Source organism: Heterorhizobium halophytocola, assembly GCF_017873095.1.
Taxonomy (GTDB): domain Bacteria; phylum Pseudomonadota; class Alphaproteobacteria; order Rhizobiales; family Rhizobiaceae; genus Allorhizobium; species Allorhizobium halophytocola.
This window is the reverse complement of the sequence record NZ_JAGGJU010000004.1, coordinates 1-110,833: the sequence shown is the minus strand read 5'-3', so window position 1 is coordinate 110,833 and position 110,833 is coordinate 1. Positions and strand designations below refer to the sequence as shown.

The 110,833-nt window shown below is 63.7% G+C and carries 110 protein-coding genes and 1 pseudogene (1 of these 111 cut by a window edge); 59 read left to right on the top strand and 52 right to left on the bottom strand.

From position 1 onward, the window contains the following. The 4 genes from cysW to J2Z17_RS08345 all read left to right on the top strand — a co-directional run. A protein-coding gene (gene cysW, locus J2Z17_RS08360; RefSeq protein WP_209943875.1) for a sulfate ABC transporter permease subunit CysW crosses the window boundary here: on the top strand, nt 1-42 show its end. It extends 858 nt beyond the left edge of the window; 42 of the gene's 900 nt are visible here — the last part of the coding sequence; its start codon lies off the left edge, out of view; it ends in the stop codon at nt 40-42. Between the two features lie 31 nt (nt 43-73). Then, nucleotides 74-1,120, top strand: a complete 1,047-nt coding sequence (locus J2Z17_RS08355) for a sulfate/molybdate ABC transporter ATP-binding protein (RefSeq protein WP_209943874.1) — start codon at nt 74-76, stop codon at nt 1,118-1,120. Between the two features lie 200 nt (nt 1,121-1,320). Further along, complete coding sequence (locus J2Z17_RS08350; protein WP_342454387.1) at nt 1,321-2,607, top strand: phosphatidylglycerol lysyltransferase domain-containing protein; 1,287 nt, start codon at nt 1,321-1,323, stop codon at nt 2,605-2,607. Next, a complete protein-coding gene (locus J2Z17_RS08345) occupies nt 2,604-3,962 on the top strand; it encodes a virulence factor family protein (protein WP_209943872.1) in 1,359 nt (452 codons plus the stop codon). Before J2Z17_RS08350 ends, J2Z17_RS08345 begins: the two co-directional genes overlap by 4 nt. Before the next feature lie 8 nt (nt 3,963-3,970). Here J2Z17_RS08345 and J2Z17_RS08340 read toward each other — a convergent pair whose 3' ends face one another. After that, nucleotides 3,971-5,353: a chloride channel protein gene (locus J2Z17_RS08340; protein ID WP_209943871.1), complete on the bottom strand. Its 1,383-nt coding sequence runs from the start codon at nt 5,351-5,353 to the stop codon at nt 3,971-3,973. A 341-nt stretch (nt 5,354-5,694) separates the two neighbouring features. On the opposite strand from J2Z17_RS08340, the gene J2Z17_RS08335 reads away from it, so the two are divergent. Then, nucleotides 5,695-5,967 carry a YlcI/YnfO family protein gene (locus tag J2Z17_RS08335; RefSeq protein ID WP_209943870.1) on the top strand — a complete coding sequence of 91 codons (273 nt, stop codon included), beginning with the start codon at nt 5,695-5,697 and terminating at the stop codon, nt 5,965-5,967. Beyond that, nucleotides 5,964-6,263 (top strand): type II toxin-antitoxin system RelE/ParE family toxin, encoded by a 300-nt coding sequence (locus J2Z17_RS08330; RefSeq protein WP_209943869.1) that lies wholly within the window; start codon nt 5,964-5,966, stop codon nt 6,261-6,263. Before J2Z17_RS08335 ends, J2Z17_RS08330 begins: the two co-directional genes overlap by 4 nt. A 23-nt stretch (nt 6,264-6,286) precedes the next feature. Here J2Z17_RS08330 and betA read toward each other — a convergent pair whose 3' ends face one another. The 4 genes from betA to betI form a co-directional block, all read right to left on the bottom strand. Beyond that, a complete protein-coding gene (gene betA, locus J2Z17_RS08325) occupies nt 6,287-7,939 on the bottom strand; it encodes a choline dehydrogenase (RefSeq protein WP_209943868.1) in 1,653 nt (550 codons plus the stop codon). Between the two features lie 173 nt (nt 7,940-8,112). Continuing rightward, the gene (gene betB / locus J2Z17_RS08320) at nt 8,113-9,576 is read right to left on the bottom strand and encodes a betaine-aldehyde dehydrogenase (protein ID WP_209943867.1); all 1,464 of its coding nucleotides are present in this window, start codon (nt 9,574-9,576) and stop codon (nt 8,113-8,115) included. A gap of 2 nt (nt 9,577-9,578) precedes the next feature. Further along, nucleotides 9,579-11,108, bottom strand: a complete 1,530-nt coding sequence (gene betC, locus J2Z17_RS08315; RefSeq protein WP_209944315.1) for a choline-sulfatase — start codon at nt 11,106-11,108, stop codon at nt 9,579-9,581. Nucleotides 11,109-11,352: 244 nt separating this feature from the next. Beyond that, the gene (betI, locus tag J2Z17_RS08310) at nt 11,353-11,940 is read right to left on the bottom strand and encodes a transcriptional regulator BetI (protein WP_209943866.1); all 588 of its coding nucleotides are present in this window, start codon (nt 11,938-11,940) and stop codon (nt 11,353-11,355) included. A gap of 227 nt (nt 11,941-12,167) precedes the next feature. Between betI and J2Z17_RS08305 the strand changes: the two genes are divergently transcribed. The 3 genes from J2Z17_RS08305 (at nt 12,168) to J2Z17_RS08295 (ending at nt 17,625) form a co-directional block, all read left to right on the top strand. Further along, nucleotides 12,168-13,973 carry a bifunctional diguanylate cyclase/phosphodiesterase gene (locus J2Z17_RS08305; protein WP_209943865.1) on the top strand — a complete coding sequence of 602 codons (1,806 nt, stop codon included), beginning with the start codon at nt 12,168-12,170 and terminating at the stop codon, nt 13,971-13,973. Nucleotides 13,974-14,050: 77 nt separating this feature from the next. Continuing rightward, complete coding sequence (locus J2Z17_RS08300) at nt 14,051-15,067, top strand: NAD(P)H-quinone oxidoreductase (RefSeq protein WP_209943864.1); 1,017 nt, start codon at nt 14,051-14,053, stop codon at nt 15,065-15,067. A 641-nt stretch (nt 15,068-15,708) separates the two neighbouring features. Continuing rightward, nucleotides 15,709-17,625, top strand: a complete 1,917-nt coding sequence (locus J2Z17_RS08295; protein ID WP_209943863.1) for an O-linked N-acetylglucosamine transferase, SPINDLY family protein — start codon at nt 15,709-15,711, stop codon at nt 17,623-17,625. Between the two features lie 349 nt (nt 17,626-17,974). On the opposite strand, the gene J2Z17_RS08290 is transcribed toward J2Z17_RS08295, so the two are convergent. After that, nucleotides 17,975-18,751, bottom strand: coding sequence for a DUF3750 domain-containing protein (locus J2Z17_RS08290; RefSeq protein WP_209943862.1), 777 nt, complete (start codon nt 18,749-18,751; stop codon nt 17,975-17,977). 71 nt (nt 18,752-18,822) lie between these two features. Here J2Z17_RS08290 and J2Z17_RS08285 point away from each other — a divergent pair, with 71 nt between their 5' ends. Next, nucleotides 18,823-19,830, top strand: a complete 1,008-nt coding sequence (locus tag J2Z17_RS08285) for an asparaginase (protein ID WP_209943861.1) — start codon at nt 18,823-18,825, stop codon at nt 19,828-19,830. 54 nt (nt 19,831-19,884) lie between these two features. On the opposite strand, the gene J2Z17_RS25185 is transcribed toward J2Z17_RS08285, so the two are convergent. Then, nucleotides 19,885-20,049: a hypothetical protein gene (locus tag J2Z17_RS25185; protein WP_245223958.1), complete on the bottom strand. Its 165-nt coding sequence runs from the start codon at nt 20,047-20,049 to the stop codon at nt 19,885-19,887. Between the two features lie 411 nt (nt 20,050-20,460). Further along, nucleotides 20,461-20,883, bottom strand: coding sequence for a VOC family protein (locus J2Z17_RS08275; protein ID WP_209943860.1), 423 nt, complete (start codon nt 20,881-20,883; stop codon nt 20,461-20,463). 247 nt (nt 20,884-21,130) lie between these two features. Between J2Z17_RS08275 and J2Z17_RS25385 the strand changes: the two genes are divergently transcribed. Next, complete coding sequence (locus tag J2Z17_RS25385; protein WP_209943859.1) at nt 21,131-21,346, top strand: KTSC domain-containing protein; 216 nt, start codon at nt 21,131-21,133, stop codon at nt 21,344-21,346. A gap of 20 nt (nt 21,347-21,366) precedes the next feature. Here J2Z17_RS25385 and J2Z17_RS08265 read toward each other — a convergent pair whose 3' ends face one another. From J2Z17_RS08265 to J2Z17_RS08255, 3 genes are all read right to left on the bottom strand, one after another. Next, the gene (locus J2Z17_RS08265) at nt 21,367-22,026 is read right to left on the bottom strand and encodes a glutathione S-transferase family protein (RefSeq protein ID WP_209943858.1); all 660 of its coding nucleotides are present in this window, start codon (nt 22,024-22,026) and stop codon (nt 21,367-21,369) included. A 245-nt stretch (nt 22,027-22,271) separates the two neighbouring features. Further along, complete coding sequence (locus tag J2Z17_RS08260; RefSeq protein ID WP_209943857.1) at nt 22,272-24,083, bottom strand: GGDEF domain-containing protein; 1,812 nt, start codon at nt 24,081-24,083, stop codon at nt 22,272-22,274. An 87-nt stretch (nt 24,084-24,170) separates the two neighbouring features. Then, nucleotides 24,171-25,559: a TIGR03808 family TAT-translocated repetitive protein gene (locus tag J2Z17_RS08255; protein ID WP_209943856.1), complete on the bottom strand. Its 1,389-nt coding sequence runs from the start codon at nt 25,557-25,559 to the stop codon at nt 24,171-24,173. A 427-nt stretch (nt 25,560-25,986) separates the two neighbouring features. Here J2Z17_RS08255 and J2Z17_RS08250 point away from each other — a divergent pair, with 427 nt between their 5' ends. Next, nucleotides 25,987-26,931, top strand: a complete 945-nt coding sequence (locus J2Z17_RS08250) for a hypothetical protein (RefSeq protein ID WP_209943855.1) — start codon at nt 25,987-25,989, stop codon at nt 26,929-26,931. A gap of 17 nt (nt 26,932-26,948) precedes the next feature. Here the strand turns inward: J2Z17_RS08250 and J2Z17_RS08245 are convergent, their stop codons facing one another. Continuing rightward, the gene (locus J2Z17_RS08245) at nt 26,949-28,103 is read right to left on the bottom strand and encodes an FAD-dependent oxidoreductase (RefSeq protein WP_209943854.1); all 1,155 of its coding nucleotides are present in this window, start codon (nt 28,101-28,103) and stop codon (nt 26,949-26,951) included. A gap of 81 nt (nt 28,104-28,184) precedes the next feature. Between J2Z17_RS08245 and J2Z17_RS08240 the strand changes: the two genes are divergently transcribed. Then, nucleotides 28,185-28,856 carry a TetR/AcrR family transcriptional regulator gene (locus J2Z17_RS08240; RefSeq protein ID WP_209943853.1) on the top strand — a complete coding sequence of 224 codons (672 nt, stop codon included), beginning with the start codon at nt 28,185-28,187 and terminating at the stop codon, nt 28,854-28,856. A gap of 98 nt (nt 28,857-28,954) precedes the next feature. Here the strand turns inward: J2Z17_RS08240 and J2Z17_RS08235 are convergent, their stop codons facing one another. Next, nucleotides 28,955-29,497, bottom strand: a complete 543-nt coding sequence (locus tag J2Z17_RS08235; RefSeq protein ID WP_342454386.1) for a MarR family winged helix-turn-helix transcriptional regulator — start codon at nt 29,495-29,497, stop codon at nt 28,955-28,957. Nucleotides 29,498-29,593: 96 nt separating this feature from the next. Between J2Z17_RS08235 and J2Z17_RS08230 the strand changes: the two genes are divergently transcribed. From J2Z17_RS08230 to J2Z17_RS08220, 3 genes are all read left to right on the top strand, one after another. Then, on the top strand, nt 29,594-31,159 hold the full coding sequence (locus J2Z17_RS08230; RefSeq protein WP_209943851.1) for an MDR family MFS transporter: 1,566 nt from the start codon (nt 29,594-29,596) through the stop codon (nt 31,157-31,159). 87 nt (nt 31,160-31,246) lie between these two features. Continuing rightward, on the top strand, nt 31,247-32,047 hold the full coding sequence (locus tag J2Z17_RS08225) for a L,D-transpeptidase (RefSeq protein ID WP_209943850.1): 801 nt from the start codon (nt 31,247-31,249) through the stop codon (nt 32,045-32,047). A gap of 328 nt (nt 32,048-32,375) precedes the next feature. Beyond that, nucleotides 32,376-33,104 (top strand): L,D-transpeptidase, encoded by a 729-nt coding sequence (locus J2Z17_RS08220; protein WP_209943849.1) that lies wholly within the window; start codon nt 32,376-32,378, stop codon nt 33,102-33,104. Between the two features lie 255 nt (nt 33,105-33,359). On the opposite strand, the gene J2Z17_RS08215 is transcribed toward J2Z17_RS08220, so the two are convergent. After that, nucleotides 33,360-33,809, bottom strand: coding sequence for a MarR family winged helix-turn-helix transcriptional regulator (locus J2Z17_RS08215; RefSeq protein ID WP_209943848.1), 450 nt, complete (start codon nt 33,807-33,809; stop codon nt 33,360-33,362). 210 nt (nt 33,810-34,019) lie between these two features. Here J2Z17_RS08215 and J2Z17_RS08210 point away from each other — a divergent pair, with 210 nt between their 5' ends. Continuing rightward, on the top strand, nt 34,020-34,442 hold the full coding sequence (locus J2Z17_RS08210; protein ID WP_209943847.1) for an organic hydroperoxide resistance protein: 423 nt from the start codon (nt 34,020-34,022) through the stop codon (nt 34,440-34,442). A gap of 101 nt (nt 34,443-34,543) precedes the next feature. On the opposite strand, the gene J2Z17_RS08205 is transcribed toward J2Z17_RS08210, so the two are convergent. From J2Z17_RS08205 to J2Z17_RS08195, 3 genes are all read right to left on the bottom strand, one after another. Further along, nucleotides 34,544-35,335 (bottom strand): hypothetical protein, encoded by a 792-nt coding sequence (locus J2Z17_RS08205; RefSeq protein WP_209943846.1) that lies wholly within the window; start codon nt 35,333-35,335, stop codon nt 34,544-34,546. Next, entirely contained in the window at nt 35,332-36,243 is a 912-nt protein-coding gene (locus J2Z17_RS08200; RefSeq protein ID WP_209943845.1) for an ABC transporter ATP-binding protein, read from the bottom strand. Before J2Z17_RS08200 ends, J2Z17_RS08205 begins: the two co-directional genes overlap by 4 nt. Nucleotides 36,244-36,455: 212 nt before the next feature. Beyond that, complete coding sequence (locus J2Z17_RS08195) at nt 36,456-36,905, bottom strand: MarR family winged helix-turn-helix transcriptional regulator (RefSeq protein ID WP_209943844.1); 450 nt, start codon at nt 36,903-36,905, stop codon at nt 36,456-36,458. A 60-nt stretch (nt 36,906-36,965) separates the two neighbouring features. Between J2Z17_RS08195 and J2Z17_RS08190 the strand changes: the two genes are divergently transcribed. Both J2Z17_RS08190 and J2Z17_RS08185 read left to right on the top strand, forming a co-directional pair. Continuing rightward, nucleotides 36,966-37,694: a DUF899 domain-containing protein gene (locus J2Z17_RS08190; RefSeq protein WP_209943843.1), complete on the top strand. Its 729-nt coding sequence runs from the start codon at nt 36,966-36,968 to the stop codon at nt 37,692-37,694. Nucleotides 37,695-37,767: 73 nt separating this feature from the next. After that, nucleotides 37,768-38,559, top strand: coding sequence for a VOC family protein (locus J2Z17_RS08185; protein WP_342454385.1), 792 nt, complete (start codon nt 37,768-37,770; stop codon nt 38,557-38,559). Between the two features lie 84 nt (nt 38,560-38,643). Here the strand turns inward: J2Z17_RS08185 and J2Z17_RS08180 are convergent, their stop codons facing one another. The 5 genes from J2Z17_RS08180 to J2Z17_RS08160 all read right to left on the bottom strand — a co-directional run bounded on the left by J2Z17_RS08180 (nt 38,644) and on the right by J2Z17_RS08160 (nt 44,981). Further along, nucleotides 38,644-39,204: a flavin reductase family protein gene (locus J2Z17_RS08180; RefSeq protein WP_209943841.1), complete on the bottom strand. Its 561-nt coding sequence runs from the start codon at nt 39,202-39,204 to the stop codon at nt 38,644-38,646. 106 nt (nt 39,205-39,310) lie between these two features. Continuing rightward, the gene (locus tag J2Z17_RS08175; RefSeq protein WP_209943840.1) at nt 39,311-39,736 is read right to left on the bottom strand and encodes a PACE efflux transporter; all 426 of its coding nucleotides are present in this window, start codon (nt 39,734-39,736) and stop codon (nt 39,311-39,313) included. Between the two features lie 114 nt (nt 39,737-39,850). Further along, complete coding sequence (locus tag J2Z17_RS08170) at nt 39,851-41,176, bottom strand: type 2 periplasmic-binding domain-containing protein (RefSeq protein WP_209943839.1); 1,326 nt, start codon at nt 41,174-41,176, stop codon at nt 39,851-39,853. After that, the gene (locus J2Z17_RS08165; RefSeq protein ID WP_209943838.1) at nt 41,173-43,149 is read right to left on the bottom strand and encodes a hypothetical protein; all 1,977 of its coding nucleotides are present in this window, start codon (nt 43,147-43,149) and stop codon (nt 41,173-41,175) included. Before J2Z17_RS08165 ends, J2Z17_RS08170 begins: the two co-directional genes overlap by 4 nt. Nucleotides 43,150-43,406: 257 nt before the next feature. Beyond that, a complete protein-coding gene (locus tag J2Z17_RS08160) occupies nt 43,407-44,981 on the bottom strand; it encodes a helicase HerA-like C-terminal domain-containing protein (protein ID WP_209943837.1) in 1,575 nt (524 codons plus the stop codon). 229 nt (nt 44,982-45,210) lie between these two features. Here J2Z17_RS08160 and J2Z17_RS08155 point away from each other — a divergent pair, with 229 nt between their 5' ends. Beyond that, on the top strand, nt 45,211-45,603 hold the full coding sequence (locus J2Z17_RS08155; RefSeq protein ID WP_209943836.1) for a hypothetical protein: 393 nt from the start codon (nt 45,211-45,213) through the stop codon (nt 45,601-45,603). A 274-nt stretch (nt 45,604-45,877) separates the two neighbouring features. Here J2Z17_RS08155 and J2Z17_RS08150 read toward each other — a convergent pair whose 3' ends face one another. Together J2Z17_RS08150 and J2Z17_RS08145 are read right to left on the bottom strand one after the other, a co-directional pair. Beyond that, nucleotides 45,878-48,295 (bottom strand): membrane-bound PQQ-dependent dehydrogenase, glucose/quinate/shikimate family, encoded by a 2,418-nt coding sequence (locus J2Z17_RS08150; RefSeq protein WP_377300061.1) that lies wholly within the window; start codon nt 48,293-48,295, stop codon nt 45,878-45,880. 499 nt (nt 48,296-48,794) lie between these two features. Next, nucleotides 48,795-49,619: an aldo/keto reductase gene (locus tag J2Z17_RS08145; RefSeq protein ID WP_209943835.1), complete on the bottom strand. Its 825-nt coding sequence runs from the start codon at nt 49,617-49,619 to the stop codon at nt 48,795-48,797. A 178-nt stretch (nt 49,620-49,797) separates the two neighbouring features. On the opposite strand from J2Z17_RS08145, the gene J2Z17_RS08140 reads away from it, so the two are divergent. Together J2Z17_RS08140 and J2Z17_RS08135 are read left to right on the top strand one after the other, a co-directional pair. Continuing rightward, complete coding sequence (locus J2Z17_RS08140) at nt 49,798-50,628, top strand: hypothetical protein (RefSeq protein WP_209943834.1); 831 nt, start codon at nt 49,798-49,800, stop codon at nt 50,626-50,628. 22 nt (nt 50,629-50,650) lie between these two features. Next, entirely contained in the window at nt 50,651-51,496 is an 846-nt protein-coding gene (locus J2Z17_RS08135) for a hypothetical protein (RefSeq protein ID WP_209943833.1), read from the top strand. A gap of 67 nt (nt 51,497-51,563) precedes the next feature. On the opposite strand, the gene cynS is transcribed toward J2Z17_RS08135, so the two are convergent. From cynS to J2Z17_RS08115, 4 genes are all read right to left on the bottom strand, one after another. After that, nucleotides 51,564-52,004 (bottom strand): cyanase, encoded by a 441-nt coding sequence (gene cynS / locus J2Z17_RS08130; RefSeq protein WP_209943832.1) that lies wholly within the window; start codon nt 52,002-52,004, stop codon nt 51,564-51,566. Continuing rightward, nucleotides 52,001-53,788 (bottom strand): bifunctional protein-serine/threonine kinase/phosphatase, encoded by a 1,788-nt coding sequence (locus tag J2Z17_RS08125; protein WP_209943831.1) that lies wholly within the window; start codon nt 53,786-53,788, stop codon nt 52,001-52,003. The genes cynS and J2Z17_RS08125 overlap by 4 nt, the downstream gene beginning before the upstream one ends. A gap of 370 nt (nt 53,789-54,158) precedes the next feature. Then, a complete protein-coding gene (locus tag J2Z17_RS08120; RefSeq protein ID WP_209943830.1) occupies nt 54,159-55,001 on the bottom strand; it encodes a formate/nitrite transporter family protein in 843 nt (280 codons plus the stop codon). Nucleotides 55,002-55,451: 450 nt separating this feature from the next. Beyond that, a complete protein-coding gene (locus J2Z17_RS08115; RefSeq protein ID WP_209943829.1) occupies nt 55,452-56,396 on the bottom strand; it encodes an SHOCT domain-containing protein in 945 nt (314 codons plus the stop codon). Between the two features lie 245 nt (nt 56,397-56,641). Between J2Z17_RS08115 and J2Z17_RS08110 the strand changes: the two are divergent. Continuing rightward, nucleotides 56,642-57,162: pseudogene (locus J2Z17_RS08110) on the top strand (cupin domain-containing protein). 278 nt (nt 57,163-57,440) lie between these two features. On the opposite strand, the gene J2Z17_RS08105 reads toward J2Z17_RS08110, so the two are convergent. The 3 genes from J2Z17_RS08105 to J2Z17_RS08095 all read right to left on the bottom strand — a co-directional run bounded on the left by J2Z17_RS08105 (nt 57,441) and on the right by J2Z17_RS08095 (nt 59,287). Beyond that, on the bottom strand, nt 57,441-57,689 hold the full coding sequence (locus J2Z17_RS08105; RefSeq protein WP_209943828.1) for a DUF982 domain-containing protein: 249 nt from the start codon (nt 57,687-57,689) through the stop codon (nt 57,441-57,443). A 68-nt stretch (nt 57,690-57,757) separates the two neighbouring features. Then, the gene (gene tam, locus J2Z17_RS08100) at nt 57,758-58,528 is read right to left on the bottom strand and encodes a trans-aconitate 2-methyltransferase (RefSeq protein WP_209943827.1); all 771 of its coding nucleotides are present in this window, start codon (nt 58,526-58,528) and stop codon (nt 57,758-57,760) included. A 108-nt stretch (nt 58,529-58,636) separates the two neighbouring features. Beyond that, nucleotides 58,637-59,287 carry a haloacid dehalogenase type II gene (locus J2Z17_RS08095; RefSeq protein WP_209943826.1) on the bottom strand — a complete coding sequence of 217 codons (651 nt, stop codon included), beginning with the start codon at nt 59,285-59,287 and terminating at the stop codon, nt 58,637-58,639. A 228-nt stretch (nt 59,288-59,515) separates the two neighbouring features. Here J2Z17_RS08095 and J2Z17_RS08090 point away from each other — a divergent pair, with 228 nt between their 5' ends. Further along, nucleotides 59,516-60,397 (top strand): branched-chain amino acid aminotransferase, encoded by an 882-nt coding sequence (locus tag J2Z17_RS08090; RefSeq protein WP_209943825.1) that lies wholly within the window; start codon nt 59,516-59,518, stop codon nt 60,395-60,397. 38 nt (nt 60,398-60,435) lie between these two features. On the opposite strand, the gene J2Z17_RS08085 is transcribed toward J2Z17_RS08090, so the two are convergent. From J2Z17_RS08085 to cyoA, 6 genes are all read right to left on the bottom strand, one after another. Then, entirely contained in the window at nt 60,436-62,163 is a 1,728-nt protein-coding gene (locus J2Z17_RS08085) for a putative bifunctional diguanylate cyclase/phosphodiesterase (protein ID WP_209943824.1), read from the bottom strand. 140 nt (nt 62,164-62,303) lie between these two features. Beyond that, nucleotides 62,304-63,062 (bottom strand): SURF1 family protein, encoded by a 759-nt coding sequence (locus J2Z17_RS08080; protein ID WP_245223957.1) that lies wholly within the window; start codon nt 63,060-63,062, stop codon nt 62,304-62,306. A gap of 78 nt (nt 63,063-63,140) precedes the next feature. After that, nucleotides 63,141-63,551, bottom strand: a complete 411-nt coding sequence (gene cyoD / locus J2Z17_RS08075) for a cytochrome o ubiquinol oxidase subunit IV (RefSeq protein ID WP_209943823.1) — start codon at nt 63,549-63,551, stop codon at nt 63,141-63,143. After that, on the bottom strand, nt 63,548-64,171 hold the full coding sequence (cyoC, locus tag J2Z17_RS08070; protein ID WP_209943822.1) for a cytochrome o ubiquinol oxidase subunit III: 624 nt from the start codon (nt 64,169-64,171) through the stop codon (nt 63,548-63,550). The genes cyoD and cyoC overlap by 4 nt, the downstream gene beginning before the upstream one ends. Then, nucleotides 64,168-66,153 carry a cytochrome o ubiquinol oxidase subunit I gene (gene cyoB / locus J2Z17_RS08065; protein WP_209943821.1) on the bottom strand — a complete coding sequence of 662 codons (1,986 nt, stop codon included), beginning with the start codon at nt 66,151-66,153 and terminating at the stop codon, nt 64,168-64,170. The genes cyoC and cyoB overlap by 4 nt, the downstream gene beginning before the upstream one ends. A gap of 13 nt (nt 66,154-66,166) precedes the next feature. Further along, nucleotides 66,167-67,273: a ubiquinol oxidase subunit II gene (gene cyoA, locus J2Z17_RS08060; RefSeq protein WP_209943820.1), complete on the bottom strand. Its 1,107-nt coding sequence runs from the start codon at nt 67,271-67,273 to the stop codon at nt 66,167-66,169. A 637-nt stretch (nt 67,274-67,910) separates the two neighbouring features. Here cyoA and J2Z17_RS08055 point away from each other — a divergent pair. Further along, nucleotides 67,911-69,092 carry an MFS transporter gene (locus J2Z17_RS08055; RefSeq protein ID WP_209943819.1) on the top strand — a complete coding sequence of 394 codons (1,182 nt, stop codon included), beginning with the start codon at nt 67,911-67,913 and terminating at the stop codon, nt 69,090-69,092. Next, entirely contained in the window at nt 69,089-69,406 is a 318-nt protein-coding gene (locus tag J2Z17_RS08050; protein ID WP_209943818.1) for a YkgJ family cysteine cluster protein, read from the top strand. The genes J2Z17_RS08055 and J2Z17_RS08050 overlap by 4 nt, the downstream gene beginning before the upstream one ends. A gap of 30 nt (nt 69,407-69,436) precedes the next feature. Here J2Z17_RS08050 and J2Z17_RS08045 read toward each other — a convergent pair whose 3' ends face one another. Continuing rightward, nucleotides 69,437-69,766 carry a hypothetical protein gene (locus J2Z17_RS08045; protein WP_209943817.1) on the bottom strand — a complete coding sequence of 110 codons (330 nt, stop codon included), beginning with the start codon at nt 69,764-69,766 and terminating at the stop codon, nt 69,437-69,439. Between the two features lie 198 nt (nt 69,767-69,964). On the opposite strand from J2Z17_RS08045, the gene J2Z17_RS08040 reads away from it, so the two are divergent. From J2Z17_RS08040 to J2Z17_RS08025, 4 genes are all read left to right on the top strand, one after another. Next, nucleotides 69,965-70,567 carry a superoxide dismutase gene (locus J2Z17_RS08040; RefSeq protein WP_209943816.1) on the top strand — a complete coding sequence of 201 codons (603 nt, stop codon included), beginning with the start codon at nt 69,965-69,967 and terminating at the stop codon, nt 70,565-70,567. 171 nt (nt 70,568-70,738) lie between these two features. After that, on the top strand, nt 70,739-71,626 hold the full coding sequence (locus J2Z17_RS08035; RefSeq protein ID WP_209943815.1) for a DMT family transporter: 888 nt from the start codon (nt 70,739-70,741) through the stop codon (nt 71,624-71,626). Between the two features lie 92 nt (nt 71,627-71,718). After that, on the top strand, nt 71,719-72,321 hold the full coding sequence (locus J2Z17_RS08030; protein ID WP_209943814.1) for a TetR/AcrR family transcriptional regulator: 603 nt from the start codon (nt 71,719-71,721) through the stop codon (nt 72,319-72,321). A gap of 272 nt (nt 72,322-72,593) precedes the next feature. Next, on the top strand, nt 72,594-73,286 hold the full coding sequence (locus tag J2Z17_RS08025) for a type 1 glutamine amidotransferase domain-containing protein (RefSeq protein WP_209943813.1): 693 nt from the start codon (nt 72,594-72,596) through the stop codon (nt 73,284-73,286). A gap of 313 nt (nt 73,287-73,599) precedes the next feature. On the opposite strand, the gene J2Z17_RS25380 is transcribed toward J2Z17_RS08025, so the two are convergent. Next, a complete protein-coding gene (locus J2Z17_RS25380; protein ID WP_209943812.1) occupies nt 73,600-74,418 on the bottom strand; it encodes a CPBP family intramembrane glutamic endopeptidase in 819 nt (272 codons plus the stop codon). Between the two features lie 271 nt (nt 74,419-74,689). Between J2Z17_RS25380 and J2Z17_RS08015 the strand changes: the two genes are divergently transcribed. Continuing rightward, nucleotides 74,690-75,538 (top strand): metallophosphoesterase, encoded by an 849-nt coding sequence (locus J2Z17_RS08015; protein WP_209943811.1) that lies wholly within the window; start codon nt 74,690-74,692, stop codon nt 75,536-75,538. Here the strand turns inward: J2Z17_RS08015 and J2Z17_RS08010 are convergent. Beyond that, nucleotides 75,528-76,241 (bottom strand): helix-turn-helix transcriptional regulator, encoded by a 714-nt coding sequence (locus J2Z17_RS08010; protein WP_209943810.1) that lies wholly within the window; start codon nt 76,239-76,241, stop codon nt 75,528-75,530. The two genes, J2Z17_RS08015 and J2Z17_RS08010, sit on opposite strands and share 11 nt — an antisense overlap. 122 nt (nt 76,242-76,363) lie before the next feature. Between J2Z17_RS08010 and J2Z17_RS08005 the strand changes: the two genes are divergently transcribed. The 6 genes from J2Z17_RS08005 (at nt 76,364) to J2Z17_RS07980 (ending at nt 80,221) form a co-directional block, all read left to right on the top strand. After that, nucleotides 76,364-77,002, top strand: coding sequence for a LysE family translocator (locus tag J2Z17_RS08005; protein WP_209943809.1), 639 nt, complete (start codon nt 76,364-76,366; stop codon nt 77,000-77,002). 155 nt (nt 77,003-77,157) lie between these two features. Then, complete coding sequence (locus J2Z17_RS08000) at nt 77,158-77,601, top strand: c-type cytochrome (protein ID WP_209943808.1); 444 nt, start codon at nt 77,158-77,160, stop codon at nt 77,599-77,601. Between the two features lie 98 nt (nt 77,602-77,699). Next, nucleotides 77,700-78,617, top strand: a complete 918-nt coding sequence (locus J2Z17_RS07995) for a c-type cytochrome (protein ID WP_209943807.1) — start codon at nt 77,700-77,702, stop codon at nt 78,615-78,617. A 33-nt stretch (nt 78,618-78,650) separates the two neighbouring features. Continuing rightward, a complete protein-coding gene (locus J2Z17_RS07990) occupies nt 78,651-79,070 on the top strand; it encodes a nuclear transport factor 2 family protein (RefSeq protein WP_209943806.1) in 420 nt (139 codons plus the stop codon). Nucleotides 79,071-79,245: 175 nt separating this feature from the next. After that, nucleotides 79,246-79,668 carry a VOC family protein gene (locus J2Z17_RS07985; RefSeq protein WP_209944309.1) on the top strand — a complete coding sequence of 141 codons (423 nt, stop codon included), beginning with the start codon at nt 79,246-79,248 and terminating at the stop codon, nt 79,666-79,668. A gap of 328 nt (nt 79,669-79,996) precedes the next feature. Beyond that, nucleotides 79,997-80,221, top strand: a complete 225-nt coding sequence (locus tag J2Z17_RS07980) for a hypothetical protein (protein ID WP_209943805.1) — start codon at nt 79,997-79,999, stop codon at nt 80,219-80,221. A 25-nt stretch (nt 80,222-80,246) separates the two neighbouring features. Here the strand turns inward: J2Z17_RS07980 and J2Z17_RS07975 are convergent, their stop codons facing one another. Both J2Z17_RS07975 and J2Z17_RS07970 read right to left on the bottom strand, forming a co-directional pair. Next, on the bottom strand, nt 80,247-80,813 hold the full coding sequence (locus J2Z17_RS07975; RefSeq protein WP_209943804.1) for a DJ-1/PfpI family protein: 567 nt from the start codon (nt 80,811-80,813) through the stop codon (nt 80,247-80,249). Between the two features lie 53 nt (nt 80,814-80,866). Then, nucleotides 80,867-81,355, bottom strand: coding sequence for a GNAT family N-acetyltransferase (locus J2Z17_RS07970; RefSeq protein WP_209943803.1), 489 nt, complete (start codon nt 81,353-81,355; stop codon nt 80,867-80,869). Nucleotides 81,356-81,617: 262 nt separating this feature from the next. Here J2Z17_RS07970 and J2Z17_RS07965 point away from each other — a divergent pair, with 262 nt between their 5' ends. Together J2Z17_RS07965 and J2Z17_RS07960 are read left to right on the top strand one after the other, a co-directional pair. After that, nucleotides 81,618-81,917 (top strand): toxin-antitoxin system TumE family protein, encoded by a 300-nt coding sequence (locus J2Z17_RS07965; RefSeq protein ID WP_209943802.1) that lies wholly within the window; start codon nt 81,618-81,620, stop codon nt 81,915-81,917. Continuing rightward, nucleotides 81,898-82,251, top strand: a complete 354-nt coding sequence (locus tag J2Z17_RS07960) for an HVO_A0114 family putative DNA-binding protein (protein WP_209943801.1) — start codon at nt 81,898-81,900, stop codon at nt 82,249-82,251. Before J2Z17_RS07965 ends, J2Z17_RS07960 begins: the two co-directional genes overlap by 20 nt. A gap of 6 nt (nt 82,252-82,257) precedes the next feature. On the opposite strand, the gene pip is transcribed toward J2Z17_RS07960, so the two are convergent. Both pip and J2Z17_RS07950 read right to left on the bottom strand, forming a co-directional pair. Further along, nucleotides 82,258-83,199: a prolyl aminopeptidase gene (pip, locus tag J2Z17_RS07955; RefSeq protein WP_209944307.1), complete on the bottom strand. Its 942-nt coding sequence runs from the start codon at nt 83,197-83,199 to the stop codon at nt 82,258-82,260. Between the two features lie 5 nt (nt 83,200-83,204). Further along, the gene (locus J2Z17_RS07950; protein WP_209944305.1) at nt 83,205-83,621 is read right to left on the bottom strand and encodes a MerR family transcriptional regulator; all 417 of its coding nucleotides are present in this window, start codon (nt 83,619-83,621) and stop codon (nt 83,205-83,207) included. A 152-nt stretch (nt 83,622-83,773) separates the two neighbouring features. On the opposite strand from J2Z17_RS07950, the gene J2Z17_RS07945 reads away from it, so the two are divergent. Then, nucleotides 83,774-84,517, top strand: coding sequence for a cation efflux transmembrane domain-containing protein (locus J2Z17_RS07945; RefSeq protein ID WP_209943800.1), 744 nt, complete (start codon nt 83,774-83,776; stop codon nt 84,515-84,517). A gap of 75 nt (nt 84,518-84,592) precedes the next feature. Here the strand turns inward: J2Z17_RS07945 and J2Z17_RS07940 are convergent, their stop codons facing one another. From J2Z17_RS07940 to J2Z17_RS07930, 3 genes are all read right to left on the bottom strand, one after another. Beyond that, nucleotides 84,593-84,895, bottom strand: a complete 303-nt coding sequence (locus J2Z17_RS07940) for a hypothetical protein (RefSeq protein WP_209943799.1) — start codon at nt 84,893-84,895, stop codon at nt 84,593-84,595. A gap of 115 nt (nt 84,896-85,010) precedes the next feature. Continuing rightward, nucleotides 85,011-86,315, bottom strand: a complete 1,305-nt coding sequence (locus J2Z17_RS07935; RefSeq protein ID WP_209943798.1) for a DUF2254 domain-containing protein — start codon at nt 86,313-86,315, stop codon at nt 85,011-85,013. Further along, a complete protein-coding gene (locus J2Z17_RS07930; protein WP_209943797.1) occupies nt 86,312-86,836 on the bottom strand; it encodes a DUF1697 domain-containing protein in 525 nt (174 codons plus the stop codon). The genes J2Z17_RS07935 and J2Z17_RS07930 overlap by 4 nt, the downstream gene beginning before the upstream one ends. Nucleotides 86,837-87,328: 492 nt before the next feature. Between J2Z17_RS07930 and J2Z17_RS07925 the strand changes: the two genes are divergently transcribed. Both J2Z17_RS07925 and J2Z17_RS07920 read left to right on the top strand, forming a co-directional pair. Next, entirely contained in the window at nt 87,329-87,949 is a 621-nt protein-coding gene (locus J2Z17_RS07925) for a glutathione S-transferase family protein (RefSeq protein WP_209943796.1), read from the top strand. A gap of 221 nt (nt 87,950-88,170) precedes the next feature. Beyond that, a complete protein-coding gene (locus tag J2Z17_RS07920) occupies nt 88,171-88,992 on the top strand; it encodes a DUF3800 domain-containing protein (protein ID WP_209943795.1) in 822 nt (273 codons plus the stop codon). Between the two features lie 184 nt (nt 88,993-89,176). On the opposite strand, the gene J2Z17_RS07915 is transcribed toward J2Z17_RS07920, so the two are convergent. After that, nucleotides 89,177-91,285 carry a S9 family peptidase gene (locus J2Z17_RS07915; protein WP_209943794.1) on the bottom strand — a complete coding sequence of 703 codons (2,109 nt, stop codon included), beginning with the start codon at nt 91,283-91,285 and terminating at the stop codon, nt 89,177-89,179. Nucleotides 91,286-91,517: 232 nt separating this feature from the next. On the opposite strand from J2Z17_RS07915, the gene J2Z17_RS07910 reads away from it, so the two are divergent. The 4 genes from J2Z17_RS07910 to J2Z17_RS07895 all read left to right on the top strand — a co-directional run bounded on the left by J2Z17_RS07910 (nt 91,518) and on the right by J2Z17_RS07895 (nt 97,073). Further along, the gene (locus tag J2Z17_RS07910) at nt 91,518-91,904 is read left to right on the top strand and encodes a DUF930 domain-containing protein (protein ID WP_209943793.1); all 387 of its coding nucleotides are present in this window, start codon (nt 91,518-91,520) and stop codon (nt 91,902-91,904) included. Nucleotides 91,905-92,211: 307 nt separating this feature from the next. Beyond that, on the top strand, nt 92,212-92,994 hold the full coding sequence (locus J2Z17_RS07905) for a polysaccharide deacetylase family protein (protein WP_245223955.1): 783 nt from the start codon (nt 92,212-92,214) through the stop codon (nt 92,992-92,994). A gap of 111 nt (nt 92,995-93,105) precedes the next feature. Continuing rightward, nucleotides 93,106-94,929 carry an SLC13 family permease gene (locus J2Z17_RS07900; RefSeq protein WP_209943792.1) on the top strand — a complete coding sequence of 608 codons (1,824 nt, stop codon included), beginning with the start codon at nt 93,106-93,108 and terminating at the stop codon, nt 94,927-94,929. 164 nt (nt 94,930-95,093) lie between these two features. Continuing rightward, on the top strand, nt 95,094-97,073 hold the full coding sequence (locus tag J2Z17_RS07895) for a putative bifunctional diguanylate cyclase/phosphodiesterase (protein WP_209943791.1): 1,980 nt from the start codon (nt 95,094-95,096) through the stop codon (nt 97,071-97,073). A 185-nt stretch (nt 97,074-97,258) separates the two neighbouring features. On the opposite strand, the gene J2Z17_RS07890 is transcribed toward J2Z17_RS07895, so the two are convergent. Further along, nucleotides 97,259-98,074 (bottom strand): VOC family protein, encoded by an 816-nt coding sequence (locus J2Z17_RS07890; RefSeq protein ID WP_209944301.1) that lies wholly within the window; start codon nt 98,072-98,074, stop codon nt 97,259-97,261. Nucleotides 98,075-98,432: 358 nt separating this feature from the next. Between J2Z17_RS07890 and J2Z17_RS07885 the strand changes: the two genes are divergently transcribed. Together J2Z17_RS07885 and J2Z17_RS07880 are read left to right on the top strand one after the other, a co-directional pair. Further along, nucleotides 98,433-98,843, top strand: coding sequence for a universal stress protein (locus J2Z17_RS07885; RefSeq protein WP_209943790.1), 411 nt, complete (start codon nt 98,433-98,435; stop codon nt 98,841-98,843). A gap of 128 nt (nt 98,844-98,971) precedes the next feature. After that, nucleotides 98,972-99,292, top strand: a complete 321-nt coding sequence (locus J2Z17_RS07880) for a TraR/DksA family transcriptional regulator (protein ID WP_209943789.1) — start codon at nt 98,972-98,974, stop codon at nt 99,290-99,292. Between the two features lie 292 nt (nt 99,293-99,584). Here the strand turns inward: J2Z17_RS07880 and J2Z17_RS07875 are convergent, their stop codons facing one another. Next, nucleotides 99,585-99,968, bottom strand: coding sequence for an MAPEG family protein (locus J2Z17_RS07875; protein ID WP_209943788.1), 384 nt, complete (start codon nt 99,966-99,968; stop codon nt 99,585-99,587). A gap of 201 nt (nt 99,969-100,169) precedes the next feature. Here J2Z17_RS07875 and trhA point away from each other — a divergent pair, with 201 nt between their 5' ends. The 3 genes from trhA (at nt 100,170) to J2Z17_RS07860 (ending at nt 102,053) form a co-directional block, all read left to right on the top strand. Beyond that, a complete protein-coding gene (gene trhA / locus J2Z17_RS07870) occupies nt 100,170-100,826 on the top strand; it encodes a PAQR family membrane homeostasis protein TrhA (RefSeq protein ID WP_209943787.1) in 657 nt (218 codons plus the stop codon). 103 nt (nt 100,827-100,929) lie between these two features. Further along, nucleotides 100,930-101,433, top strand: coding sequence for a GNAT family N-acetyltransferase (locus tag J2Z17_RS07865; RefSeq protein WP_209943786.1), 504 nt, complete (start codon nt 100,930-100,932; stop codon nt 101,431-101,433). Nucleotides 101,434-101,462: 29 nt separating this feature from the next. Next, nucleotides 101,463-102,053 (top strand): hypothetical protein, encoded by a 591-nt coding sequence (locus J2Z17_RS07860; protein WP_209943785.1) that lies wholly within the window; start codon nt 101,463-101,465, stop codon nt 102,051-102,053. 28 nt (nt 102,054-102,081) lie between these two features. On the opposite strand, the gene J2Z17_RS07855 is transcribed toward J2Z17_RS07860, so the two are convergent. Both J2Z17_RS07855 and J2Z17_RS07850 read right to left on the bottom strand, forming a co-directional pair. Then, nucleotides 102,082-102,723, bottom strand: a complete 642-nt coding sequence (locus J2Z17_RS07855) for an NrsF family protein (RefSeq protein WP_209943784.1) — start codon at nt 102,721-102,723, stop codon at nt 102,082-102,084. A gap of 23 nt (nt 102,724-102,746) precedes the next feature. Next, complete coding sequence (locus J2Z17_RS07850; RefSeq protein ID WP_209943783.1) at nt 102,747-103,298, bottom strand: sigma-70 family RNA polymerase sigma factor; 552 nt, start codon at nt 103,296-103,298, stop codon at nt 102,747-102,749. 182 nt (nt 103,299-103,480) lie between these two features. On the opposite strand from J2Z17_RS07850, the gene J2Z17_RS07845 reads away from it, so the two are divergent. The 8 genes from J2Z17_RS07845 to J2Z17_RS07810 all read left to right on the top strand — a co-directional run. Next, a complete protein-coding gene (locus tag J2Z17_RS07845) occupies nt 103,481-103,699 on the top strand; it encodes a hypothetical protein (RefSeq protein WP_209943782.1) in 219 nt (72 codons plus the stop codon). 277 nt (nt 103,700-103,976) lie between these two features. Continuing rightward, the gene (locus J2Z17_RS07840; RefSeq protein ID WP_209943781.1) at nt 103,977-104,240 is read left to right on the top strand and encodes a pentapeptide MXKDX repeat protein; all 264 of its coding nucleotides are present in this window, start codon (nt 103,977-103,979) and stop codon (nt 104,238-104,240) included. An 88-nt stretch (nt 104,241-104,328) separates the two neighbouring features. Beyond that, nucleotides 104,329-105,171 carry a cytochrome b/b6 domain-containing protein gene (locus J2Z17_RS07835; RefSeq protein ID WP_209943780.1) on the top strand — a complete coding sequence of 281 codons (843 nt, stop codon included), beginning with the start codon at nt 104,329-104,331 and terminating at the stop codon, nt 105,169-105,171. Continuing rightward, nucleotides 105,168-105,944, top strand: a complete 777-nt coding sequence (locus J2Z17_RS07830; protein WP_209943779.1) for a molybdopterin-binding protein — start codon at nt 105,168-105,170, stop codon at nt 105,942-105,944. Before J2Z17_RS07835 ends, J2Z17_RS07830 begins: the two co-directional genes overlap by 4 nt. Nucleotides 105,945-106,124: 180 nt before the next feature. Beyond that, nucleotides 106,125-106,295, top strand: coding sequence for a hypothetical protein (locus tag J2Z17_RS07825; RefSeq protein WP_209943778.1), 171 nt, complete (start codon nt 106,125-106,127; stop codon nt 106,293-106,295). 11 nt (nt 106,296-106,306) lie between these two features. Continuing rightward, nucleotides 106,307-107,014, top strand: coding sequence for a BA14K family protein (locus J2Z17_RS25170; protein WP_245223954.1), 708 nt, complete (start codon nt 106,307-106,309; stop codon nt 107,012-107,014). Nucleotides 107,015-107,565: 551 nt separating this feature from the next. Next, a complete protein-coding gene (locus J2Z17_RS07815) occupies nt 107,566-110,244 on the top strand; it encodes an autotransporter outer membrane beta-barrel domain-containing protein (protein ID WP_209943777.1) in 2,679 nt (892 codons plus the stop codon). A gap of 412 nt (nt 110,245-110,656) precedes the next feature. After that, on the top strand, nt 110,657-110,833 hold a 177-nt coding region (locus J2Z17_RS07810; RefSeq protein WP_209944297.1), incomplete at its 3' end, for a transposase.

Sequence of the window (110,833 nt, the reverse complement as noted above, 5' to 3'; positions counted from 1 at the left end):
CTGCATTACGGCGATGAGCTCGCCGCCGCCCGCAAGCACTGACCCGCAAGCCTTGATGCAAGGAGCCGATACCATGGACGTCACGATCAAGCATATCTGCAAGGACTTCGGTGCCTTTCCCGCCCTCGACGATGTCTCGCTGAATGTCGGGACCGGCGAGCTGATCGCGCTGCTCGGCCCTTCCGGCTCGGGCAAGACGACGCTGCTCAGGCTGATTGCCGGACTGGAACAACCGACCTCCGGCCAGATCTTCTTCGGCAGCCAGGATGCCTCGTACAGAAGCGTGCAGGAGCGCCATGTCGGCTTCGTCTTCCAGCACTATGCGCTGTTTCGCAACATGCGGGTCGAGGACAATATCGCCTTCGGCCTGAAGATGCGGCCGAGCGAGACGCGGCCTTCGCCGGCGGAGATCCGTCGTCGCGTCGAGCATCTGATCGACATGGTGCAACTGACCGGCATGGAGCGTCGCTATCCGAGCCAGCTTTCGGGTGGCCAGCGCCAGCGGGTGGCGCTGGCGCGCGCACTGGCGATCGAACCGACCGTGCTGCTGCTCGACGAGCCCTTCGGCGCGCTCGACGCCAAGGTGCGCAAGGAGTTGCGCCGATGGTTGAAGGACGTGCACCAGCAGACCGGCCACACGACCTTCTTCGTCACCCACGACCAGGAAGAGGCGCTGGAACTGGCCGACCGCGTGGTGGTGATGAACAAGGGCAGGATCGAGCAGGTGGGCTCCGCCGACGAAGTCTATGACCGGCCGAACTCGCCCTTCGTGTTTTCCTTCATCGGCGAGTCCTCCAGCGTGCCGGTGACGGTGCGCGACAGCGACATCTATTACGACAACCGTCCGATTGCGCTTGCCGGGGCCGCGCCGCATGGTCAGGCAACGCTGTTCTTCCGCCCGCAGGACGTGGAAATGGCGGAGGGTTCCGAGAGGGCGATTACCGGCAAGGTGATTGCGGTGCGCCGGCTGGCCGGCACCCGCATCGCCGAGATCGACATATCCGGCAATCTCAGCCATTCCGTCGAGATCGAGGTGCCGCTGTCGGTCGAGGTGAGGCAGGGCGCGCCGCTCTCCTTCCGTCCGACGATCACCCAGCTGTTTCAGCAGGATATCCGATAGTTCTGGCACAGTGATTCCGCCCAGGGCAGCCGGGTTCCCATCACGGGGCCGGGGCTGCGGCATTCCGGTGACATCATTTTGGAAACCATATTGCAAAGTGCTTGCGAAGAGGCGTGCACAAGCTTCGCACATGCGTGATATCTAATACAATTACGTCGCGTTTGGAGTAGGGCAAGACAATTATGGCGGGATCGGCAGCTGTGCACGAATTTCAGGACATCAAGGGACCAACCTCGGCAGGCGGCGGCATACCGGCTGCCCGACTGGCTGTGATCGCCGGCATCGCGCTGGCGCTCATGGCGGCGGTCAGCGCACTTGCAGCCTTTTATCTCTGGCTGCTGGGCGCGCTGTTCTCGCCCGGAGACTGGGACGTGACCGCTTCCTGGATATTGGGGTTGCCGGGTAGCGATGGCGGCCTGCAGTCGATTTTCGCAGCGCTTGGCGGGCTCGCCTTCGGCCGCACCGGCTTCACGCCCTATCGCCGCCCCGACGAACCGTCTTACGACGACATGGCCCGCGCCGTGGAGATCCTCGGGCGCCAGCCGAATGCGGCGGCCGGTCTGGTGCGGCTCGGCGACAAGAAGCTGATGTTTTCCGATTGCGGCTCGGCCTTCATCATGTATGCGCGCCGCGGCCGCTCGATGGTGGCGCTGTTCGATCCGGTCGGCGCGCGCGAGGCGCTCTCAGCCCTGGTTGTCAAGTTCATGGGCGAGGCGCGAAGGCTCGGCTGTCGCCCGGTCTTTTATCAGGTGACGCCGGACTTCCTGCCGATCGCGGTCGAAACCGGTCTCAAGGCCTACAAGCTCGGGGAGCAGGCGGTGGTCGATCTGACCTCCTTCAGCCTTGCCGGCGGCGACTGGCTGAAGCTGCGCCGCTCGATCAACCGGGCGGAGCGCGACGGTCTGGTCTTCGACATGCTGGAGCCGCAGGCGGTGCCGGCCGTGCTCGATGAACTCTCCGAGGTGTCCGATGCCTGGCTTGCGGGCCATAACGCGGGCGAAAAGGGCTTTTCGCTCGGGACCTTCAAGAGGGACTATGTCGCCTCCGAGCCCGTCGCCATCGTCCGGCTGGAGGGCCGGATCGTCGCCTTTGCCAGCGTGCTGACAACCGCATCCGGCGGCGATGCCTTCATCGACCTGATGCGGCATCTGCCGGGCGTCCATCGCGGCATGATGGACCTGCTGTTCGTCAGGATCATGGAGCATTTGAAGGAGCGCGGCCTGCGCAGCCTCAATCTCGGCATGGCACCGCTTGCCGGTCTTTCCACCCATCGTCGTGCGCCGTTGTGGAACCACCTCGGCAACAAGGTCTTCGAGCGCGGCGAACGGTTCTACAATTTCCGCGGCGTGATGGCCTTCAAGTCGAAATTCGATCCGGAATGGCGGCCGCGCTATCTGGCGGTGCCGGGCGGCGGCCTGCCGCTGGTGTCGCTGCTGGACGTGACGCTTCTGATCGGGGGAGGCTTCAAGGGGCTGCTGCGGCGATGAAATTCCTGTCGCTTGCGGCCCTGGCGGCCGTCACCTTCGCGTCGGTGTCGCCCATGCCTGCGCCCAGGCTCTACGATACCGTCAGTCTGCCGACCGACCGGATCATTGCACCAGGCACCTCGGCGGCATCTTCCGTCATCATCCTGCTGTCGTCCGGCGCCGGCTGGACGGCGCGCGAGACGATGATTGCCGGGCGCTGGACGCGACAGGGCGCCATCGTCGTCGGTGTCGATCTGCCGAAATATTATGCGGCGATCGCGCGCGAGACCCGCGACTGTCATTATCTGGTGTCCGACATCGAGCGACTGGCACGCCAGATCCACCGTCGTTTCGGCCTTGCGGCCTATCATCCGCCGGTCGTCGCCGGCCTGGAGGAAGGCGGCACGCTGGCGCTGGCGATTGCCGCCCAGACACCCGTCTCGACGATTTCGGCCACGCTTGCCGCCGATCCCGGCGAGATCGTTCCGCTTGAAAAGCCGCTTTGCACGCCGGCCATGAAACAGAAGGTCGATGGCGGCCGGGTCTATGGCCTGACGAAAGGCGCGCTGCCCGATCCGGTGACCGTGATCCTGTCAAAGGCGGCAACGCCGGCCGCAGCGCGCCATGCAAAGCGTCTGAAGAAAAGCCACCCGGCCGTTGCGATCGCGCAGGCGAGCGACGGCGCCGATGCGGCCTTGGCCTATCACGGCGTCGCCCTGATGGCGCGGCAGGCGGCCCGGACGGCCCCGCTCGATTTGCCGCTGGTCGAACTGGTCGCCAGGCCCCGCTTCGACACCATGGCGATCGTCTATTCCGGCGATGGGGGCTGGCGCGACATCGACCGCAAGCTCGGCCTGTCCCTGCAACAGGGCGGTGTGCCGGTGATCGGCATCGACGCCCTGCGCTATTTCTGGAGCCAAAAGACCCCGGGCGAGACGGCCGCCGACCTGTCCGACATCATCGCCGTCTACCGCGCCCGCTTCGGCGTCTCGCGGGTGGCGCTCATTGGCTATTCCTTCGGCGCCGACATCCTGCCCGCCACCTATGGCCGGCTTTCGAACCAGGACAAGCAGGCGGTCACGCTGGTGTCGCTGCTGGCGCCGTCACGGCGGGCCGATTTCGAGATTTCGGTCGGCGGCTGGCTCGGATTTGCCGGGGACGGGCGTCATGGCGACCCGGTCGAGGATGCGCTGGCGATCCGCCCGGACAGACTGCAATGCGTCTATGGCGCGGCCGAACTCCAAAGCGGCTGCCTTGGCCTTGCATCGCTGGAGAGACATGGCATGGATCTGGTCGAACGCCCGGGCGGACATCATTTCGACGGCAATTACGCCCTGATTGCCGAGCGCATACTCGACCGCCTGCGCCCGCGATGAGGTGACCTTCAGGCCTTCGGGGCGACCGGCTCGCCGGTGTCTGCCGCGTCGGCTTCCGCCTTGGCCGCGGCCCGCTGGATGCGGATGCTCTCGGCCACCCAGATGCGCGACAGCCCGTGATAAAGCGGCTCGCGCGAGATCATTCGCGAGGTCAGATAGCCGAGCATGGCGGCGATCATCAGCGAGATCACGCCTTCATGGCTGTCGGTCATTTCCAGGATGATGACGAAGGCGGTCATCGGCGCCTGCACGACGCCGGCGAAATAGCCGGCCATGCCGAGCACGGCTGCCAGGCCGACCGAGACGCCCAGAACCTGCCCGACCGTGCTGCCGAAGCCGGCGCCGACCGAGAGCGACGGGGCGAAGATGCCGCCGGGAATGCCCGACACCATCGACAGGAAACAGCTGGCAAGCTTGCCGAGGAAATAGAACAGCGGCAGCGGTTCGCCCTCGATGGCGCTGCGGGCCTGTTCATAGCCGGTGCCGAAGGTGCTGCCGGAGGAGATGACGCCGATGATGGCGACCAGCAGTCCGCAGCCCGCCGCCATCGCGACATTGCGCATCATCGGCTGGGGGGCGGCCCAGCGTCGGATCCGCCTTGAAAGACGGAGGGCGCCGGCCGAAAAGATGGCGCCGAAAAAGCCGCCGCCGATGCCGCAGACGATCACGGCCGCCCATTCGCGGGCCGAATGCACCGCAATCGAGGCCGAGCCGAAATAGGTATAGCTGCCGACCGTGCCGAGGGCGGCGAGGCCTGAGAGGATGACGGCGGTGAGCACCAGGCCGTTCGCCCGCGCCTGGTAGGTGCGGCTCATCTCCTCGATGGCGAAGACGATCCCGGCCAGCGGCGTGTTGAAGGCGGCCGCGATGCCGGCGGCGGCCCCGGCCAGGATCAGGCCCTGCGCCTGCGCCATGCCGCCGATGCGGGCGGCGAGCAGCATGATCGAGGCGCCGACCTGCACGGTCGGTCCCTCGCGACCGATCGAGGCGCCGCAGAACAGGCCGACAATCGTCAGCGCGATCTTGCCGGCTGCGACCCTGAGCGACAGCAGCCGGTTGCGCTCGTCGTCGCGGCGCAGATGCCTGGCGGCGATCGCCTGGGGGATGCCGGACCCCTGGGAGGCCGGAAAGACGGTGAAGGCCAGCCAGCAACAGAGTGCGAAGCCGCAAGGCGTCAGGATCAGCGGCAGCAGGAAATTATACTCGCCCCCGCCAAGCATGGTGTGGAACAGGTCCTGGGCGATATCCGCCATTTTGGCAAAGCCGACCGAAATCAGGCCGATGGCCAGCGCGCCCGCCCAGAACACCACCCTTGGCCGCCAAAGCCGCCACGATCCCCACATCACGCGGGATCGCCTGAGCATCTTCAGCTTCTTGTAACTAGTGGCCATGTGCTTCGGCGTCTTCGCGCAAAATAACGGGGGGAATTATCCATGGAGACCGGATGGCGGCAGGGTCATCATGGAGCGAATGCGATTATGAACCCTTAACGCGGATCGGATTTTGTTGGCAAGGAAAGCAAATGAAATCCTTGGCTTTCGGGCATTTTTTGAAGCGGCTTCATGCAGGCGCGGTAAACAATCGCGCATGCTGGCGCAGGGACATGCGGCGGCAGGCTGTGTCGGGTTCGGGGCCGACATCATCATCCCGGGCGTTCGGGGAAGGATGACCCTAGGCATGTCGAACCGGATAGACTAATCTTGCATCGCAATTGCAACGCAGGAGACCTGTCATGAAGACTGCAAGCCTTCCCTCCCTGCGGGTCGATCCCGAGCTTCGCGCCGCGGCGGAAAGCGTGCTGGAAGACGGTGAGACCCTGTCGGCCTTCGTCGAGGCCTCGGTCAAGGCGCAGATCCATTTCCGCAAGACCCAGTCCGAGTTCATCGCGCGCGGAATTGCCGGCTTTGCCGAAGCGGAACGCACAGGTGTGTTCTACACATCGGAAGACGTGCTTTCACTTTTGAAAGGAAAGCTCGAGGCTGCGAAGGCTAGCCGGAAGAGATGAAATACACGCTGCGCTACACCCAGACGGCGCTGAACGATTTCGATCGTCTCTACGACTACCTGATCATGTACGATCTGGATCTCGCCGCCCGCGCCTATGAGGCAATAGCGCCCGCCATCAGTCAGCTTGAGCATTTCCCCTTCAGCCATCGCAAGGCGCCCGGCGATGACGCCCTGCTACGCGAACTGCTGGTGCCTTTCGGTTCGTCCGGCTTTGTCGTGCTCTATCGGATAGACGGAGCGGATGTGATCTCAGTCCTCGCTGTTCGCCACCAGCGCGAGGACGACTACCACTAGCCCCCGCGCCGGAACCCTTTGCCTTACCGGTCGCTGGTCTCCCAGCGCGGATTGATCCACGGCTCCTGGTTGGAGCGGGGCAGCGGCTGGCGGCCGAGAATGTGGTCGGCGGCCTTTTCGCCGGTCATGATCGAGGGGCCGTTGAGATTGCCGTAGGGAATGTCGGGGAAGATCGAGGAGTCCGCGACACGCAGGCCTTCGACGCCGATCACCCGGCAGTCCGGATCGACCACCGCCAACGGATCGGTTGCAGCCCCCATCCTGCAGGTGCCGGAGGGATGATAGGCGCTTTCCAGGTGTTCCCGCAGGAAGGCGTCGATCTCGTCGTCTGTCTGCACATGCTCGCCCGGCTGGATCTCCGGTCCACGGAAACCGTCGAACGCCTTCTGGCCGAACAGCTCGCGGGTCAGCCGCACGCAATGGCGGAATTTCACCCAGTCTTCCTCGTGGCTCATATAGTTGAACCGGATCAGCGGATCGGCCATCGGGTCGCTGGACTTCAGCGTCACATTGCCGCGCGACTTGGAATGATTGTAGCCGACATGCACCTGGAAGCCGTGGCTCTTGGCGGCTGCCTTGCCGTCATAGGAGATCGCGACGGGCAGGAAGTGGAACTGGATGTCGGGCTGCTTGATGCCGGGTGCCGAGCGCACGAAGGCGCATGATTCGAACTGGTTGGAGCTGCCAAGCCCGGTGCCGGAAAACAGCCATTGCGCCCCCGCCACACCCTGCCAGAACCAGGGCAGCCAGGAATAGAGCGAAACCGGCTTGGTCGAGACCTGCTGGAAGTAGAATTCCAGGTGGTCCATCAGGTTGGCGCCGACGCCGGGGCGGTCGACCTTGACCTCGATGCCCATCTCCTGCAGATGCGCCGCCGGTCCGATGCCGGACAGCATCAGGAGCTTCGGCGAGTTGAAGGCGGAGGCCGCGACGATCACCTCGCGGTTTGCCTTCACGATCTCGATCTTGCCGTTGCGCTCGATCTCGACGCCGGTGGCGCGACCGTTCTCGATCACCACCTTGCGGGCAAAGCAGCGCACGAGTTCGACATTGTCGCGCTTCAGGGCCGGCTTCAGATAGGCATTGGCGGCAGACCAGCGGCGCGATTTCCAGATGGTCTGCTCCATCAGGCCGAAGCCTTCCTGTTTTTCGCCGTTATAGTCGGCGGTCTTTTCGAAACCCGCCTGCGCGCCCGCCTCGACAAAGGCCTGCACGAGCGGGTTCTTTGCCGGGCCGCGCTGGACATGCAGCGGCCCGTCGGTGCCGCGCCAGCCCTCCTGTCCGCCATGCGAGGTTTCCATCCGCTTGAAATAGGGCAGCACGTCGGCATAGTTCCAGCCGCTCGCACCTGCATCCTCCCAGCGCTGATAGTCCTGCGCCGACCCGCGCACATAGACCATGCCGTTGATCGACGACGACCCGCCGATCACTTTCCCGCGCGGCGCGGTGATCCGGCGGTTGTTGAGGTTCGGCTCGGGTTCGGTCAGATAGCCCCAGTTGTAGCGCTTCATGCTCATCGGCCAGGCAAGCGCCGCCGGCATCTGGATGAAGGGCCCGAAATCCGACCCGCCATATTCGAGCACCATGACGGTGTGCTTGCCGTCTTCGGACAGACGGTAAGCCATTGCCGAGCCCGCGGAGCCGGAACCGATGATGATGTAATCTGCCTGGTTCATGTCGATGTTCCCGTTGTCGTGGCAGGCCTTTTGCCGGTGATGATCTCCCCACCTTGAGGGGGAGATGCCCGGCAGGGCAGAGGGGGGTAACGCAGAGCGGGGTGGCCAACGTTCACCCCCTCTGTCGGCTGCGCCGAGATCTCCCCCTCGAGGGGGAGATTGGCCGCATCATCTCAATACGGTGCCTCGCACGGCCCCATCGACACATAGATCGTCTTCAACTCCGTGTAGTGCTCGATCGCCGCCAGCGAATTCTCGCGGCCGAAACCGGACTGCTTGGAGCCGCCGAAGGGGACCTCGACCGGGCACAGATTGTAGGTGTTGATCCATACCATGCCCGCCTCCAGACGGCCGACCACGCGGTGGGCGCGGGTCATGTCGGCGGTGAAGACACCGCCGGCGAGGCCGAATTCGGTCGCATTGGCGCGGTCGATCGCCTCTTCCTCGGTGTCAAAGTCGAGCACGCACATCACCGGCCCGAAGATCTCTTCTTTGACGATCGTCATGTCGTCCTTGAGGTCGGCAAAGACGGTCGGCTGGACGTAATAGCCCTCGGCCGACACGGCGTTCGGGATGCCGCCGCCGGTCACCAGCCTGCCGCCTTCGGCCTTGCCCTTCTCCATATAGCCGAGCACCTTCTCGCGCTGCGCCCGCGAGACGAGCGGGCCCATCTGGGTCTCTTCCTTCTGTGGATCGCCGATGATGATCGTCTCGGACCGCTCCTTCAGCCGGGCGAGGAATTTCTCCTTGATGCCCTTCTGCACGAAGACGCGCGTGCCGTTCGAGCAGATCTGGCCGGTGGAATAGAAGTTGCCGAGCATGGCACCCGAGATCGCGCTTTCGATATCGGCGTCGTCGAAGACGATCATCGCCGACTTGCCGCCGAGTTCCATGGTGACATGCTTCAGCTGGCTTGCGGCGGCGCCCGCGACCTTGCGGCCGGTCGGCACCGAGCCCGTCAGCGAGACCTTGGCGACATCCCTGTGGCCGACGAGCAGGGGACCGGTCTCGCGGTCGCCCTGGATGACGTTGAACACGCCCTTGGGCAGGCCGGCCTCGATCAGGATCTCGGCGATCTTCAGCGCGCCGAGCGGGGTGACTTCCGACGGCTTGAACACCATGGCATTGCCGGCCACCAGGGCAGGCGCCGCCTTCCAGCAGCAGATCTGCTGCGGATAGTTCCAGGCACCGATACCGACGACGACTCCGAGCGGCACGCGCGTCGTATAGGCCCAGTCACCGCCAAGCGGGATATGGCTGCCGTTCATTGCGGCCGGTGCCACGCCGCCAAAGAATTCCAGCGCGTCCGCGCCCGAGGTCGGGTCGGCGACGATGGTTTCCTGGATCGGCTTGCCGGTGTCGAGCGTCTCGAGTTCCGAGAGTTCGCGGTTGCGCTCGCGCATGATCTCGGAGGCGCGGCGCAGGATGCGGCCGCGCGCCGTCGGGCTCATGGCTGCCCATTCGCTCTGCGCGCGCTTGGCCGAGGCAACGGCCTTGTCGACGATCGCAGGCGTTGCGGCATGCAGCGTCGCGACGACCTCGCCGGTCGCCGGATAGATGCTTTCGATGACGGTGCCGTTCGTGTCCTCGACATATTCGCCGTCGATGAAGTGGGAGGCGGGCGGTTGGGTCTTCATGTTCATTCTCCTCGCGGGTAGCGCTTGGATTCTTCCAGGATGTTCAGGTCCATGTGGTTGCGCATGTAGCGCTCGGATGCCTTTTGCAGCGGCTGGTGGTCCCAGGGATAATAGCTGCCGTTGCGAAGCGCTTCATAGACCACCCAGCGGCGTGCCTGGCTTTCGCGCACGCTGGCGTCGAATTCCGCCATGTTCCAGCGCGCCTGGCGCTTGGCGATGAAGCCCTCGAGCACAGCGATATGGGCGGGATCGCCGGCAAGATTGGTCAATTCGAGCGGGTCTGCCTCCAGATCGAACAGCTGGTCCGGATCGAGTTCGCAGTGGGTGTATTTCCACTTGCCCTCGCGAATCGCCACCATCGGCGCATAGGATCCTTCGGCCGCATATTCCATCAGCACCGGGGCCGTGCGTTCCGCGCCGTTCATCATCCCCTTCAGGCTCATGCCGTCGGTCCAGGGCATGATCTCGTCCATCGAGATGCCGGCCAGGTCGCAGAGCGTCGGTGTGACGTCGAGATTGGAGGTCGGGGTCTCGTAGAGCCCGCCATCGATCCCGGGACCGGCGATCATCAGCGGCACCCGCGACGATCCCTCGAAGAAGTTCATCTTGAACCACAATCCGCGCTCGCCCAGCATGTCGCCATGGTCGGAGCAGAAGAAGATATAGGTATTGTCGAGCATGCGGGTGCGCGTCAGTGTATCGACCAGCTCGCCGACCTTTTCGTCGAGATAGGAAATGTTGGCGAAATAGGCGCGCCGCGAACGGCGAATATTGTCTTCCGTCAGGGGGAAGTTGTCGTAGTCGCAGGAATGGATGATGCGCTTGGAATGCGGATCCTGCTCGTCGAACGGGATCTCGCCGACTTCCGGCAGCAGGTGCTCGCAGTCCTCGTAGAGATCCCAGAATTTCTTGCGCGCGACATAGGGGTCGTGCGGATGGGTGAAGGACACCGTCAGGCACCAGGGGCGGCGGCCCTGGTCGTCGTTCTCGCGGGAGAGGTGGTAGAGTTTCTGGTTGGCGAGGAAGGCGACTTCGTCGTCATATTCCATCTGGTTGGTGATTTCGGCGACGCCGGCACCCGTCACCGAGCCGAGATTGTGATACCACCAGTCGATCCGCTCGCCCGGCTTGCGATAGTCCGGCGTCCAGCCGAAATCGGCCGGATAGATGTCGGTCGTCAGCCGTTCCTCGAAACCGTGCAGCTGGTCGGGACCGACGAAATGCATCTTGCCCGACAGCGCGGTGTAGTAGCCGGCGCGGCGCAGATGGTGCGCGAAGGTCGGGATCGACGAGATGTATTCGGCGGCATTGTCATAGACCCGCGTGCGGCTCGGCAACTGGCCGGCCATGAACGAGGCGCGGGCCGGTGCGCAGAGCGCCGACGAGGTATAGTTGTTCTTGAACCGCGCCGAGCGCGCCGCCAGCGCCTTCATGTGCGGCGCATGCAGCCAGTCCGCCGGACCGTCGGGGAAAAGCTTCCCGTTCAGCTGGTCGACCATGATGATCAGGATATTCGGCTTGTTGGCAGTCACGGTATCAGGCTCCCGAAGTGCGGTCATGTGGTGAAAAGTCTCCCTCTGCCTTCAGGCATCTCCCCCATAAGGGGTGAGAAGGCTCGCGAAAGCCGCTCGATTTCCACGGCAAAGGTTGTGGCTGGGTGAAGCCCTCCCCCTTGTGGGGGAGGGTTGGGGAGGGGCATTGCCGCACAGGCGATGGTTCCACCCTCGTGGCGACGTCGACCGGCAGGCCGCAGGAGCCCCATGTTGGCCTGTGCGCTCATGCGCCGAATTCCTTCAGCTGCGCATCGAGATGGTTCTCCACGAGGGCGACGGAGGCCTTGGAACTGATCGGGGCGGATTGCAGGCTCTGGCGGATATAGAGGCCGTCGATCATCGCGGCGGTGCCTTCGGCGATCCGCGCCGCGTCGTCGATCGGGCAGAGGGTTTTCAGCGCCGACAGAAGGTTCGAGCGCAGGCGCCTGGCATAGACCACCAGCAGCCGGCGGGTTTCTTCCGAGCGCTGGGCCTCGCCGTAAAAGGCAAGCCAGGCCGCCACCGTTTCGGGCGCGAACTGGGCGGTGTCGAAGCTGACGGCGATGACCGCCGACAGCCGTGCCCTCTGGGTCGGCGCCGATCCCAGCGCCTCGATCGCATCGCGCCTGAGGGAGCGCAGCAGCTCGCGGATGGTTTCCACAAGCAACTGTTCCTTCGAGCCGAAATAGTGATGCGCGAGCGCCGGCGAGACGCCGGCTTGCCGGGCGATCTCCGACATGGTGACGGCAAGCGAGCCATGCTGGCCGATGGCGCGCAGCGCAGCGTCGGTCAGGGCCTTTCGGCGCACAGGCTCCATTCCGACCTTCGGCATCGGGCTCCTTCTTGGCGTTCGCGTTTTATTGATTGATCAGTCAATTAAAAACACGAAAGCGCATCCGGATGCAAGCCCCGTTCCGAAACACGCCGGTCTGCAAGCGGCGGGGAGGGGCGTGACAGCGCGCAGATTTCATCAAACTGTCACATGCCGGAAACCGTTTCTTGAGGATTTGCAGACGGTATTAAACCCATAAAAACAAAGTGGTTTTGGAGAATATTCGAATGAACGCGGAAGCCGTGGCGAGTGCCGGAATAGTGCGTGGCTTTGCCAATGACCAGTTGCTGTCGCTTGCCAAGCTTGTCGTCGAAAATGCCTTCCAGCCGATCGTCGAAGCCGGCACAGGTGCGGTCTTCGGCTATGAATCGCTGATGCGCGGCCAGGAGAAGATCGGCTTCGAAACCCCGGTCGACCTGCTCGACGGCGCCCATGACGCCGGCCACCTGCTGCTGCTCGAACAGATGGTCGCGACCCGGGCGCTCGCCAAATTCGCAGCCATTCCCGACCACGCCGGCGCGACGCTGTTTCTCAATCTCGACGTCCGGCTGATCCCGCACGGCCAGGTGCTGATCGAGGTGCTTCTCGACCATCTGCGCAAGGCGTCGATACCGCCCTCCTCGGTCTGTTTCGAACTGTCGGAGCGCTTCGACAACACCGACCATCCGGAATTTCCGGCGCTTGTCGAGACCATGCGCCGTTCCGGCTTCAAGCTGGCGATCGACGATTTCGGCGTCGGTCATGGCGAGATGAAGCTGCTCTGCGACTATCCCGTCGACTATGTGAAGATCGACCGCCACTTCATCTGCGATCTCGACAGCAGCCCGCGCAAGCGCCACCTGGTGAAGAACATCGTCAATATCGCCCATGTGCTCGGGGTGCGGGTGATCGCCGAGGGCATCGAGACGGAAGCGGAATTCCTGACCTGCCGCGAATTCGGCGTCGACCTCGTGCAGGGCTGGTTCGTCGCACGCCCGACGACCTTTCTGTCCGAACTCGCGCCCGGCTTTCCGCATCTGGCCGATCTCGGCAAGCGCCGCGCCGGCAACCAGAGCCTCGACGAGATCCTGATCCGCAAGCAGATCGAGAAACTGCCCGCGGTCTACGAGAACGACACGATCGACAGCGTTTTCGATCTCTTCCGCCGCAATCCGCAGCAGACCTTCTTTCCGGTGCTCAACGCCAATGGCGAGCCGCGCGGCACGATCAATGAATATCATCTGAAGGAATTCATCTACCAGCCGTTCGGCCGCGATCTGCTGAAGAACAAGCTCTACGAGAAGACGATCTCCGCCTTCGTCACCCGCGCGCCGATCGTCGGCCTGGATGCCGATGCCGAGCGCCTGACCTCGATCTTCGCCAACATGGATGGCTCCGACTGCGTCATCCTGACGGAAAACATGCGTTATGCCGGCATCGTCTCGGCCGCCTCGCTGATCCGGGTGATCAACGAGAAGCAGCTGAAGACGGCGCAGGAGCAGAACCCGCTGACCGGGCTTCCCGGCAACCGCTCGATCCGCGACTACATGCAGCAGGCCGGCCGGGACGGCGACGATGTCAGGTTCTTCTGCTACTGCGACTTCGACAATTTCAAGCCGTTCAACGACCATTACGGCTTCCAGCTCGGCGACCATGCGATCACCCTGTTTGCCGCCCTGATGCGCCGCTATTTCTTCTCCGAGGGCGATTTCCTCGGCCATGTCGGCGGCGACGACTTCTTCATCGGGGTGCGCGACTGGTCTCGCGGCGAACTGACCGAGATCCTCGACCGCCTGCTGTCCGATTTCCAGCATGACGTGATCGACCTCTATTCCGAGGAAGACCGCCGCCGCGGCCTGATCCGCGGCCACGACCGCCAGGGATTCGCCCGCGAGTTCCAGCTGATGCGCTGCTCGATCGGCGTGGTGGAACTGCCGGCCGATCTGGTGATCGAGGATATCGGCCGTGTCAGTGCGGTGATCGCCGAGGTCAAGGGCCATGCCAAGGAGAGCGAGCACGGCCTGTTCATCCGCGCTTTTGACGAGCAGGGTTGAAGCGCTGTCGCCTCGCCACCTTTGCGTAGCAGCGGCCATGCCCTAAGTAGGGGGCTGTTACAAAGCAGGAGCACGCCATGCCGCAGACCGCCCCATCCCTTCCCGACAGGATGCAATTCGTCGACGTCCGTGCCGCCGGTGGCCCGGAGGTCATGCAGATCGCCGAAGGGCCGGTGCCGGTGGCGGGACCCGGAGAAATCCTGGTCAAGGTCGAGGCCGTCGGCATCAACCGGCCGGACGTCGCCCAGCGCCAGGGCACCTATCCGCCGCCGAAGGATGCAAGCCCCGTTCTCGGCTTGGAACTGTCGGGCGAGGTGGTGGCGCTCGGCGAGGGTGTTTCGCAATTTGCCGTCGGCGACAAGGTCTGCGGGCTGGCGAACGGCGGCGCCTATGCCCAGTATTGCCTGCTGCCGGCCGGACAGACGCTGCCCTGGCCCAAGGGGTACGACGCGGTCAAGGCGGCCGTTCTGCCCGAAACCTTCTTCACCGTCTGGGCCAATCTCTTCCAGATGGCGGGACTGACCGAAGGCGAGAGCGTGCTGGTTCATGGCGGCTCGTCCGGCATCGGCACGACCGCGATCCAGCTGGCCAGGGCTTTCGGCGCGACGGTCTATGTCACGGCCGGCTCGGCGGAAAAGTGCAAGGCCTGTACCGATCTCGGGGCGGCCCGCGCGATCAATTACAAGAGCGAGGATTTCGTCGAGGTGATCAAGGCCGAGACGGACGGCCGCGGCGTCGACGTCGTGCTCGACATGGTCGGCGGACGCTATTTCCAGCAGAACCTTGCCTGCCTTGCCAAGGACGGCTGCCTGTCTATCATCGCCTTTCTCGGCGGCCCGACCGTCGAAAACGCCAATCTCGCGCCGATCATGGTCAAGCGCCTGACAGTAACCGGCTCCACCATGCGGCCACGCACGGCGGACGAAAAGCGCGCGATCCGCGACGATTTGCAGGGCCAGGTCTGGCCGCTGCTCGAGTCCGGCAAGGTGGCACCGGTCATCGACACCGTGCTGCCCTTCGACCAGGTGGTCGACGCGCATCGGCGGATGGAGACATCCGACCATGTCGGCAAGATCGTGCTGACGGTGGGGTAAGATCCGGGGCTTTGCCGGTATGGCCCGGGATGGGCTGAGCGCGGCATACCCCCCTCCGGCCTGCCGGCCGTCTCCCCCTCAAGGGGGCAGATCGGCTTGGGGCGGGCTCTCCGGTCACCCCCAGGCGTCTGAAATCGTAGCTTCATGGGTTAACGCGTCAGGAGTTGGCGGTTGGCTGTCGACAACAACATGGCCAGCCATCATCTCTGCACCATTCCAACCGCTATCGCTCTGAGGTCTTAAAAGACGGACTCAATGTCCGCGCCGGAAACAATCGGCCGCGCCCAGCTGATCTCCCCCCTCGAGGGGGAGATGGCCGGCAGGCCAGAGGGGGGTAGGCAAGAGGGGGGAGGCCAGAAAAGCAGACCTAATGTCAGCGCCGGAAACAATCGGTCGCGCCCAGCTGATCTCCCCCCTTGAGGGGGAGATGGCCGGCAGGCCAGAGGGGGGTAGGCCAGACATGCCGACAACCGACATCTTCCGCAGCAGCGACGGCGATCAGGAAGTACCACCAAACTTCCAATGTCCCTCCGGAAAAGCTTCGGGCAATGCCGGCTTGCTAGGCCCCCTTGCCATGCCGGGCGGGATAAGGAGAGATGTTCTGTCGGAGACGAGGATCGGGATCGGAAGAGGGCCAGGCGATGAGTGACATGCAAGCGGCGATGAAGGAATATCAGGCCGGCCGCCTGCCGCAGGCGCTGAAGCTTGCCAGCCGCGCGCTGCCCAATTCGGGAGCGCAAAGGGGCGGACTGCTGGCGCTGATCGGCAATATCGAGTTCAAGCTCGGTCACCGCGAGGCTGCAGCCGATGCCTTCAGCGAGGCGGCCGGGCTGACGCCGGCCAAGGCTCCAGAGTTCCTGAAACTTGCCACCACCCTCTATCTCGGCGCCGGCCGGCGTGACCGGGTGGCCGAAATCGGCCCGGATGCGGTCGACCGGAACCCGAGCGACAGTGCCTTCGCCTTCGAGGTCGCCAACGTGCTCTTCACGCTCGGAGAGCGGGCAAGGCTGGCGCCGCTTCTGGCGCATCTCGATCGCGCCAACGACCGGCACATGGCGCTGATCATCAATTTCCAGCGCCTGACGCGCCGGTTCGAGCAGCTCTGGGCCGAGCTCCAGGCCGCCGCCAGCGCCAATCCGGACAATCTCTTCCTGCAGATCTCGCGCTATGCCGTCAGCCGCGAGGTCTGCGCCTTCGACGTCCAGCGCGAATACGAGGCGATCATGCGCACCCCCGACACGCCGCAGGCGCAGGCTCTGCTGTCCGGCGAGGCGGCGCTGGCCCGGATTCTGTGGTCGGGCGACGAGGCGCTGAATGCCCGCCCGTCGCAGGACAGCCTCAAATATGCCGGAGCGCGTGTCGCAGACAGGCCGCCGCAGCGTCGGGCCTTTTCGCCTGAAGGTGCGCCGATCACCATCGGCTATCTTTCCAATGACTTCTTCGATCACGCGACGATGACGCTGTTTCGCGAGGTCATGGGAAGGCATGATCCGCAACGCTTCCGCATCAAGCTGTTCTGCTACACTCCCCCGGCGATCGCCACCCAGCAGGCCAGCTGGCCGGAGGCGCTGCAAAAGGCCGTCATCCGCATCGACCATCTCGACGACAAGGCGGCCGCGGCCGTCATCGCAAGCCATGGCGTCGATATCCTCGTCGACCTCAAGGGCCACACGATGGGGGCCCGGCTCGGCATCGTCAATGCCTCGGACGCACCGGTCAAGGCGACCTATCTCGGCTTCCCGGGCAGCGTCACCGGCATAGATCTCGACTATGCGATCACCGACAGGATCGTCACGCCCGACAGCAGCATCGCGCATTTCTCCGAAACGCTCTGCCGCCTGCCGGAAACCTATCAGGCGAACAACTGGCAGACCCGGCCGAAGCCCGAATATACGGAGCGGGCGGACCACGGCCTGCCGGAAGATGCCTTCATCTTCGCCTCGTTCAACGCCACCTACAAGATCACGCCCGCCACCCTCGACCTCTGGTGCCGGGTGCTGAAACAGGTGCCGGACGCGGTGTTCTGGGTCTATATGCCGAGCGCCTTTGCCGGGGAGAATTTCCTGAAGGCGCTGGAGGCGGCGGGCATCGCGCGCGAGCGCGTGGTGCTGACCGGCATGACGGCCTATGACCGGCACGTCTCGCGGCTGCCGCTTGCCGATGTGGGGCTCGACGCCATCCCCTGCAGCGGCCACACGACGACCTCCGACATGCTCTGGGCCGGCCTGCCGATCCTGTCGCTGCATGGCACCGCCTTTGCCGGCCGGGTGTCGGAAAGCCTGCTCAACGCCATCGGCCTGCCCGAACTGGTCTGCGCCGACGAGGAGAGCTTCGTCGATCTGGCGGTGCGTCTGGCCGAGGATCCGCAGCTCCTCTTTGCCTTCCGTCAGCGGCTGGAGAACAACCGCCTTCGGGCGCCGCTGTTCGACGGTGAACGCTTCACCCGCCACCTGGAGGCGGCTTACGAGGCGATGGCTGCCCGCGCCAGGTCCGGACTGGCCCCCGAACTGATCGACGTCGCCGCCTTGCCGCCGCGTGGCGAGCCGTTCGGACCCTAGGCCGAATCTGTGCCCGACCAACCGGCGCTGCGACGTCAATTCAAGCATTCTTTCGCACTGCAAAACCAAGTGTTCAGCGCACACTTGCCGTTCGCGAATTTTGCGCCTACCTTCCTTGTCAGTGTTCAACGAAACGAAAGGAGGTGGTCCAATGTCTAATGAGATTACGGTGCTCGGTAAGGACTTTGGAAAGGTAACGGTTTTGTCGAGGCAGCCCTCGGCGTGATCCGCACCTTCTTCGGATCGATGTGAGATCCGGGTCTGAAACCAGGCCGAATTTCATGGGAAAGGGTCGCGAGAGCGGCTCTTTTTCCATTTCTGGGAGGTGCTGAGGGCATCCCGCAATTCCTCAAATCTGTTCCATCCCGGTCACCGCATCGCGCCGGCCCGCCCAGGGGCGGACCATGCCGAAGGCCGGCACCTTCAGCGCCAGGTCGGGTGCCACGCCGAAGACGAGGCCGAAAAGGTTGATTTCCAGGCCGCTGCGGGCGCCGGCATTGATGCCCGCCAGCCCGCCGAGGCTCAGGTGATAGTCGCGCCCGTCGCTGTCCGCAAAAAAGACTTGCCCGCCGGCGAGATAGTCGCGGCCGACCGCGTCGGGCGGCAGAACGGCGCCGAGTTCCGGCACCTGGCGCAGCACATGGGCTGCAAAGCTGTTGGAATTGGGACCCGGATAGATCCGGTAGTCGCCGGGCCGCGCGTGTGGGTAACCGGCAATCGCCGCCTCGACCTTCGGGATCAGCCTTTCGGCGCTCTCGCCATGCAACGCTGCCACCAGCCGCGGCCGGTTGGAATACCAGTAGGCGTCGGCAGCCCTGGAATTGCGCCGGATCGGCGTGCCCCAGCCGAGCTTGTCGTAGCGGGTATAGGCCGCTGCATCCCGCGCCTTGGTGACGATCCAGGCATGGCTGGCGACAGCCCCCTTCAGGCCGCCGGTCATCGCCGAAAAGACGTAGATCGCCGCTGGACGGCTCTCGCCCGCCCGCGGCAGGATGCCGGCCGAAGACCAGTTGGCATCGCGGTAGGACTGCGGCCGGTCAGCCGATATCCACAACCCTGCCGAGACCAGCGGCGGCAGGATGAAGACCACGACGAGTGTCAGCAGCAGTCTTTTCAGAAATTTCAAATTTTGCCCCTGCATTTGCGATGGTTTCGGTCTATGTGCGAGACAATCTCGTGCATTTGGAGGCAGTTTCCATGAACAATCCCGTTACCGTCGAAGTCATGCGTGGCGATCATGTCGAAAGCCGCCACCGTGGCCTGGCCGTCGTGGTCGATGGCGACGGCGATGTGGTCTTCTCCGCCGGCGATGTCGAAGCCGGCGTTTTCCCGCGCTCCGCCTGCAAGGCTATGCAGGCCCTGCCGCTGGTCGAGAGCGGGGCTGCCGACGCCTATGGCTTCGGCAACCGGGAACTGGCGATCGCCTGCGCCTCGCACAATGGCGAGGATGCCCATGTGGAACTGGCAGGCGCGATGCTGGCCCGCGCCGGGCGCGACGAGAGCGCACTCGAATGCGGCGCCCACTGGTCGTCCGACCAGGCAACCCTGATCCATCAGGCGCGCACCATCGACAAGCCGAATGCCCTGCACAACAATTGCTCGGGCAAGCATGCGGGCTTCGTCTGCACCTGCACCCATATGGGCGTCGATCCGAAGGGATATGTCGGCTACGACCACCCGCTGCAGGCGGAAATTCGCAGCGTCATGGAAAGCCTGACCGGCGCCGTTCTCGGCCACGACAATTGCGGCACCGACGGCTGCTCGATCCCGACCTATGCCGTGCCGCTGGTCGGGCTGGCCCGCGGCTTTGCCCGGATGGGTACCGGTGCTGGACTGGAGGCCGGCCGCGCCGCCGCCTCGAAGCGGCTGATGGAAGCCTGCATGGCCGAACCTTTCTATGTCGCCGGCACCAAGCGCTTCTGCACGGAACTGATGGAAGTCGCCCCCGGCAAGATCTTTGCCAAGACCGGCGCCGAGGGCGTGTTCTGCGCCGTGCTGCCGGAGAAGGGCCTGTCGATCGCGGTCAAATGCGACGATGGCGCCAAGCGCGGCGCCGAGGCGATGATCGCCGGCCTGCTCGCACGGTATTTCGAGCCCGAAAGCACGGAGCGCGAGGCGCTGCTCTCCATGGCGCAAAGGCCGCTCATCAACTGGAACGGCATCGATGTCGGCGCCATCCGCGTGACTGACGCGTTGTTTGTCTGACGCCCTTGTCGGTCGGGGGCGAAGGTCTCCGGCCGATTGCACAACGCATGAGGGCTATCCTGCCTGCCTGGCTTTCTCCAGCAACGTTCTGATGGCATCGGCGCAGTCATCGAGTGTCCGGTCGGAGGTGTCGAGGGTGGTGCACTGTGCGACTTCGGCCTCGCGGCGCAGATAGGCGGCCCAGCCCATCATCTCGGCCGGCCAGTTCCGGCTGTCCACGATCGACGACCAGCCGTCGCGTACGCACAGCCTCGTTGCAGTCCACCAGCACGGCGAAATGGTCTGTGACGCCGGCTGCTCTTGCGGCCTCCGAAACGAAGGCAAGATGAGCCTGCCCTTCAAAGACGATATCGGCCCCGTCGTGCAGGAGGGGAGCAAGCCGTGCCATCCACGTGATGAGCGCCGATCGCTGCCAGGCCTCGGGCGATCCGAACTGCCTTGTCATTTCCTCGAGAGAAGGGACACCGATATCGTCGAGATGGAACACCCGTATTCCCGGATATCGCGTGGCAATGGTGCGGGCGATGGCTGTCTTGCCGGATCCGGATGCCCCGGTGAGGACAGCGAGCGCCATGTCAGCGACTGCTCACGGGCGAAATGGCAGCGGATTGGTCGTTGCCGACCTGGTGCTCATACCGCAAAAATCTGCAGATCGTCGGCGAAGGCCTTGAACTCCAGCGCGTTGCCGGAGGGGTCGTAGATAAACATCGTGCGCTGCTCGCCACTCTCGCCCTCGAAGCGCAGTTTCGGCTTCAGGCCCCAGCGGGTCGAGGGGTCGGCGTCCAGCCGTTTGACCAGCGCCAGAAATTCCCCCATCGCCAGGATCACGCCGAAATGCGGGATCGGCACGACATCGCCGTCGACCGCGCCACCGGCCACGCGGTCGGCCGGCATTTCGGCGCGCAGATGGGCCGAGAGCTGGTGGCCGAACAGATCGAAATCCACCCAGTGGCCGGGGCTTTCCCGGCCGATCTTGCAGCCCAGCACCTCGCCGTAGAAGCGGCGGGTCGCCGCGAGGTCGGTGACCGGAAAGGCAAGGTGGAACGGACGCATCGGCAGGGTCTCCGGCAAGGGCGATGGGCGAGAATAGAACAGGTCTGCGACAGCTGTGAAATGGTTTTCTGACGACAGCCATGTGTCATCCCGTCTCCGATTTGCCGATACCGGTCGTTCCGAGCAAAAATCCCCGCACAGGACAGGGTTGTCTCAAGTGTCGATCACGCGGCATAATGGCATCAGTAGCGCGTTTTTCACCCTGTCGGCCGCCGCCGCGAGAATTCCAGTCATGAAGGAAGGGACCGTGGACACCGTTTTTCTCACGTCGCGCGAAATCGCCTCCGCCACCTATGACAGCGGCAAGGCGCGGTTGCAGCTGGAGATGCGGCGCGGCGGCGTCTACGAGATCGCCGAGGTGCCCGAAAGCGTGTACCGCATGCTTGTCACCTGCCAGTCGCCCGGCACCTATTACCACCTTCACATCCGCAAGGGCGATTACCCGATAAGGCGGCTGCGCTGAGCGGGACGCGTTCGGCCTCGTCAGAGCGCCTCCGCCTCGCGCCTTGCCCACATCGCCTGGAAGGCCGGCCGCGCCTGGCAGTGTTTCAGCCACGCCGCGACCACCGGGTGAGCGTGCATGACAGGCGCATGGGAGGAGGCATAGCGGACGATCTCCGCCACGTTGATGTCGGCCACGGTAAACCGGTCGCCGACGAGGAAGGGGTGATCTGCCAGTCGGGCAGCCAGCGCCTTCAGCGGCCGGTCGAGCAGCCGCACCAGCGCCTTTGCCACCGCCTTGCCGGCTTCATGGTCCAGCCTGCCCTCGGCGCAGAGATAATAGAGCTTCAGGGCATTCGCCTCGATCTCGGTTGCGGCAAACAGCGACCATTGCAGCATCAACGCGTCTTCGGCCAGATCCGCGGGGCCGAGCGGACCGCCGTGCTTTTTTGCCAGATAGAGTGGAATCGCGAGCGATTCATGCAGCACCAGGCCGTCGTCGTCGATGGTCGGGATCGCGCCGAAGGGATTGACCCTCAGGAAGTCGGGCGAGCGGGTATTGAGCGGCGCGTCGGCGGCCATCGGGTCGTCCAGCCGGTAGGCCTGGATGACGGGCACCTGCGTGAATGCGATACCAAGCTCCTCGATCAGCCAGAAAAGTCGGGTCGCGCGCGACCGATAGACGCCATAGACGGTGAGCATGAAGACCTCGCGATGGATGAGATCGCGAGCCTAGAGCATTTCCAGGAAAAGTGTAGTCGTGGTCTTCTGTCCGCAAATGCGTAAAAACAACAACTGGAGCAGGTCCGGTGAACGCGTGTTTACGGGACGTGCTCCAGCGCGATTCCGCATGCGAGCGTGAGGCGTCTTCGAAGCTGCCGGTGAAAATACTGCGTTGTCGGCCAAGGCGCGAAACCTGTGCCCTCGCCATGCGATCGGCCTCTTCGTCAGGCGCTGGCAGATATGGCGATCTCGGTCGGTTCCACCCATTGTCCCTGCAGCAGGGTTTCCATGGCCGCCGGCGACAATGCCCTTGCATAGAGGAAGCCCTGGGCGCGTTCGCAGCCGAGCGCGCGCAGCAGCGTTTGCTGCTCGATCGTCTCGACGCCCTCGGCCACCACGCCGATGCCGAGACCATGGGCAATGTCGATAATGCCCTTGATGATGACCGAGCCGGGATTGTCCTTGAGCAGGCTCTGCACGAAGCTGCGGTCGATCTTCAGCATGTCGACCGGCACGGTCAGCAGATGGGTGAGCGAGGCGAAACCCGTGCCGAAATCATCGAGGGCGACGACCACGCCGGCTTCGCGCAATTCGGCAAGCCGCTGCGGCACGGTCTGGTCGCGCTGGTCGAGATAGACGGACTCGGTGACCTCGATGACAATTCGCGACAGGGCAATGCCGGTGCCGGAAAAGGCCTCGCCGACGCGGGCGAGCAGGTTGTCGCGGTAAAGGTCGGCCGCCCCGACATTGATGCCGACACGGCCGGTGAAAAGCCCCCGCCGGTTCCAGTCGCCGACATCGCGCGCCACATGAGCGAGCATCCGTTCGGTGATCGCATGGGCCCTGTCGCCGTCACGGATCGCCTCGTGGAAATGCTGGGCGGCGACGATCTCGCCTGTGGTCGTGCGGATCCGGCAAAGGGCCTCCAGGCCGATGATCCGGCCGCTGTCGATCTCGATCAGCGGTTGGTAATGGGCCTCGACGCGTGCCTCGCGAAGGGCGTCGGAGACCTGCTCGATTGCCTGGTAGCGCCGGGTAATGGTGCTGCCGAAGCCAGGGCGGTAAGGCATGAAGGTGCCGCGGGCGCGCTCTTTGGCGTGGTAGAGCGCGTGGTCGGCGTTCTGCTGGGTCTCTTCTGCCGGTCTGCCGGGATGGCCGACCGCGCCGCCGATGGTGATCGAGGGGAACAGTTTTTGTCCGCCGACTTCTCCGGCCGTCTTCATGTCGCGCAGCAAGGTCTGGGCGATGACGCCGAGATCCTGTTCCTCGACATTGGCGATGATGACGGCGAATTCGTCGCCGCCGAGCCGGAACGAGCGGCATTGCGGCGGAAGGGCCGATAGCCGCTTGCCGATATCGATGATCAGGTCGTCGCCGGCCTTGTGGCCGAGCCGGTCGTTGACCAGTTTCAGATTGTCGGCGTCGGCCAGAAGCAGGCCCCAGCTTTCGCCGGAGGCCTCGGCCTCGGCCAGCGCTTCGGTAAAGGCGCCGCGATTGAGCATCTGGGTCAGCGGATCGGTCTGGGCAAAGCGGCGGCGCTCCTTCAGCCGCTGCTCGCGCTCGATCGCCAGCGCGCAGATATGGACGCAGGCCGCGACCAGCCGCTGCTCCATCTCGCTTGGGCCGCGCGCGGTGCGGAAATAGAAGGCGAATGTGCCGAGCACCTGGTCCTGCGAGCAGATCGGCGACGACCAGCAGGCCTTCAGCCCGATGTCGAGTGCCAGATGCTTGAAGTCGCGCCAATAGGGATGGGTGGCGATGTCGGTGACGATCACCTGTTCGCCGCGTGCCGCTGCCGTGCCGCAGGATCCGACGCCTTCTCCGGCGGGCGTTCCGTTGATCGCATCGGCATAGGAGGCCGGCAGGCCTGGGCTGGACAGGTGGTAGAGGCGGCCGTCCGCCTCCAGCGACAGCACCGAGCAGACCACGTCCGGCATGAGCTCCTCGACGGAGCGACAGAGCGTATCGACGGAATGTTTGAGATCGGCCCCTTTGGCGATCAGTTCGAGGATCGTGTTTTGTAGTTTGAGCAGCATGGACCGCGTTCTCCCAGTATCCAAAGGGAGCACACAGGTCGTTAAAGCCATATTACTTATATTTGATAGACCTGTAGTTTAGGCAGGTTATTCCGCCGATAAGCGGCTCCGGTTAGCTGAAAAGGTAAATTGGCGGTAAAGCGAGGCGTCCTGCAGCAGGTCGCCTGTGACCTTTTCGTTCCAGCGAAAGCCGACAATCGCGCCCTTCGGCGTCTGGGCAAACAGATTGCCGGTAAACACGGCCTCTCCGGCCCCCTCGGCGACGCTGACATAGATGCCGATCGGCGCCTTGCGGACGATATTGCCGCTGACGACGATGTCGCGCAGATATTCGCCCCAGCCCACCATCATGCCGTAGCGTGGTGCATCCTCGATGACATTGCCCGACACCAGCGCATCGGCCTCGACGGCAATGCCGAAACCGAAGCCCGCCTCGTCGTCGGCATAGGGGCCGTCGAGCCGCAGGTTGCGGATCAGGTTGCCCGAGACGGTTGACAGGCGTCCGCCCTCGTTGAAATTGCCAAGCACGATGCCGTTGGCCGCCCCGTCGACCAGGTTGTCGGAGACAACGGCGCCCTGGAAGTCGAATTCGACGAAGATCGCCGCTTCGCCGCTTGCCAGGCACTGGTTGCCGGTGATGGCGACATTCGAGGCGGAGTTCGCCCGGATCGCGGAAAAGGCGCAGTCCGACACATGGTTGCCAGCGACCATTACATTGTCGGCGCGAAAGACATTGATGCCGTTGCCGTATTCGCCGGTGCCGCCTTTTTTGGCGGCAATGCGCAAGACGCGGTTGCCGCGCACGATCGCGCCGTCATCGCTCTTTTCCCAGCGGTGCACGAGAATGCCGCCATTGCCGCAATCGCCCACCACATTGTCCTCGATCGAAAGCCTCTCGCATTCGACGGCATAGAGCCCGGCATCACCGGCATGGTTGAGGTTCGAACGCCTGAGCGATCCGCCGCAGCGCTCCAGGGCAATCGCGTGGCCGGCGCTGCCGGTCACCTCGATCGTGTCGAGAATGGCCTCCTTGATATTGGCGAGGTAGACGAGGCCGAGCGCCTGGCTGTCGAGGCGATGGCCGCCGCCGTCGATCACCAGATTGCTGAGACCGATCCGGCCGGCCCGGTCGGCCCTGATGCCGTAGCCGCCTTCGAGGACGATGCGGCTGGCGCCTGCAATGCCGGTCAGCCGGGCACCATCCGGCAGGTCGAGACGGGATATCCGGTATCGGCCGGGCGGCAGGAAGATCGGCAATTGCGCCTTCGCGGCCCTCTCGACGATCGCCTGCAGCGCGACGCTCTGGTCGTCGGTGGAGCGCGGTGAAAGCCCCGCCCGGGCGGCATCGATCGCACCGCGCAGTGGGGTTTCGTCGAGCGATTGCGCCATTGCCCGGCCTGCGAAGGGCAGGGGAGCGAAGGCGCCTGCCAGGCCGCCCGCCAGACCACGCCTCAAAATCTCCCGTCGTCCGATCATCCCCACGCCCGTCCGTTTCCGCTGCGGCATGAGCTTATAGCACCTCTCGAGAATGGAAAGCGAAGGGGCCATGATCCCACCGACGCGATTCGCGCGGCCCTCCGGCGAGGTGCCCGTCCTGATCGCTTCCGACGGGTAGCGACCGCCCGGTCCTTTCGGGAAAAATCCCGATCAAGCCCGACCTCCAAATCCATTTCATCGCGCCTTGGCATGTTCATTCGAATCCAAGCTTCGAGTGTAAGGAAAGACTAGCAGGTTTCGCCATAGAATAGGGGAGGGCCGCTGCCGGCCAGTGCCTGTGCGGGCGCGGCGGCATTTCCCGCGTAGCGAGCGTGCGCTGCTAAACTTCACTCCACTTCCGCTCCATTGTCGTAAATTCTTGGTTAAACTAATATGCTAATATGTCTAAGTGTGGAGTAGCAGATTGGTGCCAGAATTGGTTCTGTTTCATCCCTTCAAGATAAAGCCGCCGCGCACTGACGATGTTTTGCGCGAACTCCATGCCGCCTTTTCGATGGCGCAAGCGACAGACGTCTGCTGTTCGCGTTGCCTTGTTGCCGAACACGACGAGCCGGTCTGTGCCGAAACCTGTCTCGCGGTCACCGATCCGGTTCGTCTGCTGCTCGTTTACAATGTCGATTCAAGCGAAGCGGTGAGGACGGGTGCGATCCGCCACCTGCTGCCCCATGCGCTCGAAACGATGTTCTTCGACGAGGAGGTCTTTCCAAATCTTGCGGTGCAGGCTTTCCGGTCCGGGGCCTGGTTCTGGAGCGAGCCGGAGCAGGCGGCTCTTCGCGACCTGTTCTTCCGGGTGGCGATCAACTGGTTTGCCGGTCGCGAGCCCGAGCCGCTCGCGCTCTCGCCGGACTTCCGGCACTATCCTTCGGGACAGATTTACGGTTGGCGGCAGCCGGCCATGTCGTCGCGGATCATCGAAGCGCTGATCCTGATGCGGGTGCGCCCCGAAGCGGTGATGGACTGGCTGGTCGAGACCGGCGGGCGCCGCGTCATCAACTGGATCGTCCAGGCCGTGACGAGCTGGACCATCATCGACCGGCCCGGCGACGAGGACCTGCGCGACCTGCCGGCCGCCACGCAGCAGTTGATCGCGGTCAAGGCCGCGCTGAACCGGCTGGCGAACCACGCGCTGTTCAATGCCCTGACGCCGGAGCGGCTGTTCGGCTGGTGGCAGGAATGCCTCGAACTCGCCCCCGAGCTCGTCGGCCCCCTCGAGGAACTCGAGGCAGCCTTTTGCGCCCATGACCGCCAGCTGTCGCACGACCAGCAGGTGGCCGACCTGGCGCTGATCGAGACTTTTCTGGCGTCGGGCAACACCTGCCGTGCCATCATGGAAGCCGCGGCGCAAGGATAGGGTCGTCCACGTCCCGATCAGGACCGGGCGGTGCCGTCGAGCTGGCGGCCGAGCGCGCCGCTGAAGAATTCGACGAGACTGGCGGGTGCGTCTGGACCGAGGCAGAGGCCGAGGATCGCATGGGCACCGGTGGCGGCGGCCGCGCTGCGCGCAAACATCCCCTCTTCATATATTGCCAGCGCCGCTTCGCTATCGCCCGGATGGGCAGCCAGCGCCGCACCCAGCTCGGCGCCGTCTAGCATGGCAAGATTGGCACCGTCGCCGGCGGGCGGCATCAGATGCGCGGCATCGCCCAGCAGTGTCACGCCGGCAATCCGCTGCCATTGATGTCCGTCCGGCAGGGCAAAGAGCGGACGCAGCGTCGGTGCCGCCTCGCCATCGGTGATCAGCGCCTTCAGTTCCGGCGCCCATCCCTGGAACTCGGCCGCGATCCGGTCGGTGGCAGCCGCCGCGTCGGCAAAGTCGATAGCGGAAAACCAGTCGAGCGGGCGGTTGAGCGCCACATAGGTGTGCAGCACGCTTCCAGCCTCCCGGTGGGCGAACAGCGCCTGTCCGGGCGCCGGCACAAACAGGCCTCCGCCGCCGACGGCCCTTGCCGCCGCAGGATGGCGCGCGTCGGCGTCGCCGAGATAGGTCTCGACGAAGGATATGCCGATATAGTCTGGCTTGGCGTTGGAAAGCAGCGGCCGCACCTTCGACCAGGCGCCGTCGGCGCCGACCAGCAGGTTGCTCGTCACGGTCGTCCCGTCGGTGAAGGTGAGGGCATGCCGGCCGTCGCCGCGCGGCTCGACATGGGCGAGTTTGCGGCCCCATTTGACCGTGTCCGACGGCAGGGATCGGAGCAAAATCTGCCTGAGATCGCCGCGCAGCACTTCCGGTCGCCCGCCGGTTCCGTCATCGGGCATGTCGAGCAGCACCCTGCCGTCCCGGTCGAGCACGCGCGATGCCTGCCCGCCCTCGCAGATGATCGCCCGGAAGGCGTCGATCAGTCCGGCGGCTTCCAGCGCCTTCTGGCCGTCATGCGCGTGGATGTCGAGCATGCCGCCCTGCCGGCGCGCCTCTGCCGACGGCTCGGCCTCGTAGATCTCGCTTTCGATGCCATGGACATGCAGCACCCGGGCCAGCGTCAGTCCGCCGAGCCCGGCGCCGATGATCGTGACACTGTTCATCATCCTGTTCCTTCGCATCCCAACTGGAACGTCGTTCCATGCTTTGTATTTGGAACATTGTTCCATTCATGTCAAGATGGCGCCATGAAGACAGATAAGAACCAGCCCGAACGCCGCAGCGACGCGCTCTCCAAGGCCCGCATAGTCGAGGCGGCGATCGCTATTCTCGATAGCGGCGGCGAAGGCGCCTTGACCTTTCGGGCACTCGCGGCACGGCTGTCGACCGGGCCGGGCGCGATCTATTGGCATGTCGCCAACAAGAACGAGCTGCTGGGCGCCGCTGCCGACGAGATCATCGGCGGTGTCATGGCAAATGTGGAGCGCGACGCCGCGCCGCAGGCGGTGATCCGGGCGATTGCGCTCGGCGTGTTCGATGCGATCGACCGGCATCCCTGGGTCGGTACGCAGTTCTCCCGTGATCCGCTGCACTCTGCGTCACTGCAGGTTTTCGAGGGGATCGGCGGCAGGCTGCAGGCGCTCGGCGTCTCCGAACGGGTGCTGTTCGATGCCTGGTCGGCGCTGGTCAACTATATCCTCGGGGTTGCCGGGCAGAACGCCGCCAATGCGCGCATCCAGCCGCCCGACACGGATCGCGCGGCCGTGCTGGGCGCGATCGCCGCCCGCTGTGCCAGGCTCGATCCGCTGGAATTTCCGTTCGTACGGCAGGTGGCGGCGCAGTTTCGCGACCATGACGATCGCGAACAGTTTCTCGCCGGCATCGACCTGATCCTGGCGGGCATCGCGACGATCCGCTAGGGCATGTCCCCGACAAGGGGCTCCCGTGTCTCGGCAATGACAAGCACCAAGCCGGGAGGCGGGAGCGCGATCGCCAATCTTGTGGATCGCGCGGTGCTTCAGGCCGTGGTCGAAGGGGCGGGGGCCGCTCCCGCCTCCCGCTCTGCGGCTTTCTCTTCGGCGCGCGCGGTAATGGCGCCGATAAACTGTTCGAACATCTCGGAAAAGCGCGACACGTCGGTCTCGGACCAGTCGGAAACGGCGTCCCGGATCAGCGTGCGCTTGGCGATCCGGATCTGCTTGACCAGATCCAGGCTGTGGTCGGTCAGCCGCACGACGGCGCGGCGGCCATCGGCCTGGCTGACGTCGCGGCGCAGCAGTCCGGCCTCCACCAGCTGGGCGACCATGCGGCTGGCGCGCGACGGGTCGAGCCCGAGCCGCTGGGCGACCGCGCCGACGGTGGCCTCGCCTTCCTCTTCCTCCTCGGCGCGGCGCACCGCCTCGATCACGTCCAGATGGCTGAGCTGCATGCCCACCTGATCGACAACCACCCGTCCGATCACCCGCCGGCTGACCATGCGCCGGATCGCCGACATGGCGAAGTCGATGCGGACGATCGGATCATCGGCGGAGGGATCCGGGTGAACGGCCTGGCTGGACACGGGGCGGCACTCCTGAGGCATTTGTCCTGATTTATTTGACATTGACATTTATATGCTGATCGCACATAGATTGCCAGAGTTCAATCGGAAATTCCCATGGATACCTCGTCTACGCCCAAAGCGGCGGCCGCGTCGGCTGGCGTGCCAGAATCGCTGGTGCCCGATCCGCGCCGCCGGCTCATCGTCTTCCTCGTGCTGATGACCGGCATGTTCATGGCGACGCTCGACAACCAGATCGTCGCGACCGCGCTGCCGACCATTGTCGGCGAATTCGGTGCGCTCGAGCGCTTCGGCTGGGTCGGGTCGGCCTATCTGCTGGCTTCCAGCGCGGTGATGCCGATCTATGGCAAGCTCGGCGACCTGTTCGGCCGCAAATACGTGATCATGGCAGCGGTTGCGATCTTCACCATGGGTTCGCTGGTCTGCGGCCTCGCCGTGTCGATGAACACGCTGATTGCCGCCCGGGTGCTGCAGGCGCTCGGCGGCGGCGGCATCATGGTGTCGATCTTCTCGGTCAACGCCGATCTCTTTGCCCCGCGCGAGAGGGCGAAATACCAGAGCTATTCGAGCCTGGTGCTGATGATGTCCGGCGCCATCGGCCCAGTGCTCGGCGGCACGCTGTCCGACCTGTTCGGCTGGCGCTCGATCTTCCTGGTGAACCTGCCGATCGGCATCGCGGTGCTGATCCTGCTTGCCATTCTGCTGCCTTATCGCCGCCCGCAACGCCGTCCGAAGATCGACTTTCTCGGCGCGGCGCTGCTGGCCGGCGCCATCGCGACAGTGGTGCTGTGGGCCGACAGCGGCCAGATCTTCGGCTCGCTCGTCGCCTCCGGCAGCCTCATGACGCTGGCACTCGGCGCGCTCTGCGCCACCGCATGGGTGTTCGTCGAGCGCCGGGCGCCCGAGCCGGTGATGCCGCTGTCGCTGTTCAAGAGCCCGACCTTCTCGCTGATGCTGGTGATCTCGATCGGCAGCGGCGCCGTCGGCATCGGCATGGTCAACTACACCGCGCTGTTCCTGCAGACGACGACGGGACTGTCGCCGTCACTGGCCGGCCTGATGTTCGTCATCACCACCGGCGGCATTGCGGCGGGTTCGCTGACCGCGGGACGGCTGATTTCCCGCAGCGGCCGCTACAAGATCTTCTCGATCGCCAGCACCGCGACCATGGTGCTCGCCATGCTGCTGTTCTCGCGGCTGGGTGCCGGCACGCCGATCATCCTGATCGGAGCGGTCATGCTGTTCCAGGGGCTCGGCATCGGCGTCGGCCAGCAGGTGCCGATCATCGGCGTGCAGAACGCCTCGCGCGTCGGCGATGTCGGGGCGGCCACCGGGGCCGTGACCCTGACCCGCATGGCCGGTGCCTCGCTCGGCATTTCGATCTACAATGCGATCGTCTCTTCGGGCATTGCCGGCAGCGGCCTGAAAATCCCGGGTGTCGAGAGCATCGAGCAGTTGACGCCGAAGGCGCTGGCAGGCCTGCCGGCCGAGATGCAGCAGAAGATCGCCGAGGTCTATGCCGAGGCTTTCCACCCGATGTATCTGGCGGCCGCTGCCCTGTGCGGCATGGCGTTCCTCGCCGCCCTGGCGTTGAAGAACACGCAACTGCCGACCCACAAGCTGGACCCGACGGCCAATGCGAAGGTCGTACCGGCAAAATAGCCGCTGTCGCCCCAGGGCGACAGCTTCGCGCCAGCCGCGGGCGTCAGACTGGGCCGGAGTTTGGATCTGGTACCGAAGCGGTTTGCGATGACCTTCAGTTTTTCACGTCTGTTCCGGCGGCTTTTTCTCGTGCCGTTGATGGTGGGGCTTTCCGGCCTGTCGGGCTGCATCCTCGTGAACGACAATTCCAGCATGAATGTTGATACCTTCCAGGATCAGGTCTCGCCCGTCTGGTATCCGCCGGCCCGCAATCCGCCGGCGGTCGTGCAGCCGGTGCCGGAAAAGCGCAATCTCTACCAGACGCAGTTCCACCAGACCTATGGCCTGCCGGTCGCATCCCCGGTCAGCCGTCTCTATTACGGCGAGGTGCGCGACGACGACCGCACCGTGCCGGCCGTTCCGGTGTCGCGCGTCGACCAGCGGTTCCTGCGCCAGGAAGTCTCCTACCAGACGCCGGAAAAGCCGGGCACCATCGTCGTCGACACCGCCGCCCATTTTCTCTATCTCGTTCAGCCGGACGGCAAGGCAATGCGCTACGGCGTCGGCCTTGGCCGCCAGGGCTACGCGTGGAAGGGCAGAGGCGTGATCGCGTGGAAGCAGAAATGGCCGCGCTGGACGCCGAGCGACGACATGGTCTCGCGGCAGCCGGATCTTCGGCCTGTCTCGGCATCTGAAGGCGGCATGGAAGCCGGTCTCAACAACCCGCTCGGCGCGCGTGCGCTCTATATCTACAAGGACGGCAAGGATACGCTCTACCGCGTCCATGGCACGCCGGACTGGCAATCGGTCGGCAAGGCGACCTCGTCGGGCTGCGTGCGGATGTTCAACCAGGACGTCATCGATCTCTATGAGCGGGTCGGCGCCAAGGCCCAGATCGTCGTGATCTGAAGCCTGTCTCCCGAGGGAGCCACCTGCGCCTGCTGCAGACTTCTGCAAGAACAGAGATCCGGGGTGCGCAAGCGGCGCCGGACGATCGCGACGGGGTTCATCCGGGCAGGCCGAGCCCCTCCCTCTTGCGCTTCCCGACCTCTTCGTGCCGTCCAAGATTACCAATTATTCACTGTATCTCGCGATGATGTGAACATCCAAACCAGGCGAGAGTGTTGCTAAAATACGGCAGCCTCCCGATAGTCCCGGCGTTGCGGAACAATCATTGGCATACCGACTTTGATGATTGTACCGTTGTTCCCGTATCCACGAGGTCTTCCGAAAATCCATGTCCGCCAGCCATTTATCGTCTCGTCGCCAGTTCCTTTCCTTTGCTGGCCTCGGCGCCGCCAGTCTGCTGACCAGCTGTGCCTCCTCCGGCGGGCCTGCTCCTGTCACCACAATTACCTACCGCAACGGTCAGGCGCCGGGCGTCGTTCAGGCCCCGCTGCGCAATGGCCGCAGCCCCGAACTCGACGCCATGTATGGCGAGATCTTTGACGGCGGCTTTGTCATCCCGGCAGTTCCCTACTGGAAGATCGATGCGCGCTATTACCGCCAGCGGGTCGTCGATCCGACCGGCCAGCCGCCCGGCACGATCGTGGTCGATACGCCGAGCCGCTTCCTGTATCTGGTCGAATCCGGCGGCACCGCCATGCGCTACGGCGTCGGTATCGGCCGCCAGGGCTTTGCCTGGCAGGGCGACGGCGTGATCCAGTGGCGCCAGAAATGGCCGACCTGGACCCCGCCGAACGAGATGATCGCCCGCCAGCCGGAGCTGACGAAATATTCGGCCAAGAATGGCGGCATGCAGCCGGGCCTGATGAACCCGCTCGGTGCGCGTGCGCTCTACATCTTCCACAATGGCGAGGATACGCTCTACCGCCTGCACGGATCGCCGGAATGGAATTCCATCGGCCGCGCCGTCTCGTCGGGCTGCGTGCGCCTGATGAACCAGGACATCATCGATCTCTATGATCGCGTGCCCGAGCACGCCAAGATCATCGTGCGCCAGTAACCATCGACAGGACGCCGGTCCGCCGGCGGCCTCTCCTTTAGGGTGTGCGTGCGATAAAATGCGCGCACCGCCATGAAGTGCACACAGTTGCTGTTTCAAAGACCGGAACTGATTTCAGAGGTTGTGCGTCGGATCGGGTTTACGGAAAGGGCAGGGGAAACCCTGCCTTTTTTGGCAAAAGAAGGTCGCCCTTTGGCGGCCTCAGTTCGCCGTCCAGCCCGGGACACCCTTGGCCCTGCGTGAAGCCAGCGCCCTCTATTCGACCTTTTCCAGATTGTCCTTCAGCAGATGCAGCCGGTCGCGCAGGTCCACCATCTCGCTCATCTTGCAGCCGGTGGCACGGCCGATCGACAGCATGATCTTTTCGGCGGCCGCTTCCATCGCCCGGCCTTCCGCCGTCAGGTAGATCCGCACCTGGCGCTCGTCGGTCTCGTCGCGGCGCTTGGCGATCCGCGATGCGAGTTCCAGCCGGCGCAACAGCGGCGACAGCGTGCCCGAATCGAGCCCCAGTTGCGTGCCCAGCGCCTTGACCGTGGTGCCGTCCTTCTCCCACAGCGCCATCATCACGATATATTGCGGGTAGGTAAGTCCGAGCGGGTCGAGCAGCGGCTTGTAGGCGCGGGTAAAGGCGTGCGCCGCGCCGTAGAGCGCGAAGCAGAGCTGCTGGTCCAGCCGGACGGCGGGCTTGCTGGCCTCATCTGTCATGGTCGCCATCTCTCGTTCAGTTTGGCCAGAGTGTCGCAATTTGCGGCAGCACTTGCAATGCCATGGCCAAAAATGCGCCAATATAGATTGCACGCAATTTAATATCGTGATATCTGTTAAGCCGATCCATACGGACCGCCTGCGCCAGGTTGCCCGAACCACCACCAAGAGAAACACCGCATCGCCAGATGCCCGAAAGGAGAAAACACCATGGCTATCCTCTACACCGCTAACGCATCCGCAACCGGTGGCCGCGCCGGCCGCGCCCATTCCGACAATGGCGCTCTCGACGTCACCCTGACCGTTCCGAAGGAACTGGGCGGCGACGGTGCCACCGGCACCAATCCCGAGCAGCTGTTTGCCGCCGGCTATTCCGCCTGCTTCCTCGGCGCGCTGAAGAATGTGGCCGGCAAGGAAAAGGTGAAGATCCCGGAAGACACGAAGGTCTCGACCAAGGTCGGCATCGGCCCGCGCGAAGACGGCACCGGCTTCGGCATCGAGGTCGCGATCACCGTCGAAATTCCCGGCATGGACAAGGCGCAGGCCGAGGATCTGGTCGCCAAGGCCCATATCGTCTGCCCCTACAGCCATGCCATGCGCACCTCGACCGAGGTTCCGGTCTCGGTCGCCTGAGGCGAGCCCGGGTCCACGATCTCAGTACCGAACGCAATGCGGGGCCGCCAGGCCCCGCAATCGTCTCGTGGTATTCCGTATCGTGAGATTCGTGCCGCGCTCTATTCGACGGCGAGTTGCTGCCGCTGAAACGCAACATATCCGACGACCGCCGGGACGACCAGCCAGACCGCCAGCACCAGCAGGCCGTTTGCACCGATGACGGCGTCGGCCCCCGAAGACAGCCAGTTCCTCAGCGCCTGCGCCCCGTAATAGGGCATCGGAACGACCGGCAATTTGCCGGCGAGATAGACCTGGACGGCCGTCGCACCGAGGGCCAGCAGGAAGGCCGAGATCACCGCGGCGATCATCGAGCGGGCGATGATGGTAATGGCCGAGACGACCGCGGCCAGCACCGCGAGTTCCGCAAGCGAGATGCAGAACTGACCGGCCAGCAGGGGCAGTCCGCCCGGATCGACGATGAGGGAGGCGAGCCCGCCTGCACCAGTCAGCGCGAACAGGATGTTGGTGGCGAGGTCGCCGGCAGCCGCGACAATCAGGCTGGCGCCAAGGCAGGTCAGGCAGGCCAGCAGTTTGGCGGCCCACAGCGCCCCCCGGGCGGCACGCGGCACCATCAGCCGCCATGTGGCATGGCGGTATTCGGCAAAGAACACCGTGGATATGGCGATGGCAAAAAGCAGTTGCGCCACCGAATTGCCGGAGATGGCAAGAGAGCGGGCGGCCGACTGCAAGAGGTCGCCGCCGCCGAGCGTGCGGCCTGCCCGCAGGAAAACCATGCCCTCGAGCGCGGCCTTGAACAGGATCGCCGCAAGCGGCGGCGCCAGAAAGCCCCAGAACAGGATGGAGGGCTGGCGGAAAAGCTTCAGCAGTTCGGCCCGGTACAGCGCGCTCATTCGCCGCTCTCCCGCGTTTCGGACAGGAAGACCTGCTCCAGGTCCGGTTTGATCCATTTGGCTTCGTGGATCCGCACGCCGGATGTTGCCAGCGACTGGATGAGGTCCGGCACTGCCTCGCGCGCCGTCTGCACATAGACCCCGCCATCACCGGCTTCGGCCGCTGCGCCGAGGCGGGCCAGCACGACGTCCGGGGCATCGACGGCCAGAAAGAAGCGTCCCTGCCGGTCGAGCAGGTCGGCGACATCGCCCTCGGCGGCCAGCTTGCCGCGTCTGAGGATCGCCACGTGGTCGCAGACCCGTTCGACCTCGTCCAGCAGATGGCTGGAGAGCAGCACGGTCACGCCGTCCTGCTCGGTCAGTTCGCGGATCAGCGAGCGCATCTCCAGAATGCCGTCCGGATCGAGCCCGTTGGTCGGCTCGTCGAGCACCACTGCCTGAGGTTGCCCGATCAGCGCGCAGCCGATCCCCAGTCGCTGTTTCATGCCAAGGGAAAAGCTTGAAACCCGTTTGTCGGCGGCTCCCAGGATGCCGACACGCCGCAGCACCGGCTCCACTCTCTGGGTCGTCCCGGTCAGCCGGGCCAGCATCTGCAGATGTTCGCGCGCGGTCAGGAACGGATAGAAGCTCGGCGTTTCCACCAGCATGCCGAGCCTGCGCCGCGCGGCGGGTCCGGCCGCCTCGCCAAAGATCTGCACAGTGCCCCGGTCGGGCCGGATCAGGCCGGCGATGATCCGCAGCAGCGTGCTCTTGCCGGCACCGTTCGGCCCGAGCAGGCCGTAGACCTTGCCGGCCGGAACGGTGAGCGACAGGCCGTCGAGGGCGGCCACCGAACGGGCGCCGAAACCATAGCGCTTTTCAATCGCCCGGATGGCGATGGCATCGCCGGCTCCTGCCGCGTCGGTCATCGGCCGACCCCGCCGGCACGGGCTCTGTCCGCGGTTCTTCTCGGCGCGTGTGCTCGGTACTGCAATGATCGATCCTGTCGTCTGTCGCTGGTCGGACCGCAGTCATAGGGGCTCGCCCCGTCGCCTGGCAAGGCAGGCAGGGCCGGACGGCGCATTTTCAGGATGCCGGATACCTCGCGGCACCATCGGCGAGTGCCGGGGGAGGGGGAAGCTCAGCCGCCGATCTCGATCAGCGCCTTGCGCACATGGTCGGCGTCGGTCTCGACGAGCCGTGCCTCGACCGCCGCATGGGTCTTTTTCCAGATCGGCAATGCCTCGACCAGCACGGCCATGCCGTCCTTCGTCAGCGCCAGCCGCTTCGACCGCCGGTCGTTCGCGTCCGGCTCGACGCGCACCCAGCCGCGCTGCGCAAGCGGCTTCAGCGCTGCCGTCAGCGTCGTGCGGTCGGTGCCGAGCAGCGTGGCGACAGGTCCCATCGGCGGCGGTTCCGGCCGGTTCAGCGCCATCAGCAGCGAGAACTGCTGGTTGGTCAGGCCGACAGGCTTCAACGCGGTGTCGAATTCGCGCGCTATGGTGCGGGCCGCGCGTTGCAGATGCATGCACAGACAGGTGTCCCGGACATGCAGGGTGGTCGCGAACGGTATGATTTCGGGATTTGACATGAGTTATATGTGTTGATATCAACTTAAAAGTCAAGTGGAAGCTTCGGGGAGGACCCAGTTATGCAGCATTCCGTGGTGTCGAGGGAAGAGTGGTTGAGCGCCCGCAAGGCGCTTTTGCAACGGGAAAAGGAGCTTACGAAGGCGCGCGATGCGGTCAATGCCGAGCGCCTGCAGCTTCCCTGGGTCCGGATCGACAAGGCCTATGCCTTCGATACGCCGGCCGGCCGCATGTCGCTGGGCGATCTGTTCGACGGACGCAGCCAGCTTCTGGTCTATCATTTCATGTTCGGTCCCGACTGGGATGCCGGCTGCCCCGGCTGCTCCTTCCTGGCTGACCACATCGGCGGCGCGCTCGTGCATCTCAACAACCACGATGTGACGCTGACCTGCGTGGCGCGCGCGCCGCTTGCCAAGATCGAAGCCTACAAGCGCCGCATGGGCTGGGATTTTCCCTGGGTGTCGTCCTTCGGCTCCGACTTCAATTTCGACTTCCATGTCTCCTTCACCCGCCAGGAACTGGAGGCCGGTCCGGTCGATTACAACTACCGCCCGACGCCGCCGGAACAGGCGCATGACGAACTGCCCGGCCTGTCATCCTTCTATCGCGATGGCGAGGGTAATATCTTTCATACCTATTCGAACTATGCCCGCGGCGGCGAGGAAATGCTGGGCGCGCTGATGTTTCTCGATTGCGCGCCGCTCGGCCGCAACGAGACCGGCACCCTGAGCTTCGTCAAGCGGCATGACGAATATCGGAAAACCCCGGCAAAGGCTGTCTGCTGCCAGTAAGGCCGGTGATCGCTTCAGAAATCCTGGATACCGCAGCCAATTTCGACGCAAAGTCTGATCGAGGAGCATGACGATGAAACACGGCAATTTCATCTGGTACGAGCTGGTCACCACCGACCCGGCGGCGGCAGCCGATTTCTACGGCAAGGTGATGGGCTGGGAGGCCGATCCCGAGGCCGGCAAGACGCTCGGCGCCGGCGACTATACCGTCGTGCAGGTGCCGGGCTTTCCCATGGGCGTGGCCGGCATGATGCAACTGACGCAGCAGATGGCCGACAATGGCGGCCGTCCGGCCTGGATGGGCTATGTCGCGGTCGACGATGTCGAGGCGACGATTGCGGCCTTCGAGGCGTCGGGCGGCAAGGCCCATATGGGCCCCGCCGACATCCCGAATGTCGGGCGCATCGCGGTCGTCGCGGATCCGCAAGGCGCCATCATCTGCCTGCTGAAGCCGCTCGCGATGGATGGTCCGATGCCGCCCGCCCCGGCCGAGAATGCGCCGGGAACCTTCGGCTGGCGCGAACTTTATGCCGACAACGGCGACACGGTCTTCGACTTCTATGCAGGGACCTTCGGCTGGCAGAAGGACAGGGCGGTCGATATGGGCGAGATGGGGGTCTACCAGCTGTTCAAGCTGGACGGGCCGGCACTTGGCGGCATGATGACCAAGATGCCGCAAATGCCGATGCCGTTCTGGAACTACTACGTCAATGTCGAGGATATCGAGGCGGCGATCGCCCGGGTCAACGAGGCCGGCGGCACCGTGATCAACGGCCCGCACGAAGTGCCCGGTGGCGCGATGATCGTCCAGGCGCTCGATCCGCAAGGCGCGATGTTCTCGATGACGGCACCGCCCAAGGGGTGATGGCCGAGGGAGGGATCCGCTCTGCCCGGGCGCCCGGGCGACAAGAGAACTGTGCGTGCGTTGCGCGCCGTTCCGGATGCGGCCTCAGCTCACCTTGGTGAACAGCGCCTTGCGCTCGATCGTCTCGCCGGACAGCGTGAAGATGCCATCGCCGCGGTAATGCAGCATCTTCATCTCCTCGGCATAGTCGGAGACATGGGCCTTCACCACTTCGAAGATGAAGAAATTATAGTCGTCGATCAGCCTGCCGTCGTGCAGGTGGCATTCGAAGCTGGCAAAGCACTCACCGATCAGCGGTGCCTCGACCGCATCCGCCGGCATTTTCGTCAGGCCGAATTCGGCGAACTTGTCGACCTGGGCGCCGCTTGAATTGCCGATCTTCGCCACCGTATCGACAAGCGAGGCATCGGGAATGTTGATGACGCATTCCTCCGAGGCGCGGATCATCTCGAAGGAATGATTGCCCGCCGAAATCATCGCGCCGACCAGCGAGGGCGAAAATTCCATGACCGTCAGCCAGCCATGGGCCATGATATTGCTGCGATTGCGCCAGCTGGAACTGATCAGCACGGTAGGCCCCGCCTCGAGGAAATGGCGGATACGGGCGACGGGATATTCGGATTTGGCATAGGCCGGATGCGGCACGGACAGGCTCTTGCAGGATCGTGTTCCAGATCCGCAGTTATCTAGGGTCCGACCCGGGGTTTGCCAGTGTCCCGACGGTGTGGCCCGACGGTGCGGCCGGCCGCCGTCAGCCGGTGGCGCGCGCCGAAGCCGGCAGGCCGAAAATCCGGTCGAAGGCCCAGTTGAACAGATAGGTATAGACGAGGAAGAAGGTCAGCAGTCCGAGATTGGTGACGAAGGCTTCCGTAATCGAAACCGACAGGATGAGGGCAACGATCGGGGTCAGCATGATCGCAAGCCCGCCCTCGAACAGCACGGCATGGACGATCCGTCGGGCGATCGTCCGCCCCTTGAGCGCATTGTTCGCCTCCCAGCGCTCGTAGAGGCTGGTAAACAGCAGGTTCCACCCGAGTGCCACCAGCGTTTCGATTGCCGCCACGGCGCCGGACAGCGTCCCGTCATGGCCGATGGCGGCCAGGATCAGCGTGTTGCAAACCAGCGCGATGCCCTCATAGGCCAGGGCATAGACGATGCGGCGGGTGATCGGCGACATGGGAGTTCTGGCCTTGGGACGCGCGGAGGATTGGCTCCTTTTAGGTGACCCCATGCGAAAGACAAGCCGATCTTGCCCGCCGGGGCGCTTATCGTCCTGCTCTGCAGGCTGGCGTCACTTAGCCGGCGATGCTGTTCCGTCCGTTCCGATCGCCTGAACCGGATCCGGTGTCCGCTCTCCACGGACCGCCCAGTAGAACAGTTGTAGCTTTCGGCTTTGCGGCTGGTTCGGGAAGGTGTCCTCATAGGCCTTGTCGAGGATGGAGGGATTGAAGACGACCTTCTGGTTCAATATCTCGAAGAAGCGGGCAACTAGCAGCTTGCGCTGCACCAGGCCAGCATCCCGCTGCGCAGGCGGGGACGAGCCATCCACGGTTGGTGCGGTTGCCGTACCGGCGCGACAGGCTAAGGTAGCCTCCGGCGAATTCTTGTCGCGGGTACCCATTGCGCGGCCGAAAATCGCGTAGCGGTCGTTTGTATAGGTGGTGAGACCGTTCTCGATGATGCAGCCTGGTATTGCCGCCACATGACTGCGGATAATCTCGACGTCACCAAGATAGTAGTGAAAGCTCTTGGTCACGCAAAAAGCGTAAGCGGCCGCTTGATGACTGGGGTAAAACCTTACCATCTCCTCACCGGGCTTGCAAGGCAGCGACATCCCGGTCTCCGTGGTTTGGCTATCCCTGCTTTTCTGAATATAGGCCATCAGTTTGTCTTTGTATTTCGGTAGTTCATTGGCGGTAATCAGCGCCTGTATGCCTTCCCTCGCTGCAGTCGTTTCGCCCACAAGGCCGATCAGCGCCGGGCTCTCCGAGCGAGTTCCTGTGCTGTTGCGTGCGGTTTCCTGCGCCTTGCCGCCTGTTTTGTTGGCTTTGGGATCCGGTGTGCCACAGGGGTTGCCGGGTGCAGGTACATTTTTCAGGCTCAGATAAGCGATGCCGGTCAGGAAAAGCGGTGGCGAAACCTGGGCCCAGCGATTTTCACTGGTCATCGTGGCGGGATCGCACAGGATGTCGAAATGCGTGCCAAGTTCGAGGAACCGTGCGGCCCCCGGTTCAGGTAGCCGAGGCCTGTCCGTTCGCTCATCGGGAGGCCCGGGTCTCTGCGATTCTATCTGTGCATACCTGTGGGTTTCGCTCAGATTGTAGATCTGGATATCTTCAAGCGTCAGCGGCGGCGATATCCCCGGATCGATCATCATCTCGGCCAGCACGGCGTCGCAAATCCTGATCATGTAGCCGCTATAGCCGCGGCGGCTGAGAGGACCGCGGGTGGCGTCGCTGTCTATGCTGACATCATTCAACCTTTTGTAGGCAAAGGGACGCGCATCGCTTCGAACACCAATTATCAATTTTGGTGTGTCGGCTCGGCCTGGGGTGTTGGGCGAGGCGCTAACGAGACTGAGAATAAGAGTGAGCAGGACGGCGGCTGCGCGTTTCACGACATTCGCCTCTTCTCTGCGGTATCTTTGTCGGGTGGCATGTCGTACTTGGGCCTTGCCTTTTCGCTCAATTCCAGCAGCCATCCAAAAAACACCAGAAACATGGCAGGCAAGGCGCTCAGGATCAACGCATCTCGTACGGACCGCGAAAACGGCGCCGATGAGGGAGAGTCGACGTCGAGTGGCAAAGTCAGATAGAGCGTACACCACTGGTAGACGGCATAGAGGATTCCGCAGCCAAGTGCGAAGCTGACGGTTCGGCGCCGAGTCCAACCGCTGTCCTTGTGCCGATCCATCAGCGTTAAAGCGGAGACGCCGAGGATAAGACCTGCTCCGAACTGCAGTGCAAATTGACCACCTGAAGCACGAAAGAGGTCAATAACTTGGTTGTTGGTGATATCGAAATTTGCAAACCACCAGATCTGGGCAATCTTTACGAGAGGTGCAAGAAAACAGGCCGAAAGGCCTGAGAGAATGGATGTCGTTAAGAAACGGAGAATGGGGAACTGGTAGAAGTTCCAATCTTCGGGCCAAGACTGTTCCTCCCGCCTTATGTCCCTGGCAATCATCACAAAAAGAACGCCGGACACGGTGATTGACAAGGTCAAAAGCTGATCCCAGATTGATTGCGCCAGCAACTCCGGGGACCTTTGTCGAAGCCATTGTTGTTCCGCCTCGCGCCGTAGACGAGCATCATTGATCCCTGATCCTCCGGTATTGCCGCTTGGCGAAGCTTGGGCACTCTCGGCTATGGGATGCCAAATTTCTTCGTAGACTTCGGGATGGTCCATTACATACCAGCGATCCCATTGTTGATAGAGTAGGAAGATGCTTAGAAAGGACAGGGCGCTGGCCATAATCAGGCCGAGCACGAATGAGTTTCGTTCGTCCTTTTCTGCAGTGAAGACTGCGTCGCGGATTGCCCGCACTGGGTTATTGTCGAGTTTGGGCTGGTCCCTTTTGTCCGGAGAGTAAAGTGCATAATTGTTGCGGACGAACAGGACGGCAAAGTAAGCCATCAGATTAGATTTCATTAGCATCGCTTCATTAATCAGTTCGGCGAGCCGTTCCTCCAGCAACGCGTCCTCTGGCGGTCGGAAATCACCTTCAGACTTCTCGACTTTGCGATCCAGATCAGAGATAGTTGACTTCAGCCTGTAATACTGGTCATCGAGCTTTTCGCTCAGCGAGCGCAACTGCTCAAGGTTGTAGAGTGGAAAGTAAAGGTTCCGGCTCACCGGATTGGTGACTTGGCGAAGGCAATCGACGGCTTGTAGCATCTCGGTGATCTGGGTTTTCTCGATCGACCATTTCACCGGTGTCGCGCCGCTAGGTGGCATGTCCTTCTTCGATCTACCTTTGCTATGTGCACTTTCATCGTTACTATTTAGCTGTCCAATTGCGCTGATCTTGGCTTTAAAAAGCCCTCCCAGCGGATTTGGATGGCGTTCCATCACCCGGGCATAGTCAACCTTGCGCTGCAGGTTCTCGATCACCCTATATATGCCACGCGGCACGCCTGCAAACCGATGAGCAATCGCGCGCATCGTGCTTTCAATCGGCCGCACCGCCCCAAGAGATAGTGATGAGACGATTAGCGCCGAAACGATAATCGGCTTGCTGTAATCGGTTGAGGCTCCTGAAATAACGCCTTCAATAAATGGATTATCAACGCCGATCTCCGCACCGGCAGCGCCAATTGTTTTAGTCGCGGTGCTCGCGTTAGATACGAGGGCGTAAACCTCGGCGGAGCTTAAAATAACTGCATAGGCAATAAGATAGAAGAAGGCGTACCAGATGAAACCGAAGAGGATCTCACCACTGGTACAGAGATTGCGCACCTCGACCCCTTTGAGGATCGGGTGCAGTTCGAAAGGATGACGGGCGCTGACCGAGTTGAAATTGCGGTATGCTTCTATTACGAGCGTCGCAGCGCCGGCCAAAATAAAGCCGACGTAGAGCAGGTCGTCCATTCGACCTTGAGGTCCGAACTAGCTCAGATGCAACTCTGAACTGCAGGATTGCAATAGCCCGCCGCCATCGCCGGCCCGGCCGTTCCCACAGCTAGCGCACTTACAAGCAGAGTTACAGAAGCAAAAGCGATACCCAGTTTCAACATCAGACCAGCTCCCCAGTTGTAATTCTATACACTATACTTTTTGAATGCCGAATGCAACCTTAGCAGTTATTTCTTTGAGATGCGCCTTTGGCGCGAAATAGATACCCGTACTTACCGTTTGAGACTGCCGAGGATACCGCGCACGATGGCGCGGCCGACGGAGGTGGCAACCGAGCGGGCGGCGCTCTTCATCGCGGCCTCGATCACCGTCTCGCGCTGATAGCCGGAGCGTCGGCTCGAAGAGCGGCCTGTGCGCGACGACGATTGCCGGTCGTCGTCGTCATCGCCGAAACCGGGCAGCGACCAGCGGCTGCCGGCGCTCTCTTGCCTCTCGCTGGCGCGGTCTTCCGCCTGTCTGGCTGCGGCTTCGTCGGCCTTGGCCTTTTCCGCGCGGGCGGCCAGGATCTCGAAGGCGCTCTCACGGTCGACTTCCTTGTCGTAGAGCCCACCGACCGGGCTTGCTCCCATCACCTGCCGGCGCGCCTCGTCGCTGATCGGGCCGACCTGCGCGGCCGGCGGGCGGATCAGCGTGCGCTCGACCATGGCCGGCACGCCCTTGGATTCCAGCGTCGAGACCAGCGCCTCGCCGATACCGAGGGTGGTGATCGCCTGTTCGCAGTCGAAGGCCGGGTTCGGGCGGAAGGTGTCGGCCGCCGTCTTCACCGCCTTCTGCTCACGCGGGGTATAGGCGCGCAGCGCATGCTGGATCCGGTTGCCGAGCTGGGCCAGCACGCTTTCGGGAACATCGAGCGGATTCTGGGTGACGAAATAGACGCCGACACCCTTGGAGCGGATCAGCCGCACGACCTGCTCGACCCGTTCCAGCAGCACCTTCGGCGCATCGTCGAACAGCAGATGCGCTTCGTCGAAGAAGAACACCAGCTTCGGCTTGTCCGGATCGCCGACTTCGGGCAGTTCCTCGAACAGCTCCGACAACAGCCAGAGCAGGAAGGTGGCATAGAGCCTCGGATTCATCATCAGCTTGTCGGCCGACAGCACCGAGATCACCCCGCGCCCGTCGATCGTCGTGCGCATCAGGTCGCTGATGGCGAGCGCCGGCTCGCCGAAGAAATCCTCGGCGCCCTGCTGCTCCAGCACCAGCAGTCCGCGCTGCAGCGAGCCGACCGAGGATTTCGAGATCAGGCCGAAACGGCTCGAAAGCGCCTTGGCGTTTTCCGCCATATAGTTCAGCAGCGACTGCAGGTCCTTCAGGTCGAGCAGCGCCAGGCCGCCTTCGTCGGCGATCTTGAAGGCGATATTGAGCACGCCCTCCTGCGCTTCCGAGGCATCCATCAGCCTGGCGAGCAGCAGCGGTCCCATCTCGGCAATGGTGGTGCGCACGCGGTGGCCATTCTCGCCGTAGAGGTCCCAGAAGATCACCGGGAAACGGTCGACCGCCCATTCGGTAAAGCCGATCTCCGCTGCCCGCGCCGTCATCCAGTCCTTGGCGACGCCCTGGGCCGCGATCCCCGACAGATCGCCCTTGATGTCGGAACAGAACACCGGAACGCCGGCCTTGGAAAAGCTCTCCGCCAGGCCCTGCAGGGTGACGGTCTTGCCGGTGCCGGTGGCGCCGGTGACGATGCCGTGGCGGTTGGCATATTTCAGGTCCAGATACTCTCCCTTGTTCAGGCTGTCGTCGGGATTGCGGCTGGTGCCGAGATAGATCTTGCCGTCCACGAGCATTCGTCGATTTCCTTCAAGCAGGGTGCGCGGACAGGCCGCAGATCGCCATGACGATCTTTTTATTGAAACATCACAAGGCTCTTATAAGGATAGCCGGACGAACCGACAATATCGGCTTGACCCGACCGGCATGTCGCTGGAGGGATAAGCTCCGGTCTTGTGGCCGGCGATCAAATCAATTACGTTGACGTTAACGTCAAAAACAATACGCGCCAGGAGGCTCCCCGAAATGAACGCACTTGCAACCCGTATCGCCGAGAATGTCGGACTGGAACCGGCAGTCGCCGAAAAGGCGCTCGGCATGATGCTCGGCTTTCTGCAACGCGAGGCCGATGACGGCGCGATTGCCCGGATGATCGAGGCCATCCCCGGCGCGCCGGAGCTTGTTGCCCAGTTCAACGGCGAAGGCCAGAGCAAGGGCGGCCTGATGGGCGGGCTGATGAGCGCGATCCGTGGCGGCGGCGTCATGGGTCTCGGCCAGCAGCTGATGGCCGAAGGCCTCGGCATGGGCGAGATCACCTCGCTGGCCAAGGAAACCATCGCGGCGGCCCGCGAATATGCCGGCGATGAAATCGTCGACGAAGTCGTCAATTCGGTTCCGGGCCTGTCGCAGTTCGTCTGAGCCGGATAAGGTCAGGTTTCTTTCGCGGAGAGGGGGAAAGCTCTGCGGAGACGGAAAAGCCGTCGGGGAAACCCGGCGGCTTTTTTGGTGTCTCGGCCACCCTCGCGAAATTGAAAACCGCGCCTGCGCAATCCCTTGCTGCACCGAATGCGCCTGATCGGACGATCCGGGCGAACCTGTCCGGCCGTAGCCCGCCATCGGAACGAGCCGGATGCGGCAAGGCCCCGGAGAGAACTTCGGGGCCCTGCTGTTCCTACACTATGATCTCTGCCGATCAGTCCGGCAAAGCATAGGCGATCACGTAGTCGCCACGGTCGGGCGACTGGCGCGCGCCGCCGGCCGAGATCAGGATGTACTGCTTGCCGGTCTCAGGCGAGACATAGGAGATCGGCGAACCCTGGCTGCCGACCGGCAGGCGGGCCTTCCAGACTTCCTTGCCGGTCGCGCCGTCGAAGGCGCGCAGGTAGTAGTCCTGGGTGGCGGCAAAGAACACCAGGCCGCCCTGGGTCGACAGCGAACCGCCGATGGTCGGCATGCCGATCGGCATCGGCAGGCCCATCTTGATGCCGTAAAGGACGGTGTCCTGAACGGTGCCGAGCGGAACCTGCCACTTGACCTTCTGGGTCTTCATGTCGATCGCGGTCATGGTGCCGAAAGGCGGCTTCTGGCAGGGAATGCCGAGCGGCGACAGGAAGCGGTCCTTCTTCACCGAATAGGGCGTGCCGCCGAGCGGCACCGCGCCCATGCCGGCATTGACCGATTCGCTGGCCGAGCCCTGGCCGCCGGCGCGGTCTTCCTTTTCCATATGCACCCACAGGCCAAGCCGCATGTCGTTGACATAGAGCGTCTGGTCGGTGTCGTCATAGGACATCGAGCCCCAGTTCAGGCCGCCGAGCGAGCCCGGGAAGCTGAGCGAATAGTCGACATCCGGCGTGGTGAACAGGCCGGTGTAGCGCATCTCCTTGAAGATGATCCGGCACGCCAGCTGGTCGAACGGGGTGGCGCCCCACATGTCCGCCTCGGTCAGCGTTTCCGCCCCGATCTGCGGCATGCCGACCGAAACCGGCTGGGTCGTCGAATATTGCTCGTCGGGGATGCTGGCCTTCTTCACCGGCTGCTCCACGACCTTGGTCAGCGGCTTGCCGGTCTCGCGGTCGAGGACGAAGATCTGGCCGACCTTGGTGCCGACCGTCAGCGCCGGTACCTTGGTGCCGTCGGCCTTGGTGAAGTCGAACAGTGTCGGCTGCATCGGCACGTCATAGTCCCAGAGGTCGTGGTGGACGGTCTGGTAGTGCCACTTTTCCTTGCCGGTGGTGGCATCGAGCGCCAGCACCGAGGCACCGTATTTCTCGTCCAGTTCGGTGCGCTTCACGCCCCACAGATCGATCGCGGCGCCGCCGACCGACATGAAGACGGTGTTGAGCATCGGATCATAGGACATCGGTGCCCAGACATTCGGGGTCGAGCGGACAAAGCTGGTCGCGGCCTGATCGGTCGGGTTGCCCGGATCGAAGGCCCAGCGCTGCTGGCCGGTGATCACGTCGAAGCCGCGCACCACGCCGCCCGGCATGTCGAGCTTGACATTGTCGGCAACGCGGCCGCCGACGACGACGGTGGTGCCGGCCATGGCCGGCGGCGAGGTCAGCTCATAGAGCGGCGAGGGGGCCGCGCCGAGACCCTTTTTCAGGTCCACCTTGCCGCCATCGCCGAAGCCCTGGCAGAATTCGCCGGTGTCGGCGTCGAGTGCGACCAGGACGGCATCGATGGTGTTCATCAGGATGCGGCGCTGGCAATTGGCGCCTTCGGCAACCGTGGCTGCCGGCACCGGCGTGCTGCCGGGTCCGGTGGGCTGGGCGACGGCGGCCGTGGCGTCGAAATAGGCCAGACCGCGGCAGCGCACCCAGGTCTTGTTGTCGGTTGGGAATTCGTGGCGCCACTCTTGCTTGCCGGTCGCGCTGTCGACCGCGATCACGGTGTTGTGCGGCGTGCACAGATAGACGCTTTTGCCGATCTGCAGCGGGGTTTCCTGGTCCTCCGCGCCGCCGCCATTCGGGCTGATCGGCGTGTCGCCGGTGCGGAAGGTCCAGGCGACCTTCAGGTCCTTGACGGTGTCGCGGGTGATCTGGTCGAGCGCGGCGAAGCGGTTGCCGCCATCGGTATTGCCCCAGGCTGCCCAGTTCTTTTGCGCCTTGGCCGGATCGACCGGCGTCAGCGGAGCCGGCGTGCCGGCAAAGGCGACCGTCGGATGCGGCTGGAACATGCCGTAGAAGCCGCCGGCCGCGCCGATCGCGCAGACCACCGCTGCGGCCAGCGACATGGCATAGCCCGCCCTGTTGCCGCGGCCACGGAAAAGAAGCGCGGTGGTGGCCATCACCACCGCAGCGCCGACCGCAAGCGCCAGCAGGCGCGACACCAGCGGCCAGAAATCAAGGCCGACTTCCCACAGCGACCAGAGGATGGTGGCGATGAAGATCAGGCCGAACAGCAGGCCGCCCGACAGGCGGGCGCGGATCAGCTGCACGGCAGAGGCGATGAGGAAGGCGCCGGCAATGAGGAAGTACCAGCTTCCGCCGAGGCTGACGAGCTTGCCGCCGCCGATCAGGAAGAAGAGGCCGGCCGCAAGCAGCACGATGCCGAGAAGGATGAGCCAGGACCGCATCAAGGCGGATGGCCGGTAGAGTGGGGTTTCCAAGGTGGTGACTCCGGACCTGTTGTTTCAGTCTTCATATTGTCCTTGGCCGGCGATCCCGCATCAGAACGCGCTATCGTCGGCCGGGTCTCCTCCCGGATGAATTAATTAGGATGTTTATAGTTGTGATGCCAGTTATTTCTTGATGACAATATGTTTCCGATTTTCATCCGGAGAGAAAGGCCGCACGGCGCCCGGCTTCGAAGCGCGGACCGGGCTTGTCGGCCAATGCTATCGACCCGCCCTGTGCGTCCGGACTCGCAGTCTCGGATGACGCTTCCGGCGCATCCCTCTCGGAAAGGCGTTTCGGCTGCGGGGAAAAGACCTGCGACGAAGCAGGAGACCTGAAGCGCCTGCGCACATCTGGAGGATCGCGACGGGGTGTCCCATCGGCGGAAGACGGAAGCCTGGCTGGCTGTCCGGCGTCGGCAAGAGCCGGCGCCACCATGTTCGGTCTGCGGATCGGCGGTGCTTTCAAGCTGCGCCGCGCGTCAGCCGTCTGTCAGTCCCAGTCCGGCGCCAGATGGGCGGGATTGATGATCCGGCCGTCGGGACGGGCAAGCGCGTTGATGGCGGCAACTTCCTCGCCGGAGAGGAGAAAATCCATGACGGCGAAGTTCTCCGCCAGCCGGCTTTCGGTCGCCGTCTTCGACAGTGCCGTAACGCCCGGTTGCTGGAGCGCCCAGCGCAGCGCCACCTGGGCGGCCGTCTTGCCGTAGCGCGCGCCGATATCCTGCAGCAGCGGTTCGCGCGGCACCTTGCCGTCTGCCATCACGTAATAGGCGGTCACCGCCATGCCGTAGCTGTTGGCCGCCTGCAGCACCACGTGCTGATCGAGATAGGGATGGTATTCGATCTGGTTGGTGACGATCGGCGCGCGCGACAGCTCGACCGCCTGGCCCATCAGCGCGGTCGAATAGTTCGACACGCCGATATGCTTGACCTTGCCCTGCTCGACCAGTCGGTTGAGGCACTGGATCTGCACCTCCAGCGGCACGTCGCTTTTCGGCCAATGCAGCAGCAGCAGGTCGACATGGTCGGTCTGCAGTTTCTTCAGGCTCTCCTCGACGGAGGGAATGAATTCATCCTCGGCGAAATTGTCGACCCAGACCTTGGTGGTGAGAAAGATCTCGTCGCGGCCAACACCGCTCTGCCTGATGGCGCTGCCGACGGCCTCTTCGTTTCGATAGGCCTGCGCGGTGTCGACATGGCGAAAACCGACCTTCAGCGCCAGCGGCAGGATATGGGCGACGTCGGGTTCCGACATACGGAAGGTGCCGAAACCAAGCGCCGGGATCTCGGCGCCGTGAGCGTTGACTGTGTCCATCTGGGGCTCCTTGAACGTCGTGATGGCATGGGGCGAAAGAGGTCCGGCTTTATCTGGACAGATCTGCTGCGCATTCAAGGGTAATTGGAATTCAAGCAAGATGGACTATTGCTAAGAAAAAAATTAATATGATTGCTGTGTTGTCTTTGATTTTCGTGTAGAGTTGCGGGGAATGGAAATGGCGAATGTCTTCAAGGAAACATCGGCGCCATTTGTGTTGGCCCTTGCTCTTGGAATTGTTGGGTGGTTGTTTAATTCGGCGCTCGATACGGCGAAGACGCTGCGCGTGCTTGATGTCAGCTACGAATTCGGCACGGATCAGGGGGTGCCGACGATCACCTATTGGATCTCGAATCTGTCTCTGGCGCAGGCCGTCAATGCCGGCGAGTTCGTCTTTAAATGCCCGGCAGCCGACAATTCCTCTGCCGGACCCGATGCTGCCGCCAGACCAGACGACTCGCCCAAGCCCAATGCCTCTGCCGGATCCGATGTCGCGGTTTCCGGCGGCGAAGCCACCGGGTGTCTGCGGCGCCTGCCCAGTGCCGGCGCCGCGGCCCAGTATCTGGTTGGCGGCAATATTGGGTTGCCGGTCTCGCCGGGCGTTGCCCCCTCCCGCGACGGAATCCACGCGGCGGCACGCGTGCCGCCGCGTGGCAATGTGGGGTTCACAATGGGGCTCGACCAGGCTGAGACCAGACTGCAATTCGTCTATCTTCTGGATCAGGCGGACATTTCCGGAGATCGCTCCCGGTTGCAGACGCTGGTACTGGGTAAGGGAACCGATCGAAAGATCGGTTATCTCGACCGGGTCACCGTCTTTGTGATCAGCAATTACCTGAGTTTGGTCACGCTGGCGCTGGCGGCCTTCTCGCTCTGCGTCCTGATCTACCTGCTTGTGCAGTTCCTGGCCGTGATTTGGCCGAAGCGGCGTGCGGCCGCGCCCTCTAAGGCCCGTTTCATCGTGAAGCTGAGGGGGGAGACCCATGTGCTCGAAGTGGAAGAGATCTAACCGGCTGTGGCGGATGCGGTCGTTGCTGGCGATGCTAGCACCCGCCGTGCTGGCGGGTCCGGTACCGGCCCTTGCCGATTGGGTGCTGATCCGGACGGTCGCGACCAACGGCTCCGTCGTCTATAGCCGCTTGGATATGAGTGTCGATACGGGCGACTGGAAGACGGTGGAGGGAGAGCGGACCGGCAACGCCGTCAAGGTCTATGTGTCATCCTGCGACGGTAAGATCCGATTCAGGGCCTTCGAGCGGGACGAATTCGGTTTTTTTACCCGTCAGTCGCCGCAGGGCATCAAATACTGTCAGGCGGAAGTCGTGTTCGACGATTATGTGCCGACGAAGCTGGCAACAGTGCTGGAGCCGGGCCGGCTGGTGAACCGCACTCTGTGGATCGCAGCCTTCGGCGACCGTGTGAGCGGGCAGCATTATGCCGCGGCCCTCGATGACGCCCTGGCGGAAAAGAAGTTCGGCTTTGTCGCGATTGCCGCGAGCGAATTGGCGGCAAGTCTTAGAAAGGCGGGTCAGAGCGAGTCTGCCAAGCCGTTTGCGGCCCTATCGGTGCAGGCGACGATCGCCGGTGTCCTCGACCAGCAGAAGGCGGATCCGAGTCAATTGCCGATCCTAACGGGCAACGAGGTGGGAGACCTGGTGATGACGCCACAGGCGAAGTCCGTACTGGAGACCTATCAGCAACAGGCGCTCGGCCTGTCAAAGGGCGCCGGTGAAATCGGCAAGACCGGCTGGAAGACTATGCGCAGCCTGCCCGGAGGCGATGAGGTCGATGCCAGTGCGTGGAACCTGCCGACGGAAGCACTTGTCGATTTTAAACCGGGACTCCTCGCCGTCATGGACGAGCGTCCCCATACCTGAGCGGATTCGTTATCCTTTTTGCAGGCTTCGGCAGTGCCGCTCGGCGCCGCCGAAGTCTGCGCTCAGCCTACCAGCGGTTATAGGGCAGGAACTTGCCGCTCATCCGGATCTCGATGCGGTCGCCCTTCTCATAGGGCACCTTCTCGACCGACATGTCGAAATCGATGGCGCTCATGATGCCGTCGCCACCCTTTTCCTGGATCAGTTCCTTTAGCGTCTGGCCGTAGACGCCGATGATCTCGTAGAAGCGATAGATCAGCGGGTCGGTCGGAACGGCCTGCGAAAACACCTTGGTCGGGTATTCGGCGAGAACCACCGCGGCCTCCTGCGGCAGGCCGAGCGTGGTGACCAGCAGGTCGGCCTTGTCGCGCGGCAGCGAATTCATGCCAAGGCATGCCGAGGTGGTGAACACGTCCGACAGGCCGATGGCATGCGAAATCTCGGCCCAGGTCATGCCGGTGGCGCGCTTGCGCTCCATGATCATCTCGGTGACGTCCAGTTTGTTCATGCAATCGTCCTCTCTTTTGCGATCGTCGTTTCTATCGGATGGAATTCGCCGGCCCGGCCGTGACTTGCAAACAGCAGCGCGACAGCGGTGAAAAACAGCAGCAGGCAAAGCCCCTGCCAGAACCGCAGCGGATTGCGCTCGATCAGCGCCAGTCTGCGGGGTCGGGCGAAGGCCGGGTTCGGATGGGAGAGATCGTGGATGAATTCGCTGATCGCCTGGTAGCGGCGGGCCGGCTCGGGATGCACGGCCTTTTCCAGCGCGCAGTCGACCCAGTCGGGGACGGCCGGATTGCGCGGCCCTGCCGGCCGGTAGCGCAGCCGGGTGAGATCGCGCGGGCTGCGGATGCGCGCGGCATCGGCCCCGTAGGGCAGGTGGCCGGTGAGCATCTGGTAGGTGATCACGCCGAGCGAAAACAGGTCGGACTGCTCGGATCCCGGATGGCCGAGCAGGCATTCGGGCGCCGTGTATTGCAGCGTGCCGGGGATCGGCTCGTCGCGTGCGGCCGTGACCGCTTCGTCGACGCCGGCCACCTGCACCGAGCCGAAGTCCAGGATCTTCACCGTGCCGGTGCGGTCGATCAGCAGATTGGCGGGCCGGATGTCCTGGTGCAGCATTTCCATCCGGTGGAAGGCCCGCAGCCCACGCGCGATCTGGCCCGCGATATCGCGAACCGGGCCGAGCGCCATCTGCCCCCTGTCGGCCATTCGCGCCTCCAGCGTCTCGCCCTCGATGAATTCCTGGGCGACAAACAGACACTGCCGGGGCGCCTCGCGGGCATAGGCTCTGGCCACATGGGCGCTGTTGATCCGCCTGGCAATCCATTCCTCCATGGCGAACCGGCGCAGATAGTCTGGGTCGTCGCGCATGTCGATCGATGGCAGCTTCAGCACGGCCAGCGCGCCGGTCTCCATGTCTTCGGCGAGAAACACGTGGCTGCGGCTCGACGACGACAGGGTGCGGCAGATGCGGAAGCCCTCGAATTGGACGCCCGGCTGCGGGATCGCCGGCAACGGCAGGCCGGAGGCGCTGCCCATATAGTCATCGGCCTCGGGATCGGGCAGGGCGTTGATCCGGACGATCTGCACCGTCACATTGTCGTTGCTGCCGTTTTCCAACGCCTTTTCCGCGATCAGCCGGGCTGCGAGATCGAGATCGCCGCAATTGCGCCCGATCGTGGCGGCCATGGTCGCCGGATCGACTGCGTCATGCACCCCGTCGGTGGTCATCACGAAGATGTCGCCGCGCGCAACGGCCAGGCTGCGATGGTCGATCTCGACATGGCTCTCGACGCCGAGCGCCCGGCCGAGATAGGCCTGTGCCGAGGACAGGCGGACGGTGTGGTCCTGCGTCAATTGCTCGAGCGAGCGGCCGGCCAGGCGATGGATCCGGCTGTCGCCGACATGGAAGAGATGCGCGGTGCGCGCCTTCAGGACGAGGGCCGAGAGCGTCGTGACATAGCCACGGTCGCGATCATAGGCGCCTGCGCTGCGGCGTGTCTCGGCCGCAAGCCAAGCATTGGCGGCGGAGATCACCCGTTCCGCCGCCGTCTTCACCGGCCAGCTGTCTGCGGTGCAGTAATAGTCGCTCAGGAAGGATTTGACCGCTGTCTCGGCGGCCACATGCCCGACATCGCTGGTCGATATCCCGTCGGCAACCGCCAGCGCAATGCCCTTCAGCGCCAGCGCGGAGCCATCCGGCACCAGCGCGCCAAGGAAATCCTGGTTCCCGGCCTTGCGGCCCTTGTCCGAATACTGGCCGATGGTGACGGAAAGGCTGGAGGGCATCTGTCCCCGCATCTGGTGTATCGCATTGTCCTGTCCGGGCGAGGGGAGGGCGGATTCCGGAAATTCGTGTCTCGAAATGGCTGGCCGCAATATCGCGACCGTTCCTGCTGCCGGGTCCCCCCCTCTGTCCTGCCGGACTGTTGGCTCGAGCCACGTGTCTCGACCCGTCCTTCGGACCCCGCCTCAAGGGGGGGCGATCACTTGGCGGCCACGAAAAGCCCCACTGTTGGCATCGAACCTGTAGCTGCCAAGGTAGAGATTGGCGCGGATGCAATCGGTTGTGCCCAGCTGATCTCCCCCCTTGAGGGGGAGATGCCCGGCAGGCAGAGGGGGGTAATGCCGACGACGGAGGTCTCGGCAAACCGCCCGACTACTCCGCCGCCACCAGTGTCGGCTTGGCGGCCTCTGCCTTGCGCTTGGCGCCGGTGCGCACATGGGTGGAGTAGAGCGTCAGGCCGACAAAGGCGAGGCCGCCGACAAGGTTGCCGAGCACGGTCGGGATCTCGTTCCACAGCAGATAGTCGCCGATCGAAAAATTGCCTTCCAGCATCAGGCCCGACGGAAACAGGAACATGTTCACCACCGAGTGCTCGAAGCCCATGTAGAAGAACAGCATGATCGGCATCCACATGCCGATGACCTTGCCCGACAGCGAGGTCGACATCATCGCGGCGACGACGCCGGTCGACACCATCCAGTTGCAGAGCACGCCGCGCACGAACAGCGTCAGCATGCCGCCGGCGCCATGCGCCGCGTAGCCCACCGTACGTCCCTCGCCGATATGGCCGATCGCCTTGCCCACCGCATTCGGCTCGGTGGTGAAGGCAAAGGTGAAGGTGATCGCCATCATCACGGCCACCGTCAGGGCGCCGGCGAAATTGCCGAGGAACACCAGGCCCCAGTTGCGCAGCACGCCGCCGATGGTGACGCCGGGGCGCTTGTCGATCAGGGCGAGCGGCGCCAGCGTGAAGACGCCGGTCAGAAGGTCGAAGCCCATCAGGTAGAGCAGGCAGAAGCCGACAGGGAAGAGCACGGCGCCGGCCAGCGGCTGGCCCGTCTGGACATTGATGGTGACGGCGAAGGCGGCGGCCAGCGCCAGGATGGCACCTGCCATGAAGGCGCGGATGAGCGTGTCGCGCGTCGACATGAAGATCTTGGATTCGCCGGCATCGATCATCTTCGTGACGAATTCGGTAGGAGCGAGATAGGCCATTGCAGTTCCCCTTGAAATGGTCCGGGTCGATCATGGAACGCCCGCGACATGCGGGCGAGGTGGTCCCTCTTGTCAGATGTTTCCCTGTTGTCGTCTCCGGTCCGGCGTGGCCCTTGGTCCGTCAGGGGGCCGCCGCAGGCCGGAGATCTTGTTCTGGTGTCAGCCGGACACACGAAAAAACGCTGCGCGAAAGCGAACAGGCTTCGATTGGAAGCACTCGCATTCACACAGCGTCGTTGCTGCAGACTGACATGTCTTTGAGTGTACCCGCGCCGTTGCGGGCCATGTTACCGGCAGGTCATTCCGGGCGTCTGGACGCCGGATCCCCTGCTTATCCGGGATAAGAGATAATCCAGAAACAGAAAGTGCACAAGATTTAATTTTTACTGAAATGTGCCTATTATTTATTCAGCCTTCGCGCGGATATCGCCCAGCCAGACCGGCGCCCGGTTACAGGCGGGCCAGAAGTTCGGCCTTTTTCGCTTGATATTCGTCATCCGTCAGAATGCCGCGGCCATGCAGCGCCGCCAGCTTCTCGATCTTGGCGAAGATGTCGTCCTCGACAGTCGCCGGCGCCGCGTTACCGGTGTTTTCCGCCATCCGCGGAGCGGGTGCCTGAGCTTGCAGCCCCGGATCCGGGGCCTGCATGTCGGGCGCGGTAGCTGCCGGCGGCGGTTCCGCCGCGTCCGCCACGGCCGGGCCCACGACCGGCAGTTCGCCGACGCGCACAAGGCCGTATTGCGAGGTGAAGGTCAGCGACTGGTCGCCGCTCTGCTGCTGCGAAAAGCCGGAGATACGGTGGTCACCGGTATCATAGACGGTGATCTTGCCGCCCAGATCGATCGCCAGCCGGCGCGTGTCGGGAAACACCGCATAGCGCAGATCGTTCTGCGCCCCGGTCGATGCGGCATGGCCGAGTTCCGCCGGCCAGCCGCCATTCTGCTGGAAGCTGCCGGGGACGAACAGGCTGGCACCGCCGCCGGAGGTCGATCCGCCTTGAAAGGCGCCCCCGGCATATCCCTGGCCCTGAGACTGGCCGCCAGGATAGGAGCCGCCCTGGCTCTGGCTGCTGTAGCCGCCGCCGCTCTGGCTTTGCGACTGGTGGCTGCCGGGGCTGGCGGCCAGCAGGTCGCCATTGCGCGCAAGGCTCGAAAGCTCGCTGCACAGCGCGTCCACTCTGGCCTTCAGCCCATTGTTGAACATGTCGCCGACCATGGTCATGCCGCCCAGCGACCACTGGCCCATGCCGCCGAGATCGGGATGGTTGAACTGCGCCTGGTTGCCGTGCCCGGCCATCACCGCCAGCAACATATGCTCGGCCGCTTCCAGGCTGACGGCGTGGCGGGCGGCGATCTCGCCGATGGTCTTGCGGCCCTGTTCGCTGAGTGCGGTCATCGGCATGGTCCCTTTTCGGGGTTGCGGGGAGGCTATCGAGGCTCTGTCTCTGCCGACACCTAGCATGGGCGCCCACGCCATGACAGGCCGCATTCCGGTGCCGGCCCCAACGCCGCGAGAATGCCGGCCCCGATGGTCGCGAGAATGCCGTTCCTGTCGCGTGCGAAAGAGCCGGCGCGCTGCTTGATCCGTCTTCCGTCTCGCGCCATCCTGGGCGGCACACCACCCATGAGGAGAATGTGGAGATGACGGACAGCAGGCGGCCTGATTGCATTGCCCACTGGCGCGACGTCGAGGGCCCGGATGACAGCCGTTACAAGGGCGACGACGAGCGCCTGTCGATCGGGGCGCCGCTCGCCCGGCATTTCGGGCTCACCCGGCTCGGCATCCACCACGAGCGTCTGCCGCCCGGCCGGCGCACCTCCTATCCGCATGCCGAAAGCGCCGAGGAGGAATTCGTCTATGTGCTCGCCGGCACGCCGATGTCTGGCTCGACGGCGCGCTGCACCGGCTGCAGCCCGGCGACGCCGTCGGCTTTCCCGCCGGCACGGGGATCTGCCACACCTTCATCAACAATTCAAACAGCGATGCCGAGCTTCTGGTGGTGGGCGAAACGCCACGCCACGACAACCGGATCTTCTACCCGCGCAATCCCGAGCAGCGCCCGCGTCGCAGGGACTGGTGGGACGATTGGCCGGGGCGGACACTCGGCGACCATGACGGCTTGCCGGACAAGGTGCGGGCGCAACGGGCGGCGAAGGATTGATGGGGGCGTGGGCGTGGGAGCCGGGGAGATGACGGGGCGGCTTCCTGGCCTGGGACGGGGTAGGGTTGAATGCTCAGCTGCCGGACGGCTAACGATCGCAAGGCTGTAGGACCACACTCCCTCGGCATGCCGGCTGCGTCTTTTTCAAGGCACCGCCCGGCAGGGCAGAGGGGGTGCCGCCGGGCAAGAAGGCCGGCCTCTTGGTACTAGCGCAGAAGCGAATGCAAAGCCTCCAGGAACGCGTGTCTCCCAATCCGAGCCGCCGATCCCTGGAGCCTTCATGTCTGCCGGATGGCAATGCCCGCTTCGATGGCCGCCTCGAGGAAGGCTTTGCGCGCCTCCTCGTCCTTGCGCTTGCCGCGCACCACGTCGGCACAGATCAGCAGGGCCTTGTCGAGCACCTCTCCGTCTTCCATCGGCCAGTCCTCGATCATCGCCCAGGACGCCGCCTCGGTGCTGTCGATGGTCACGTCCTCGCCGTTTTCGCCAAGGGCGAGGACGATCGGTTTGGGCCAGAGGGTCGGCATGATCTTGGTCTTTCGTGGAACGGTTCGGCGCACGGTATCCGCCGCCTTCGGCGCCCTCTCTACAAGTTTCAGCGCTTGATCGCCACCACGAACAGCCGTGGAAATTTCAACAGCCGGCGTCCGTCGGCCATCGGCGGATAGGCCGCGTCGATCCGGGCGGTATAGTCTGAGATATAAGCGTCCTGATGATCCGCGCCGGCGGCCGCCAGATAGGGGCGAAGGCCCGTGCCCTTGACCCATTCGACGATCGCTTGCGCCGAGGGCATCGGATGATTGTAGATCGTGTGCCAGACATCGACGCGAACCGCCAGCGGCCCCAGCGCATCGAAATAGACGGATGGCGGCGGCAGATGGGCGCGGCGCACCCGGCCATCGGCAAAGGCGCCCGACCAGGGCCCGGCGGCACCGGCTTCCTCCATGGCGATATGGCTGGGTTCGCCGAGATTGTCGGGCATCTGCACGGCCAGCACGCCGCCGGGCCTGAGGCTCTGCATCAGCCGACAGAGCACCGCGACATGGTCCGGGACCCACTGGAACACGGCATTGGCATAGAGCAGATCGGCCGGTTCGGGCGGTGCCCAGCCCTCCAGATCCGCCTTGTCGAAGCGGGTGAGGGGTAGCCGCTTGCGCGCCTTTTCCAGCATGTCGTCGTCGCTGTCGAGCCCGTGGACGCCTGTAACGCCGAAACGCTCGACCAGCAATTCGGTCGAATTGCCCGGCCCGCAGCCGAGATCCCAGGCATTGCGGACGTCCTCCAGCGGCACCTGCGCCAGCAGGTCACGGGCAGGCCGCGTGCGTTCATCCTCGAATTTCAGATATTGCTCGGCCGACCAGGTCATTGGGGTTTCCTTTGAGTGCGGTTTGCTACTGCGGTGTGTTGTGCGGCATGCGATGTTGCGTGCGGCGGCGGTGCCCCAAGCGCCGCATAGCCGTCCACAACCTCGCCCCTACAGACTCTCCAGCGACGGCAGGATCAGGTCCGGTGGCAGGTCGGTGTATTCGTCGGGCAGGCCGGCGCGGTTGAGCCAGACGGTGCGGAAGCCGAAGGCGTGGGCGCCGGCGACATCCCAGCGGTTGGACGACTGGAACGACACGGCCTGCGGATAGAGCCGGTACTGCGTGGCGACCAGGTCATAGACCGGCGGTGCGGTCTTGAAGGTTTTCAGTGGTTCGACCGAAAACACGTCGTCGATCACCTCGTCGAGCGCGGCATTCTTCACCGCGGCGGCCAGCATGTCGGGCGAGCCGTTCGACAGGATCGCCACCTTGGAACCCTGGCTTTTCAGCCGGCGCAGCACGGCCGGCACCTCGGGATAGCAGTCGAGCGTCCAGTAGGCCGACAGCAGGTCGTCGCGAAGCCTGCGATCGGCGCTCGGGATATGGGTGAAGCAATAGTCGAGCGCTTCCTCGGTCAGCGTCCAGAAGTCACGGTAGCGCCCCATCAGCGCCCGCACCCAGGAATATTCGAGCTGTTTTGCCCGCCACATTTCCGAGAAGCGCAGATGATCGGGGCCGACCCTGTCGGCATGGCGGCGCACCGCGGCATGCACGTCGAACAGCGTCCCGTAGGCATCGAAGACATAGGCCGAAAATTGCATGGTTCTCCTCCTGTGGCGCTGGGCGGCTGCCGGCTTTCCGATTGCGACAATGCCCTATCCCCGGGGCGCCTGCATAGCGCGGCGCGATCATTTTTTGTGATAGGTTCATTCGTCAAGATTTTGATTTGGCGAAAAAATATCGAAGAGCGTCGATCGCAGCCGGTTTTGCCTTGACCCTGCACCGCCATCTGTCCTTGATACCCGACACTTTGAAAAAGGAGACACATGATGTCGGTCGATACTGCGCCGCGCTCAACCACTTGGACCTATGTCGACGGGGACTGGATTGCCGGCAATCCGCCGCTGATCGGGCCGACCTCGCATGCCATGTGGCTCGGCACCAGCGTGTTCGACGGCGCCCGCTGGTTCGACGGCATCGCGCCGGATCTCGACCTGCACTGCCAGCGGATCAACCGCTCCGCCGCCGCGCTCGGCCTGAAACCGACACGGACGGCCGAGGAAATCGCCCGGCTGGCGCTCGAGGGCGTGGCAAAATTCGACGGCAAGACCGCGATCTACATCAAGCCGATGTACTGGGCCGAGCACGGCATGCCCTATTCGGTGGTCGCCGCCGATCCCGATTCCACCCGCTTCGCGCTCTGCCTGTTCGAGGCGGCGATGAACACGGCAAAGCCTTCGTCGCTGACCGTCTCGCCGTTCCGCCGGCCCTCGGCCGAAGTGGCGATGACCAGTGCCAAGACCGGCAGCCTCTATCCCAATTCCGGCCGCATGCTGGTCGAGGCCCATGGCCGCGGTTTCGACAATGCGCTGGCGCTCGACCTGAACGGCAATGTCGCGGAAACCGCGACCTCCAATGTGTTCATGGTCAAGGACGGGGTGGTGATGACGCCGGTGCCGAACGGTACCTTCCTGTCGGGCATCACCCGTTCCAGGATCATCGGCCTGTTGCGCCAGGCAGGCTTCGAGGTGCGCGAGCTGTCGCTGACGGTCGCCGACTTCAAGGCAGCCGACGAGATCTTCATGACCGGCAACTATTCCAAGGTGGCGCCGGTCGTCCGCTTCGAGGAGGTCAACCTGCAGGAGGGCCCGATCGCCCGCAAGGCGCTGGAACTCTACATGGACTGGGCCAGGGGCGGCAACGACGCCTGATCGACCGGTTCCGGCCGGGGACCAGCGACCAGAATCGCTCAGCCGGTCTTTGCCGACCGGCGCAGGCTCCGCTGCGGTTTGCACTCTATGCCGACGATATCGGCATAGTCGCCGATCTCCTGCGGTCGTCCGATCAGGAAGCCCTGAATGTTCTGGCAATGCTCGCCGGCCAGAAAGGCGCGCTGCTCCTCGGTTTCGACACCTTCCGCGACAATCGGCACGTCGAGGCCGCGCCCGAGGCCGATCACGGCCCGCACGATCGCATCGGTCAGGTGGTCCGTGTTCAACCGGCTGATGAAGGACCGGTCGATCTTCAGCGTGTCGAAGGGGAAGGACTGCAGGTAGGAGAGCGAGGAATAGCCGGTGCCGAAATCGTCCATGGCGATGTGCACGCCGAGTTTCTTCAGGCTGCGCAGGGTCTGCAGGGCGCGGGCGAAATCCTTCACCAGCACGTTTTCGGTGATCTCCAGCTCAAGGCGCTCCGGCGAGAGACCGGTTTCCATCAGGATCTGCAGGACGGTGGTGGAAAGGTCGTCGTGCCGGAACTGCACCGGGGAGAGATTGACCGAGATCTGCAAGGGCGCCGCCCAGGTCACCGCATTGCGGCAGGCGGTGCGCAGCACCCATTCGCCGATTTCGAGGATCAGGCCGCATTCCTCGGCAATCGGGATGAAGACATTCGGCGACAGCAGGCCTCTGGTCGGGTGACGCCAGCGGATCAGCGCCTCGAAGCCGTAGATCTCGCCGGTGATGCGGGCCTGCGGCTGATAGTAAAGCTCCAGTTCGTCGCAATCGATTGCGCGCTGCAGGTCGTGCTGCAGCATGCGCTGGTCGTGAATGCGCTCGTCCATCTCCGGCTCGAACATCCGGACCATGCCGCGCCCCTCCGCCTTGGCGCGGTAGAGAGCCGCGTCGGCCGCCGCCAGCAGTGCACCGCGGTCCATGCCGTTCTGCGGAAAGATCGAGATGCCGATGGACAGGCCGACTTTCAGCTGGCGGCCTTCGAACAGCACCGGTTCGCGGGCAGCCTCGAGCAGCCGGTGGGCCAGCATTTCGGCCGCTTCCGGCTGGTTGTCGCTGGGCGACAGGAAGCAGAATTCGTCGCCGCCGAGCCGTGCCGCAATGTCGTCCTCACCCCGGCAGGCGAGGAAACGCCGCGAGATCTCGCTCAGCACCGCGTCGCCGGCGGCATGGCCGAAGACGTCGTTGATGTCCTTGAACCGGTCGACATCGACCAGCAGGAGACCGAGTTTGGCATGGCAGGCGCGGGCATTCTCGATCCGGTTGTCGAGCATCGCGTTGAGGCTCGCGCGGTTGGGCAGTTCGGTCAGTGTGTCGTGGTTTGCCAGAAACGTGATCCGCGCTTCGGCATGTACCTGTTCGGTGATGTCCTTCTGCATCGTCAGGATCAGGTCGTCGCCGAGCAGGCGGTCATGCACGGCGAGCATCCGGTTGCCGACCTCGTTTCGCGCCTTGAATTCGCCGTCGCGCTTCAGCGTCTCGACCAGCCGCTCGAAAAAGGCGGCCGGATCGCTCTTCCAGTCCGAGAAGGCACCATTGGCAATCAGCTTGGCGAAGGTGATGTCCGCCTCCCAGCGCTCCCCGACGTCATAGAGTTCGCGGAAATGACGGTTGAGCAGTACGGGACGACCATCGAGCCAGAACAGCCCGACGGCAAGCGGCAGGCTTTCGATGGTCAGTTCGAGAGCGGCAAGGCGATCCCGGCCATTTGCGATTTCAAACTTGGTTTTCCTGCTCGCTGTCATGGGCACCTGCTTCCGGCATGGTGGCCATTATAGTTAGTCTTCACTAATGAAACCTATACGGGAGCGTCGGGATGGCGTGCCTTTTCGCAACAGGGCAGGGGGCCACGGACCGGACCCGGCCGCAATGCCTGCCGGATGACCTAGTCATCCGCCGCGGCCTTGCGCCCGCCGAGCAGGCCCCATTGCCGCAGGACGACGCCGTAGCAGACGAGCGTCATCAGCGCCATGGCGAACCAGGTGATGGCGTAGGAGAGATGCGAGTTGCGGAATTCGACCACCGTCAACCCGCCGCGCGGGAAAGCGTCCGGATCGCTGCCGAGCTCCTCGTCGATGAAATAGGGGGCGGCGGGCGCCAGGTCGAAGGCCTTGGTGATGGAGCCGATGTCGCGGCGGTACCAGGCCTTGTGTTCGGGGTCGTTGGCGCGGGAAAACAGCCAGCCCTTGTCCTCGGAGATGCGCAGCAGGCCCTTCACCGTGACCGCGCCGGTCGGCGGCGTGCGCTTGGCCGGATCCTTGAGTTCCTCCGGCACGAAGCCGCGGTTGATCATCACATAGGTGCCGTCGTCGCGCTTCAGCGGCGTCATCACCCAGTAGCCGGGGCCGAGCCTGGTGGGCACGTAGATCTGCACCTCGTCGGCGTTGACGAAGGTGCCGGTCACCGAGACATGCCGGTATTCGTCGCCCTCACGGGTGACACTCGCCCATGCGTCCTCGGCTGGAGCGGGGACGGCATCGGCGTGGACGCGCGCATCGACGCGGGCGATCAGGTCGAGCTTCCATTGCAGGCGCTCGATCTGCCAGATGCCGAGCCCGACGAACATGGCGGTCACCAGCGCGGCCAGGGCCGTGGCGACGAGGACGCGGGGGCGAAAGAAGGACGGCGCTTGCGTGGTCTGCATGGGTCTTGAGGCTCGTTCAAACAGCAACGGGCGCCGAGATGTCGGCGCCCGTCTTTGCAATCGGGTCTGAGAGAGGTCTTAGTTGCCGCTCTCGCCGCTCGGTGCGATCCCCTGGGCTTCCGGATCGGTCTGCATCATCTGCGAGGCATCGACATTGCCCATCGGCATCATGTGCTCGTTCATGTTGTGCATGACCCAGAGCGAGCCGGCAAGCACGATCAGAAGCACGATCAGCGCGAAGATCGACGCGGTGAGCGTCCAGCCTTCTTCCGAGGCGCTGTTCAGATGCAGGAAGTAGACCAGGTGAACGATGATCTGCACGGCGCCGAGGCCCATGATGATACCGATCATCATGGTCTTGGTGATTTCGACTTCGAAGATGATGAGGCCGAAGGGGATCAGGGTCAGCACGGCGGCGAGCGCGAAGCCCACCATCAGCTGGCTGAAGGTGCCGTGAGAGGCTGTGCTGTGGGTGCTGTGATCACTCATCGTACAATCGCCACCAGATAAACGAAGGAAAAGACGCCGATCCAGATCAGATCGAGGAAGTGCCAGAACATCGACAGGGTCGACAGGCGGCGCAGATTGGCTTCATGCAGACCGTATTTGGCGATCTGCACCATCAGCGTCACCAGCCAGATGCTGCCGGCGGTCACGTGCAGGCCGTGGGTGGCCACCAGCGTGAAGAAGGCCGACAGGAAGGCCGAGCGCGACGGGCCCGCGCCGATTTCCACCAGGTGGTGGAATTCGTAGATTTCCATGCCGAGGAAGCCCAGCGCCAGCACGCCCGAGACCGCCATCCAGGCGAGCACGGCCGACTGGCGGCGCTTGTCCATGGCCAGCATCGCCATGCCGAAGGTGACCGACGAGAACAGCAGCAGGGCCGTTTCGACGAGCACGAATTCCGGCTCGAACAGGTCGGCCGGGGCCGGCCCGCCCGCAAAATTGCGGCCGAGCACGGCATAGGCGGCGAACAGGCATCCGAAGATGATGCAGTCGCTCATCAGGTAGATCCAGAAGCCGATCGGGGTCGGGCTCGCCGGATGGTCGTGGTGGTCCGCGCCGTGATGTTCTACGGCCGCTTGCCTTTCGGATACGGCGACACTCATGCCGGCACCTCCTTGGTCCGTGTCTCATGGGCGACGATGTCGTCCACGGGGATGTAGAAATCCCGGTTGTAGTTGAAGGTGTGGGCAATCACGCTGCCGATGATCAGCAGGAAGGACAGGGCTGCCAGCCACCAGATGTACCAGATCATGGCAAAGCCGAAGACCAGGGCGAAGAAGGAGACGACGATACCCGCTGCCGTGCTTTTCGGCATGTGGATCGGGTGGAAGTCGGTCGACCACTTGAAGCCTTCCTGCTTCATCCGCCAGAACTCGTCGAGACCGCGCACATGGATCGTCTGCGGGAAGTTGTAGTCCGCAGGCGGCGATGTGGTCGCCCATTCGAGCGTGCGGCCACCCCAGGGGTCGTTGCCGCAGCGCAGCTGGTCGCGGTTCTTGATCGACACATAAAGCTGGATGAAGGTCGACAGGATACCGCACAGGATCATCAGTGCACCGCACAGGGCGACGATGAAGTAGATCTGCCAGCCGGTGTCCATATAGGTGTCGAGACGGCGGGTAACCCCCATCAGGCCGAGCGCATAGAGCGGCATGAAGGCGAAGTAGAAGCCGACGATCCAGAACCAGAAGGAGCGCTTGCCCCATTTTTCATCGAGCTTGTAGCCGAAGGCCTTCGGCCACCAGTACTGGATGGCCGCCATGACCGCGAAGACCACGCCGCCGATGATGACGTTGTGGAAGTGGGCGATCAGGAACAGCGAGTTGTGCAGCTGGAAATCGACCGGGGGAACGGCGAGCAGCACGCCGGTCATGCCGCCGATGGTAAACGTCACCAGGAAGCCCAGCGTCCAGTACATCGGCGTCTCCATGCGGACATTGCCCTTGTACATGGTGAACAGCCAGTTGAAGATCTTCGCCCCCGTCGGCACCGCGATGATCATCGTCGAGATACCGAAGAAGGTATTGACGCTGGCACCCGAACCCATGGTGAAGAAGTGGTGCAGCCATACGATGAACGACAGGACCATGATGCTGGCCGTGGCATAGACCATGGTGCGGTAGCCGAACAGCGGCTTGCCCGAGAAGGTGGCGACGATTTCGGAATAGACGCCGAAGCAGGGCAGGATCAGGATGTAGACTTCCGGGTGGCCCCAGATCCAGATCAGGTTCACATACATCATGGCGTTGCCGCCGAGATCGTTGGTGAAGAAGTGCATGCCGAGATAGCGGTCGAGGGTCAGCATCGCAAGCGTGGCCGTCAGCACCGGGAAGGCGGCGACGATCAGCACGTTCGTGCAGAGCGCGGTCCAGGTGAAGACCGGCATGCGCATCAGGGTCATGCCGGGTGCCCGCATCTTGAAGATCGTGGCAAGCATGTTGACGCCTGAGAGCGTGGTGCCGACACCGGCGATCTGCAATGACCACAGATAGTAGTCCATGCCGACACCGGTCGAATAGTCCGATCCCGACAGCGGCGGATAGGCCAGCCAGCCGACGCGGGCGAATTCACCGATGAACAGCGAGATGTTGATCAGGATCGCACCGGCCACCGTCATCCAGAACGAGAAGTTGTTCAGGAAGGGGAAGGCGACGTCGCGCGCACCGATCTGCAACGGCATGGCATAGTTCATCAGTCCGGTGATGACCGCCATGGCGAAGAAGAAGATCATGATCACGCCATGGGCGGTGAACACCTGATCGAAATGGTGCGGTGGCAGATAGCCCTGGGCGCCGCCGGCGGCGAGCGCCTGCTGGCCACGCATCATCAAGGCGTCGGCAAAGCCGCGCACGAGCATGACGAAGCCGAGCACCATGTACATGATGCCGATCTTCTTGTGGTCGATCGTGGTGAACCATTCCGACCAGAGATAGCCCCAGAGCCGGTAATAGGTCAGCAGGCTGAAGACGATCAGTCCGCCGATGGCGACGCCGGCAAAGGTGCCGACGAGGATTGGTTCATGATACGGGATGGCGGAGAGGTCCAGCCGCCCGAAAATGAGATGTTGCAAGCTATCATAGTTCATTTTTTGACAAGCCTTACTGTGTCGACACCGGGGCCGCGGCGGCGTTCAGCGCCACGTCCTTCGGAGTGAAGCTGCAAAGATCGGTGGCAAGCAGCTGGTTGAGCATCGAGATGCGCTCGGGCTCGCTGGCCTTGTCTCCGGTGGCGATCAGGTTGCCGTGACCGTCTTGCGTGCGGTTGTTGTCGTATTCGTAGAGTTTCTTGGTGTCGGTGCCCTTCAGGCCGCCGCCGCCGTTCATGTCCTGCATCATCATCTGGTCGACGCAGACCTTGCCTTCGGCAACGCACAGCCCGACGATCCGCGAGAACAGGTTCGGCATCACGGCATTGTAGTAGGAGACCGGTGCTGCGATCGACGGCTTGTCGAGTTCGATATAGCGGTCACGCGACAGTTCCTCGCCCTTCGCGCGGACCTTGTCGGCCCAGGCTGCGAAATCCGCCTCGTTCATGGCGTAGGTCTGGAAGTGCATGTCCGAATAGCCGGGGCCCGAATAGTTGGCCGAGCGGCCGTAGAACTCGCCGGTGTGGTCGGCGACCAGATGCAGTTTGGTTTCCATCGCCGGCATCGCATAGATCATGCCGCCGAGCGCCGGGATCGAGAACGCGTTCATCATCGAGGTTGCCGAGATGTCGAATTCGATCGGGCGGTTGGCCGGGATCGCCAGTTCGTTGACCGAGGCGATGTTGAGCTCCGGATAGATGAACAGCCACTTCCAGTCCATCGCCACGGCTTCGACCTTGAACGGCTTGCCCTCGACCTGGGTGAGCGGCTTATAGGGGTCGAGCGAGTGGGTGTAGATATAGGTCAGCCAGCCGAGCGCCAGGATGATCAGCACCGGGACGCCCCAGATGAAGACTTCGAGGATCGTCGAATGATCGAAGGAGGGATCGTATTCGGCGGTACCGGCCTTGCGGGTGGAGCGGTAGCGATAGGGGATATAGAGCGACATCGCGATCACCGGAATGATGATGATCAGCATCAGAAGCGTCGACCAGATCAGCAGGTCGCGCTGCTGGCCAGCGACCCAGCCCGACGGTTCGAGCAGCACATACTGGCAGCCTGACGTCAGCGATGCGGCGCCGAGGACCAGCGCCAGGCGCAAATTCCTGAAAGAGAACATGGTGTCTTCATGCCATACAGTTTCGATCCGCTTGCCCCCTTGAAACGGGTTGGCAGACCGAAGGTTCAACGGACGATGTCAGGGCGAAACCCGGGTTGGGAAGACCCGGCCGCATGGCATCGGTGAAAGGAAGACGCTTGAGGGCGTCGTCTTCGTGGGGCTTTTCAGCGCTTTTTTTGCCCGAAACGCTAGGGGGAAAATGTGTGGCAAATCGTCACGACAGAGAGGAATGGGGGCGCCAACAGCTCTGTCGCGCCGGCCGCAAGCCCCGGAAAACATGGGCAAAGCAGACGATCGTCAAGGATTGCGGCAGCCGTTTATCTGCCTTGACTGCGACACAATGATCCGCATCAAATCGCTGCATTGCAGCTATGCGCATATTGCAATGCAGCACCCATGGCGCGAGACGGCTGTCGCCATGCTCGCATATGGTTAGTCGACCGTTCCCGGCACCCGTTTGCCCAGCCATCCCGCCCCCTCTTTGATTCTGCCTTATCGACAGCCCGGTCTGCTTGGGCTAGAGCCGGGAGATGTCGGCGGCGTCGATGCCGCCTGGACAGATGCCCCTGACCGGGGACAGTGATTCCTGTTCCCCGAATGCCGGCCCGGATCGTGGCCCGAATACTGGAGAGTGATCTTGCGCGCCGTTGCCCTTCCCGAGGATGCCGTGCCCGACTGGGCCGCGATTGCGATCGTCATCGTCGGCGTGACGGCGTTTGCGGTCGCCCAGGGGCTGACCTATCCGCTGATCGCCATGCTGTTCGACAGCCGTGGCCTGTCCTCCAGCCTGGCGGGCCTGAATGCCGCCTGCTATGCCGCGGGGCTGGCGGTCTCGACGCTGATGCTCGGCCGGCTGATGAGCCTTCTGCGCGGCGACTGGCTGATCGTCGCAGCGTTGCTCGGGGTCTCCTTCGCGCTTTCGACCTTCGCCCTGTTCGACAGCCTTTCGGTCTGGTTTGTGGCGCGGTTCGTGCTCGGCTGTTCCGTCGGCATCATCTTCACCGTCAGCGAGGCCTGGCTGAACAGCGCCTGTCCCGACCGCCTGCGGGGCCGGGTGTCCGGCATCTACGGCGCGAGCCTTTGTGCCGGCTTTGCCGCCGGGCCGCTCGCCATTCCGTTTCTCGGGACCGAAAACGGCTTCGCCTTTGCCCTGACGGCCGTCTATGTGGCGCTGGTCGCCTTCGCCTCGGCGCTTCTCGGACGCTTCTCCCGCAGCAAGCCCGTGGCATCGGCGCCCGGCGGTATCGTCGCCTTTATTCGGCTGGCGCCGGTCCTGGCGCTGATGGTGCTGGTCTTCGGTTTTGCCGACATCGCCGCGATCTCGACCATGCCGGTCTACCTGCTGCAGCGCGGCTATTCGCAAAGCTTCGTCGCCTTCGTCGCCACCATGGTGGCACTGCCCACCGCGCTGACCCAGCCTCTGGTCGGCTGGCTGCTCGACACGGTGTCGCGGCCGGTGGTGGCGCTGATGGCAACGCTGGTCTGCGCGCTGGCCTTTCTGGTCCTGCCGTTGATCGGCTCGGAGATCGCGCTGCTGCTGACGGTCTCGGTGCTCGGGGCCGGTTGCTTCTCGCTTTATACCTGCGCCCTCACGCTGCTGGGCGAGCGTTTCAGTGGCGGCTTGCTGGTCGCCGGCAGCGCCGCCTACAGCCTGGTCTATGCCCTTGGCAGCGGCCTCGGCTCGGGCGCGACCGGCTGGATCCTCGACCTGTCGCTGACTGCCTGGCCACTCGCCATGGGCGCGATCCTGATGCTGTTTGCCATGGTCTTCGCCGTCACCCTGCGGCGCCCCGCCATCGTCGAGGGGAGGGGCGAATGAGCACACATCTCGCGCCCGTCGATTACGACTGCCAGGCCTGCGGTGCCTGCTGCGCCTATGACAGCGACTGGCCGCGCTTTTCGCTGGAGACCGATGCCGAGCTGGACGCCATCCCGGAAAACCTGGTGGCCGCCGGTCTCTGTGGCATGCGCTTCGAGGGCGGGCGCTGTGCAGCCCTTTCGGGCAAGCTCGGCGAACATGTCGCCTGCACCATCTACGCGCTGCGCCCGCTGGTCTGCCGCGAGTGCCAGCCGGGCGATCCCGAATGCATGGAGGCGCGCGCAGCGCTCGGCATCGGGCAGGGCACCGGCTGAGCCTGGCATTCCAAGGCCTGTTTGCCGTGCCTATTTGCCGTCGGGGATCGTCACCTGCAGTGCGTCCGCCTCGAAGCCCTGGCTGATCTCCGCCGTCTGCGCCGCCTTGTCGTAGACGCAGGCGAGGCTGAGCGGCTGGGCGGTGGGATCGCGCGACGTGCCGGTGATCACCGCGATGCCGTAATGGTCGGTGCCGAACGGATCGACGACAATCTTCGGCTGCGTCAGGCTGTCTGCGGCGGCGCCGAGGCAGGCCTTTTCGACACCGGCACGAAACGCGTCCCAGGCGTCCTGGGAAGAGGCGAGGGCGGGTGCCGCGCCGAGAGCCAGCATCACGGCTGAAAGGGCAAGGTTTCGCATGGCATGCTCCTGGTCGAACCTATTGAACGGATTTTCAAAATCCCTGACCCACCGATGCGGCAGGGGTTTGGCGGCGGCCGGATAAGTTTATGTCCGCACGGAACAAATTTGGCCCCGTGCTGGTTGCCTCCTCAAGGTTCCGGACCTATGTTCCGGACAACATTTCTTCCATTCCGTTTGCCGAAAGGAGATTACACCATGGCTTTCGAATTGCCCGAACTGCCCTACGCTTATGATGCTCTCGCCCCCTATATGTCGGCCGAGACGCTCGAGTTCCACCACGACAAGCACCACAATGCCTACGTGACCACGGGCAACAAGCTTGCGGCCGAAGCCGGCATGGGTGATCTCCCGGTCGAGGACGTGCTGAAGAAGGCGTATGGCAACAACCAGCCGCTGTTCAACAATGCCGCCCAGCATTACAACCACATCCATTTCTGGAAGTGGATGAAGAAGGACGGCGGCGGCACCAAGCTGCCGGGCGCGCTGGAAAGCGCCTTTGCCTCCGACCTCGGCGGCTATGACAAGTTCAAGGCCGATTTCGCCGCTGCCGGTGCCGGCCAGTTCGGCTCGGGCTGGGCCTGGGTTGCCGTCAAGGATGGCAAGCTCGAAATCATGAAGACCCCGAACGGCGAAAACCCGCTGGTTCACGGCGCGACCCCGATCCTCGGCGTCGACGTCTGGGAGCATTCCTACTACATCGACTATCGCAATGCGCGTCCGAAGTACCTGGAAGCCTTTGTCGACAGCCTGATCAACTGGGATTACGTCCTGGAAATGTACGAAGCCGCCACCAAGTAAGCGGCGCTTCGCTCATCGTTTCTTTACAAAAGCCCGGTGCCTGCCAAGGTGCCGGGCTTTTCCTTGTGCGGCAGAACCCGATCCGCCGCATCTGCCCTTGCGGATCGGTCGCGGCTTCGATCATCTTGTCCGACGACATGGAATGGGGGCGGACGGATCTTGCACGCGGACATGACCGACAGCGGCCGGCGGAACCTGGTCGGGATCACGCTGATGGGGGCGGGCGTTGCCTGCCTCTGCATCAATGATGCCATCGCCAAGACCTTGACGACGCATTATGCGCCGCTGCAGATCCTCTTCCTGCGCAACATTATCGCTCTGCCCTTTGCCCTTGCGATTGCCCGCATGCTCGGCGGGCCCGGCGCCCTGCGCTCGCATCGCCCGGCCGTGCATCTGCTGCGCGGGTTGATCTGGATCGGCGCGACCATCCTGTTCTTCAGCAGCCTGCGCTATCTGGGACTTGCCGAGGCGACCGCGCTCACTTTCGTCGCGCCGATGTTCATCACCGCGCTGTCGGCGCTGCTGTTGAAGGAGCATGTCGGCTGGCGGCGCTGGACGGCGGTGATCGTCGGCTTCCTCGGCGTGCTGGTGATCGTCCGGCCGAGTGCCGCGACCTTCCAGCCGGCCTCGCTGCTGTCGGTCGCGACGGCCCTTCTCTATGCGCTGCTGCTGATCAGCGCCCGGCTGGTCGACCGGCGGGAAAGCGTGTGGACGCTGCTTCTCTACCTGACCGGGGCCAGCGCATTGTTGAGCGCCTTCGTCGTGCCGTTCGTCTGGGTATCCCTGCGCGCCGAGGATCTCCTGCTGTTCGTCGCCATCGCGCTGTTCGGCACGGCCGGCATGACGATGATGACCCAGGCATTCCGGTTCGCCACCGCCGCGGTTGTCGCACCGCTGGACTATACCGCGCTCGTCTGGGCAACCGTGCTCGGCTTTCTGGTCTGGGGTGAACTGCCCGACCATGCCACCTGGCTCGGCGCCGCCATCATCATCGCAAGCGGAGTCTTCATCATTCTGCGCGAGCGACAGATGGCCAAGGCCGGCGGCATCAGCGGCTGAGCGGTCCACCTTGCCGTCTCGCCGAAACCGTCCCGGATTTATTTCGCAATCGCCACTAGACGACTGGTCTATTCCGATCTATGTCTGTCGGCATGAAAGCCGCAAACGACACCGTCGACATCCGCCAGCATATTCTCGACACCGCCCATGGAATGATGAGCGGCAGGGGCTTCACCGCCGTCGGTCTCAACGATCTGCTGACCGCCGCCGGCGTGCCGAAGGGCTCGTTCTACCATTACTTCAAGTCGAAGGAGGGGTTTGGCGAGGAATTGCTGCGGCGCTATTTCGACGATTATCTCGCGGCCATGGACGAAACCTTCGGCGCGGAGCGACAGACCGGCCGGGAGCGGCTGGTGGCCTATTGGCGCCATTGGCTGGAAACGCAGGTCACCCATGACGCCCGCAGCAAATGCCTGGTGGTCAAGCTTGCCGCTGAGGTGGCCGATCTCTCCGAGGGCATGCGCGGCGTCCTGTTGGCCGGCACGGCGCGGATCATCGAGCGCATCAGGCTTGGAATTGTCGCGGCGGCCGCCGACGGATCTCTCGTCGTCGAAGACGATCCGGCGCGCCTGGCCGAGACGCTATACCAGACTTGGCTCGGTGCCAGCCTGCTGCAGAAGATCACCCGCAACGACGCCCCGCTGCAGGCCGCGATGGCAACAACGCAGCGTGCCCTCGGGCAGGTGGGAGCCTAGATCTTGGCCCGCTAGTCCGATCGCAGGTCCCGACATCACCGCGTCCTCAGGCCACGCCCTGACCCGCACCCACATCGCCCCATCAACAGGAAAGGCCCGTCACCGCACACCCGATTTTTCGGCATTTCTGTAGACGACCGGTCTACTAGATCCGGAATATCGGACCGTCTCAAGAAAACCTCACCCCACCGTCCGCCGTCACGGCGGACATGTCCGGCAGCCATCCGGCTGCCGCAATGCCAAGACCGAAAACACCTGAAAGGAACCACCCAATGAACATTCTCATGGTCCTCACCTCGCACGACACGCTCGGCAACACCGGCAAGAAGACCGGCTTCTGGTTGGAAGAGCTCGCGGCACCCTATTACGTGTTCCGCGAGGCCGGCGCGACGATCACGCTTGCCTCGCCCAAGGGCGGCCAGCCGCCGCTCGATCCGAAGAGCAACGCGCCGGATTTCCAGACCGACGAGACCCGCCGGTTCGAGGCCGATGCCGAGGCGACGGCCGCACTCGCCGCCACCGTGAAGCTGTCGGATGTCTCGGTCTCCGATTATGACGCCGTCTTCTATCCGGGCGGCCATGGCCCGCTGTGGGATCTGGCCGAAGACAGCCAGTCGATCGCACTGATCGAAAAAGCCCATGCGGAGGGAACGCCGCTGGCGCTGGTCTGCCACGCGCCCGGCGTGCTCAGGCATGTGAAGGGGGCCGACGGCAAGCCGCTTGTGGCCGGCCGCACGGTTACCGGCTTTGCCAATTCGGAAGAGGCGGCGGTCGGCCTGACCGACATCGTGCCCTTCCTGGTCGAGGATGTGCTGAAGCAGAATGGCGGCGTCTATTCGGCCGGTCCCGATTGGGGGGTCTATGTGGTGGAAGACGGCCACCTGATCACCGGCCAGAACCCGGCCTCGTCCGCCGAGGCCGCCCGTCGCCTGCTGCAGGCGCTGGCCGCCCGCAAGGCCGCGTAAGCCGCGGACCCGCCTGGCTCCCTCACCTGAGGGGGCAGGCAACCGCACAGCATAAGCATCCCGCCCGAAACCGTCACAAAGGCGCCGCGGCTGCACCTGGCACCTCTTCTGGAGCAGGATCCAGCAGCCTGGCGGACCAGCACCCGCTCCCCGCCGTCCGTCTCGCCCCTTTTAGGCGAGATGCCCGGCAGGGCAGAGGGGGGCCTGTTCGAGACAAAAGTCGGTTGGGAAGGGTAGCCCGAAAGGCTACCCTTCCTTGCTCTTGCTCTTGCTCTTGCTCTTGCTCTTGCCCTTGCCCCGGCAACGCCGACGCTCAGACCGGCGTTGCCGATCCTGCGGCAAGCTTTGCCTCTTCTTCCCGCTTCACCACATCCGACATCCAGCCGAAATCGCGACCGAGACCGCGCAGCAGCCAGAAGCCATAGGCAAACAGCGGCAGCACTATCAGGCCGGGCACGGCGATCGCGCTGAAGGTCACCTCGATCTTCTGGTCGATCGGCCCGGAGGCATGCGCCACCATGAACAGCGAGAAATCCCAGAGCATGTGGATCACCATCATCGGGTAGATCGACTGGGTGCGGATGCGGATCGCGATATAGAGCATGCCGCTCAGGAAGGCGGCGCAGGCCTGCAGCACGGCAACGGCCAGATTGCCGGTCGAAAACACGTTCAGGGTATGGATAAGGCCGAAGATCACCGAGGTGAACAACAGGGCCGGCCAGAGCCGCATGCAGCCGAGCGCCCCGCGAAACAGGATGCCGCGAAACATCGCCTCCTCGGAAAAGCCGACCAGCACGCAATTGGCAAAGACGATGGCGATGGTCCCGGCCGGCGGCAGGCCGCCGAAGATCGCGCCGCCGAGCAGCAGCACGATATAGGTGAGCGGCACCCAGGTAATCAGCAGCGAGCGGCGCGGGCGCGGCGCATTGAAACCGAGCAGGTCCCATTTGAGAAACGGCAGCACGATCAGCAGGAATATCGAGGCGGCGACAAGGCCGAGCGCGATCTGGCCGCTGATCAGCACCGCCTGATTGGCCGCCGGCTGCGGCTGCAACAGGCCGGCGAGAAGGGTCACCACCACCCACAGGAACAGAATGACGAATGCCGCCAGTAACTTGCCGAATTTTCTCACCGCAACTCCTTATAAACGCCGCATGACGACACCGGTGCCGGACGCGCATCGCCGCAGAGTGGCCGATAGGTCCGGGGATGCTGGGTGCCGGCCGATCCGCCGGGCAGAACATAGCGTTGTTTTTTCATCCGTCGAGAGTGTGCACGCGTCAGGTCACGAGAGGGTTAACCACCGGTGCCGTCACATGATTGTCTTCAACAGGCTCTATCCACCGGCATGAGAGTGACCACCCCCCGGCCCATGCTCCCCCCTTGAAGCTCGATCCTTGACGATGACCGTTTATCCTGCCCGCCCGCCGCTGCGTTTCGGCGTCATTGCCGATCCGCAATTCGCCGATGTGCCGCCCTCGCGCGAGCACGACCGCTTCTATGGACGAAGCCTTGGCAAGATCGCGGAGGCGGTTGGCGTCTTTGCCGCCGAAGGCGTCGATTTCGTCGTCACCCTCGGCGACCTGATCGACCGAGACTTCGTGCATCTGGCGCCGGTCTTGTCGCTGTATGAGAAGCTTGCCTGCCCGCATATCGTCCTTCCCGGCAATCACGACTTCCAGGTCGAGGCGGACCGGAAGGGCGCGGTGCATGCCACACTCGGCATGCCCGCGCCCTTTTATTCCCGCGCGATCGGCGGAATCCGCTTCGTCGTCATCGACACCACCGAGATTGCCCTGTTTTCCAGCAACCCGGGGGAGCCGCGCCACGACGCGGCGGTCCGGCAGCTCGAGCAACTGCGGGCCAGCGGCGCGCCGCAGGCGATGGACTGGAACGCGGCGATGTCGGCCGAGCAGGTCATCTGGCTCGCCGAGACGCTGGCGGACGCCGAACGGGCAGGCGAACGCGCCATCGTCTTCGGCCATTATCCGCTGTTTCCGCTGACCGACCATTCACTCTGGAACGCCGGCGAGGTCGCCTCGGTGATTGCCCGCTCGCCGGCCGCCATCGCGTATTTCTGCGGCCACGACCATCGCGGCAATTACGGCCGCAAGGGCACCACCCATTTCCTCAACATGCATGGCATGGTCGATACCGAGACGCAGAACGCCTTTGCCATCGTCACCGTCGGCGACGACCGCATCGAGATCGAGGGCTTCGGCCGCCAGGTCAGCCGCACCCTCAGGCTTTGACGATGCCGAGGGGGGAGGTCGGCTGGTTCGTCCATCCGGCGACCCAGAGCTGGCGCAACCGCTCGCCGTCGCCTTGAAACCGCTGACCCGACGGCATGACGGCCAGGATGCGGTCGGTTCGGAAATTGCGGATTGCCTGCCGCAGATCGCACCACGCCACCAGCGTCATCCAGTCGGAATAATAGATCAGCGCGATCGGCCTGATATCGCGCGCGCTGACGCGGCCCTGTTCGTCGCCGTAGCGGAGCGACAGCACCGTCTCGTCGCGGATCGCCTGGCGGATCAGTCCCATGTCGACGCCAGGCGGCGCGGTGGCAACGCCACCCCAGGCATAGAGCGGCGCCGACATCAGGCTCTTTCGCAGGGGCTCCGGCACGGCGGCGGCGATCTTGTCGCCGACCCGGCCGGCGGCGTCCTTCAGGGCCATGTCGCCGGTCCGCTCCAGCAGCCTGAGGCCGAGCAGGATGGCGTCGGCTTCGGCATGGTCGAACATCAGCGGCGGCAGGTCGAAGCCGGGGCGCAGGATATAGCCGAGCCCGCGCTCGCCTTCGATCGGCACCCGCATCGCCTGCAGGGCGGCGATGTCGCGGTAGATCGACCGCACCGTCACCTCCAGCCGTGCGGCGATCTCGGCCGCCGTCACCGCCCGGCGCGACAGTTTCAGGATCTGGATGATCTCGAACAGGCGGGAGGCCTTGCGCATTCTTGCCTGCCTTTCAACTGACAGAACGCTGTCAGGAGCGTTTCGCTATGAGAAGGGAACAACGGATTGAAATTCCGTCACAAACCAGGGTTCCCTTGCATTTTTGGAAAGCGCATACTGACATGAATTACGACGATAGTCTCTGGCTCTTCTTCCTTCTCGTGTCCGGCATCATCGCCGTGCCCGGCATGGACATGCTGTTCGTGCTGGCCAATGGCCTGACGGGTGGTGCGCGGGCGGGATTGACCGCAACGCTCGGCCTTGTCGCGGGCGGCGCGGTGCACACGCTCTATGGCACGCTCGGCACGGCGTTGCTCGTCACCTTCGCACCGGCGCTGTTCCTGCCGCTTCTGATCGCCGGTGCCGCCTACATGGTCTGGATCGGCTACACGCTGATCCGCAGCCGGATCGTCGTCGAGACGGTGCAAGGCGCCGGGCGGACATCGACGCTGAAGATTGCCGGCCGCGCCATGCTCACCTGCCTGCTGAACCCCAAGGCCTATGTCTTCGTCATTGCCGTCTATCCGCAGTTCCTGCGGCTGGAATACGGGTCCTTTGTCGCCCAGGGCGTCGTCCTCGGGCTGATCACGGCCGGCGTGCAGTTCAGTCTCTACGGCGGCGTCGCCCTTGCCGCGTCGCGTGCCCGCAAAATGTTGCTCGGCGCCCCGCGGGCAACGATCTGGCTCGGCCGCAGTGTCGGCATTTTCATGATCCTGGCGGCCCTGATCACCGCCGGCGAGGGCTTCCTGCACTATGCCTGAGCCCTGCCGGCGCAGGTTTTGCCGATATCTTTCAAGGGAATGGCGCAGGGGGCGGGTTTCACCGCATTGTGACTTCAAACGGTCACGGCTTCTTGCAATCATCGCTGCGCACTTCACCGCGCCGCCGCGGTGGCCAGCCCCAGGGAGACAGAAGAATGAACATGAAACTCGTCCTCGCCGTCGGAGCCGCGCTCTGTCTCGGCATCGGTGCCGTCCATGCCGCCGACGAGCCGCAGGTCGTGCGCCAGGCCATGATGAAGAAGATCGGCGGCGCCATGGGCGCGCTGTCCAAGATCGCCAAGGGCGAGGAGGCCTATAGCGCCGACACGGTCAAGGCGTCGCTGACGACGATCGACGAGACGATCAAGGCCTTCCCCGAGCAGTTCCCCGAGGGGTCGGAGACCGGCATGAAGACCGAGGCCAGCCCGAAGATCTGGGAAGACATGGACGGCTTCAAGCATGAGGCAGCCGAGCTTGCCGAAGTCGCGGAAGCCGAGCTTGCCGCCATGCCGGCCGATCCGGCCGCCGTCGGCGCGACGATGAAGAAGCTCGGCGCCGTCTGCAGCGATTGCCACGAATCCTACCGGATGAAGAAGTAACGGCTGATGGGACGGATCGCCGGCGGTCGAACCGACTGCCGGCGGTCTTTTCGTATGTGCGGCATGCGGTACACGGCATGCAGGTGGGGAGAGCAGGGATGGTATCGACCTTGGCAAAGGGCCTCGGCCTGCTGGTCGCGATCGGCGTTATCGGTGCGGCGGGCTTTCTGGTGGTCACGGCGCCGAAGCGGCAGCCGGCAGACCACTGGGCCAATCTGGGCGATCCCGATGTCGCCCATGGCCGGGACATCTTCTTTGCCGGCGGCTGCAGCTCCTGTCATGCCAGACAGGGGGCCGAGGGCGACGCCCGCCTGGAGCTGACCGGCGGCGTGGCGTTGAAAAGTCCGTTCGGTACCTTCTATCCGCCCAATATCTCGCCAGACCCCGATCACGGCATCGGCCAATGGAGCCTTGCCGAATTCGGCGATGCGATGACCCGCGGCGTCGGGCGCAACGGCGAGCATCTCTATCCGTCCTTTCCCTATGGCTCCTATGCCCGGATGACGCCCGGCGACATCAACGACCTCTACGGCTTCCTGAAGACGCTGCCGGCAAGCGCAAACGATGCCCCGCCGCACGATCTGCCATTCCCCTTCGATATCCGCCTCTCGCTCGGTGGCTGGAAATTCCTCTATTTCGACACCGGCCCGCGCGTGGCGCTGCAAGATGCCGACGACGAGGTGAAGCGCGGCCAGTATCTGGTCGAGGGTCCCGGTCATTGCGGCGAATGCCACACGCCGCGCGATGCGCTTGGCGGTTTCAAGTCGGGCAAATGGCTGGCCGGCGGACCCAATCCGGAAGGCGAGGGCACGATCCCCAACATCACGCCGGGGTCCAAGGCGGTTGGCGAATGGAGCAAGGATGATATTGTCGAATATCTGACCAGCGGTTTCACCCCCGATTTCGACAGTGTCGGCGGGTCGATGGTCGAGGTACAGAAGAATCTGGCCGAACTGCCGGCCGCCGATCGCGAGGCGATTGCCGCCTATCTGAAGGCGGTGCCGGCAGTGGAGTAAGGGTAGTCAGGGGCATGAAGGGGACGGCATAACATGGGGAAATGGCAGGACTTGCTGGACGAGATCCGGTCTCTCGAAGAGATCTTGCTCGATCCGGAAACGCGTGGCGTGGCGGAAAGCATAGACGTGCTTCTGGACGAGGGCTTCTTCGAGATCGGCAGCTCGGGCCGGGTCTATGAACGCGAGGACGTGATCGAGGAACTGGTGGGCGAAGAGCCGCGCGCCGAGGACGACGAACTGGTGGCGAGCGACTACGAGCTGACGCCGATCTCCAAGGATGCCGTGCTTCTGACCTACCAGACCGAGCGGCAGATCGCCGGCAAGGCGGTGAGCCGGGTGCTGCGAAGTTCGATCTGGAGCTATGACGGCGACAGCTGGCTGATGCTGTTCCATCAGGGCACGCCGGCGCCGCTGTTGCAGGCGGACGAGGCGGCTCCCGGCGATCCGTCTTGACCTCCCGGAGGCGCCGTTCTACATATTGTCGTGTCTAAAACGGTTAGGGCGGTACCTGGTTAGTCCCCCGCGTCTCAGCAATCACGAGGCGTTCCGACGGATAGCATCCGTCCCCTGACGTGGAACTGCCGCAGCCTGCGGCAGCAAACGTTTGGGATGCAAGCAAATGACCAAGATCCAGCAGCAGATTTCCGTTGTCACTCTCGGCACCGCCGATATGGCGCGCTCGCACCGCTTCTACTCCGAAGGTTTCGGCTGGGAGACGGTGTTCGAAAACGAATTCATCCATTTCTACCAGATGAACGGGATGGTGCTCGGCCTCTTTCGCAACGACATGATGCTGGAAGACAGCGGCCGCGCGGCATTCAATCCCTCCGGCGCCTTTGCGCTCGGGCACAATGTGGCCAAGGCCGAGGATGTCGCGCCGCTGATGGAGCGGCTGGTGGCCGCTGGCGGCCGGATCATCCAGCCCGCCGCCGCCCCGCCGCATGGCGGCATGCGCGGCTATGTCACCGACCCCGACGACAATGCCTGGGAGATCGCCTGGAACCCGGCCTGGACGATCGACGAGCACGGCCACGTCACCTTCGGGGTGTAGCGCAAGGCATAGCCATCACGGGTGAGCAGTCCGGCTGGCGGCGACCGATCCATGGCCCGGCATCCGCGGACTGCCGGGACCCTGAGGAGGCCGCCGTCGCCCGATTTTTCTGTTGCAGCGCGTATGGCCGTTGTTGCCGGCCAAGGCCTGCCGTCTGCCGTCCGCCCCGGCTGTGGGGAGATGTGAGGCAGGGTGAAGCGGGCTTGCGGGAGGCGGCCGCACCCAACGACGTCGGGCGCAGGCGCCGGCCTTTCTCCACGCGCGGTTGCATCAGTCTCGCAAAAGCCGCCTTGCGCATAGTCCGGACTGTAATGATCGGAGTGCCCGCATGAGTCCCCAGCGCAAGCGGATGGAAAATGCCATCCGCTCCCTGCTCGACAGCCACCCAGACCCCGCCTTGCACCGATGGGTGGTCGACACCGTCGCCGCCTTCGATCTCCGGCTGAAGGGCATCGCCGATCCGCGCGAACGCGACCAGGCCCGCCAGGCAGCCCTGGTGTTCATCAAGGCGACCTTGCAGAACTGGTCGGAAAACCCGCCGCTGAAGCATTGATAGGTCGAATTGACGGCGAGAACCGTCAGCGGTGCTCGGCGGAAAATCCGGCCATCTCGGCCTGCGCCTCCGCGCTCCAGAGGCCGACGGCCTTCAGCACCTCGACGGCGAAACTGTGGGGCGCATTGCCGGAGGCGGTGACGATCCCCTTGTCGGAAACGGCCTGCGGCTGGTCGCGGTAAAGGGAGGCACCCTGATAGCCGGGCTGGCGCTGGTGCGATCCGAGTGCATTGCCGGTATGGGCGACGTCGTCCAGCACGCCGCTGCCGGCCAGGGCACTGGCGGCCGCGCAGATGCCGGCGACCACCTTGCCGTTTGCGCGGAAAGCGCGAACGAGCGGGGCGAAATCGGGCGCATTGCCCTTTTCCCATGCCAGTCCGCCAGGAATCACCAGCGCATCACACGCTGCCGGATCGAGATCGGCATAGGCGAGATCCGGCGTGACGCTCAGGCCGCCCATCGAGGTCACCGGTCCGCCATCCGGGCTTGCCGTGACGATCTTCGCGCCGAGATAGCCGCGGGCGGCGGCCATCAACAGGGCCGGTTCCCAGTCGGCGAAATCGTTGTGCAGGGCAATCGCAAGGGTCGGCATGACAAATCCTCCGTTCGGCAAGGGACGGCCGGCGTCGGGCAGTGCGGCCGAGCTCAGGCCAGTTGCTGGTGATAGCGCATGCCGGTTACCGGCCGCGGCACGAAATCCATGTGTTCGTAGAAGCGATGGGCGGCGAAATTGCCGGTGGCGGCGCTGACCGAGAGATAGTCGCAGCCGGCCATCTTGGCGAGGTCCCGGGCGCGGTTGACCAGATGCTGGCCGATACCGTTGCCGCGCTGGCCGTCCTTGACGAAGAGGTGGTGCAGGTCCATGCCGCGCTTGCCTTCCTGGGCGCGGTAGAGCGGCGTGAGAATGGCGTAGCCGATCAGTTCGTCGCCGTCGTCGGCAACCAGCGCCTTGATCCACGGCATCGGGCCGAACAGGTCGCGCTCCAGCGTCTCGGCGGTCATGGCGGAGGGGTCGCCGTGATGGCGGGCCAGCTCGGCGATCATCGCTGCCAGTTCACCAAGATCGCCGGGCCGCGCCGTGCGGATCACGACGACGGGGGCTCGGGGCAGGGTGATATCGGTATCTTCGGTCATGTCGCTTCCCTTTTTTTCCGTTTGCCGTCAGGGGAGCTTGGTTCTGAAACAACAAGGCCGCCTGACGGCGGCCTGTTGACAAGTTCGATCTGTCGGGCCGCCTGTTACCGGTAGGCCCAAAAATACGTGCAGGAGATGAGTGCGCGTGCGTCGATCATGGCGGGATTGATGCTCCGGATTTTCCATCTTGTCAAGCGGTAGGATGGCGGCTTGCGAAGGCTGTAGTGATGGCATAAATTACATCAATATTGCGGAGCTGGTGATGGCGAAGGCGATACTGGTTCAACGAACGCGGAACGTCCTGCGTGACGACGTTTTCGCGGAGATCCTGATCTGGCGTGTTCCCGTGCCTTTGCGTGGCAGCACTCACGGGTTCAAATACAGCCTGGCGCTGGTGGCAGGCGGTATCTGCGTCCTTCGCTACGACAATGAGGCCGGCAAGGGCGACCATCGGCACCGGGGCCCGCAAGAGACGGCGTATGCATTCTCCGGCATGGACAGTTTGCTCGAAGATTTCGGGCGTGATGTGAGGCAGTGGCTCGATGACAACCCTGAAGGTTAAGATCCAAACTCTCGGCGAAAGCCTTTCGGCGGCGGGGAAGGCTGCAGCGGAACATGGCGCAGCCCTGTCCCCGCACGTTCTGGCCTTTCCGTCCTGGGACGCGATGCACCGGGTGCTGGCACCCAAGCGTCTGGACATCCTGAAGGTGATGGCCGGGCAAGGGCCGTTGACGATCCGCGAACTGGCGCGTCGCGTCGGACGGGATTTCAAGGGTGTCCATACCGATGTCGATACGCTCTTGAAAAGTGGCGTCATCGACAAGGCCGACGGCGGCGGAATCGTTTTCCCCTATGACAGGCTGCATTTCGACTTCGACATCGACGCGGCAGCCTGACGAGGATCAGGCCCCGTCCCACCGTTCCAACAAGCGCCCTGCGGCCTGCGCAACCGCCTCGGCCATGCCGGCATCGCCGGTGGAATGCCCGGCATTGTCGATCATCACGCATTCGCTGTCGGGCCATGCCCTTGCCAGCGCGTGCGCTGTTGCCGGTGGTGCCTGCAGGTCGAGCCGGCCCTGGATAAGATAGCCCGGAATGCCGTCCAGTCTGTGCGCGTCGCGCAGCAGCTGATCCTCTGCAAGCCAGGCGCGGTGATGGAAATAATGCGCGCAAAGGCGGGCTCGGGCGAGCCGGTAGGCCGGGTCTCTCCACCGCTCGGGCCAGCCCATCCGCGGATCGGCCGAGATCGATCCCGCTTCCCATTCATGCCAGGCATCGGCAGCGGCCTGCCGCGTGGCCGGATCGTCGGCGTTGAGAAGGGCGCGATAGGCATCGACCGGATGCAGATGCCGCAGGGGCGCGGGGATGGCCTGGGCAAAACGCGCCCATGCTTCCGGCAGGAAACGCTGCAAGCCATTGTAGAGCCAGTCGATCTCGCTCCACCGTGTCATCGTCACGCCCGCGAGGATCAGACCGAGCGTTGTTGCCGGATGGCGCTGCGCATAGACAAGCGCGAGCGTCGCGCCCCAGGACGCACCGAAGACCACCCAGCGCGCGATCCCGAGTTGGCAGCGCAGCGCCTCGATATCGTCGATCAGGTGCGCCGTCGTGTTGTCTGCGAGATCGTTGTCGTGGTCGCCTGCACCGGGCGTGCTTTGGCCGCAGCCGCGCTGGTCGAAGGCGATGGTCCGCCAGCGCTCCGGATCGAAGCGGCGCACGGCAGAGCGCGATATTCCCGATCCCGGACCGCCATGCAACAGCAGGACCGGCAGGCCGTCTGTCGCGCCGGCGCATGCGTAACGGATGCGGTGCCCGCCGGGACGATCCAGATAGCCCGCCTGCATGCGGTTCAATGCTCGCTCTCGCAAAGCCCGTGGTCGGACAGCGCACGGATGACATAGCAGTCCTCGATCGCGTGGTCGCCGTCGCAGTGGCCGGTGATGCGCTGCAATTCGCTTTCGAGCTTCTGCAGCCGGGCGATCTTTTCGCGCACCTGCGCCAGCTGTTCGGCGGCGATCGTGTCGGCGCGGTCGCAGGGGCGGCCGGGATGTCCCGACAGCGAGATCAGCTCGCGGATTGCCTCGATCGGAAAGCCGAGATCGCGGGCATGGCGGATGAAGGTCAGCCGTTCCAGGTCACCCTTTTCGTAGCGACGCTGGTTGCCTCCGGTGCGTTCCGCCGCCTCGATCAGGCCCATCTGCTCGTAGTAGCGGATGGTCGGCACCTTGACGCCGGTGCGCCGCGACAGTTCGCCGATCGAATGCATCACGTGTATCTCCCTCTCATGTCCAAGTCCCAAATCCCATGTCCCAAGTCCCATGTCTCATGTCCCGAGGCTCAATCGGGGCTTGAACCTCTAGTCGCTGGAGAGATTACAGTGGAGGACATCCAAGGTTCAAGCAAGAAGGGAAAAGACCAATGAGCGGGTGTTGCGGACAGGATCACGGCCCTTTCGACGGCATGTCGGTCGGCTACAGGCGGCGGCTCTGGGCGGTCATCGTGCTCAATGCCGCGCTGTTTGTCGTGGAAATGACGGCCGGGCAGTTGGCCGGTTCGCAGGCGCTGAAGGCGGATGCACTCGACTTCTTTGCCGATGCCGTGACCTACGGCCTGTCGCTTGCCGTGATCGGCGCTGCGGTTCGGTTGCGCACGGCGGCAGCGGCGGCCAAGGGGCTCAGCCTTTTTGCCATGGGCCTCTTCGTCTTCGGATCGACGGTCTGGCGGGTCTTCGTCGCCAGCACGCCGGAAGCGCCGGTGATGGGGGCGATCGGTTTTCTGGCGCTCCTCGCCAACCTGGCGAGCGTACTGCTGTTGATGAATTACAAGGACGGCGATGCCAATGTCCGTTCGGTCTGGCTCTGCTCGCGCAACGATGCGATCGGCAATGTCATCGTGATGATCGCGGCGCTCGGCGTCTGGGGCACGGCGACCGCATGGCCGGACCTGCTCGTCGCCGGCGTGATGGCCGGACTGTTTCTCACCTCTTCCGTGCAGATCCTGTCGCATGCGCTGCGCGAGTGGCGCGCCGGTGCTGCAAGCCGGACGCAGTTCCGCGTGGAGGTTTCAACCCGCGTTGATGGGTGTCAGAGCCCTGTCTCAGGCTCCGGCAAGGCCTCCTGCTCGGGTGGTCATCAACGCCTGCGCGCCCATTCTGCGCCTTGAGCGCGAACATGCTTTGCCTGGATCGGGGCAAGAAGGGTATGGTCTGCGGGATCATTCGACCAGGCGCTGAGCGTCTCAGGCCTGCGGGTCGCCATATTCCAGATAGAAGGCTTCCACCTGCTCGGCCTCGTTGAAGCGGGGCTGGTCGGTGGTCATGCGCATCGTGCTGCTGCCGGTGGCATCGGTCTCGCTGCTGCCTTCGAGCGCCCAGAGCGCGCCGGACAGCGAAGCGGACAGGAAACTGCTGCTGACCGACGGATCCTGCGTGCGCGCCCGTGCTGTGGTCGCGGCTTCGCCTGACGCGTCGTCGGCATCGTCCTTGGAATAGCTTACGCGACTTTGATAGTAATAGCCGTTCAGGCCGCTGTCGATCCTCATGGCGGGCCTCGTTTGCAATGGTCTCGTTAACAGCTTGTTAAGCTTTGAAGCTTGCGCGAGGCTTTCGTTCAATTAGCGATTGCGAAATCACGGCCCGGTGGACTGGGGGGTGCAGCTATCGCAATGGGTGCAGTTCCGGCCCGGAGAGCTTTTCCAGAATGGCGTCCAGCCGCTCGCGGTCCATGTCGTGCGGCAGGCCCTCGCGGGCGCGGGCGGTCACCGTCTCGCCCATGCGCCGGGCGCAATCGGCCAGTTCCGCGTCGCCCACCTGCGTCAGGCCATACAGCGCCTGCAGCATGGTGGTGACCACCTCGATCATGCCGGCGCCATCGCGGGCGATCGGCAGATAGGCGGCTTCCATCAGTTCGGTCGTGGTGATCGGCATCAGATGCACCCGCTTGAAGTCGGCGGCTTCCTCCGCGCCTTCGATTTCCAGCCGGCGGCGCTCGACAAAGGCCTGCCCCAGCCGCGTCATCAGCCGTGCCGCCTGCACCGTCACGTCGTTTGCGGTGCCGGGATCGTTGATCCCCGGCGACAAGGCCCGCGAGGCGATCTCCGACAGCACCGTCAGGCCGAACAACGGGTCCTGGTCGTAGGAGCGCTGCGGGCCGATGGTGAACACCTGCTTGATCTCGCCGAGATTGTCCTCGTCCGGTTCGCCGAGCCCCTTCGGCGCATCGACATAGGCGATCGGCTGGCCAAGCCAGCAATAATCGCCCGGCCGGACCCGGACATAGAAGGTGAGGTCCAACGCCTCGGCCATGGCCTGCAGGCGGGCAATATCGAGATGGCGGATGAAGCCGGCGTCATCGGCGAGCACGGCGGTCGCCGTATCGGGCGGCGTCGCCCAGCCGACGGCGCCGAGATAGGGCCGGCCGGCCAGCGCCGTCAGCGGCGGTTCGGTGGCATCGGCGACCCGCCGGATCGTCTCGCTCACCTGCCCGAGCCCGGCCAGATGGTCGATCCAGCGCAACAGCATGACGACGATCAGCGCCACGACCGCGAGCGTCACGGCAAACAGCACGACCCGGCCGCCGCCACCATACAGGCCCGTGTTGAGGGCGATCAGGCCGACCAGCGAAAACAGGAAGGCGCCGAGAAAGGTGGAAAGGGCCGATTGCGCCGTGCGGTCCTGCAACAGCAGGCTGATCGCCCGGGGCGTGCCGCTGGTTGCGGCAGCCGAGGTCGCCGAGACCAGCGTCGACAGCGAGAACGTCGTCACCGTCAGCATCGACGAGGCGATGATCGTCAGGATCGCGTCGACGGCCTTGGTGCCGATCACGTCGGACAGGCTGTCTGGAATGAAGCGACCGAGCGCGATGCCCAGCACGGCGGTGATTGCTGCGATCACGGCATAAAGTGTCGCGCGAAACCACAGGCGACGCGCCACCTGCAGGGCCAGCCACCAGTGACGGCTCATGCATGGTCCTCAAGCGTGCGGGCCATCTCGGCGAGTTTGGCAATCGTGTTGATATTGCGCGCCGTACCGCGCTTCAGCACCGGCAGTTTCAGCCGCGAGGTGCCCGACCCGCCGGGGAAGTGCACATAGATCTCGCGGCCGTGCAGCACCGTCTCCTCGCCATCGGGGGCGCTGGCGCCATCGAGCGCATTGTCGGGCAGCCGGCGGGGAAAGAAGCTGACGAGAACCTTGGACGGCTCGTACCTGTCGAACGGATTGTCGGCGATGATACTCTCCAGTTCCTGTGTGCTGCGGATGAAGACCTCCGGCGGACTGCCGAGCACCAGGCCGAGCGCGGTGCTCAGCATGGCGGCGATCTCGTCCGGCTTGCCCCTGTCACGAAACACCAGATTACCCGACTGGATGTAGGTCGTCACGTCCTTCAGGCCGATATCCGTCGCAATCGCCTTCAGCATGGTCATCGGCATCTTTGCCGTGCCACCGACATTGAGAGCCCGGATCAGGGCGACGTGAACGGTCATGGATACTCCTGTTACGCGGTCGAAGCTGCTGTCGCACCACGTCAGAACGCGGGACGCGGTCGCAGTCCTCGTCAAGTCAACGGTTTGGTTCAGCCGACGGCAGGCCTTTCTGGCAGGCCGCCGACCCCGGCGTGCCCGGCGTCGATCCCTCGACACCGCACATCGTCGCTGGACGCCGCCGCATTCGCATAGGCACGCGCGGCGACCTGATTTTCTGGCCTGGGCATGGTCCCGAACGCGATCTTCGTGTTCGCGGGGCTACCCCCGTGGCAAGAACCTTGCACGCGGGGCCTTGTTCCCGCCGATCGGCACGGCCAACAACTTTATTTGGCATCCGGCGGAAAGCGCGCGGGCATCGGGCGGCGAGAGGAAACGAAAGGGAAGTCGAAGGCGCCGGACAGGGGGCCGGGAATACGCTTTATGCATGCCGTCTGGCGCAGGCGCCGGCTGCGATGGTAAGTCTCTGGCTCCGTTCGTTCCTGGAGGAAGATCATGCTGACACTCTATACCGGCAAGGGCACCTGCGCGCTCGCCTCGCATATTGCCCTGGAGGAGGCGGGCGCGGCCTATGAGGCCGTGGCGCTCGACATGGCCAATGGCGCCCAGCGCGCGCCCGACTATCTGGCGATCAATCCGAAGGGCCGGGTGCCCGCCCTGGTCACCGACCGCGGCACGCTGACGGAAACACCGGCGATCCTGGCCTATATTGCCCAGACCCATCCGGCGTCGAATCTCGCACCCATCGACGATCCCTTCGCCTTTGCCGAGGTGCAGGCGTTCAATTCCTATCTCTGCTCCACCGTGCATGTGGCCCATGCCCATGGACGTCGCGCCGGGCGCTGGGCCGATGACGCGGCGGCGATCAGCGAGATGAAGCGCAAGATGCCGGAAGTGATGGCCGCCTGCTTCGCGCTGATCGAGAGCGAGATGTTCAAGGGCCCCTGGGTCATGGGCGACACCTATACCATCGCCGATCCCTATCTCTTCACCATCGCCTCCTGGCTGGAGGGCGACAAGGTCGATCCGAAGCAGTTCCCGAAAGTCCACGATCACCGCAGCCGCATGGCGGAGCGCGCGTCGGTCAAGGCGGCAGTGGGAGTATATGTCGGGTGAGGGAGCGATTTCTCATGGCTCATGCAAATTGCAAGCAATATTTTGATAGGTTCAGTGTAATTTTAGTGACTGTAAATTTTATGTCAAATAAAGTAAAGTAAATAAATTTTGCGGTTTCTTCAAGGTTATCGTTGATTAATGTAAGGTGTAATTACTATTTAAGTATGCGGTTTTGGGCGCATTTGACATCGGTTGAATCGCCGCCATTGGGGTATTTCTCCGTGACGATTGAATACATTGCCTATGTGGATGAGGCGGGTGATGAGGGGTTCGGCAAGCTTGGGAAAGACGAGCCTACTGCTCAGTCACGGTGGTTTGCGATCGGCGCCGTTGTGGTTCAAAAGTCATTTGATCGTGAGGTTCCGGGATGGAAGACCGAAGTTCTCGAGCACTTTCCAAAGAAGAAATCACTTGATCTTCACTTCCGGGAATTGAAGCATGATCAACGTGTTCAAGCTTGTATTCTCCTATCCCAAAAGCCGATTGGCGCATGTGTGGTCTGCTCGAATAAAATCACGCTTCTCGAGCACCCAAAGAAGGACATATTCAAGCAACGGCAGCATCTTTACAATTACCTGACGAGATTTTTGCTTGAGAGACTCACTGCGGCTTGTCAACGTAAGGCGTGGTTGGAACATCGAGCAGAAGCGCATTTGAAAGTCGTTTTTTCCCGCCGCCGAGGCACGGACTACCATGCCATGCGACGTTATCTTGAATTCATGCGCGACGGAAAAGAAGTAGTCCGCCCGGTCCGTTCCATAGACTGGAACGTGCTGGATCCGAGCGATATCCTTGTTGAGAATCATAGTAAAAGAGCTGGTCTTCAGATCGCTGACATTTTCACCAGCGCGATCTGGCACGCGCTTGAGCCAAATTCTTTCGGCTTCTGCGAGGCAAGATATGCGCGCCTCCTTGTCCCTCGATTGTTGAGAAGCCAAGGTCAGCGTTATGGCACAGGATTAACCATCGTTCCGAGTAAAGACAACCATATACTCACGGCTGAACAGCACGAATTCATCGACTACGTTAAAGCTTATAGGTAAGAAGCGTGGGCCCCCAGCTCCTGATTCACGTCGTTTAGAACGCTGCCGCCTCGAAGGCAACTCGGAGTGTGTCTGGCGCCTGCCCACAAACTAAGCATGGGAATATTTCCGCAAAACTCAAATGAAGTTTTGTAACAGAGTGGCGGAGGCGGAGGCCGGCGCACCTCCGCCTGCTATGGAAATGTCACATCTTTCCCGCCACCTTGATCGCGAACGCATATTCGAAGGCGATCTCTTCCAGGCGCTGGAAGCGTCCGGACTTGCCGCCATGGCCGGCGGCCATGTTGGTCTTCAGGAGGTAGGGGCCGGCCTCCGGTGCCTTCTCGCGCAGCTTGGCGATCCACTTGGTCGGCTCCCAATAGGTGACGCGCGGGTCGGTAAGGCCCGACAGGGCAATAAGGGGCGGATAGGGCTTTTGCTCCACCTTGTCGTAGGGGCTGTAGGCGGCGATCCAGTGATATTCCTCTTCCGATTCGATCGGATTGCCCCATTCGGGCCATTCCGGCGGAGTCAGCGGCAGGGTGTCGTCGAGCATGGTGTTCAACACGTCGACAAAGGGTACGGCGGCGATGATGCCGGCGAATTTCTCCGGCGCCATGTTGGCGATCGCCCCCATCAGCATGCCGCCGGCCGATCCGCCCTCGGCGATGATCCGGTCGAAAGCGGTGAAGCCTTGCGCCACCAGATGATCGGCCGCGGCGATAAAGTCCTTGAAGGTGTTTTCCTTGTTCTCCATCTTGCCGTCTTCGTACCACTGGAAGCCCTTGTCCTTGCCGCCGCGGACATGGGCGATGGCATAGACGAAGCCGCGGTCGGCCAGCGACAGCGCATTGGTGGAAAACGAGGCGGGGATGGCGATGCCATAGGCGCCGTAGCCGTAGAGCAGGCAGGGCGCGGAACCGTCGAGCGGCGTGTCGGCGCGGTAGAGCAGGGTGACGGGCACCTCGGCGCCGTCATGCGACCGGGCAAAGACGCGGCGGGTCACGTAGTCGGCGGGGTTGTGGCCCGACGGCACTTCCTGCGTCTTCAGCAGCCTGCGCTCGCGCGTCGCCATGTTGTAGTCGTAGAGCTGGCTCGGCGTCGTCATCGACGAATAGGAAAAGCGGATGATGTCGGTGTCGTATTCGGCAGCACCCGAAAGACCCAGCGAATAGGCCTCTTCGGCAAAGGCGATCTCGTGCTCCTCGCCGCTCTTGCGATCGCGGATCATGATCCGCGGCAGGCCGTCGCGCCGCTCCAGCCAGATCAGATGCCGGGCATAGGCCATGTGGCTGAGGATCAGCCGGCCGGGCTCGTGCGGGACGACTTCCGTCCAGTTTTCCTTGCCCGGAGACGCAAACGGCGCCTGCATGATCTTGAAGTCCTTGGCATCGCCGTCATTGGTGAGGATGTAGAAGACGTCACCGCCCTCGGTCATCGAATATTCGACGCCTTCCTCGCGCGCCGCCACCAGCTTCGGCTCTGCGGCCAGGTCGCTGGTGGACAGGATCCGGTATTCCGAGGTCTCGTGATCGTGGATGTCGATATAGATCACGTCGTCCAGCAGCGAGCCGCCGACGCCCATGAAGAAGCCCGGATCCTTCTCTTCGAACACCAGCCGGTCTTCGCTCTGCGGCTGGCCGACGATGTGGTGGAAGACCTTGGACGGCCGGTGGTTGTCATCCTGCAGCGTATAGAAGAAACTCTGTCCGTCGGGCGCCCAGACGCCGCCGCCGGCGGTGTTGTCGATCACATCGGGGAGATCCTCGCCGGTTGCCAGATCGCGCACCTTCAGGGTGAAATATTCCGAGCCCTTGTCGTCATAGCCCCAGATGCCGCGGTTGTGGTCGGTCGAATGGTCGATCCCCGACAGGCGGAAATAATCCTTGCCTTGCGCTTCCCGGTCGCCGTCGAGCAGCAGCTGACGGGCGCTCTCGTCCTTCGGGTCGGCGTCGCGCGGAATGCGGAAATAGCGCGGCTGCTCGCCGCCGGTGACGAAATTCGTGCCATAGGCATAGGGCCCGTCCTTCACCGGGATCGACGAATCATCTTCCTTGATCCGCCCCTTCATTTCGGCAAACAGCACTTTCTGCAGCGGCCGGGTGTCGTCCATCGCCGCATTCATATAGGCGTTTTCCGCCTCCAGATGGGCGCGGATCTCCGGGTCTAGGATCGAGGTGTCCTTGAACATCGCCTGCCAGTTGTCGGCCCGCATCCAGGCGTAGTCGTCGGTGCGGGTCACCCCGTGGCGGGTATCGCTCACCGGCTTTTTCGGTGCTACCGGGGCGGCTGGCAGGGCAGTGAATGGGGGCAAGGCGATCTCGCTCTTCTATCAAAATTTCTGTGGTTCGTTCAGCCGAATTCCGGGGTGAACGAAATTTGTCCTCTTTCGCGAGAGATAAAGCCCGCATGCGGCCCTATCAAGGGCCAAGGGAGGTCGAAGGGGCGGTGCCCGCTCATTTTGAATTCCCCATTATTTTTACTGGAAACGCCCTCATCGCGACGGTATCGTCCCGCGCGAATGAAACAGGTAGAAGGTGGTAGCGATGCGTACAGGCCTGCTTGGTCTCCTCTCTTTGCTGATTGCGGCAGCCCCCGCACTGGCACTCGACAACAGCACGGTTCAGCAGTTGAAGAGGCTCGATCCGGAAGAGGAACTCGAACAGCGCTGCGACATCGAAGCCATGGAGCACATCAAGAAGGTCGGCGACTATCGACCCGACAAGGTGATTGCCTATACCTTTTCCGAGACCAAGGTTTCGGGCACCACCATCCAGGCCCCCGGCGCCGTCTTCCGCAGCCGCGGCGAATGGTACCGGCTGAAATACAAATGCTCGACCGGGCCGAAACGGCTCGAGGTGACCAATTTCAAGCTGAAGATCGGCTCCATGGTCCCGCGCTCCGACTGGGTCCGCTATTATCTCTACGACTGAGATCCCGAGGGGCACGGCAGCTTGCCGGCCCTCCTCGGCAAAGACCGACCTGGCTTCCGGCTGACCGGGCAGGGTGTCTCATGACGCGGTGACCCGTGGGCTTTCGGTCGTCGCGGCCCTTCCATCGACAGGCGGGAGTGCTTGCACCTTCGGCAAAACCCGACAGCGGCCGTGCAAGGATCGAGGCGCTCCTGCCACACGCTGCCACCAGAAGCGACGGCAGCCCATGCGGGGCACGTCCCCGACACAATTCCGGCGCTTTCCGGGTAAACGAAGCGATCTCCTCGTTCTCCCGGTCCCGCCTCCCATGCCCTCCTCGAAAATGCGCCTCCTCGCCCTCGGCCTTGCCGCCGTGACCCTTGTTCCCGGCGCGGCCTCTGCCCGCGGCCATGATGGCCTGATCGAGCCTTCCCTGACCGTCTCCCATGGCGATGCGGCGCATCCGCATGTGGCGCTGACCTTCGATGCCTGCTCGGGTCACACCGACATGCGCATTCTCGACACGCTGTTTGCCGAACGCATCCCGGCGACGATCTTCGTCACCGGTCGTTGGCTGAAGCGCAATGGCGACGTGGTCAAGCGGCTGAAGACCCGGCCGGACCTGTTCGAGATCGAAAACCACGGGCTCAACCATGTGCCGGCGGTCGATCATCCGGCGTCGATCTATGGCATTGCCGCGGCAGGCTCCGCCCGCGCGGTCGCAGAGGAAGTCGAAGGCGGCGCGGCCGCGATCACGGCGGCCGGTTTTCCCGCGCCGCATGTCTTTCGGGGCGCAACCGCGCTTTATACCCGTTCGGCGCTCGTCGAGATCAACACTCTCGGCTTTGCCATCGGCGGCTTCTCGCTGAACGGCGATCAGGGCGCCTCGCTGCCGGCTGCAACCGTCACGCGGCGGATTTCGGCGGCCCGCGACGGCGACGTGGTGATCGCCCATATCAATCAGCCCGGCCGCGCCTCCGGTGCCGGCGTGGCGGCGGCGATCCGGGCACTGAAGGCCCGCGGTACCGTCTTCGTCCGGCTGGACCAGGGGCGACAGGAGCCGGCCGCACTTCGCCCCGCAGCCCTTGCGGCGGTCACCCCCGCGCCCTAATCTTTAACACAACGGACCGATCGCGACCGCTCTGCCGCGCTGCCCATGCCGTCGGCAGATGCGGCCGTGCTGCTGCCCGCATTCCGATGACCCGCATCCTGGAGGACACCCATGCTTGCTGCTTCCTGGATGCCCGACACCGTGATGCTGTCGCGCTTTCTCGATGATCATTCGGCGCTGATCGGCCTTGTCGTGCTGCTCGCCATGCTGGTCGGCTTCATCCGCGAGAAGACCCCGCCGGCGGCCATCGCGGCGATGGGGGCGTCGCTGTTCATCGCGCTCGGCTTCGTCAAGCCGGACCAGGCGCTCGGCGTCTTTTCCAATCCGGCTGCCATCACCGTCGGTGCGATGTTCGTCATCTCGGCGGCCGTCCAGCGCAGCGGCCTGATGGAGGCGGTGATCTCCCGGATGATGGAGCTCGGGCGAACCCGGCCCAAGCTGGCGATCGGCTCGCTGCTGGCGCTGACCATGCTCGCCTCCGCCTTCATCAATTCGACGCCGGTCGTTGTGATGATGATCCCGGTGATGATCTCGATTGCCTCGGCCACCGGACTTGCGCGCCGCAAGCTTCTCATTCCGCTGTCTTACTGCGCCATTCTCGGCGGCACCTGCACGCTGATCGGCACCTCCACCAATCTTCTGGTCGACAGCATCGCAAGGCGCGAAGGCCTCGAGGGCTTCGGCGTCTTCTCGATCACCCCGATCGGCCTCATCCTGATGGTCGGCTGCGCGCTGTTTCTCTACCTCACCCAGTCCTTCCTGCTGCCGGACCGGCGTGACGGCGAGACGGCCGGGGGCGGCGAGGCGAAGCCGGACATCCTGACGGAAGTGCGCATCGGGCCAGGCTTTGCCGACATCGGCCGGCCTTACGAGAAAGCGCGACTGCTCAGTCCGCGCGGTGTCGAACTGGTCTCGGTGTTTCGAAGCGGGGAAAAGCTGAACATCGCTTCATCGGACGAATTGATGACCGAGCGCGACCGCATCGTGCTGCGCGCGACGCAGGCGGAACTGGCGACGCTGCGCACCACCGCCGGCCTGCAGATCGGCGTGCAGGTGCGCGCCTCCCAGGCCCCGGTCGAAAAGGAGGAGGTCAGCCGCGTCGTCATCGCCTCCGGCCACCGCGCCATCGACCGGCGGATCGCCGATGCGGAATTCCTGTCACGCATGCCGCTGCGGGTGCTCGGCGTCAGCCGCCGCACCAATCCGGCCGGGCCGGATCTCGGCGGTCTCAGGCTGAAGGCCGGCGACAGTCTCTGGGTCGCCGGTTCGCGCGAGGCCCTCCAGTCCCTGCGCCAGGACATGCGGCTTTTGCCGGCCGAGGCACCGCTTGCCAAGCCGTTCCGCCGCGACCGTGCGGCCCTGGTGCTGATGACTCTGGCCGTCGTGGTCACGCTGGCCAGCATCGGCCTGCTGTCGATCTCCGCCCTTGCCATCATCGCCGTCGGCTTCCTGTTTGCCATCCGCGCCATTGATCCATCCGACGCCTGGGTCGCCATGGACGGCGACGTGCTGGCGCTGATCTTCTCGATGCTGATCGTCGGCCTCGGGCTGGAAAACGCCGGCAGCGTCCAGGCGATCATCTCGGCCGTCCTGCCGGTGCTGCAGCAGGCGTCGCCGGTCGTGGTCGTGTTGTCGATCTACGTGCTGACCTCGATCCTGACGGAAATGGTGACCAACAATGCGGTCGCGGTGATCATGACGCCGATCGCCATCTCGCTGTCGGACAAGCTCGGACTCGCCCCGGAAGCGACCGTGCTTGCCGTGCTGTTCGGCGCCAGCGCCAGCTTCGCCACCCCGATCGGCTATCAGACCAACACGCTGGTCGCGTCAGCCGGCGGTTACCGGTTTGCCGATTTCCTGCGGGTCGGCGTCGCCATGAACATTATCGCCGCCTGCCTGACCACCGCCGGCATCTACCTGTTCTATCTGCGCTGACGGTACAGCTGCAAAGGCGAGACTATGGGGCACGGAGCAAGATAAGAAGCGCACGAGTCCTGATGAACTAAAATGATTAGTTTAATACCTTAGGAAGAAATAATGTGTAAGTTCAATAGGGAGAGTGTCGGTCATCGCTGCATTATTGGGTCCGGGGTCAGGGCATGCGCAAGGGAAATGTTACCGGCTTGGTCAAGGGTGAGACCGATCGGAATGAGGTAAGGCCAAGCGCCGAGACGATGCGCCAGGAGATGGCGGCGGCATTCCAGCCGATCGTCCGGGGCTTCGCACTCCCGGTGGCGTTGTTCTATCTGCTGGTCATTCCCAGCAATTTCTACTTCAGTTCGCTTGTTCCGGCGCTCGAGCTCAGCGTTGTGTCCGCCTCTGCCGCCATCGTCATCGGGCTTTGCCGGATCTACCTGTCCCGCAATGGGGTGGTGCGCTTCGAACAGCTCGAAATGGTCAATGCTCTCATCCTGCTGCTGATGTATGTCAATTGCGTCAACGTGCTGATGGTCGATTTCCAGTCGCTGAACCTGTTCTACATGCTGATGATGCTGTTGCTGTCGGCGGCAGCCGCCGTCAGCCTGCGGGTGTTTTGCGTGGCAGCAGCGCTGACTGTGTCGACGGTGCTCGCCTGCGCGGCGCTGATGGGGTGGCCGCATTTCGTCTATTTCTGCGTGGCCAGCGCAACGGTGCTGGCGGCTGCCTTCGGTGTCGCCGTGCTGGTACGCACGGCGATCAGCGGCGTGGTGCGCGAGCGCCTGATCGCCGATGAATTGCGTGCCCGGGCCGAAAAGCTTGCCGATTACGACGCGCTGACCGGCCTGCCCAATCGCCGGCATTTTTTCGCCCATGCGGAGAATGCGCTGGAGACCGGAAGCCGCGACAAGGTCCTGCATCTGGCGCTGATCGATCTGGACGGCTTCAAGCCGGTCAACGATCTCTATGGCCATATGGTCGGCGACGAACTTCTGGTGCAGGTCGCCGAACGGATCCGCAAGGCCTGCGAGAACACCGGCCTCGAGACGCTTCTGGCGCGGCTCGGCGGCGACGAATTCGTCCTTGCCATCGACCAGCCGCTGACCGATGCGGACTTGCGCGTCGCCGGCAGGGCGATCTGCGAAGGGCTCCTGGAGCCTTTCACCATTCACAATATCGGGGTTTCGATTTCCGCCTCCATCGGCTTTTCCCAGTATCCGCGTGACGGCAAGACCGTGCGCCAGCTCTACGAGCGTGCCGACCATGCGCTTTACAGCGCCAAGGAGAATGCCCGCGGCGACGTGGTGGTCTTCTCGCCGGAGCACGAGGCGCAGCTCGGCAGCCATGGCCGCATCGAGCAGGTTCTGCGCACCGCCGACCTGCACCGCGAAATCCACCTGCAGTACCAGCCGCAGCACGATCTCCTGACCGGCCGCGTCACCGGCTTCGAGGCGCTGGTGCGCTGGGAAAGCCCGGTGCTCGGGCGCGTCAGCCCGGCGGATTTCGTCGGCATTGCCGAACGCACCGGCTATATCCAGGTCATCAGCAGCATCGTCGTGCAGAAGGCCATGGCCGCTGCCCGCGAATGGCCCGACGCGATCGGCCTCTCGGTCAATCTGTCGGCCGTCGACATCATGTCAGAGCGCTCGATGGCCGGCATCGCCCATCTGGTCATGGAAGGCGACATCGAGCCCGGCCGGCTGACCTTCGAGATCACCGAGACGGCGGTGATGACCGATTTCGGCCGTGCGCGCAAATCGCTCGAAATGCTGACCGCGCTCGGTTGCAAGATCGCGCTCGACGATTTCGGCTCCGGCTATTCCAGCTTTGCCTATATCCACCGCCTGCCGCTGCACCGGATCAAGACCGACCGCAGCTTCATCACCCGGCTGCACGAGGATACGGAACCGACCTACAAGATCCTGCGCGCCGTCGCCGAACTCTCCGTCAGCCTCGGTTTCGACTGTCTCGCCGAGGGTGTCGAGACCGAGCAGCAGATGGCGATCGTGCGCTCCGCCGGCATCCGCTTCGTCCAGGGTTTCTATTTCAGCCGTCCGATCGGCAGCGAGGCGGTCGAGGATTATCTGGAGCGGCACGGCATGCCGGTTGGCCGCGAGATCTACGCACCCGCCTGGGCGCCCGCCCTGCAGCAGGTGCCCTGACCGTCATGTTTTGTGTATAAGCTATATGAAATATATAGCTATGTGTCGGAAACCGGTGTACGCTTCCGATGCTTGGAGATGCAGCGGATGCGGCCCGGTTATTGCGAGATGCCGGGCCGCCGCAGCATTGGGGCGGGGAAGGGCATACGGCGACAGGGAGCCGGCTGTGCCCGCGGTAACGCGCCTCAGGCCGCCGACAGGGTGATGCCGATGCCCCAGGGGTCCTTCAGGCTGTAGCCTTCGCTGCCCTTCGTCACGTCGATCTCCAGTGCTTCAAGCGTCTGCAGCGCCGTGTCGAGCGCAGCCTTGTCGTTGAAGCGCAGCGAATAGTCGGACAGTCCCGACATCGCGCCGGTGCGGGGCCCGGCGCCGCGGCTGTTCCAGATATTGGCAGCCACGTGATGGTGGTAGCCGCCGCTGCCGAAGAAGCTTGCACCCGGATAGGTGGCCATCACCTTCAGCCCCAGCACGCCCTCGTAGAACCGGTCGGCCTCCGGCAGGGCGCCGACCTGCAGATGGATGTGGCCGATCGCCGCCCCCGGCGCCATGCCGGCCCAGTCGCCCTTCGGCGCGCTGTCGTAAAGCGCCTGCAGGTCGAGCGGCAATGTTGCCATTTCCACTGTCCCGTCGTCCCTGTAGGCCCAGTCGCCGGGCTTTCGGTCGGCATAGATCTCGATGCCGTTGCCCTCGGGGTCCGACAGATAGAGCGCTTCCGATACCAGATGGTCGGAGGCGCCTTCCAGGCGGATATCGTTGCGGGCGGCATGGGCGAGCCAATGGGCAAGCTCCTGCCGGTCTGGCATCAGGAAGGCGGTGTGGAACAGGCCGGCAGCCCGGCGCGGCGCGGCCACCACGCGGGCGTCGGTCGACAGCGTCAAAAGCGGCGTGCCGGCAGCGCCAAGCACCATGCCGCTTGGCGATTTCTGCAGGACAGCGAGACCCAGAATGCGCTGATAGAAGGCCGAAACGCGGTCGAGGTCGCGCACCTGCAGATGGGACATGCCGACATGGGCCGGTCGGGTGAGGGCAAAGCCCGCATCTGCCGGGATCGCACCCGCTTTTGCCGCGGCTTCGGCTGTGGTGTCGGTGAAAGACGTCTCGGTCACGATGATGATCCTTGAGGGTTGCAGCCCTTGAGGGCCGGGGGCTTTGCGGTTTTTGAACCGCAGCCTTGTCGTGTCCCAATGTGACCTGTCGGGACTGTTCGATAAAGATCCGGGATGACGGATATTTCGTTCGACAATCGTTGACGGCGCCATGCAGCGAACTTGATCCGGATCAATGCGGGGCGCCACGGGCGGGAGGAGGGTAACGGCATTTCCAACGGATGACCGCTTGCAGCGGCTGAAGGAGTGCACCATGTATAAGAAGATCGTCGTGCCGGTGGATTGCGGCCAGCTCGACAAGGGCGAGAAGATTCTGCTCAAGGCGAAGTCGCTGCTGGATGAAGGCGGCGAGATCCTGCTGCTGACGGTGGTCGAGGATATGCCCGGCTATCTGGCGATCGACGTGCCCGTCGATATCGTGTCGAGCGCGATCGACGACGGCAAGACAAGGCTTCTGGAACTGAAATCCAAGACCGGGATCGCCGCCCGGATCGAGATCCGCACCGGAACGCCGGCGCGGGAAATCCTGGCAGCAGCCGACGAATTCAAGGCCGATCTGGTCATCGTCGCGTCCCATGTCCCGGATCTCGCCAATTATTTCATCGGCGCCACGGCGGATCGTCTGGTGCGCCACGCGAAATGCTCCGTGCTCGTCGATCGATAGCCGTGAACCGGCAGTCCGACCGGCTTCAAGGCGCGATGGCATGGGCCGGTCGGCGCCTTTCCGACATCCCTTCGGATCGATGCCGCACGGCGAAAAAAGACAAAAAAGCAAACGAGGAGGATCGCTCCATGACTATGCAGAAATACGAGGAAATCCTGCGGGCCCGCCAGCGCGAGATCTTTGCCCGTCAGCACAAGATCGACGACGATCTGGGCTCGGAAAAAAGCGATGACAGCGAGGATCGCGCCGCCGAACGCGAGAACGACGAGGTTCTCGAGGAGCTCGGCCAGAGCGGCGACCGGGAGCTGAAGGCGATCGACGCGGCTCTGCAGCGAATCCAGAAGGGCACCTTCGGCATCTGCGTGCGGTGTGACGAGCCGATTTCGCCGGAGCGGCTGGCGGTCGTTCCCTATACGCCGTTCTGCAAGACCTGCGCCGCGCAGATGTGATGGGACAAAATGGCGTCCTGCGCGTTGAGAAGGGGCGCGGTCTGACGTGCCGCCATCATGTTTGCTCCCTCATCGACAGGAGCATGTCCTTCCCGGCAGCCCGCTGCCGGGCCCAATGGCCGCGGTAACTCTGGCGGGGGACCGTGGCCTGCCGCAGGCCGATCGCCAGGCGCTTTCCGTTCTCCTTGGAACATCAGCGCCGGCTTGATTGGCCGCGGTTCGCCTTCCCCTTCTTCCTTCCTTTCTGGAGAGGGGGAAGGCTTCTATCTGGAGGCCGGGCGCGCTTTCGCCGTCAGGCGGTCACGATCATCGCGCCGGCAGTACCGCCGACCAGAAGGATCAGCGATATCACCCAGGTCAGGGCGGCTCCCGGGCCGCGCTTCTTGGCGTTGGAATAATATTCGACCGCGTAAAGCGCTCTCGCGCCGGTCCACATCAGCCCGAGCAGGCCGGCGATCTCGTCGGACACGAAGGTGCCGAAGATCCACAGCGACGGCAGGAACAGCACCAGCTGCTCGACCGTGTTCTGCTGCACCCGGAACACCCGTTCGAAGGCGACATTGCCGGTGGTCTTGGGCGCCTCGATGCCGAATTGGCGGCGCGCCAGGCCCACTTTGACGAAAAAGAACGCATAGGCCATCAGGGCCGCAAAGGTTGCCAGGACGGTATAACGCATGAATGCTCTCTTCCTTCGATATCCGCCAGCAGCGTTAGTGGAGGTGCGCCCCGGGGGCAAGGCGAACCTCGCTGGCTTATCGGCGCATGCTTGTGCCAAAAGTAACGCGGCCGCTTGCCTTGCTCTCACCGCGCAAGTGTCGCATGATCGTCGCATCCAACCGTTACCGTTGGGCACCTCTTGACTTCGACCCGGACAGGCATGACCGACCTTTTTCGCTTCGGCAGACCCTATGACCTTACAGAGCTCGTCGCTGACGGCATCGTGCATGGGGTGGGCGTCGTGTTTGCCCTGATCGGTGCCACGGTGCTGATCTTCTACGCCACGGTCTGGTCCAGCCACGGGGAACTGGCGGCTGCCTGGATCTATGGCCTCGGCCTCGTTCTGGCGCTGGCGGCCTCGTTCACTTACAATATGTGGCCCCGCTCGCGGGTCAAATGGGTGCTGCGCCGGATCGACCATTCCGCCATCTTCGTGCTGATTGCCGCCACCTATACCCCCTTTCTGCAGCGCGGCGCGGAAGATCCCTTCGTCTTCTTCCTGCTGATCGCCATCTGGGCCTCGGCCCTGCTCGGCATCATCATCAAATGCGTCTTTCCCGGCCGCTATGACCGGCTGGCCATCCTGGTCTATCTCGCCATGGGCTGGAGCGGCCTGCTGGCCGTCGGCCCGATTTCCAGCTATCTGCCGGCCTCCACCATGGTCCTGATCGTCATCGGCGGCGTGCTCTATTCGGCGGGCGTCATCTTCCATGTCTGGGAAAAGCTGCGCTTCCAGAACGCGATCTGGCACGGCTTCGTCGTCGCCGCTGCCGCGGTTCACTATTCCGCGGTGCTGACCGCCTTCAGCCTCTCCTGATTTAATCGCTGTACCAACAGGATATGCCCTGGCCGCGACTGGACAGGGCCGGATCCGCATGGCTACAAATCGGGCGGACACCTCTCAACGGATTTCAGTGAGCATGACCAGCACCGTCACCATCCGCGACGCCGTCGAGGCCGATCTTCCTGTGATCCGCGACATCTACAACGATGCGGTCGAGAACACGACGGCGATCTGGAACGAGATCCTCGTCGATCTCGACAACCGCCGCGCCTGGTTCGAGGCCCGCCGCGCGCGCGGCTTTCCGGTGCTGGTCGCGGAAGTCGAGGGCAGGACGGTCGGCTATGCCTCCTATGGCGACTGGCGCGCCTTTGACGGCTATCGTCACTCGGTCGAGCATTCCGTCTATGTCGACCGCACCTGCCGCGGTGCCGGTCTCGGGCGCACATTGCTCGCAGCGCTGATCGACCATGCCGGCGCGCACGGGGTTCATGTGATGATCGCGGCGATCGAGGCCGGCAATGCAGCCTCGATCGGGCTGCACGAGAAGCTCGGCTTCCGCATGGTCGGCATCCACCGCGAAGTCGGCACGAAATTCGGCCGCTGGCTGGATCTTGCGATGATGGAGCTTAAATTCGGCTGAGGCGCCGAGCGATACGGAAAGGGCAGGGCATGAGACAGCGCAGGACAGACCTTCCAGCCCGCGCTGCCATGGCCCTTCTGGCCGGCCTTGCCGTCGCCTCTCCCCTGGACCCCCTCGTCGCCTCGACGGCGCTGGCGGAGGGCAATGTCGAGGCGCTCGACCTGTGTGGCGGGCTGGCCGGCCAGACGAAATCCACCTGCCAGGACGCCTTCGCCCTGCTGACCACGCGGCCCCATCTGCCGGATGCGGACATCACCGTGTTCGGCCAGGCGAGCCCCGACCACTGGCTGGTCGAATACCGGTCCGGCAAGACCGATCCGCAGGCCTGCCCGCGCCTGGGGCCGCTGGTCGTGCCGACCGGCATGAAGGTGCGCGCCATCGTCAGCGCCGATGCGCAGGTCTATCACTGGTCGGTGCCGGGCCTGAAGATCGACCAGTCCCTGGTGCCCGGCCGGGTCGAGGAATTCTGGATCCCGACGCAGCGGGCCGGCATCTTTGAGGGCGAGGTGCTGCGCGATGGCGGCGGATCGCCGGTCGAGGCCGATGGCGGCATTCATGTCGTCACGCCGGAGGAATATCTCGCCTGGCAGGCAAGCGAAGACGTGAAGCCCTGCCAGTAGCGCGGTGTCCCGGCCGGGATATGCCGCGCTACCAGCGCAGCAGGCGCGGGCCGATCAGGGCGCCCAGGGCACCCAAAAGGACGATCGACAGCGTGTACCAGATCAGCACGAAGGCCATGCCGTTCTCGTCGCAGAACCAGGAATAGACCCAGGCGCCTGCGGCTCCCGCGGCAAGGCCTGTCACGAGGCCCGTGCGCCGCAGATCGGTCGGCGCCGACCGTCGCAGCACCCGGATCGCGGCGATCAGGATCGGCAGCGAAAAGCCGAAGATCAGGAAGGGGCAATCGAGCGCCGAGGAGCCCATCACCAGCTTGCTGTATTGGTCCGAAGGCTCGATCCAGATCTGCGTCGCGGCGATCAGGCCCATGATCGCGAAGACGGTGCCGGCGGCGGTGAAATAGCCGCCATCCGACCCGTCCGGCCGCGCCATGCGGTAGAGTGCGACGAAGCCGAGCACGGCAAGGGCCGCATTATAGGCCGACTTGATCCAGAATTCCGGCAACATCAATGCGTTCGGCATGTCGAAGCGAAAGCCGAGCACGGTCACCATCAGGACCAGCGAGAGGCAAAGGGCCGGCACGAGGTTGACGAGGAAACGGGTGCGCAGCGCATGGCGCGGCACCGGCGCCAGATTGCTGGCCAGCCCGTCGATCAGATCGTCCGTTTGCATCCTCTTCGTCGTCTTCGTCTCCATCATGTCTCGCCTCTCAATGTGTCGGCCAGGGCTTTCAGGGCGCGGTGCACGCCGACCTTGACGGCCGATTCCGACTGGCCGGTGCGGGCCGCCGTGTCGGCGATCGATTGGCCCTCCAGCCGCACGTCGCGGATCAGTTGTCGCTGCCGTTCGGGCAGAGTGTCCAGCAGCCGCTCGACGTCCAGTCTGGCGGAAAGCGCCGCCTCGCTGAAGCCGCTGTCGAGCGTCTCGTCCAGTTCGACCTGGAGGCGGGCCCGCCCGCCCGGTCCGCGCAGATGATCGATCAGCTTGTAGCGGGCGATCGAGAAGAACCATGCGGTGAACGGACGTGCGCGGTCATAGGTGGCGCGCCGCGCATGCACGGCCAGAAGCGTCTCCTGCACCAGGTCGTCCACGTCCGCTGCCGCTCCGCCGGTCAACCGCCGGCCGTAATAGCCGGCAAGCACCTTGCCGAGCGCCTTCAGCAAATGCCGATAGGCCGCCTCGTCGCCGTCCAGCGCGAGCAGCATCAGACCCTTCAGCACATCTTCGGTCGCCGGCGCTTGCGTCATGCAGCCTCACTCGTCATTCGGCGAAAAGGGGTAATCGGTTACAGCGCAGATGCAATTTCCGTTGTCCGCAACGAGATCACATATTTGTGATCTCGGTAACCAAATTGGTTCTCATGCGTCTTTGTCTGTGTGAACGGCCTGCAAAGAGACCGCACGAGCCGAGACAAAATGGGAGAACACTTATGCGCAAGATCATGTCCGCCATCGCCACCGGTGCCTTTGTCGTCAGCCTTTCGGCCGGCGCTGCCTTTGCCCAGGATACGTCGAAGTCCGACAACACCGGCCCGGAAGCCGGCCAGCCGGTAGCCTACGCCAGCAAGGCTGATTGCATGGAACATGCAAATGCCGAAACGGATCAGACCAAGAAGAAAGAAATCATGGAAAAGTGCGAAACGATGTAATTCGTTTCCACGCGCGACCTTTTCCGGTTGCCTTTCAATCATGCCGGCTCTCCCTCTGGAGGCCGGCATGATTGCGTTTGGGGCCCACTCTTCCTGGCGGCTGCGCCGCATGCGGTTGTTGACGGCCGATTTCCCGGTCACGCCGGATCGCGTTTCGTTCACATGGACGTGAGGGCTGTAACCGATCGAGTCCCGATCCCGAATGGGTGACAGTGAGCCGCAGGCAGGAGGCCGGCGGCCACGTCAAACACACCATATCCCTGAGGGAGAGTTTCTCATGACCAAGCTTGTTTCGTCCATCGCCGCTGCCGCCTTCATTGCCGGTCTGGCCTTTGCCGGTTCGACCTTCGCCGAGGACGCGATGAAAACCGACAGCATGTCTTCCGACACGATGAAGACCGACACGATGAAGACGGACGCCATGAAGACGGACGCGATGTCGACCGGTTCGACCAAGGACGACTGCATGCACAAGGCCGAAATGGAAACCGACAGCATGAAGAAGGACGACATGATGAAGGCCTGCGACGCGATGAAGTAATCGCAAGACCAAAGGCGGCCGCGAACCTTAAGGCTTCGCGGCCGCGTCTCATTTCCATTCGCCCTTTTTCATGTCCGGAGATTTCCTCATGGCAGCGATTGACGCCGGCGGCGCGACCCGCCGTACCCTTTTCTACCGCCATTCCCTGCTCGTGCGCCTGTCGCATTGGGTCAATGTGCTGTGCATGACGGTGCTTCTGTTTTCCGGGCTGCAGATCTTCAACGCCCATCCGGAACTCTATTGGGGCAAATACGGCGCCGACAACGACCCGTCCTTCATTGCCATGGAGGCCGAAGGCTCCGGCGACGACGCCCGCGGCGTGACCCGTATCGGTTCCTTCTCATTCGACACCACCGGCGTGCTCGGCCTGTCGCAGTCGAACGGCCATGCCAGTGCCCGCGGCTTTCCCGACTGGCTGACGATCCCCAGCTACCGGGACCTGGCAACGGGCCGGCGCTGGCATTTCTTTTTCGCCTGGGCCTTCGTCCTCAACGGGCTGATCTATCTCGCCTGGGGGCTGGCCAGTCGCCATCTTCGCCGCGATCTGCTGCCGGCTTCGGCGGAGCTGACGCCGGCCCATCTCGGTCACGAGATCGCCGACCACGCGCGTCTGCGGTTTCCGAAAGGCGAGCAGGCGCGTCGCTACAACACGCTGCAGAAGCTCACCTATCTGGCGGTGATCTTCCTTCTGTTGCCGCTGATGATCGCCACAGGGCTGACCATGTCGCCGGGCTTCAATGCGATTGCGCCCTGGCTGCTCGATCTGTTCGGCGGTCGCCAGTCGGCCCGCACGCTGCATTTCCTCACCGCCTTTTCGCTGGTTGCCTTCGTCATCGTCCACATCGTCATGGTGCTGGTCTCCGGCGTGTTCAACAATCTGCGCTCGATGATCACCGGCTACTACGCCATTGAAGAAGGAGAGGGCCGATGAGCATTCTCTTGAACCGCCGCCGCTTCCTGATCGGCGCCTCGCTGTCCGCTTCGGCTCTGGGCCTGTCCGGCTGCGATGCGATCGTCGAGAACCCGACGTCGAAATCCGTGCTGAAGCTGGCGGAAGGCCTGACGATGAAGACGCAGCGTCTGCTGCAGGGCGACATGGCGATGGCGCGCGAATACAACGAGGCCGACCTGTCGCCGGTCTTTCGCGCCAATGGCACCAGCATGCCCGACAATGCCCGTTATGCCGGCTGGATGAACGACCGGTTCGACAGCTGGCGCCTGGACGTGACCGGACTTGTGGAGAAGCCGGCAAGCCTGTCGCTCGCCCAATTGAAGGCCATGCCGTCGCGCACCCAGATCACCCGCCACGACTGCGTCGAGGGCTGGAGCGCGATCGGCAAATGGACCGGCCTGCCGCTCGGCGCGCTGCTCGACAGTGTGACGCTGAAGCCCGAGGCGCGCTATATCGTCTTCCACTGTGCCGACGAATACGAGAAGACGCTGGACGGCTCCGGCTACTATTATGAGAGCGTCGATCTCGTCGATGCCTTCCACCCGCAGACCATCCTTGCCTACCGGATGAACGACCGGGATCTGGAGGTCGCCCATGGCGCGCCGCTGCGACTTCGCGTCGAGCGCCAGCTCGGCTACAAGCAGGCAAAATACCTGACCGGCATCGAGGCGGTCGCCGACTTCAGCCAGATCAGCGGCGGCAATGGCGGCTTCTGGGAAGACCGCGGATACGAATGGTATGCGGGCATCTAAGCGTCTGAGGGTTGCATGAAATCGGGCGTCGCGACCTTTGCGCGACCCCGTTAATTATGAATCGTTGAAGTTCCCCCAGGCGCATTTCTCTTCTGAACAATCCGGCTATACGGGCGTTACGATAGCGAAGGCCAGCACGGCTGCTACCGGCAACGACCGGACCGACAGGAGAGATGATCGATGACCTATGACGAGCGCAAATCCGGGGGACTAAGCTTCTTCGTAACCCTGGTTATTCTCGCCATGGCCGGCATGACGGCAGCCATTGCCTACAAGAGCACCGAGGCGCGCGAGCGTCCGTCGCGCGTCTTCGTTCCCGTCGCCGCTTCCACCATCCAGCCGGCGAAGTGAGGAGAAGACCCATGAAAGCGATTGGAGCCATCGTCTTCGGTATTGCATCGTCTGTCGGCATTTGTATGGCAGGGGTCACCTTTGCCTCCTACATCTCCAGCGAATCCCAGGTCAGCCGCTTCGACAATCCGGATCAGCCGCCGCTCTGGACCGCAGCCCCCAAGGTGATCGACACGAAGTCGCAGGACCTTGCCCGCCTGCCGGCGCGCCTCTCCACCTATGCGGTTGCCGAACTGGAGCGCGAGAAGACCGATCCGAACGCGCCGCAGGTTGCAAGCGCCCGCCCGTCGCGCAATGCTTCCGCCTCCTCGATGGTCGATGTTGCCAGCACCACCGGCTCGATCGATGACGACTATGCCCGGCAAAATGTCAGCGGCGCCGATCTGCGCGGCAATGTCCAGACCGTGCAGCTTTCGAGTGCTCATATCTCGTGGTGCGAGGCCAATTACCGCTCCTACGACGCGTCCACCGACAGCTATCGCAGCTTCAGCGGCGACATTCGCCCCTGCGAGTCGCCGGTCGAAGACAGCCCCTCGGTCACGCATGTCTCGACATCGACGCCGGATCGTGCCGCCTATACGCAGGCACATCTGGACTGGTGCGGCAACCGCTATCGCTCCTACCGCGCCTCCGACAACAGCTACCAGCCCTATGACGGCAGCCGCACCCAGTGCGTGTCGCCCTATTCGGATGGCGCCATGAACATGGCCTCGAACTGAACCCTACGAAAACAACCGGAGGCGCCTGACCGTGGGGCGTCATCCACGGCTGACCGGCATTTCGCCGTGATGGCGCGGCGCTGATCGGAGATTGTGTTCTCCCGGCGTCGCCCGCCGTGCATTGCATGCGACCATGGCCCTGGAGGGTCCCGGTTGCACATCTGTTGTCAGAGAGAGCAGTGCAGCGCCCCAAATATTGTTTCCGGCAATATTGCGGAGTACCACCGTTTCGACGGTTGCGGGTTACTATATTTGCCGAAATTTACCAATTGTTAGTAAATCGCCCAGGTTTGGCCTACTGTTATCCAATATAGGTCGGGTGTTTTCGGTGCCGTGACGATCCGGGTTCGTTCTCAAGGGTGGCACCAATGGTCTCGATGCGCATTTTCGATCTGGATTCCCCTCCGTCTTCGCCGGATTTGCACAGGAGGCGACGGCTACGCCATGTCTTTATACTGCGTCGGGCAGCGCTGCTGGGAGCCACGCTCTGGCTGACACAGGCATCGCTTGCCCGGGCGGCCTGCACCCTCAATACAGTGGAAACCGCCACTTTGGCCGCGCTCGACCGCGGCGACACGCTGGTCTGCAACGATACCGTCCTGAGCGCGACGATCGCCGCGGCAGCCGGGGCCGGCGGGGCCGATGTCGTGCTCGGCGACGGACAGGGCCCGGTCGGCAGTGACGGGACGATCGGCGCGGATTCCACCCTGACCGTCAACGGCGGCCGGGGCATCGCCGTCGGTGCCGGCAGCAAGGTCACCGTCGATGCGGATGCCGCGATATCGACGACCGGAACCTATGCCTACGGCATTCATGCCGTGGGCGACGGTTCGACGATCCTGCTGGATGGCGGCGCGATCTCGACGGGAGGTGAGGGACGCGGCGGATGGTATTCCTACGGCGTTTACTTGCAGGGGGACGAGAATACGGTCACGCTCGAGGCCGGCAGCATCGCGACACTGGGTTCGGATGCTGCCACCGTCTATGTGGTCGGCGATCGCAACACCGTTACGGTCGACGGCGCAAGGCTGTCGACAACAGGTGAGACCGCAGCGGGCATCAGGGTCCTCGGCGATGACAACGTCATTTCGCTCACTGACACGCAGATCACCACCAGCAACCGGAATGGCTGGGGCGTCGCGATCTGGCAGGGCAATAACAGCGACATCACGCTGGATCATGTCACGATCCAGACGGCGGGTCCCAACGCCCACAACATCCTGCTCAACAAGGGGTCCGGGCACACCGTGCATGTGAGCGAAAGCGCCCTTTATTCCGCCGACGGAAGCACCGTGGTGCTCGACAGCGGCGGCGATGTGCACTTTGTCATGGATGGCGGCAGCATCACCAATGCCGGAGCGACGAAGTCCGCGATCGTCGCGGCGGGCGAAAGCACGAGCATCCGCCTCGACCGCGGCACCGTGACGGCATTGGGTGCGGACGGCTATGCGGTGCGGATGTCCACCAATGCAGGCGTCACCGATACGCTGGCGATCAATACCGCCGTTTCGATCACCGGCCGGCTGGTGGCGGACGGGGGTGGACGTACATTTATGACATTGACCGGCGAAGGGGTGGGCACGCTGTCGGGTCCGATCATCGGCTTCGACGGCATCACCAAGGACGCGTCCGGCACCTGGGTCGTCGACGGCGACATCACCGATGTTGCGGCGGTCGACGTCACGGCCGGCGCCATGCTGGTCAACGGCAATGCCGGCGGCAGCCTGTTCACCGTCGATACGGGTGGCCTGCTCGGCGGCAGCGGCTTTCTCGGCAACGCCGCGATTCTTGCCGGCGGCACGCTGGCGGCCGGCACATCGATCGGCACCTTGACCGTCGGCGGCGATGTCAGCTTTGCCGGCGGCTCCGTTCTGCAGGTCGAACTCGACGATGCCGGCGATGCCGATCTCGTGGCGTCCGGCACGGCCCATATTGATGGCGGCACGGTGCATGTGCTGGCGGCGAACCGCACCGATGACGGCTCCACCTACGATCCGTCGAAAACCTACACCATCCTGACCGCCGCGGATGGTGTGGCGGGCACATTCGAGGCGGTGACCGACGATTTTGCCTTTCTCGACGCCCAACTCGCCTACGACGCCAACAATGTGCTGCTCAGCCTGACGCGCAATGCCACCGGTTTCGACGATCTGGCGGGCACACCGAACCAGACGGCCGCGGCCAGCGGCCTTGAAAGCTGGGGGGAGGGCGAGGCCCATGACGCCGTGCTGCCGCTGGACCGGGATGCAGCGCTCGATGCCTTCGACCAGCTGTCTGGCGAGATCCACGCCTCGATCAAATCGGCAACGCTCGTTGACAGCGCCGTGCTGCGCGGAACGATCGGACGGCATGTCGATGCGGCGCTCCGGCCGGCGCTGGGCCTCGATCCCCGAGCGCCGCGCGGCAAGGACGGGGCCCTCTGGGCCGAAAGCAGCGTCGCCACCCGGCGGTTTGACGGCGATGGCAATGCCGCCGACTTTGGCGACGGCAGCGGCACCGTCCTGACCGGCGCCGACATCAGCTTGAATGGCTGGCTGTTCGGACTGATGGCCGGTTACAGCCGCGACATGGCCTCCGTGCCGGATCGCGCATCGAGTGCGGATATCGACAGCTACCATGTCGGCTTCTACGGCGGGACGCGGGACGACCGCGCCCGGATCGACTTCGGTCTCACCTACAGCTACCACGATATCAGTACCACCCGCGCGCCCGCCTACGGCGATCTCAGCCAGCAGCTGCAGGCCTCCTATGGCGGCAGTACCCTGCAGGCCTATGCCGGATACGAGGGCCAGTTGTCCTTAGGCCATGTGCAGGTGCAGCCCTATGCCAATGCCGCCATCATCCGGCGCGCCAGCAACCGCTTTTCGGAGACCGGCGGCAGCGCCGCCCTAGACGGTGCCGCCTCGGCACAGGTCTGGGGATCGACGGAACTCGGCCTCAGGGCCGGCTACGCGCTCGACCTCGAAGGCGGCAGCCGCGCCACGCTGAACGGCGGTATCGGCTGGCGACATACGATCGGCGGACTGGTGCCGACCACCAGAATGGCCTTTGCCGGCGGCCATGAATTCACCATCGCCGGCGTGCCGATGGCCCGCGACATGGTGCTTGTCGAGGCGGGCCTGGCGCTGCAACTTGCCAATCAGAGCCAGGCAGACCTGCGCTATCGCGGCGATTTCGGTGCCGGCGACACGCACAACCGGCTGGACCTGACGCTTTCCAGGCGTTTCTAGTGGTCCGATTCCGACATCTCCATCCGTCTGCAGCACTCTCGGGAGCAAATGTCGGAATCTCAAGGACCACTAGAACATGTCTCCCGAAAGTGGTCCCGGTTTCGGGAACAAGGCATGCGCAAGAACAAGGCGTGAAAACAAAAAGATAGAGCATGTCAGGCAATTCTGTTTTCGCCGGTAATGCTTCAACTGAAATTTTCAGCGCAAGCCGTTAGCATCGTGCTGTACGACTGCGATTTCTGCCAATCGTGTTGAGGAAAAAGGGCAGCTAGTGGAATGGATTTGACATTTGATACCCACCTGCGGCGATCTCGAGGATCAAATGTCGGAATCGGACCACTAGGTCCTGTTGACAAAGTGGATTCCCAAATCAGCTGAAGCGTGATTCAAGGCTGCCTTTTAGGAGGCGGTTTTGGCTCGCGGCGACCTGACGGATACGGAATGGCGGATCATCGAGGGGCTGTTGCCCACTGAGCGTGGGAGGAAGTCCCGGCCCGCGCACGATAATCGACGATACCTGAACGGCATGCTGCATGTTCTTCGGGTCGGATGCCCCTGGCGCGACATGCATGAACGCTACGGCAAGTGG

What these genes read in the sequence shown, in the direction of transcription:
- J2Z17_RS08355 (WP_209943874.1), top strand. Translation starts at nt 74, where the DNA reads ATGGACGTCACGATCAAGCATATCTGCAAGGACTTCGGTGCCTTTCCC.
- J2Z17_RS08345 (WP_209943872.1), top strand. Translation starts at nt 2,604, where the DNA reads ATGAAATTCCTGTCGCTTGCGGCCCTGGCGGCCGTCACCTTCGCGTCG.
- J2Z17_RS08340 (WP_209943871.1), bottom strand. Translation starts at nt 5,353, where the DNA reads ATGGCCACTAGTTACAAGAAGCTGAAGATGCTCAGGCGATCCCGCGTG.
- J2Z17_RS08335 (WP_209943870.1), top strand. Translation starts at nt 5,695, where the DNA reads ATGAAGACTGCAAGCCTTCCCTCCCTGCGGGTCGATCCCGAGCTTCGC.
- J2Z17_RS08330 (WP_209943869.1), top strand. Translation starts at nt 5,964, where the DNA reads ATGAAATACACGCTGCGCTACACCCAGACGGCGCTGAACGATTTCGAT.
- betA (WP_209943868.1), bottom strand. Translation starts at nt 7,939, where the DNA reads ATGAACCAGGCAGATTACATCATCATCGGTTCCGGCTCCGCGGGCTCG.
- betB (WP_209943867.1), bottom strand. Translation starts at nt 9,576, where the DNA reads ATGAAGACCCAACCGCCCGCCTCCCACTTCATCGACGGCGAATATGTC.
- betI (WP_209943866.1), bottom strand. Translation starts at nt 11,940, where the DNA reads ATGCCGAAGGTCGGAATGGAGCCTGTGCGCCGAAAGGCCCTGACCGAC.
- J2Z17_RS08305 (WP_209943865.1), top strand. Translation starts at nt 12,168, where the DNA reads ATGAACGCGGAAGCCGTGGCGAGTGCCGGAATAGTGCGTGGCTTTGCC.
- J2Z17_RS08300 (WP_209943864.1), top strand. Translation starts at nt 14,051, where the DNA reads ATGCCGCAGACCGCCCCATCCCTTCCCGACAGGATGCAATTCGTCGAC.
- J2Z17_RS08295 (WP_209943863.1), top strand. Translation starts at nt 15,709, where the DNA reads ATGAGTGACATGCAAGCGGCGATGAAGGAATATCAGGCCGGCCGCCTG.
- J2Z17_RS08285 (WP_209943861.1), top strand. Translation starts at nt 18,823, where the DNA reads ATGAACAATCCCGTTACCGTCGAAGTCATGCGTGGCGATCATGTCGAA.
- J2Z17_RS08275 (WP_209943860.1), bottom strand. Translation starts at nt 20,883, where the DNA reads ATGCGTCCGTTCCACCTTGCCTTTCCGGTCACCGACCTCGCGGCGACC.
- J2Z17_RS08265 (WP_209943858.1), bottom strand. Translation starts at nt 22,026, where the DNA reads ATGCTCACCGTCTATGGCGTCTATCGGTCGCGCGCGACCCGACTTTTC.
- J2Z17_RS08260 (WP_209943857.1), bottom strand. Translation starts at nt 24,083, where the DNA reads ATGCTGCTCAAACTACAAAACACGATCCTCGAACTGATCGCCAAAGGG.
- J2Z17_RS08255 (WP_209943856.1), bottom strand. Translation starts at nt 25,559, where the DNA reads ATGATCGGACGACGGGAGATTTTGAGGCGTGGTCTGGCGGGCGGCCTG.
- J2Z17_RS08245 (WP_209943854.1), bottom strand. Translation starts at nt 28,103, where the DNA reads ATGATGAACAGTGTCACGATCATCGGCGCCGGGCTCGGCGGACTGACG.
- J2Z17_RS08240 (WP_209943853.1), top strand. Translation starts at nt 28,185, where the DNA reads ATGAAGACAGATAAGAACCAGCCCGAACGCCGCAGCGACGCGCTCTCC.
- J2Z17_RS08230 (WP_209943851.1), top strand. Translation starts at nt 29,594, where the DNA reads ATGGATACCTCGTCTACGCCCAAAGCGGCGGCCGCGTCGGCTGGCGTG.
- J2Z17_RS08225 (WP_209943850.1), top strand. Translation starts at nt 31,247, where the DNA reads ATGACCTTCAGTTTTTCACGTCTGTTCCGGCGGCTTTTTCTCGTGCCG.
- J2Z17_RS08220 (WP_209943849.1), top strand. Translation starts at nt 32,376, where the DNA reads ATGTCCGCCAGCCATTTATCGTCTCGTCGCCAGTTCCTTTCCTTTGCT.
- J2Z17_RS08215 (WP_209943848.1), bottom strand. Translation starts at nt 33,809, where the DNA reads ATGACAGATGAGGCCAGCAAGCCCGCCGTCCGGCTGGACCAGCAGCTC.
- J2Z17_RS08210 (WP_209943847.1), top strand. Translation starts at nt 34,020, where the DNA reads ATGGCTATCCTCTACACCGCTAACGCATCCGCAACCGGTGGCCGCGCC.
- J2Z17_RS08205 (WP_209943846.1), bottom strand. Translation starts at nt 35,335, where the DNA reads ATGAGCGCGCTGTACCGGGCCGAACTGCTGAAGCTTTTCCGCCAGCCC.
- J2Z17_RS08200 (WP_209943845.1), bottom strand. Translation starts at nt 36,243, where the DNA reads ATGACCGACGCGGCAGGAGCCGGCGATGCCATCGCCATCCGGGCGATT.
- J2Z17_RS08195 (WP_209943844.1), bottom strand. Translation starts at nt 36,905, where the DNA reads ATGTCAAATCCCGAAATCATACCGTTCGCGACCACCCTGCATGTCCGG.
- J2Z17_RS08190 (WP_209943843.1), top strand. Translation starts at nt 36,966, where the DNA reads ATGCAGCATTCCGTGGTGTCGAGGGAAGAGTGGTTGAGCGCCCGCAAG.
- J2Z17_RS08185 (WP_342454385.1), top strand. Translation starts at nt 37,768, where the DNA reads ATGAAACACGGCAATTTCATCTGGTACGAGCTGGTCACCACCGACCCG.
- J2Z17_RS08175 (WP_209943840.1), bottom strand. Translation starts at nt 39,736, where the DNA reads ATGTCGCCGATCACCCGCCGCATCGTCTATGCCCTGGCCTATGAGGGC.
- J2Z17_RS08165 (WP_209943838.1), bottom strand. Translation starts at nt 43,149, where the DNA reads ATGGACGACCTGCTCTACGTCGGCTTTATTTTGGCCGGCGCTGCGACG.
- J2Z17_RS08160 (WP_209943837.1), bottom strand. Translation starts at nt 44,981, where the DNA reads ATGCTCGTGGACGGCAAGATCTATCTCGGCACCAGCCGCAATCCCGAC.
- J2Z17_RS08155 (WP_209943836.1), top strand. Translation starts at nt 45,211, where the DNA reads ATGAACGCACTTGCAACCCGTATCGCCGAGAATGTCGGACTGGAACCG.
- J2Z17_RS08145 (WP_209943835.1), bottom strand. Translation starts at nt 49,619, where the DNA reads ATGGACACAGTCAACGCTCACGGCGCCGAGATCCCGGCGCTTGGTTTC.
- J2Z17_RS08140 (WP_209943834.1), top strand. Translation starts at nt 49,798, where the DNA reads ATGGCGAATGTCTTCAAGGAAACATCGGCGCCATTTGTGTTGGCCCTT.
- cynS (WP_209943832.1), bottom strand. Translation starts at nt 52,004, where the DNA reads ATGAACAAACTGGACGTCACCGAGATGATCATGGAGCGCAAGCGCGCC.
- J2Z17_RS08125 (WP_209943831.1), bottom strand. Translation starts at nt 53,788, where the DNA reads ATGCCCTCCAGCCTTTCCGTCACCATCGGCCAGTATTCGGACAAGGGC.
- J2Z17_RS08120 (WP_209943830.1), bottom strand. Translation starts at nt 55,001, where the DNA reads ATGGCCTATCTCGCTCCTACCGAATTCGTCACGAAGATGATCGATGCC.
- J2Z17_RS08115 (WP_209943829.1), bottom strand. Translation starts at nt 56,396, where the DNA reads ATGACCGCACTCAGCGAACAGGGCCGCAAGACCATCGGCGAGATCGCC.
- J2Z17_RS08105 (WP_209943828.1), bottom strand. Translation starts at nt 57,689, where the DNA reads ATGCCGACCCTCTGGCCCAAACCGATCGTCCTCGCCCTTGGCGAAAAC.
- tam (WP_209943827.1), bottom strand. Translation starts at nt 58,528, where the DNA reads ATGACCTGGTCGGCCGAGCAATATCTGAAATTCGAGGATGAACGCACG.
- J2Z17_RS08095 (WP_209943826.1), bottom strand. Translation starts at nt 59,287, where the DNA reads ATGCAATTTTCGGCCTATGTCTTCGATGCCTACGGGACGCTGTTCGAC.
- J2Z17_RS08090 (WP_209943825.1), top strand. Translation starts at nt 59,516, where the DNA reads ATGTCGGTCGATACTGCGCCGCGCTCAACCACTTGGACCTATGTCGAC.
- J2Z17_RS08085 (WP_209943824.1), bottom strand. Translation starts at nt 62,163, where the DNA reads ATGACAGCGAGCAGGAAAACCAAGTTTGAAATCGCAAATGGCCGGGAT.
- J2Z17_RS08080 (WP_245223957.1), bottom strand. Translation starts at nt 63,062, where the DNA reads ATGCAGACCACGCAAGCGCCGTCCTTCTTTCGCCCCCGCGTCCTCGTC.
- cyoD (WP_209943823.1), bottom strand. Translation starts at nt 63,551, where the DNA reads ATGAGTGATCACAGCACCCACAGCACAGCCTCTCACGGCACCTTCAGC.
- cyoC (WP_209943822.1), bottom strand. Translation starts at nt 64,171, where the DNA reads ATGAGTGTCGCCGTATCCGAAAGGCAAGCGGCCGTAGAACATCACGGC.
- cyoB (WP_209943821.1), bottom strand. Translation starts at nt 66,153, where the DNA reads ATGAACTATGATAGCTTGCAACATCTCATTTTCGGGCGGCTGGACCTC.
- cyoA (WP_209943820.1), bottom strand. Translation starts at nt 67,273, where the DNA reads ATGTTCTCTTTCAGGAATTTGCGCCTGGCGCTGGTCCTCGGCGCCGCA.
- J2Z17_RS08050 (WP_209943818.1), top strand. Translation starts at nt 69,089, where the DNA reads ATGAGCACACATCTCGCGCCCGTCGATTACGACTGCCAGGCCTGCGGT.
- J2Z17_RS08045 (WP_209943817.1), bottom strand. Translation starts at nt 69,766, where the DNA reads ATGCGAAACCTTGCCCTTTCAGCCGTGATGCTGGCTCTCGGCGCGGCA.
- J2Z17_RS08040 (WP_209943816.1), top strand. Translation starts at nt 69,965, where the DNA reads ATGGCTTTCGAATTGCCCGAACTGCCCTACGCTTATGATGCTCTCGCC.
- J2Z17_RS08035 (WP_209943815.1), top strand. Translation starts at nt 70,739, where the DNA reads ATGACCGACAGCGGCCGGCGGAACCTGGTCGGGATCACGCTGATGGGG.
- J2Z17_RS08030 (WP_209943814.1), top strand. Translation starts at nt 71,719, where the DNA reads ATGAAAGCCGCAAACGACACCGTCGACATCCGCCAGCATATTCTCGAC.
- J2Z17_RS08025 (WP_209943813.1), top strand. Translation starts at nt 72,594, where the DNA reads ATGAACATTCTCATGGTCCTCACCTCGCACGACACGCTCGGCAACACC.
- J2Z17_RS08015 (WP_209943811.1), top strand. Translation starts at nt 74,690, where the DNA reads ATGACCGTTTATCCTGCCCGCCCGCCGCTGCGTTTCGGCGTCATTGCC.
- J2Z17_RS08010 (WP_209943810.1), bottom strand. Translation starts at nt 76,241, where the DNA reads ATGCGCAAGGCCTCCCGCCTGTTCGAGATCATCCAGATCCTGAAACTG.
- J2Z17_RS08005 (WP_209943809.1), top strand. Translation starts at nt 76,364, where the DNA reads ATGAATTACGACGATAGTCTCTGGCTCTTCTTCCTTCTCGTGTCCGGC.
- J2Z17_RS08000 (WP_209943808.1), top strand. Translation starts at nt 77,158, where the DNA reads ATGAACATGAAACTCGTCCTCGCCGTCGGAGCCGCGCTCTGTCTCGGC.
- J2Z17_RS07995 (WP_209943807.1), top strand. Translation starts at nt 77,700, where the DNA reads ATGGTATCGACCTTGGCAAAGGGCCTCGGCCTGCTGGTCGCGATCGGC.
- J2Z17_RS07990 (WP_209943806.1), top strand. Translation starts at nt 78,651, where the DNA reads ATGGGGAAATGGCAGGACTTGCTGGACGAGATCCGGTCTCTCGAAGAG.
- J2Z17_RS07980 (WP_209943805.1), top strand. Translation starts at nt 79,997, where the DNA reads ATGAGTCCCCAGCGCAAGCGGATGGAAAATGCCATCCGCTCCCTGCTC.
- J2Z17_RS07975 (WP_209943804.1), bottom strand. Translation starts at nt 80,813, where the DNA reads ATGCCGACCCTTGCGATTGCCCTGCACAACGATTTCGCCGACTGGGAA.
- J2Z17_RS07970 (WP_209943803.1), bottom strand. Translation starts at nt 81,355, where the DNA reads ATGACCGAAGATACCGATATCACCCTGCCCCGAGCCCCCGTCGTCGTG.
- J2Z17_RS07965 (WP_209943802.1), top strand. Translation starts at nt 81,618, where the DNA reads ATGGCGAAGGCGATACTGGTTCAACGAACGCGGAACGTCCTGCGTGAC.
- J2Z17_RS07960 (WP_209943801.1), top strand. Translation starts at nt 81,898, where the DNA reads ATGACAACCCTGAAGGTTAAGATCCAAACTCTCGGCGAAAGCCTTTCG.
- pip (WP_209944307.1), bottom strand. Translation starts at nt 83,199, where the DNA reads ATGCAGGCGGGCTATCTGGATCGTCCCGGCGGGCACCGCATCCGTTAC.
- J2Z17_RS07950 (WP_209944305.1), bottom strand. Translation starts at nt 83,621, where the DNA reads ATGCATTCGATCGGCGAACTGTCGCGGCGCACCGGCGTCAAGGTGCCG.
- J2Z17_RS07945 (WP_209943800.1), top strand. Translation starts at nt 83,774, where the DNA reads ATGAGCGGGTGTTGCGGACAGGATCACGGCCCTTTCGACGGCATGTCG.
- J2Z17_RS07940 (WP_209943799.1), bottom strand. Translation starts at nt 84,895, where the DNA reads ATGAGGATCGACAGCGGCCTGAACGGCTATTACTATCAAAGTCGCGTA.
- J2Z17_RS07935 (WP_209943798.1), bottom strand. Translation starts at nt 86,315, where the DNA reads ATGAGCCGTCACTGGTGGCTGGCCCTGCAGGTGGCGCGTCGCCTGTGG.
- J2Z17_RS07930 (WP_209943797.1), bottom strand. Translation starts at nt 86,836, where the DNA reads ATGACCGTTCACGTCGCCCTGATCCGGGCTCTCAATGTCGGTGGCACG.
- J2Z17_RS07925 (WP_209943796.1), top strand. Translation starts at nt 87,329, where the DNA reads ATGCTGACACTCTATACCGGCAAGGGCACCTGCGCGCTCGCCTCGCAT.
- J2Z17_RS07910 (WP_209943793.1), top strand. Translation starts at nt 91,518, where the DNA reads ATGCGTACAGGCCTGCTTGGTCTCCTCTCTTTGCTGATTGCGGCAGCC.
- J2Z17_RS07905 (WP_245223955.1), top strand. Translation starts at nt 92,212, where the DNA reads ATGCCCTCCTCGAAAATGCGCCTCCTCGCCCTCGGCCTTGCCGCCGTG.
- J2Z17_RS07900 (WP_209943792.1), top strand. Translation starts at nt 93,106, where the DNA reads ATGCTTGCTGCTTCCTGGATGCCCGACACCGTGATGCTGTCGCGCTTT.
- J2Z17_RS07895 (WP_209943791.1), top strand. Translation starts at nt 95,094, where the DNA reads ATGCGCAAGGGAAATGTTACCGGCTTGGTCAAGGGTGAGACCGATCGG.
- J2Z17_RS07890 (WP_209944301.1), bottom strand. Translation starts at nt 98,074, where the DNA reads ATGTCCCATCTGCAGGTGCGCGACCTCGACCGCGTTTCGGCCTTCTAT.
- J2Z17_RS07885 (WP_209943790.1), top strand. Translation starts at nt 98,433, where the DNA reads ATGTATAAGAAGATCGTCGTGCCGGTGGATTGCGGCCAGCTCGACAAG.
- J2Z17_RS07880 (WP_209943789.1), top strand. Translation starts at nt 98,972, where the DNA reads ATGACTATGCAGAAATACGAGGAAATCCTGCGGGCCCGCCAGCGCGAG.
- J2Z17_RS07875 (WP_209943788.1), bottom strand. Translation starts at nt 99,968, where the DNA reads ATGCGTTATACCGTCCTGGCAACCTTTGCGGCCCTGATGGCCTATGCG.
- trhA (WP_209943787.1), top strand. Translation starts at nt 100,170, where the DNA reads ATGACCGACCTTTTTCGCTTCGGCAGACCCTATGACCTTACAGAGCTC.
- J2Z17_RS07865 (WP_209943786.1), top strand. Translation starts at nt 100,930, where the DNA reads ATGACCAGCACCGTCACCATCCGCGACGCCGTCGAGGCCGATCTTCCT.
- J2Z17_RS07860 (WP_209943785.1), top strand. Translation starts at nt 101,463, where the DNA reads ATGAGACAGCGCAGGACAGACCTTCCAGCCCGCGCTGCCATGGCCCTT.
- J2Z17_RS07855 (WP_209943784.1), bottom strand. Translation starts at nt 102,723, where the DNA reads ATGCAAACGGACGATCTGATCGACGGGCTGGCCAGCAATCTGGCGCCG.
- J2Z17_RS07850 (WP_209943783.1), bottom strand. Translation starts at nt 103,298, where the DNA reads ATGACGCAAGCGCCGGCGACCGAAGATGTGCTGAAGGGTCTGATGCTG.
- J2Z17_RS07845 (WP_209943782.1), top strand. Translation starts at nt 103,481, where the DNA reads ATGCGCAAGATCATGTCCGCCATCGCCACCGGTGCCTTTGTCGTCAGC.
- J2Z17_RS07840 (WP_209943781.1), top strand. Translation starts at nt 103,977, where the DNA reads ATGACCAAGCTTGTTTCGTCCATCGCCGCTGCCGCCTTCATTGCCGGT.
- J2Z17_RS07835 (WP_209943780.1), top strand. Translation starts at nt 104,329, where the DNA reads ATGGCAGCGATTGACGCCGGCGGCGCGACCCGCCGTACCCTTTTCTAC.
- J2Z17_RS07830 (WP_209943779.1), top strand. Translation starts at nt 105,168, where the DNA reads ATGAGCATTCTCTTGAACCGCCGCCGCTTCCTGATCGGCGCCTCGCTG.
- J2Z17_RS07825 (WP_209943778.1), top strand. Translation starts at nt 106,125, where the DNA reads ATGACCTATGACGAGCGCAAATCCGGGGGACTAAGCTTCTTCGTAACC.
- J2Z17_RS25170 (WP_245223954.1), top strand. Translation starts at nt 106,307, where the DNA reads ATGAAAGCGATTGGAGCCATCGTCTTCGGTATTGCATCGTCTGTCGGC.